This is a genomic window from Paenibacillus sp. PvR098, assembly GCF_017833255.1.
Classification (GTDB): Bacteria; Bacillota; Bacilli; order Paenibacillales; family NBRC-103111; genus Paenibacillus_G.
Map to the genome: position 1 here is coordinate 4,107,501 of NZ_JAFIBU010000001.1, position 113,472 is coordinate 4,220,972.

Here is a 113,472-nt window from a genome sequence, read left to right on the forward strand (position 1 = left end):
GCGGTGAATACGTTCCCGGGTCTTGTACACACCGCCCGTCACACCACGAGAGTTTACAACACCCGAAGTCGGTGGGGTAACCCGCAAGGGAGCCAGCCGCCGAAGGTGGGGTAGATGATTGGGGTGAAGTCGTAACAAGGTAGCCGTATCGGAAGGTGCGGCTGGATCACCTCCTTTCTATGGAGTCCATGTCGTCTGTAGGGCGACGGACAAATCTGCAGCGAAAGCTGCATCACACTCACTCGTTGTCAGTTTTGAAAGGCGCAATGCCTTTCAGATTCGTTTGGTGATGATGGCGGAAGGGAACCACGCGTACCCATACCGAACACGGCCGTTAAGCCTTCCAGCGTCGATGGTACTTGGACCGCAGGGTCCTGGGAGAGTAGAACGTCGCCAAGCGAATCCATCTTGTTTGGATTTTTAAAATGAATATGAGGGCCCTTAGCTCAGCTGGTTAGAGCGCACCCCTGATAAGGGTGAGGTCGGTGGTTCGAGTCCACTAGGGCCCACCATTTAAACTTCATAAACGATATGGGGCCATAGCTCAGCTGGGAGAGCGCCTGCCTTGCAAGCAGGAGGTCAGCGGTTCGATCCCGCTTGGCTCCACCATGAATATGTTTGTTCCTTGAAAACTGGATATCGAAACAAAGTAACAATGCTGAATCATCCTTAGATCTTTGATCTATAACTACGCTAAGACTTCATGTCGAAGCATTGGTTAAGCTATAAAGAGCACACGGAGGATGCCTAGGCACCAGGAGCCGAAGAAGGACGTGGCGAACGACGAAATGCCTCGGGGAGCCGTAAGCAGGCTTTGATCCGGGGATGTCCGAATGGGGGAACCCGCATGTGGTAATTCGCATGTACCATGCAGTGAATACATAGCTGCATTGGAGGCATACGAGGGGAACTGAAACATCTAAGTACCCTCAGGAAAAGAAAACAAAAGTGATTCCGTCAGTAGCGGCGAGCGAAAGCGGATTAGCCCAAACCAGGAAGCTTGCTTCTTGGGGTTGTGGGACGTCAATGTGGGTTGAGCAGAGTAAGTGAAGCGGTCTGGAAAGGCCGGCCAAAGAAGGTAAAAGCCCTGTAGCTGAAATTCTGCGAAAACCCTAGACGGATCCCGAGTACCGCGAGACACGTGAAACCTCGTGGGAATCCGGCAGGACCATCTGCCAAGGCTAAATACTCCCTGGTGACCGATAGTGAAGCAGTACCGTGAGGGAAAGGTGAAAAGAACCGCGGGAGCGGAGTGAAAAAGAACCTGAAACCGTGTGCTTACAAGAAGTCAGAGCCCGTTAATGGGTGATGGCGTGCCTTTTGTAGAATGAACCGGCGAGTTACGTTCCCGTGCGAGGTTAAGGTGAGAAGCCGTAGCCGCAGCGAAAGCGAGTCTGAATAGGGCGCTTGAGTACGTGGACGTAGACCCGAAACCGTGTGATCTACCCCTGTCCAGGGTGAAGGTGCGGTAACACGCACTGGAGGCCCGAACCCACGAATGTTGAAAAATTCGGGGATGAGGTGGGGGTAGCGGAGAAATTCCAATCGAACTCGGAGATAGCTGGTTCTCCCCGAAATAGCTTTAGGGCTAGCCTCGGGAGATGCGTCGTGGAGGTAAAGCACTGATTGGGTGCGGGGCCCGCCAAGGGTTACCAAGTCCAGTCAAACTCTGAATGCCACAGACGTTATCCCGGGAGTCAGACAGTGAGTGCTAAGATCCATTGTCAAGAGGGAAACAGCCCAGATCATCAGCTAAGGTCCCCAAGTGTGTGTTAAGTGGGAAAGGATGTGGAGTTGCACAGACAACCAGGATGTTGGCTTAGAAGCAGCCACCATTTAAAGAGTGCGTAATAGCTCACTGGTCGAGTGACTCTGCGCCGAAAATGTAACGGGGCTAAACACACCACCGAAGCTATGACTAGACGTCTATGACGTCATGGGGTAGGGGAGCGTTGTAATCGGGTTGAAGCTAGATCGTGAGGACTGGTGGACTGGTTACAAGTGAGAATGCCGGTATGAGTAACGAAAAGATCAGTGAGAATCTGATCCGCCGAAAGCCTAAGGGTTCCTGAGGAAGGTTCGTCCACTCAGGGTTAGTCGGGACCTAAGGCGAGGCCGAAAGGCGTAGTCGAAGGACAACAGGTTGAAATTCCTGTACCACCGTGAACCGTTATGAGCAATGGGGTGACGCAGAAGGATAGTGACGCGAGCTGATGGATGCTCGTCCAAGCAGTAAGGCTGATGTGTAGGCAAATCCGCACATCATTAAGGCTAAGCTGTGATGGGGAGGGAAAATTACAGTACCGAAGGTCATGAGTTCAGGCTGCCAAGAAAAGCCTCTAGCCAGGGAGAAGGTGCCCGTACCGCAAACCGACACAGGTAGGCGAGCAGAGCATGCTAAGGCGCGCGGAAGAACTCTCGTTAAGGAACTCGGCAAAATGACCCCGTAACTTCGGGAGAAGGGGTGCCTCGGTAGGGTGAATAGCCCGAGGGGGCCGCAGTGAAAAGGCCCAAGCGACTGTTTAGCAAAAACACAGGTCTGTGCGAAGCCGCAAGGCGAAGTATACGGGCTGACGCCTGCCCGGTGCTGGAAGGTTAAGGGGAGCGGTTAGGAGCAATCCGAAGCTGTGAACCGAAGCCCCAGTAAACGGCGGCCGTAACTATAACGGTCCTAAGGTAGCGAAATTCCTTGTCAGGTAAATTCTGACCCGCACGAATGGCGTAACGACTTGGGCGCTGTCTCGACGAGAGATCCGGTGAAATTTTAATACCTGTGAAGATGCAGGTTACCCGCGACAAGACGGAAAGACCCCATGGAGCTTTACTGCAGCTTGATATTGGACTTTGGTACGATCTGTACAGGATAGGTGGGAGCCTGAGAAGCATGAGCGCCAGCTTGTGTGGAGGCGACGTTGGGATACCACCCTGATCGTATCGGAGTTCTAACCTGGTACCGTGATCCGGTATGGGGACAGTGTCAGGTGGGCAGTTTGACTGGGGCGGTCGCCTCCTAAAGAGTAACGGAGGCGCCCTAAGGTTCCCTCAGAATGGTTGGAAATCATTCGAAGAGTGCAAAGGCATAAGGGAGCTTGACTGCGAGACAAACAGGTCGAGCAGGGACGAAAGTCGGGCTTAGTGATCCGGTGGTACCGCATGGAAGGGCCATCGCTCAACGGATAAAAGCTACCCTGGGGATAACAGGCTTATCTCCCCCAAGAGTCCACATCGACGGGGAGGTTTGGCACCTCGATGTCGGCTCATCGCATCCTGGGGCTGAAGTAGGTCCCAAGGGTTGGGCTGTTCGCCCATTAAAGCGGTACGCGAGCTGGGTTCAGAACGTCGTGAGACAGTTCGGTCCCTATCTGTCGTGGGCGTAGGAAATTTGAGAGGAGCTGTCCTTAGTACGAGAGGACCGGGATGGACGTACCGCTGGTGTACCAGTTGTCTCGCCAGAGGCACGGCTGGATAGCTAAGTACGGAAGGGATAAGCGCTGAAAGCATCTAAGCGTGAAGCCCCCCTCAAGATGAGATTTCCCAATTAGTAAGACCCCTTGTAGACGACGAGGTTGATAGGTTCGGGGTGGAAGCGCGGCAACGTGTGGAGCTGACGAATACTAATCGGTCGAGGGCTTATCCAAATACATGAACTTCAGCATGCTTTGTTTCGATCCAGTTTTCAGGGCGCAAACCTGAATATGTTTGGTGATGATGGCGGAAGGGAACCACGCGTACCCATACCGAACACGAACGTTAAGCCTTCCAGCGTCGATGGTACTTGGACCGCAGGGTCCTGGGAGAGTAGAACGTCGCCAAGCATTATTCCCTGATAGCTCAGTTGGTAGAGCACTCGACTGTTAATCGAGTTGTCACAGGTTCGAGTCCTGTTCGGGGAGCCATTTTGGAGAGGTGTCCGAGCTGGCCGAAGGAGCACGATTGGAAATCGTGTAGGCGTCACAAGCGTCTCGAGGGTTCGAATCCCTCTCTCTCCGTAGAGTTTTTTAGTAAGGCCCGTTGGTCAAGGGGTTAAGACACCTCCCTTTCACGGAGGTAACAGGGGTTCGAATCCCCTACGGGTCACCATTATATTTAAATCCCATGGAGGCTTAGCTCAGCTGGGAGAGCATCTGCCTTACAAGCAGAGGGTCGGCGGTTCGATCCCGTCAGCCTCCACCATAGAAGACTTACTGACGCGGGGTGGAGCAGCCCGGTAGCTCGTCGGGCTCATAACCCGAAGGCCGCAGGTTCAAATCCTGCCCCCGCAACCAATTAAGATTTTTCGAAGATACTAACTCACTTCGAAAATATCTGTTATGTGTGGAGCCGTGGTGTAGAGGCCTAACATGCCTGCCTGTCACGCAGGAGACCGCGGGTTCGAATCCCGTCGGCTCCGCCATTTATCTTTTAGATTGGTTTACAAGCAATATAAAATGTATTATAATTATGGCTCGGTAGCTCAGTCGGTAGAGCAGAGGACTGAAAATCCTCGTGTCGGCGGTTCGATTCCGTCCCGAGCCACCATGATTATGCCGTTGTAGCTCAATTGGTAGAGCAACTGACTTGTAATCAGTAGGTTGGGGGTTCAAGTCCTCTCGACGGCACCAGTTACAATTTCATATGGAGGCTTAGCGAAGTGGCCAAACGCAGCAGACTGTAAATCTGTTCTCGTCCGAGTTCGGTGGTTCGAATCCATCAGCCTCCACCAGTTTTTATAGGGGCATAGTTTAAAGGTAGAACAAAGGTCTCCAAAACCTTTGGTGTGGGTTCGATTCCTGCTGCCCCTGCCAATTTTCACATTTCAATATGGCGGTCGTGGCGAAGTGGTTAACGCATCGGTTTGTGGATCCGACATTCGAGGGTTCAATTCCCTTCGATCGCCCCATTATTTTTCTGAATATTGGGGATTAGCCAAGCGGTAAGGCAACGGACTTTGACTCCGTCATGCCTAGGTTCGAATCCTAGATCCCCAGTAATGGATCCCTGGGGGATTATTTTTCATCATGGGTCCGATTAAAAAATATGCGGAAGTGGCTCAGGGGTAGAGCATCGCCTTGCCAAGGCGAGGGTCGCGGGTTCGAATCCCGTCTTCCGCTCCATAATATGGCGCCATAGCCAAGTGGTAAGGCAGAGCTCTGCAAAAGCTTTACCCCCAGTTCGAGTCTGGGTGGCGCCTCCAACTCTCTTGCCGGAGTGGCGGAATCGGCAGACGCACAGGACTTAAAATCCTGCGGTAGGTGACTACCGTACCAGTTCAAGTCTGGTCTTCGGCACCACTCCAAAAAATGAATATGTGCCCTTAGCTCAGCTGGATAGAGCGTTTGACTACGAATCAAAAGGCCGGGAGTTCGAATCTCTCAGGGCACGTAAGTATTTTAACATGCCGGTATGGCGGAATTGGCAGACGCGCGCGACTCAAAATCGTGAGGGAAACCGTGGGGGTTCAAGTCCCTCTACCGGCATAAAAATTAAAATCCTAGAAAGCATAGTATATGCTCTCTAGGATTTTTTTGTCTGCAGTTTGCTTATTTTATTTGCTTGGATACTTGGAGCATCTCAGGCAAAGTGACGAGCTTATACCCTCGAGACTGCAGTGTCTGTATGACTGTCGGTAGTGCCTCCACTGTTCCACTCAAGTTTTGCCCCGGTCCGCCGCCGGTATGCTGGAGAACAATGGAGCCTGTTTTCACATGGTTTAAAATATTGTTAGTGACTTGATCTCGTTTGATTTGCTTCCAATCTTGGGAATCAACATTCCAATTGACGATACGAAAGCCTTGTTGGGAAGCCCACAACAACTGATTTTCGCTAATTTCTCCATAGGGCGGTCGAATTAGTCTGGGAGTGTATCCGATTAATGACTTCAAAGTTTTTTGTGTTTGCAGAACCTGGGCTTTGAACTTTTCATCAGTTAATTTAGTGAACAGCTTATGATCATAAGAATGGTTCCCGATCACGTGGCCTTCTCGTACGATTCGCTTAACGATTTCCGGATACTTCTCTGCTTGTGACCCTATAAGAAAGAATGTGGCACGGACGTTATATTGCTTGAGCACATCCAGTACTTGAGGAGTAAACTGTGTATCTGGCGAATCATCGAAAGTGAGTGCAACCTGTTTCAAGCTCCCCCGTCCTTTAAGCAGTAAAAGGTCTGGGTATTTTTCAACCAATTGGGACAACGTTAAGGCTTTATTCCGGCTGGTTGTCTCCTTGGCTGGTTTCTCCGGGGCTGGAGAATCTTTCTTTACCTTTACTTTAGGAGCTAACTTGGGCTTAGATGGAGAGGGAGCTGCTGGTTTTTCCGATACGGCAGCTGGTTGTTGTGAAGCCGCTGGAGGGGGCTGTTCCTCGGTTGAATGTTGGCTCTTTGGTTCTTGTGGTTCCGGAAATGGTTCCCGTTCGGGAAACTGAAATGTTTGATACGACTGAGGTACGTTGGAGTTGGGCAGATTCGGATTGGAATTAGCAGCAGTACAGGAAGTAAATAGCATACAAAAAATCAAAGCATAGAAAAAAGCCGCAATCGGACGTCGATACATAAAGGTTCCTCCCTCATCCACTGACTGAACTAATAGTCCTTTTAGTTTTGGATAAGGGGAGAGGATTTATCCCTTTATGAACAATGTGCCGTGCGGCTATAATATATTACGATTAGAGGGAAGTACTTAGCCTAACAACGCGCCTTCCCAGATCATTTTGATGGCTACGCAAACGAAAGTAACACGAAGCACCCAGAGAAGCTTTTTGCTGCTAAGACGGCTTGCAATCACAGCTCCTAACCAGCCTCCGAGAATGGCGGTCGGGGCTAATCCGAGTACCATCCATAAATCCACTTCTCCAAGAGCGAAGTGAGTAGTGGTTCCCATAATCGCAGATAGTAAAATAACGAACATGGATGTCGCGGTGGCTACATGGGGAGGATAGCGAAACAAAATGACCATGGCTGGTACAAGCAAGGCTCCCCCACCAACTCCAAACAACCCGGAAATGAATCCGACTGCCAAACCAATTAGTAATAACGGCAGAACGTTGTATCCATATTGAAAGGTTTGGCCTTTCCCATCCGTATAAATTCGCTGCATTTTCCACTTGATATCAAACGGTCTGATATAGTCCCTAAGAATAAGGAGTACTGCCATAAACAACATAAATATTCCGAAGCCGAGCTGAAATGACTTGGCATTGACGTACTGCGTTGTGTACGAACCAAGCATGGCTGCAGGACCGCAAGTGATGAAAAAGAGCCATCCGCTTTTAAAATCGACGCGCTTTTGTTTGAAAAAGGTAAGTGTAGAAGAAAGAGCCGTAAAAATGAGAACGGCTAACGAAGTCCCTACAGCGGTTGCAATCGAAATGGATTCGCCGATAAAATATGGTCCCAAATAAAACAGTGCAGGGACAATAATAATACCGCCGCCGAGGCCAACCAAGCTTCCGAACGTGGCGGCAATCAATCCGACAGCGGTATAAAATAAAATACTCATCTGGTTTCCTTCTTCCATGTATTTTTAGTCTACGTAAATAGTAACACAGGGAAGAAAGAAATCAATCGGCCTATGGTTAAGTTTCTTGAAGTAATTGTTTATTTGGCAAGTAATGGCTCGATTGGATGAATCGTATGGTACGGGTCTTGGCACGCATGACGATCGAATGGGTCTCCGCTCGCATGTTAGGCATATAGCGGATGCCGCTCAAAAACTCACCTGGGGTAATGCCGGTAGCTGCGAAGATAACATCCTCGGTTCCAACCATATCGTCCATCGTTAATATTTTATGAGGATCTGTAATCCCCATGGCAATACAACGTTCATATTCTTCATCGTCCGCCGGCAGCAGTCTGCCTAGCAGCTCACCGCCCAAGCAGCGCAGCGCTGCGGCTGCCAGTACCCCTTCAGGGGCTCCGCCCGAGCCTACGTACATGTCGATACCTGATTCGGACAAAGCAGGAGCCATGGCCCCGGCTACATCGCCGTCACTTAAAAATTTAATCCGTACGCCTACACGGCGCAAGGTTTCGATCCGTTCGCGATGACGTTCACGGTCAAGAATCATAATGGTCAAATTGCTCAGCGGTTTACCGAGCACCTCTGCAGCACGTTTCAGTGTTGTCTCCAGTGGGTCTGTCAAGCTTAGTTGGCCTGCAAGTTCAGGTCCTACTGCCAATTTCTCCATGTACATATCCGGCGCATGCAGTAGATTTCCTTTGCCTGCGATAGCGATAACCGCCAGGGCATTGTTGAGCCCTTTGGCTACAAGCTCGGTACCTTCAAGCGGATCGACAGCTACGTCAACCTCAGGCCCTTGCCCGTTGCCTACTTGTTCCCCGATATAAAGCATCGGTGCTTCGTCCATTTCGCCTTCGCCTATAACAACGGTTCCCCGTATGGATACAGAATCGAACATGGCGCGCATCGCTGTAGTTGCTGCTCCGTCTGCCTGATTTTTGTCACCCCGGCCCATCCATTTTGCGGCCGATAATGCGGCGAGTTCCGTTACTCGAACAATTTCGAGCGCCAATTCTCTTTCCATCCTGTTCGCGCCTCCCTATAATCTTGGTGTTCATTTAGAATTGTATATAGTATAATTAATTATTAAATAATGCGCAATAAATAAAGTGATTTTGCTTAAAAAGTACACTATAATACTTACAGATAAATAAACCGAAATACGGTTCTATGAGTTTTTAAGCATTTTTGGTACAATTGGAAAGGAATCAAGCGGCAGACAGAAGAGGCTGCTTTAAGGTGAGGAGGGACGGTCATCGAACTGAGTGCGCGCCAACTACAGATCGTAGAACTGGTAAAAGCAAATGCGCCGATTACAGGCGAACAGATAGCGGAAATGCTTGGCTTAAGCCGCCCAACGTTAAGATCGGATTTGGCGTTGCTCGTGATGCTGGGCCTCGTAGATGCCAAACCGAAGGTGGGGTATACACCGGGCTCGTCTATGTCTCCAGGTTCCCAAGCATCGCGAAAGCTGCTTAATATGAAAGTGAAAGAAGTGCAGGCGCTTCCTGTCGTTGTGAAGGAAAATGCATCCGTAGGCGACGCTGTGGTTTCACTTTTTATGGAAAATGTGGGCAGCTTGATCGTGGTAGATGATGATGGATGCTTATCCGGTATTATTTCACGCAAAGATTTGCTCAAATTTACGTTTGGCAATACGAATGCCGCCACAATGCCTGTCAGCATGGTGATGACGCGGGAGCCCAATGTTATCCATATATCGCCGGACGAATCGGTGATCGATGCGGCTAAAAAAATGATTCATCACCAAGTGGACAGTTTGCCGGTGGTTATTCAATCCAAGCTCGAGTCGGCAGGCGGTCTTCCCCGCTGGGACGTGGTCGGAAGGGTAACCAAGACGATTATGACGAAAATTTTGCTGGATATAGCAGTAGGCCATTAAGGACTTCGCGGTTAAAAGGAGAAGGAACCGGATGAGTGAAGATCAGTCGTATGAAATTACAGTATGCTCCGACTCTGTCGGAGAAACGGCCGAAGCAGTCGTGAGAGCGACGATTCGACAGTTTGACGCCCATCAGGTAAGAACGAAACGGATCGGCCACATTAAAAGCGAGGATGAAATCCGTTCAATCTTGGAGGAAGCAGCCGAAAGAGGCGGTTTTGTCGCATACACGCTTGTTCAGCCGGAGCTGAGGGAGACGATGAAGGAAGAAGCGATTCGTCTGGGTGTTCGTGCGGTAGATATTATGGGCCCGATGATGGAAGCATTCGTTGATACATTTAACGATGCGCCTAAGCGTAAGCCCGGTCTGCTCCATCTGATGGATGAAGATTATTTTCGGCGCGTGGAAGCCATTGAATTTGCCGTCAAGTGTGATGACGGGCGCGATACGAGTGCGCTTCTGAAGGCCCAGCTTGTACTGATCGGCGTGTCGCGTACTTCCAAGACGCCGCTAAGTATTTTTCTGGCGCATAAGGGGATCAAGGTTTCCAATCTTCCGTTGGTTCCGGAGGTCAAAGCGCCGAAGGAACTGTTCTTGGTAGCGGGCAAGCGGATTGTCGGTCTCACAATGGATGCGGAGAAGCTCTACAAAATTCGTACGGAACGGTTGAAGGCGGTGGGGCTGCCATTCGGTGCAAAGTATGCGACCATGGAACGAATCGACGAGGAGCTCCGTTACGCCCAAGACTTAATGAAACAGGTAGGCTGTTTGGTCATTAATGTAACAGATAAAGCGATTGAGGAAACAGCAGGTATTATTATGGGTTATTTACAATAATTAAACGAAAACGATAAGAGAAAGCTTGGACCGGATGGCCCAGGCTTTTTTCTTTTACGATAATGGTCTCTGGAAAGCATTTGAAACTTGAGTGATGAGAGACTGTCAATCGTAGACATCTTGGCATCTTTGTCCTATAGTAAGGAAATGGACTGAGAACGAAGATAAAGGCAGGTGCTTGCGCAATGCAAGACGGGAGCCGGAGTGTGACAAAGAGGTCTGGTGTTATATTGGCCGGGGGGTTGAACCGGCGCATGGGCGGTCAGAGCAAGGCGCTTCTGAAGTACGAAGGACGGACGTTTCTGGCGAGGCAGTTGACCGAGCTCGGGAGTGCCTGCAGCGAGCTGATTCTAGTGACTCAGGAGCCTGAGCGGTATGAGGAAGAGCTAAGGACAGTCGACGTCGTCCACCACATTCGTGTTATTCCCGATCTGCAGCCCGGGAAGGGACCGTTAGCAGGGCTGCAAGCAGCCATGGGCGCGGCTGCAAACGACGAGCTATGGGTCGTCGGCTGCGACATGCCGTCGGTGAGCTCCAGAGCTGCCGAAGCGATGAGCAGACTGCGGAGAGACTTGGATGGCGATGCGGTGATTGCACGGCTGCATGGACGCTTGCACCCGCTGCACGGCCTTTACCACCGCCGCTGCCTTCAGACGGTAGAGCGGCTGCTTGCTGAAGAAGACTACCGGATGATGCGTTTAATCGGTGAGCTTCATGTGCAGGAAGTGGACGATTCATTCTTTGAACGTCAAGGTATTCCTACTGATTTTACGAGAAACATCAACAATCCGGATGAGTATAATAAGCTATTGAATCTTGGAAGCCGTTATTTTTTATGGGATAATGATTCAAAACCGAACTAGTGAATGTTATTGCTCCGACGAGTTCAATGGCCGTAAGACGATCGGCAGCGACAAAGCGCTGGGAAGACCTGTTCTTCCTTCGCTGGAAGAGCGGCCGTAAGCCATGAGATGGTCATAGCGCTCCAGAGCTAACAGCAGAGTTATACATCGAGTGTCAGACGCATTTCGCTAATTGGAGGGTATCATTGTGGTTAGTTTGAGATTTGGCCGTAAGGCCATTACTTTAGAAGAAGCGCAGCGGCTTGTGCTGCAGGAAGCGCGACTGTTGAAGATGGAAGAGGTACCGCTCACCGAAGCATTCGGAAGAAGACTTGCACGGGATATTACCGCACACGAACCGGTGCCGCATTTTCGAAGGTCAGGAGTAGACGGGTATGCGGTTAGAACGGAAGATACGAAGGACGCGGCACCCGATGCTTCTGTAAGGTTAGAGGTCACCGAGATGATTCCATGCGGCTCGGTTCCGACGAAAGAGATTGGACCGGGACAGGCGGCTCGGATTATGACCGGAGCTGTCGTGCCGGAAGGCGCTGACGCCGTGATCATGCTTGAGATGACAGACAGAGCGGAGGCTGCAGCAGACGGAACGGTAGGGATACGTAAAGTCATGACGGCTGGCGAGAACATCACACCGGTTGGTCAAGAGGTGGCACCGGGCGCACCGCTGTTGGAACGAGGCTGTTATATCGGTCCAGGCGAAGCGACTATTCTAGCTACCTTCGGGTTCAATAATGTAACGGTTTTTCAACAGCCGAAGGTAGCGATTTTCTCTACCGGTTCCGAGCTGCTGCCGGTGGAATCACCGCTGGCTCCGGGTAAAATTCGAGGCAGCAACGGGTATATGCTCGCCTGCCAAGTCAGAGAAGCGGGCGGGCTTCCGCAGATGATGCCGATTTTGCCAGACGAGGCGAAATACGTGGAGGAGCAGATCCTCGCGGCGCTCGAATGGGCTGACATCGTGATTACGACAGGTGGCGTATCGGTTGGCGATAAGGATGTGCTTGTCGATCTATTCGAGCGGTGGAACGGAACATTGCTGTTTAATAAGGTTTCAATGCGCCCTGGGAGCCCAACATCGGCCGGCATGTGGCACGGGAAGCCGCTTTTCGCGTTGTCCGGCAATCCTGGCGCTTCTTATGTAGGCTTTGAGCTTCTCGTTCGACCGTTTATGAGGGCGTCTCTCGGTGTGAATCGTCCACTGTTATCGGAAGCAGAAGCTTTTTTAGACGTGGATTACAGTAAAGGCTCTGCGTATCCGCGTTATGTGCGCGGAACTTCGCGTATCGAAGGCGGTATGGTGAAGGTACGTCCGACCGGACTCGACAAGTCCAGTATTATGGTGTCTATCAAAGATGCTGACTGCCTCATCTGCATTCCCTCTGGGGGTATGGGGGCGGCACGAGGAGACAAGGTACGTATTATGCAGCTTTCCGAGAAATAAATAAAGATGAAACATAAAAACCCCCGGCTGGGAGGAGGAACTCGGCCGGGGGTTTTTGGCATTAGATAATCAATGCACGGGAAACGATAACAAGCAGGATAAAGAGTACAAGAATTACACCAGTAGTAGTGAAGCCGAATCCGCCAACAACACTCATGTGACATCCCCCTTTCAGAAGACATGATATACGATATGAGGGAATGGGGTCTGTGGATTGGACGGATGCCCGAATTTCAGGTAAAAAAACAATTGTCTCCCGAATGAGTACAGGTGAGACCGAATACTTAATAGGTTGAACCACCGAAAAGAAAGCGATATTCCCATGGTGTTCCTGCCAAATGATCAATGCGGACACCGCCGGAATCGACGGAATAAGTATGCAGGATTTGGCCATCCCCTAGATAAATACCTACATGGGTAATTTTTTCAGTGGATTTGTCGATGCTCGTGTAGTTGGATGCATTGCTGCCTTTATAGGACATAAAGAACAATAGATCACCCGGTTTAAGATTGTGCCAATCGGAGGACGTTTTGCCGACGGATTTTACATAGGAGCCTTGGCTCCGGGAATCTCCCGGGAGGATTTGACCTACTCCATCTATGTAGGATTGACGAACAAAATCGGAGCAATCGAACGTGCTCGTATCGGATCGGTTAGAACTGAACTCGTATGGAACGCCCAAATAATTTTTGCCTGCGTCGATGACCTTCTGCGCGGCTATCGTTTGCGGGAGCTGCTTGTACGGTTCAACATAGGTCGTGCTTATGTATTTGGAGCTAGTGGAGACATAGCCGATAGTACCGTTCTTATCTTGGACGTTGTACCAGTGATCGTTTGGTTTATCGAGCACGAGAAGCATCTCGCCCTTCTGAATGTAACGGATCCTCGGAGCGTCAGCGGACGGGGTGGTACGGAACGAAACCGAGCTGACGATTGTAGCGTTGGGAGCCGATTGAAAGAGTTCCTCCTCAGGCTCTTGTGTTGATTCAAAATGGGTTTCTATGTACTGGGAATGGGTGCTGACGTAGCCGATATGATCATTTGTATCCTGGATCTTATACCAATATGCGTTGACTTTCTCCAGAATCAACACCGATTCACCTTCACGTAAATAGCGGATTCTGGATTCTCCGGTGGACGGGCCGGTCCGGAAAGATACGGATTTTCTGATGCTTGCGTTCGATTCGGTCTTTACCTGGACGGTGGTCATTTGCACGTAGGCAGACGAAGAGGAAACGTAACCGGTTTTGCCGGAAGCATCCCGAACCTTAAGCCAATTCTCGTTATGTACGCTAATCGGATCAAGCAGCTCCCCTGGCTTCAGATAACGGATACGCGTCCCCGAAGTGGAGGGCTGTTCACGGAAATTGACGCTTTTTACAATCTGAATCTTTTGAGCATCGGTAGAGAAGGCCAAGGCTTGGAACGGAACGGCTGTCAAGGTAACGGTGGCGCTTAGCAGCAGGACGATGAGCTTTTTTTTCATGATGACATTCCTCCCAAGTTGTAAAAAATGACGTGAGCTGCGGTATCGAGAGAATGGCAGATTGCAGTATCGGTTTCGGAAAGTTGGCAGGGTATTTATTCCCCGATTCTCAAATTCTACCTCTCGTTAATTCGATGATAGCATAGATAGGAAAGGAAATTTACCAGCAAAATATACCAAGTATCGTTTGGAGATATATAGATAAAATATCGAATTTATTGTTGAATTAGGTTACAATGTCACCAGATCAAACATCGCCCTGTCATAGGGTGTAAAACATCAGTAGATTCTCTTGTCAAAATTAGGGGAAGGAAAGGGATAGGGCATGAACGGAAATGTAGAGATTCGCAATATTCCAAGCGAGCATTTTGCAGAGAGCCTGGAGCTGTCCGAGTTTGCTTTTCAAAACGTACATACTTCGGAAGAACGGGAGAGGCGTATAGGTAACCTTCGCTCCAGTGAATTGTGGGGCGCATATGTGGATGGCCTGCTGGCTGCCAAAATGACGGTCCTAGATCTAAAGACACGGATTCAAGGCAAGACGTTTGGCATGGGAGGCATAGCCGGAGTGGCAACGTGGCCGGAATATCGGCGCGGCGGTCTTGTGGCGCATTTGCTCGATCATGCGCTTCGGGTCATGAGGGATAATGGGCAGACCATTTCGTTATTGCATCCGTTTCAGTTTGCTTTTTACCGCAAATACGGCTGGGAAACCTATACAGAATACAAAATGTATGAGATCCCTTCGGGGCTGCTGCCGAAGATAGACCCTCAGCCGGGTCGCATCGTGCGCGTCGGTCAGGACCTGACTCTGCTGGGACGCATTTATGAGCAATATGCTTCTCGCTATAACGGCGCATTGGTCCGAGACGAAACATGGTGGCGGGATCGTATATTTGCAGATAAGCAAGGGACAGTAGCGGTGTACTATGACATGGAAGGCGAGCCGGCCGGGTATGTCTTTTATCAAGTTAAGGAGAGGCTGCTGAAGGTTCATGAGCTCGTCAGTCTGCACCATGGCGCCCGTATGGCGTTGTGGCGTTTCTTGGCGGACCATGATTCGATGATCGATAAGCTGGTCGTGAATGCACCGGCTGATGACCGGCTGCCCTTTCTATTAGACAACCCAAGGGTGAAGCAAGAACTGGTGCCTTACTTTATGGCTCGGATCGTGGATGCGGCAAGATTTTTGGAGAAATATCCTTTTGCCTCCGGGACAGAGAGTTCGCTGCTGCTTGAGGTGACGGACTCCCATGCGGAGTGGAACAACCGGATGTTCGCCGTGACCGTGGATGAGTCCGGAACCGCACGGGTGTCTGGTGTTACAAGCACGGCGGGAGATTGGCCGTTGGTCCGGTGTGATATTCAAACGTTGACTGCTATGCTGATGGGATATCAGCGGCCGGGCTTTTTACTGGAAATCGGTAGGCTGCAATGCAAGCCGGAGATGATCGAAACGCTGGAGCGGCTCGTTCCCGTGCGCCAAACGTACCTGCCCGACTTTTTCTGACCAGGGGCTGGAGGTCAAATGAAAATAAACGTTCCGTGCATTTCCCTTTCAAAAAGCAATGGTATACTTTTTGAGAAACGGTTCGATATCGTTATAGGAGCATTCAAATACAAATGTCTTGTCCTCAGCGCTGAATGCCAGCAGCTGGGGATTTTCTTTTTCCTCGTGGCTGGGGAGGATGGCGAACAACTCCTTGCACTGAAAGGACAATCCGGCTTTGGTTACCGGCAGCGGGGGCTGGAACGGAACGCGAATGACAATACCACTGTTCGCGCCGACGCTGAATCTTCCGGATAGGCCGCCGACACGTTGAAACCAGTCCGCCGCATCCCGACGAAGCTCTCCTGTATTGGGAATCGACTGGGTTACTTTATCCTGCTGGACGTTATAGATGAGCACCGGAGGAGAGGCGGATTCCTGCTGTGGATTTGAACTCGGCGGGACTGCGGCCCCCAAAACCGGAAGCAGCAGCAAAAGTGCGATGACTGCCCAAGGGATACTGGCGTGGTTAATGGATTTCATCCTGTCTACCATCCTTTTCTCGAATTGGTTAAGACTAGTATGCCCCGGCTTTCTGCCATCATGCGGCCTCGCGGAGTTGGACCTTGCTTGTCTGCAGCAGGGCGGGTTACTGGACTTAGGTCCAGCTTCAAAAACCGCCGCAGGTCCGTTTTGGAAGGTTCTCTATTATCCTAAAATATAGATATAAGCAAACGACAATAAAACGAAAGGCGGTGAGTGAAGCATTGAAAATGAACAAACAGGTCGGATTGGCGCTGCTGCTGATCACCTTTGGAACCCTGATCCTATTGAATAAAATGGGCTTCCACTTCGGCCATCATTTTATGGGCTTCCTGTTCCCGGCAGCTATGGTTGGTCTTGGATTCTTGGGTTTGAAAAACGGGAAGAGCATCATCGGCTGGATATTGATCGTCTTCGGCGGACTGATCCTCCTCGGCAAAATGTCGGGATTAATCGGAATTCTGATCGCCGTTGGATTGATCTGGTACGGAGTATCCATGCTCCGAGGCAAGAAAGCTTATTAACGACAATACGTGAATGAAATTCAGGAGAAAAGGTGGTTGAATAAAGCATGGGCTTAGGCAAACGATTCCGAGACATAACGGTAGCGCATTTCAACGAGATGCTGGAGAACGCGGAAGACCCGGTACGCTTGATCGACAAGTATCTGGCGAGCCAGTCGGAGCAAATCCGCGAATCCGAACGGCTCCTGCAGCAGTGTTTGACGCACGCGTCATCGCTACGCCAGCAGTACACCTCGGCAGAGCAGATGAAGGAACGCCGGGAGCAGCAAGCAATGCTGGCGCTGAAGGCAGGCGAGGATGAAATTGCGCGCATTGCATTGCAAGAAAAGATGCAGCAGGAAGAGAAGGCGGTTCAGTACAAAGCGCTGTACGATCAAAGCAAGCACGGCATTGTCGAGCTGGAGGATCAGCTTCACCAGCTCAAGGCGGACTTTGACGAAGTTGCCTCCAAACGCGGCTATTACATCGCAAGGCTCGAATCCGTCAAACTGCAGCAGCGCATGAACGAGCGGCTGCGTCATGCGGGCGGCGGTTCTTCGCCTCGAATGTTCGACCGGCTCGAGGAGCGGGTATCTGATATGGAGCTGTCGGCACGCACACTGAGGGAAGTGAGAAGCGGGATGCGCGAGGCATGGACAAATGTCAGCGGTGCCGCATCGCAGGCAGTAGAACAAGAGCTCGCGAAGCTTCGCGATAAGCTGAAACAGGAGGGCTGGAAATAGCCATGACTAAAATTTACCGTTCACGCACCGACCGCAAAATTACCGGCTTGTGCGGAGGCCTTGCCGAGCTTCTAGGTATCGATGCCACGCTGCTGCGTCTCCTGGTCGTGATCACGGCGTTCTTCTCCGCGGGGGTTGTTATTCCGCTCTATTTCTTAGCTGTGCTGGTTATTCCGAACGAGCCTTATACGGGAGGACCTTACGGCCATGGTGAGGGGTATGCTTCAGAAGGCGGCTACGGCCACAAGTGGGGCAACCAATACGGCAGCTGGAAAGATTGGAAGCGTTCGGAGAAGCACTACCGCAAGGCGCAGAAATACGGTTGGGCACCACCGCAGGACAGCCAGCATTATAAATCAGAACACACGCATGCTTCTTCCGGTTACGGAAATTCGGACGGAAGCAACCTGGACGATATGATGAAAGACATTGAGAAGAAAGCGATGAAAAAAGAAATCGAAGAGCTTCGCGCTAAATTAGCGCAATTCGAAAAACAACAAAACCATACTAAGGGAGATGTATAACAATGGGAGTATTTGGACGAATCAAGGATATGACGAAAGCCTCGATGCATGAACTGCTGGATAAGGTGGAAGACCCGATCATTATGCTGAACCAATATCTTCGTGACATGGAAGAGGAAATCGCACAAGCGGAAGTGACGGTAGCCCGTCAAATCTCCGGCGAACGCAAGCTGAAGGAACGCGGGGACGAAGCGGTGCGGCTCAGCACTCAATTCGAGGTGCAAGCCAAGGAAGAGCTGAAGAACGGTCAAGAGATGGCGGCGCGTCAAGCTCTGGAACAAAAACTGTACTATGACGGCAAAATCACTGAATATGCGGAAATGCATGAGCAGGCTAAAGCCCAAGCGGAGGAGCTGGTACAGCAGCTGCATGAAATGAAGGACGCGTACTACCAAATGCGCAACAAACGCAGCGAGCTGGTCACTCGCGCTCAACTCGCGAAAGCGAAGAAGCAAATGGCAGAGGTAACGAATAACAACGTGATCGAGGGTGGCGGTGCCGTTAAAGGCTTCCGGCGTATGGAGGAGAAAATCATGACGTTGGAAGTGGAGGCGGAAATTGCACGCAAGCCTTATGCAGGCTCGGCCTACACAGGCTCCCTGTACGGAAGCGTGGCGAATACAGACCCGGCAAAACAGCAAAAGGTTGATGATCAGCTTCAGCTTCTGAAGGAAAAAATGTCCTCTGAGCAAGGGCAGTAAACATAAGGGAAAATGCTCTTGGAGCAAATCGAGCAATATGATATGCTATGAAAGGCAAAAGCCATAGAGGGCCGTTCCGAGCCGCTATGGCTTTTGCTTAAATCACCGGAGACTAGGCGAAAGGGGGGCTGCACGGATGCATCGCAAACGCAATCGCAACATTGCGCTGGTATTGATTGGTGCAGGGTTGTTTTTGTTGGCGGATGATCATCTCAGTTTCTTTACCGTGGCGGCCCTCTTTTTGCTTCTAATAGGCGTGCACAAGGTTCGTTCGGGAGACGAGAGGAAAGGATATATCCTGATGATCGTTGGGCTGCTGCTGCTGGTTGGCGGCAATTTGCCAATGATTGTGGCGATTATTCTGATTTCACTCGGCTTTTTTTATAATAAAATGCGTAAAATGCATCAGGACGACAGACACCTTCGAAAGCAAAGCCTGATTGAGAGTATCCGGTGGGGCAGGGATCCATGGATTCTGCGCAGCATGTCGATATGGAACGTGCTTGGCGAGCTGCAGATGGATTTGACCTATGCTATTCCCGAGCAAAAAGAAACGACGATTATACTGCAGGGCGTGATAGCCGACATTGATTTGATCGTGCCTGAGGATATGGGACTGTCTGTAACAGCGTCGGTGCTGTTCGGACAAACGAGCATCGGCTACGATAAAGAGGCAGGGGTACTCAATAAAATGGTTTGGCAGTCGCCCAATTATTGGACGGCCGACCGTCAGGTGAAGCTGGAGATTTCATATATCATTGCCGACATAGATATCAAAATCGTTTAAAACCGGTTGGAGGCGCTTATAGGAATGGGTGGACATGACAAACGTCTGACCAACATGATATGGCGAAGCATGGCGGAGTCGATCGGGCTCAGCCTTGTTTTGTTTGGCGTTGTGGTCTATTTCCTGCAATCCAACGGATACATAAAAGCGTTCGAGACATGGCAGGAAGGGGTATGGGTCAGCCTTACCTTGATCGGCATCGTTGTTGTAATCGGCGGCTCCTATGGACTCTGGTACAGCAGCCGGGTGAAGCGGAGACTGGAGCTTCTTCGCGAGGCGATGCTGTCCTTGGAAAAAGGAAATCTCAGCCGTTCGGTACCTCCTTTGGGAGAAGACGAGATTGGACGGCTTGGTGAGCAGTTGAATGCGATCACGAAAAAATGGGAGGAGCAGGTGACCTCACTCCAGCGGCTGTCCAACAACAACGCCCAGTTGGCTCAAAGAGCCAAGTATTCGGCCATTGTAGAGGAGCGGCAGCGTTTGGCCAGGGAGCTGCACGATGCGGTCAGCCAGCAGCTGTTCGCTATCTCGATGACGGCAACGGCTGCCCTGAGGACGCTGGACAAAGATTTCGACAAAGCTCAGCGGCAGATTCATCTGATCGAGGAGATGGCGTCCGTGGCGCAGTCGGAGATGAGAGCGCTGCTTCTGCACCTGCGGCCCGTCCATCTGGAGGGCAAGAGGTTATCTGAGGGTCTTGTCGAGCTGATGCAGGAGTTGTCGGCTAAGGTACCGATGCAGATCCATTGGGAGCTGACGGAGGACATCAAGCTGCCCAGAGGCATCGAGGACCATCTGTTCCGCATCGTGCAGGAGGCGATGTCCAATGCGCTGCGGCATTCGAAGGCTTCCAAGCTGGAGGTTCGCCTCACGAAGCCATCCACGGATGCGGTTCGGCTGCTGATATGGGATGATGGCGTCGGCTTTGATTTGGATATGAAGAAGCAAGCTTCCTACGGGATTGTAACGATGAAGGAGCGGGTCATTGAGATTGGCGGCTCGATGAATTTAATTACCGCTCCGGGTAAAGGAACGCGCATTGATATTCGGATTCCGATTATGGCGGTAGGAGGAGATCAGGATGGAAGAGACGACGATTAAGGTACTGCTGGTGGACGATCATGAGATGGTTCGCATCGGCCTTGCGGCCGTGCTCGGTACGGAGGATGGTATCGAGGTGGTAGGCGAAGCGAGCAGCGGTCAGGAGGGCATTCGCCTGGCGCTCGAGTACAAGCCGGATGTCGTGCTGATGGATTTGGTCATGGAGGGCATGGACGGTATCGAGACGACGCGTAGGCTGCTGCAGCAACACCCAGATTGCAAGGTCATTGTACTGACCAGCTTCATCGATGACGAGAAAATATATCCCGTCATCGAGGCGGGCGCGTTCAGTTACCTGCTGAAAACGTCGCGTGCCGGTGAAATCGCTCAAGCGATCCGCTCTGCAGTGAAGGGACAGTCGGTACTCGAGTCGCAAGTCGCCTCCAAGCTAATGAACCGCTTCCGCCAGCCGAAGCCCGTATCGCTGCCTCACGAAGAGTTGACCGAGCGAGAGATGGAGGTGCTCCGCCTGATTGCCTCGGGCAAGTCCAATCAGGATTTGGCCGACGAGCTGTTCATCGGCGTGAAGACGGTGAAATTCCACGTCACCAACATCCTCGCAAAGCTCGGCGTGGAGGACCGAACTCAGGCGGCCATTTACGCCTATAAGCACGGCTTAGTGGAATAACGTGATTTGGACATCTAGGAATAAAAATTCATCAGATAACCGGTGATGGGAACGGGCAGGTAGGAGTGAAGCCTCTTGTCCGGTCCATAAGCGTAATTGATCAGAGCGCGGTAGGCGCCATTCTGCTTGTTCAACAAGGTATCCGGTGAAGAGGTGGTCAATTTGAATGCTGCTTCACCTACATGAGCGACGAGTCCGCTGCGATCCGTAAGCCCTGCCGCCACGATATCGAAATGGTCACGGATTTGCGCTTCAAGCTTCTCTTCATCCAGCCGTAAAGTGTTGTCTGCTTCCTTACGGATCCCAAGCTCATCGAGAAGACGCGTAGGCAACCCTTCCAGCAGGTCGCGGCTTACATTGGGATTCAGCGCTTCATCGGCGTAGTGAAGCGCGGCATTTAATTCGTTGCATCTGTAAATCAGCTCGACGATGTGATTCTTAACGGTCTCCGCATCCGGATATACGAAGAGAATAACGGGCTCTTTAGATGCCTCTTGGAGTGTAATCGTCACCCGATCCTCATCCAGCCTCACCTCATTGGAGGAGGAGCTGACTAGTGTACCTTCATTAATCGTATAAACCGCATTCTCCGCGGCCTGCATGATATGGTCGAGACCCGTTAGAGCAACCGCTGTACCTTGTACGTCTGTTAGGGAAAAGGCGCTGCTCGCTCCTGTGTCGTCGGCCCTCAGCTCGAGCTTCAACAGATCCTCCAGTCGGTCGCGGACAAGCAGTGCGGTTACCCCTGCTCCTGCATCGTTCACAGCACGGCGGATTTTTCTCAGTGCCTGTTCGTTGGTGCAGTCGGGTCCGAAAGCAACCGACTGCAGCCGGGTCAGCCCAAAGCAGGAGCTCAGCTCAAATTCGCACAAGCTGCCAGCCAAAGGGAAGACCTCCGTTCGCTTCCGTGCAAAGCCGATGTTTCTTTGTTCCCGCGCCACGCTGTCCACTCGAATCAGATAGCTGTATATCCGGGCACCATCCTGGACCATGGCGGTCAATGCCGGGGCTGGCACCCATTTTACCGTCCGTTTGCTTAATGCGGAGCCGGCGGATGCTTCCTTCAGCATCTCTGCTGTCTGCTTTAAGCTGTCGGCTGCCGCTAATACAGCCGACAGCTGCTCTGCGATCCGCGCGGCAAAACGATCAAAGTCGTTCTCCACGGGCTGCTCGTCCTTAGGCAGAGCCATGGGTTTAGGCCTTGGCCTGGAGGAGGACTGACCGCCGGTTGGCCTGTTCTGGTTATGCTCCCAATCATACCACTGGGAATTGATTTGATAAGAACGGGATACTCGTTGAATGGGATCAATCATTTCCGTTCACCTCACGTTATGTCCATATCCTTACGGCTATTATAACGAAACTTATTTTTTCAGTAAACTCAATTGCCTTGACACTCCCTCAGCTTCTAGAGTATGATAATCTATCAACCTTAACTTATACGTAGGAGCTTGTGCCGTATCATGAACTGGATTCAATGGATTGTTATTGTGGTTGTCTTGATCGTATGCGTAGGCTTCATGGCTTTCGTAGCAAAGAAATATATGAAATAATCCATACTTCTTTATCGGTTTTTGTGATAAAAGCATTAACCTTCTGTTTCCGCGTTTCATACGATAAAGTATTTACTTTATGCGTAGGAAAGGCGGTTTTCGCATGCTGCGAAAGCGTGTTCCAAAGCGGGATGATGGTGTGATCTGCGAACTGGTGGAAAGGCTGCTGCTCCCTTTTGCCCAGCAGACGAAGCCGGGGCTTCGTTTGAACCGGAGCACGATCCGGAATCGGCTTCAACTCTGTATAACGTTTGTGGACGCTGCAGCGGGAGACAAGGCTGCAGGGTTCATCGCGCTGAAGCGGGAACGTGGCCGGTTATTGATCGACATGTTGGCGGTGAATCCCAAATACCAAGGTCAGGGCATCGGCTCGCGGTTAATGCTTCAAGCCCAGCGGACGGCGAATACTTATGGACTACGGGAGATTGTGCTGTGGGTGGACGAGGATAATCTGCAAGCGCAGCGTTTCTATATCAAGCATGGCTATGAGGCTGTATATTACGAGCACGGGTTGCGGTGTTATTTACTGAGGAAGGCTGTGGATTAGAGGAGCAGCAAAAAAACGTCCAATATATTGGACGTTTTTTTGCTGCTCTCAGCTAAGAGCAAACAGCATTGCAATCAGAGCGGGATCGAGTATGATTCGGCCGCCTCCAAACGGTTGGACGGGGGAGGGGGCGTACGGGTACGCGGTTGTTTGGGCTTCAAGAGCTTTCTTTGTATTGACGCCTGTTTTCCCTTTCTTCGCTCCGCTTTTTTTGGTTTTGACTTTTAGCCTCACGGCTGGCTCATCATTCAAGATCAGCTTTCCCTTCTCTAATCGGCTTAGTATGCCGACAAGCTGTGCGCCGTCCTTCAAAATAACGCACACGGGCTTTCCATAATAGGCCTTGCAGCCTTTCACCGATATCGGATGGATCGGTTTCACGCGGATTCACCTCCGTTCATTGTCCCTACACTTCAGACTATGCGGGCACCTTTGCCGCTGTCCTAGACGAATGCCTTATGTGAGTCGCCTATTTAATGGAAAAAAGCCCGTGTTGAATCTCGTTCCTGTTTTGGTTATGCTATAGGATAATGAAGAAGTTAGTTTTTCATCAATTCTACTTATAGAAAGAATGAGGAAACCATGACGAGTGCTGTTTTTATTATTTTTGGAGCGACTGGGGATTTGGCCCGACGCAAGCTGTTTCCGGCGTTTTACAGCCTTTATCGCGAACGGAAGCTTGGCGACAATTTTGCTGTCATCGGATTGGCGCGCCGTCCGCGTTCGAACGAACAGTTCCGTGACGATGTGCATGAATCGATTAAAGAATTTGCCCGTTACAACGTAACGAAGGATGAGCATTGGGATTCGTTCGCCGATCATTTTGAATATATGTCTCTGGATATCAATGATGTGGACGGCTTTCGTCAGCTTAACGAGCTGACCGACCGTTTGGACGACAAGTTTGACATCGGGGGCAACCGCCTGTTCTATCTGGCATTGGCGCCTGAGCTGTTCGGCAGCGTATCGCATCATTTGCAATCCGGGGGCTTGTTGGAATCGGACGGTTGGCACCGCCTTGTCATCGAGAAGCCTTTTGGCTACGATCTGCAGTCTGCGGAGAAGCTGAACGCGGAAATCCGCCAAGTATTCGAGGAGCAGGATATTTACCGGATCGACCATTACCTCGGGAAGGAAATGGTCCAGAACATCAATGTGGTTCGGTTTGCGAACGCTTTTTTTGAGCCGCTGTGGAACAATAAGTACATTTCCAATATTCAAATTACGCTAAGTGAGACCGTAGGCGTTGAAGAACGCGGAGGGTATTACGACCGGTCCGGCGCACTCCGCGATATGGGGCAAAACCATATGCTTCAAATGCTGGCCATTATGGCCATGGAGCCCCCAAGCCGGATGCATCCCGAGGATATCCGGGACGAAAAAGTGAAGGTGTTCCGTAGTCTGCGGGGCTTCCAGTCGGCGGCTGAGGTGCGCGCGAACACAGTCCGCGGGCAATATGCGGCGGGCAATGTCAAGGGCCATCAGGTGCCCGGCTACCGGGCAGAGGATTCGGTGAATCCGGAATCAACGACGGAGACGTATTTTGCCGCAAGGGTGTTCGTCGATAATTTCCGCTGGGCTGGCGTGCCGTTCTATATCCGTACTGGCAAAAGACTCCCGGTCAAAACAACCGAGGTGGTCGTTGAGTTCAAGAATGTTCCGAACAGCGTATATCTGTCCCGCAAGCACAAGCTGGAGCCGAATTTACTGGTGTTCCGCGTCAATCCGGTAGAAGGCATATATTTCAAAATGAACGCCAAGCAGCCGGGTTCGGAAGGGATGATCATCCCCGTAGCAATGGATTTCTGCCAGAGCTGCGAGGTCGGTCTGAACACGCCTGAGGCTTACGAGCGGCTGCTGCACGATGCGGCCCGCGGAGATTCCACTTATTTCACCCGGTGGGATGAGGTGGCGCTCGCTTGGAAATACGTGGACAAGATTGCTTCCGCTTGGGGAGAACGTACAGATGATTTACACTTATATCCGGCCGGAACGTGGGGGCCCGAACGCGGGCAGCAGCTCGTGGCGGAGGACGGCTTCCGCTGGTGGCCGGTGAACGGGCAGGATGAAGGCGAAGTCGAATGGAGTACGACGAAGCGTTAGGCTTTGGGTTGAAGTCAAAATCCTATGATTTTTATTTAAGATACGTGCTGGGTGGAAAATCATTGCTGCTCCAGCGCTTCTTGAAATTCGAGTTATCTATTATTATACCTTGCAGGTACAACTCGATTTCAAAGGCAGCCGTAAACTTTCCGCAGCAATGATTTTCCTAGTACGCAATAAATAAAAATCATGATGCCTTCAATAAAAATGCCGAACGGCTATTAAGGGTAAGAATGAAGAGCAAAACCGGGTGAGTCTGGTTTTGCTTTTTTACATTTAGTTTCTTTTTTTTGGACCGGCAAATATGTTATGATGGAGAGTAAGCTGTTGCCCAATATAGGGGGATTTCTTGGAATGTCAAGACGCACTTTTATACGCTGGATGATCGCTTTGCTCTTTATGATCGGAGCGGCGGTTACTGCGCTCGTTAAGCTGCTCCAGAAAGCGATGGAATCGCATCGCGCTCCAGATCACACCACGGCGCCGCAAAAGCCGGTGAGTGTAAAGGAGTCCGATACCGGGCTGCCGGAAGAGGACCCTGACGCTGCGCAGTTTTCTTATATGATTCTCAGCGATCCGCACATTTCTACGGATGTCCCGAGCACCACGAAGAAGCTGAAAGATGCGCTCGAGGATATGAAGCAGTTTGGCATGCCTATGGAAGCGATTGTAATCACCGGGGATTTGACCGAATATGGCCGGGAGAAGGAGTACGAGGAGCTGTATAAGATTTTGTCGGCCTATCCGCTGCCGCCGGTGTATGCGAATATGGGTAACCATGATTATTACGATATCTGGATTGACCGCAAAGGGGCTTTCAATCAAGCCACGATGCCCAACGGCAAAACAGATTGGCAGTCTCGCGAGCGGTTCCAGACGTTTTTTGGCTTAAAGAAGCCGTACCATGACGGTTGGCTGAAGGGGCACCATCTGATTATGCTTTCGCAGGAGACCTATGTTCAGGAGAGGCCGGAGGTCGGAGAGGGCGCATGGTATTCCGACGAGCAGTTGGATTGGCTGGAGCAGCAGTTGGCTGCCCATACGGACGGCAAGCCAGTGTTTATTATGACCCATCAGCCTTTGCCTCCGGCAGGCCAAGATGGTCGTACGCATCAATTGATTCGCGCGAACAAATTCCGTGAGATCGTGAAGCCTTATAAGAACGTGTTCGTTTTTTGCGGACACCGTCATCACGATTTTCAAGGCACGGTGGAGCATTATGTGAAAGAAAACTTTCATTATTTCCACAACTCCTCCGTCGGCCGCGTCCTGAACCGAAGCTATCAACACGTGGATAAGGAGAAATCGCAGGGACTGTTCGTGCAGGTGTATAAAGACCGAGTGACGCTGCGCGGCAGGGAGTTCAGCAACCGTACATGGATTAAGGAAGCGGACTGGACAGTAAAGCTGGTTTAATAGGATACAGACGAATTGACAAGGAAGGAAATGGAATAGATCATGAGCATCGGTATAACCGGTAAATTGCAAGAAGAGATACAGAAACGTCGCACGTTCGCCATTATTTCTCACCCCGATGCGGGGAAAACGACGCTGACCGAAAAGCTTCTGCTTTTCGGAGGGGCCATCCGGCTGGCGGGAACGGTGAAAGGGCGCAAAGCGAGTCGTCATGCGACAAGCGACTGGATGGAAATCGAGAAACAAAGAGGGATTTCGGTAACCTCCAGCGTCATGCAGTTCGATTATAACGGACATCGGGTGAACATTCTGGATACGCCTGGTCACCAAGATTTCAGTGAGGACACGTATCGCACGTTAACCGCTGCAGATAGCGCGGTCATGCTGATTGACTCTGCCAAAGGTGTCGAGACCCAGACGAAGAAGCTGTTTCAAGTGTGCCGCCAACGAGGGATTCCGATTTTTACCTTTATCAACAAGATGGACCGCGAGGGGCAAAATCCGTTCGACCTGCTCGAAGAGCTGGAGCAGGTGCTTGGCATCCGTTCGTATCCGATGAATTGGCCGATCGGCATGGGCAAGCAGTTTTGCGGCGTGTATGACCGGAGGTTGACGCAGGTGGAGCTGTTCCAGGGCGATGACCATAAGGAAATCAGTGTACGCAAGGTAAGCGGATATGAAGACCAGGTCGTAAAAGAGATTGCGGGAGAGTTTTTCTATGACCAGCTTGTGCAGGATTTGGAGCTTCTCGACGTGGCCGGTGACGAATTCGATTATGACAAAATCCGTGCGGGCGAGCTTACGCCTGTGTTCTTCGGCAGTGCGATCAATAACTTCGGCGTGCAGACCTTCCTTGAGAACTTCCTGCAGCTTGCACCTATACCAACACCACGCAAGAGCACGGAAGGCATGATCGATCCGTCGAATGAGAAATTTTCCGGATATGTTTTTAAAATTCAAGCCAATATGAACCCGGCGCACCGTGACCGGATCGCTTTCTTGCGGATCTGCTCCGGGAAGTTCGAGCGTGGGATGTCGGTGAAGCATGTGCGTGTAGGCAAGGATATTAAGCTGGCGCAACCGCAGCAATTTTTGGCGCAGGATCGGGATATTGTGGAGGACGCTTATCCTGGAGACATTATCGGTCTCTTTGACCCCGGCATCTTCCGCATCGGGGATACGCTATGTCAAGGCGGTGGGCTGGAGTTTGACGAGCTGCCGACCTTTTCGCCAGAGCTATTCTCCAAGGTGACGGTGAAGAATGCGCTCAAGCATAAGCAGTTTCAGAAAGGCGTCGATCAGTTAACGGAGGAAGGCACGATCCAGGTATTCAAGACGATGGGTTTCGAGGACATGATCCTTGGCGTCGTCGGTCCGCTGCAATTCGAGGTGCTCGAGTACCGCATGAAGGCGGAGTACAGCGTGGAGGTACAGCTCTTGCGTATGAACTATCAGTTCGCCCGCTGGCTTGTCGGAGACGAGGTGGACCCCGGTAAATTCCGGATCAACTCGCAGCTTGTCAAGGACAAGAAGGACAATTATGTAGCCTTGTTTGAGAACGAATATGCGCTGCGTACGGCGATGGAGAAAAACCCGAATCTGAAGTTTTTGGAAATGGCCCCATAACGTTATAAGAGCGAGCCCTTCTTTCGGTCGGATAGTGACCGGAAGAGGGGCTTTGCTGCTTGGAGGAGAGGGCTTTTTCCCCGGTCTTTGGTGAGGTTAGGCCCCTGTCCTTAACCAACCGTTGCCTCAAGGCATACAATATGTTGGATTTAGGATTCAGCTTTCGAGAGGACTGACGGAGAACTTACGCTTCGTTCGTTACGGTAAAAGAAAGGTGGATGACATGGGCAAACCGAATTACCGAAGATATATTACAAGCAAATGGGCCAAAACCAAGGCACTGCTGCCGAATCATTCCATTGCCAAGCACATTCCCGATACGCGGGTGATAACGCGTAACCACCTTCATCAAATGCTGGAAAGGTACGGAATGGTGTATGTCAAACCGGACAACGGAACTTACGGAATCGGCGTCATGCGCGTAGAACGTGAATCAGGGCAAAGGGGGGGACGCTATCGTTATCAAGCTGGAACGATTATTAGAACTTTCTCAAGGTTTGATGCGATGTACGATTCGATCCTGAAGCTGACGAGGAAACGGAGATATGTGGTTCAAAAAGGCATTCATCTTTTGAAATATAACAAAAGGCGCTTCGACCTTCGGGTGATGGTGCAGCAAAGCCCATCCAAGCACTGGGTCACAACAGGCATCATCGGCCGGGTGGCGGCTCAGCGGAAGGTGGTAACCAATGTGCATAACGGGGGCACCCTTGTATCGTTCGATACGCTCTTGAAGGGCCATGCCGGAACCTCACGGCGAATGGGGTTATCTCGTAGCTTGAATCAGCTCGGCCTCACGGTAGCGAAGCAGATGAAGTCGAGATACCCGGGCATTAAGGAGCTGGGACTTGATGTGGCGCTGGATCAAAGGCTGTACCCGTGGATATTGGAGGTCAACACGGCCCCCGATCCTTTCATCTTCAGTAAGCTCAAGGACAAGCGGATTTACGCCAGAATATACCGTTACGCGAAAGCATATGGACGACTCTGAGGGAGTCGTTTTTTTCTTTTTTTCAAGGGTTATCAGGGTCTCAGAAGGGTTGACAGGAAAAATGTGTCATGAGATAATGAACGCGCGTACATCATGTGGTAATTCACAGGTTAAGGGAGGTGGTTCGCATCATAACCCGAAAGGAAGTAGCGGAGTTAGCGGGAGTGTCTGAAGCCACGGTTTCCCGTGTGTTCAACGACGTCGGTCCGATGAAGGAGGAGACGAAGCAGAGAGTGCTTCAAGCAGCCAAGAAGCTGAACTATCACCCGAACGCGATTGCTCAGAGCTTTGCCCGCAGGCGGAGCGGTAATCTGGGCGTGGTGCTTCCTTATGTCCCGAAGGTACATATTTTTTCTACATATTATTTTTCCGAAATCTTAAGCGGGATTGGAGCGCAGGTCAAGGAATCAGGCTACGATATGCTGCTGATGCTGCGTTCACCCGGAGAAGAAAGCGATTACGTACGGATGTTTCGTTCGCAAAAGGTGGATGCCTGCATCATTCTGGGGGCCATGGATACACCCGGCGAGCGGGCGGAGCTCAAGAAGCTCGAGGAGGGGGGCTTCCCGTTCTGCCTGGTCAACCAGCATTATGTCGGGGAGCGCTTTAATGAGGTGGATGCCGATCATGAGACAGGAAGCTACCTTGCGGTGCGGTATTTGCTCAATTTGGGCTACCGCGGGATTGCTATCCTCGGGGGCTCGCCGCAGTTCTCGAACAGCGTCGATCGACTGCGCGGATATACGAGAGCGATGAGGGAGGCGGGGCTTCTGGAGCCCGGTACGGAAGCCGGGACTCGTGAGGGTATTCCTCCGTATTGGTATTACGAAGGCAACTACAGCCGCACCAGCGGATACCATGCGGCAGCAGAGCTGCACCGTAACCTCGACCGGGTTGATGCGGTGTTCGTGTCGAATGACAGGATGGCGGTTGGGCTTATGCAAGGCTTGCGTGAGCTGGGGTGTAATCCTGGTAAGGATCTTGCCATCATTGGCTACGATGATTCGGATGCTGCCCGTATGACCGATCCGCCGCTCACCAGCGTCGCCGTCCCTTTCTATGAGTTGGGTCGGCTCGCAGCGGAGAACGTGCTTCACTTGGCAGCAGGGGGTTCAGAATCGAATACGGCTGCTGCTGCGGATTCTTTTCAATTGAAACTGGATACAAAGCTCGTCATTCGTCAGTCTTGCAGGAACAAATCTTGAGCTATGAAGCGGAGATAAGTTATGGAGGAGGCGGAATTCAGGATGAAGCAGGTTCGAGTGGGGATGATCGGTTACAAGTTTATGGGTAAGGCGCACAGCCATGCATATCGCGATTTACCGATGTTTTTTCCGAAGACGGCAAGGCCGGTGATGAAGGCGATCTGCGGCCGAGATGCCGAGGGGGTGGCGCAGGCGGTGGGCGTGAAGCATATGATTGGCTTCAACTATCGTTTTGCTCCGGCGGTGCAGCTGGCCAAAAAGCTGATTGAAGATGGACGCTTAGGCAAAATTTATCATTTCCGTGCTTGGTTTGGTTTCTGCAGGATTCGATCGTGGATCCGGATTTCCCTCTGGTATGGCGGCTGCAAAAAGAGATTGCCGTCTCCGGTTCGCACGGCGATTTGGGTGCGCACTTGATCGATTTGGCGCATTTTCTTGTCGGCGAGATGAAGGAAGTGATCGGCATGAACGAGACGTTTATCCAAGAGCGCCCGCTGCCGAGCGCGATGACCGGACTCAGCGCCAAGGGCAGTAAGGATGCTCCTCGCGGTCCGGTTAACGTGGATGACGCGACGCTGTTTCTCGCCCGGTTTGCGGGGGGCGCTCTCGGCAGCTTCGAGGCGACCCGCTTTGCCCCGGGGCATCGGTGCACCAATTCGTTCGAGATCAACGGCAGCAAGGGCAGCGTGAAGTTTGATTTCGAGCGGATGAACGAGTTGCTGGCTGATCCGGAGATCGATATATTGTGATCAACCTGACGATCCCTGCCGCTCACGCTGAAGTGTGTCTGCAGGCGCTGGAAGCCGGAAAGCATGTGTACGTGGAGAAGCCGCTAGCGGTTACACGCGAGGAGGGCCAAGCGATTCTTGCCAAAGCCCGGGAGAAGAGCAGACTGATAGGCAGTGCGCCGGATACTTTCCTCGGCGGAGGGATTCAGACCTGCGTCAAGCTCATTGAGGATGGTTGGATCGGCACGCCAGTGGCTGCTTCCGTGTTTATGATCGGTCGTGGGCATGAGCATTGGCATCCGGACCCGGAATTTATTATGCCAAGGGCGGTGGACCGATGTTTGATATGGGCCCCTACTATTTAACGGCCTTGGTCGCTATGCTTGGCCCGATTCGCAGAGTGACGGGCTCCACGCGAATCTCCTATCCTGAGCGTACGATCACAAGCCAGCCGAAATTCGGCCAAACGGTTCGGGTGGAGACGCCTACGCATGTGGCGGGCGTGATGGATTTTCAAAGCGGCGTGATTGGAACGATTATCACTTCGTTCGACGCCTGCGGCGGCGCGCAGGTTCCGCGAATTGAAATCTGCGGAAGTCAGGGTACACTTAGCGTACCAGATCCGAACACCTTTGAAGGGCCTATTCACGTGAAGCGCCACGATCATAAGGAATGGAGCGAGATTCCGCTTATACATGGCTATGCGGAGAACACCGTGGTCTGGGAGTGCTGGACATCGCATATGCTGTGAAGAATGGCCGTCCGAACCGCGCCAGCGGAGAGCTTGCGTACCATGTTCTTGAGGCCATGCACGGCTTTCATGATGCGGCTGATGAAGGTAAGCATTACCTCATGCAGAGTAGCTGCGAACGTCCGGATTCGATGCCGTTCGGTCTGGTGCGCGGGATGCTGGACTAACCCTGAGAATAATGCAAAGCGTGCAGAACGCAATCATTCTGCACGCTTTTTTATGGCTGTTTTATGCTGTTGGGGCGGCTTGGGTTAATTGCTCCTTCAAAGCGTGAACCATCTGGTTTTGCGCATCGGCGGTGCTGTTTTTCCAGATCATTTCGAACAGCACGCCAAGCCCGGGCAGCAAACGCTCCTCCCCATCGATCGAACCCTCAATGACGTCCTTCAGGTCATCGTCATTTTTGTCATGCACACGTTGAATAATCGCTTGTCTCAAATTCAGGTTCATTGGACATTTCCTCGCTTTTCGTCTTTTTCCAGTTATTAATATGCGCAGCAGCGCTGTAATTCATGCTTGCTTTACGGTATGTTTTGGTGGAGACGGCAAGGTTTTGTTATAATAAAGCAAAGTGAAGGGAGATGCGTCCTGATGGCTGTAAAAAAGCAATTTGCCGTCATCGGCATGGGGCGATTCGGCTCCAGCGTGGCGAGAAACTTAGCAGATCTGGGGTATGAAGTGCTGGCCATTGATAGCAGTGAATCGAGGGCTCAGGAGGTTTCCAATATCGTAACGCACGTGGTGCAAGCCGATTCGACGGATGAAGAAGCGGTGCGAGCGCTTGGCTTGCGTAATTTCGACGTGGTCGTGGTAGCCATCGGGCAGGATATTCAATCCAGCATTCTCACAACGATTATTTTGAAAGAGCTCGGTGTCCCTATGGTCGTCGTTAAGGCGCAGACCGAGCTGCAGGGCAAGGTGCTGAAAAAGATCGGAGCGGATAAGGTCATTTTCCCCGAGCGGGATATGGGCCAGCGGGTTGCGCATCACTTAATCTCGGCTAATATCCTCGATTACATTGAGCTGTCCGAGGACTACAGTATTGTAGAGATTAAAGCCAGCCGCCAGATGATTGGCAAGAATCTGAGAGAGCTGCACATCCGTGCTCAGTATGGTTGCAACGTTATCGGCATCAAAACCGGGGAGAAAATGAATATCGCCCCCAATGCGGAAGATACGATTAAAGAACATGATATTCTCGTCGTTGTGGGAAGAAATACGGATTTACAGCGGTTCGAGAAGACTTTTGAGGAATAGGGGTACGGGTAGTGGACACAAAGGATCCATTAATAAATCACAGGGCGGAAACAATGATTGCCTCGGTGCAAAATCCAAGGGTTAAGCAGTGGACCGAGCTGCAAAGCCGTAAGGGCAGGGAAAAGCAGGGCCGGTTTCTGATTGAGGGAATTCACTTGGTGCAGGAGGCACTGCGCTCCGATCTTATTCCCGAGGTACTGGCTTATTCGGATGAGCGTGCCGAGTCGTGCGCCGAACTGCTGCAGGAGGCGGCAGCGCGAGGGGTGGAGATGGTTCAAGTAACGGAGCCTGTCTTGGCCAAATGCACGGACGCTGAAACGCCACAACCGGTCTTTGCCGTTGTTCCAAAGCTGCCTTGGCGTCCAGTGGATTTGCTCTCGGCCAGCGAACGGAACGGCCTTGTTGTCGTCATTGACGGCATCCAGGATCCCGGCAATCTCGGCACGATCATCCGCAGCGCCGACGCGGTCGGTGCCTCCGGTGTGCTGCTCGGCAAAGGAACGGTCGATCTGTACAATCCTAAGACCGTACGCTCAACGATGGGATCGCTGTTCCATCTGCCTATCGTTCAGGGTGACTTAGCGCATTGGCTGCCGGAGGCTTCCGCGCACGGTATCCAAGTGGCGGCTACCCGCCTTGAGGATGCCGTCAGCGTCTACGACTGCGATTTCCGGCGCCCTACATGGTTCGTCATAGGCAACGAAGGCCAAGGCGTATCGGCAGAGGTGCAGGAGCTTGTACAGCATCATGTCCGCATCCCTATGCAGGGCCGCGCCGAGTCTCTTAACGCCGCCATGGCGACCACGGTCGTGCTTTTTGAAGCGATGCGGCAGCGGGGATTTCAAACAACAATAATTCCTGTCCACCCACCTAAATAAGTGTCCAGGAACAAAAATTAGTGTCTCGAACTCACCAAAGACTGGAAGATGGTCGATTCTTACTCGATTATATCTCCAGTCTTTTCTCATACAAAATCAGGGTGAAGGGTAGAGGGGTTAGGCAGGGAATGACAGGTAATATGGCGAAGACAAACAGAAGAAAAGTTGAGGAATATCAAGGGATTCAGCGGTTTATTGCATGTTGATTTTGCCGCGGCGGAGCGAAGGGCAGGATTTAAAGAAGAGGAAAAGAGAGCGGTATTTCCCTAATCCCAGACTCCTTCCCACTGTTCTCCTGGACACTAATTATTATCTCATTTCGTTCACAATTAGCCCGATTTTGACCCTATTCCCTCATCCCTTTTCTCTAATTCGAGGACAGTAATTATTATTTCTTTACAGGGGATTGTAACGAGATAATGAACCTACTTGTGTGAGTTGTAATTAAGATTGTCACTAATTGGAACGTCGTTTGTCATAGAGTTGGAACGAAAATTTGTCACAAAAAATTAAGGTATGGTGTAATATGACAGGGGAGAAGATACGTGCTCTTAGAAAATTATTCAGGCTAAGCCAAGTTGAATTTGCAAAATCATTTGGTATATCACAAGGAAATTTAAGTGAAATTGAAAAGGGGAAAAGCAAACCATCGGCGGATACGCTTATAGCATTAAGAACAACGTATGGAATAGACTTGAATGATCTATTAGGAGAAGTGAATCAAAAGGATTTTTATACCAAAAGATCAAATATTTGGACCATACCTTCGACTGAAGTAGAACTTCTTTCTCATTTTAGGAAATTAGACATTCGAAACAAAAGATAATATAGATTTTTTTAGTCGGCAACACTCGGAACATTTATCTTTTCACTGAGAACCGGAGTGAGCTTAGCAAGTGCTACTTCACTTCTGGCGAAAGCTTTGCCGCAGTTTGATTGATTGCTTCCATGTTAGTTTCATCTAAGATATGAATGACAAAACTACCGGTCTCTATGATGTTTCTAGAAGTGTCCTTATACTCCGTTCTTTCTTTGAATGGATACCGAAACCATCGGTGGGTTTGTGGTGACAATATTGAAATAACTGTAAGGTGCCGCGTTCAATATACCACTCAGCGCTTCCTTTAAACGTGTCCAGTTCGCATCTTCAGCTATTTTTCTAAGTCCCATGACATTCTCGAGCAGAGCCCCAGTTTCTTTGCCGAGATGTGGTGAATCCCTGTAGTATGTTTACTTATATATAATAACTCCTTTTAAAATTATTTTTATCCTTCCCTTGATTTGTTTTTCAATTAGTGCAATTTTAAGTAATCCATTCCTCTGCCCACTTTTCGCATTCCGTCATCATTGGTTCTAATGCGCGGCCTTTATCCGTTAACTCATATTCAATTCTAACTGGTATTTCATCATATACCCTACGGATGATAATCCCTTCCGTCTCAAGCTCTTTAAAACGCTCGGATAGCATTCTATCGCTCATGTGTTCAATAATCGTTGAAATATCTTTAAAACGCTTAGATCCACTCAAAAGTGCACGTATGATAAGCCCTGTCCAACGTTTCCCCAATAATTCAAACGCAGCTTCAAATTTAGGACATAATTTAAAATCGTGTTTCATCACTCCACCTCCATCTTTAAATTATTGTAAGTCACTTTATAAAAGTAAGTGTAACATAATGTAAATAAAATATAAAGTAAGATACTATAAAAAAGTTAGATGTAGAAGCCAGGGGTTAGGATGTCGGTTCTTGCAGGCTTTGGCTGAACTGATAGGTGGGTTATTATCGAAATGGATAAATACCCCGTCGTTTTTAAAAAGGGGTAGGCCGATCACTGTGACCTAAGAAGTATGAAAATAACCATAGACGACATTACTCTGAATCAAAATTGATAAATAAGGGTACTTATTTAGCTCTCCGACATGTCAAGGACAATTTAGAATGATACATCAGCTGTAGATTAACAAGAAATTGGATTCAAATTAAAAGGGTATCCCTAACCTAAAACATGGATACCCCTGTTTATTACCTTTAGAAGTTCTTTGCTGCTTGACGTGCTTTATCTATAGCCTTTTCTTTAATTGTTTGCGCTTGGTCTGGCATCGCAGCCATACCTTCTACGAAAATTCCCTCGAAAGAAGGAACACCATGGAATTGCATAATTTTAGCCAAATAGCTATGTCCACTTTCAAAGCTTGCAGCTGGTCCTTCAGAGTAAACTCCTCCGCGAGCTTGGATGTGTAGAGCTTTTTTATTCCCAAGCAAGCCAACAGGACCATTTTCAGTGTACTTAAAGGTTTTCCCGGCGATGCAGATAGCATCGATGTATGCTTTTAGTACCGGAGGGAAAGAAAAATTCCACATAGGAGAGACGAATACATATTTATCGGCCGCAATATATTGTTCGACAATTTCATTTAAGCGAGATACCTTTCTTTTCTCTTCGGCTGATAATTGGTCCAAGGAAACACCGCTTCTAAGTTTTCCCCAGCCGCTAAAGACATCAACGTCAATTTGAGGGACATCGATCTTGTACAAATCCAGACGAATAACCTCATCCTGTGGATTTGCTTCGCGATAAGCTTCAATAAACTCTTTCCCTACAGCCATGCTGTAAGACACTTGATCGTCGTGAGGATGGGCCGTGATATAAAGTACAGTCGCCATATTAAGTTCCCTTCTTTTTAAAATAATTTTTTACAACATAGGTATTTTGCATAAGTATTCAAGAAATATGCTTTAAACTTGCAAAAATCAATTCAAGCGGTCGGTATGACTCTAGGATATCGGTAAGTAATAAACAAGATGGATTGACAAGTTGTTATGCCCGAATAAATCGGGCTTTTTGCTATTTATTTTCCCCATTCAAAAATACACTGGTCTTCTTATGCATTATTATTATTTATTTAAAGTTACTTGACAAAAGTAAGTAATAAAAATATAATCATATTATTAAATAAGTTACTAAATTAAAGTTAGTTAAAAACAAGGAGGAAATGTTTAATGATTGATCTTGGTTTACTTCTGATTCGTTTGGTGATTGGAATTAGCTTAATGGGTCACGGTGCACAAAAACTGTTTGGTTGGTTTGGAGGTTACGGTCCAAAAGGAACCGGAGGTTGGATGGAGTCAATCGGTATTAAGCCTGGTGTAATGATGGCGGTTCTTGCAGGCTTGGCGGAACTCGTAGGTGGGCTCTTATTTACAGTCGGGTTTTTAACGCCGGTCGCTGCTGCTCTTATTGTAATAACAATGCTAGGAGCGATATTTAAAGTCCATATGGCGAATGGATATTGGGTTGATAAAGGCGGCATTGAATATCCTTTTGTTCTTGCTGTTGTTGCAATCGCAATTGCTCTTATCGGTCCCGGTGCTTATGCGATTGGCTAATATAAAAAAATGGAGGTGTCATTATGATTAAGATTTATCCAGCAAAATCTAGATATTCGGCAAACCATGGATGGCTAAAAAGTAACTTTAGCTTTTCATTTGCACAATATTACAATCCCAGCAATATGAATTTTGGTCCGCTTCGTGTATTTAATGATGATTTTGTTGCGCCGCTGAATGGATTTGGTGAGCATCCGCACAGGGACATGGAAATTGTGTCCGTAGTGTTAAAAGGACAGCTCCAACATGAAGATAACACTGGGAATAAGGAAATTTTAAAACCAGGAGAAGTACAGCGAATGAGCGCTGGAACGGGAATTGTCCATTCGGAAGTAAACCCTTCTGCTGACGAGGAAGCGAACTTTTTGCAGCTCTGGTTTTTACCGAACAAACAAGGACTAACACCAACATATGAACAAACAGCATATGACCTTAATGCGCTTAAGAACAACCTGTTACCTATTGTTTCAAACCGAGCTAATAACGAAAAAATAGCTTTCGTCAATCAAGATTTAACGCTGTACCTTTCTGAATTGGAGGTTAATAAGTCCATTTCGTTTACCCAAGACAAAGACCGTAGGATCTATGTTTTTGTTATTGAAGGGGAAGTAACGTTAAATCAAGAGAATAAATTGAAAAAACGTGATGCCGCAAGAATTACCGACATCACCAATCTGGAGATTGCGACAGAAATCGGCGCTAGTTTTATGCTCATAGACTTGCCCTAAATTGGGATAAAATAATGGTTTGAGGTGGAGTTAATCATGAGTTTTCTTAAAAAATTATTCGGAATGGAAGGGAACGAACAAAAAACATGACAAAAATTAATCTAGTCATTATCTATTAAAGTTCAACTGGGACCAATTATAAGCTGGCACACAAGGTAGCTGATGCAGCAAAAGAATTCGGAGCAGAAGTGCGATTGGTGAAAGTTCAGGAGTTAGCGCCGGAATCCGTTATTGCGTCCAATCCGGCCTGGAAAGCAATTCCTTGAGCGTGCCTCCATGGTGTTCGAGAAGAAAACGGGCGAAGCCGAAAAACTGAGAAAGGAGTACGAGAGCAAGCAAGAGCATCTAGAGAAGCTGGTAGGCCAACTCACCGTAGAGGTCGACTGGCTCAAAAAAAAAATCTGGTCTTAAATGAATCGGTGGAAACACGAAAAGCGATGGTAGAGCGTGATAATGCTGAAATTACTGTGAAGCGCCAGGCAGATCTGTTGAGTGTAAACTTTACCGCCCCGACAAGGAACATCGTGAAAACGAAGAAAATGTACAGATCATTCATCGAATCGATGAGATCTATATGAAGTACCCCTACTTCGGTTACCGTCGTATGACAAGATTTGTCCGTGACCAAGGCTTCATAGATCCGGCAGTGCAAAGTGACAGGGATAATTATAAGCTACTTATCGGCAGTGTCGTTCCGCGTCCGATTGCGTTCGTTACTACACTATCGCAGCAAGGGATACTGAATGGCGCACCATTCAGCTTCTTTTCAATCGTTTCCAGCAGTCCTCCACTTGTATCCGTATCGGTGCAACGCAAGAATGGCGAAATGAAGGATACAGCACGAAATGCTATTGCAACGGGCGAGCTTGTTGTTCACATCGTTGACGAGGCCAATGTTGAAGCCATTAATCAGACAGCGGCGACTTTGCCTCCTGACGAAAGTGAAGTGGTGCTTGCGGGGCTAACGCCGATCGATAGTGAAGCGGTTAAGGTCCCGGGGATTGCAGAATCAAAGTTCAGGATGGAATGTGTTCTCGAACATGCTTTTGAACTTGGAGGGACTGAAGGAACGCCGGGTTCTGACCTGTTGATCGCGCGTGTAGTCCGTTTTCGGATCTCGGAAGAGGTGCTTCAAAACGGGAAAATAGATGCGGCGAAGCTGGCGCCCGTCAGCCGTATGGCAGGCAATTTCTATTCGACCTTGGGCAGAATGTTTACGATTGAACGCCCGGGATAACCAGTACGAAATGCTTATGTTTGTTTGAGTGCCTGTATTGACGTTTAAACAATAGGGAAGTTTGGTGGTAGAGGAATGGGTTTTCTCCACAGAATTTTTGGTTAACAAAATCAAGAACAGGAGAGTGTGAGAATGGAAAAGGTAAAACTGGCTGTCATTTTTTACAGTATGACAGGAACGAATTACCGTTTAGCTCAGTGGGCGGCAGAGGGTGCCAGGGAACAGGGCGCAGAAGTGAAAGTTCTGAAAGTACCGGAACTTGCGTCCGAAGAGAGCATACTTGCGAACCCCGCATGGAAGGCGCATGTCGATGAGGTGAAGGATGTTCCAACGGTAACCTTAGACGATCTTGAATGGGCCGATGCGATCATTTTCAGCGTTCCGACTCGCTTCGGTAATATGCCAGGGCCAATGAAACAGTTCCTCGATACAACGGGAGGACTCTGGTTCCAAGGCAAGCTTGCTAATAAAGTCGTGAGTGCTATGACATCCGCTCAAAATGCCCATGGCGGTCAGGAGCAAACCATCCTTGGCCTCTATACAACCATGTACCACTGGGGCGCCATTGTTGTCGCTCCGGGTTATACGAATGCATCACTATTCGGAGCGGGCGGAAATCCTTACGGCACGAGTGTAACGGTACAGAATGGGGAGATGGTGGAAGACGTCCAGGCTGCGGTAAAGCATCAAGCTAAGCGTACGGTGACCGTTGCGGGATGGGTTAAGGCGGGCCAGTCTTAATAAAATGAATTACCCTAATACTCAGAATAGCGTTGAATGTGGATGTCTTCGGACTGCGCCCTAAGGAACCGGATGTATCCGGTTCCCTTTTTGTCTCCATTGAACTCCCATGAAAATTAAAAAGCTCGAAACCTTAAAAGGGGCAAATTAAAGTAGACCCAGGATAAACACTTTTTAAAAAAGGCGGAGCCTCCTGTTTGATTATTATGGAGTTGGGCGGTAGCTAGCTATTCTAAAAATAAAGAAGTGAGGCTGGTGCAACCAGTCAAAAAGGATTAATCTCTCAATTGCTACCCGTATTGGGTCGACAGTCTGTGATACACCGTGATCGTTGGAGTCAGACTAACGGTTGGGCTCTAAGGCACCATAGCTCATCGACCTTCCTCTCCCAGCCGTAGTAGCAGTATTGCCTGATCCCGCGTCCCATTTTCATCATCTGTGGTGCGGCGCTTGCGCTGCATGTATGGCTATACCAGCCAATAGGTGTCAAGGATGCGGACTCGCCTGTTTTTGATGCTGCTGCGCTGGTCCAAATGGCCGGAAGAGCGGGGAGATCCGCTCAGGATCCAAAGGGGCTTGGACGTATCGCCAAAGACACCGAGATACTCCGGAAAGACTTGGTCCAGCATCACAAAAGCAATAATTCATATGGCTCAAGAATTAGATATGAAAATTGTTGCTGAAGGGGTTGAAAACAAATCACAGCTCTCTTTTTTAAAGCAACACGATTGTGATCAAATTCAAGGTTATTTGTTCAGCCCTCCTGTATCAGCAGATGAATTCTTGAAGCTTTTATCGAAACAAAGGTTACGACCGAGTAACTCACAAAACGAGAGAGAAAATTTCTTGGAAAATCGACGTGAATATAACCGTATCAATCTGTACTTTCCATTGTCAGCAGAAATGACGTTAGTGAAAATTAAAGATAAAGATGTTGACCTGGGTATGTCAGAAATTTTACATGAAGACATTGGTCTTGGTGGCTTATGTTTTTTATCGAACATAAAATTACCTGTTAATCCCGAGATAATCCTAGAGATCCAAACTGAACTCCTAAGTCAGACTGTAAGAGTTTGCGGTAACATCGTTTGGAAGAAAGAAATAGACGAAGAAATTTTTCAGTATGGGCTGCGGTATAAAGTGAATGAAAAGGAACGAGACGAATTAGCTCAAATATTAAATGAGTTATCAATTCAGCTGCGAAAAACTCCTCTTGTGCCAAACTGCCGCTTTATAAAGATGGATAGGATCAGCTATATAAAAAGCATTAAAGAAAAATTAACATGAAATATGAGCAACCAGTTCTTGTTGTTTAAAAAACGGAATTTTATTCGACTACGGGTACTATAGTTCAATAAAAAAGCGGCCTCATGCATGTAACACTGGCAAAAACATAAAAAAAATCGTTGGTAACCTCGATTATCCAGGATTTATTTGTTGAAATTAAAAAATGGGTATGGTAAAATAGTTTGAATTTAATGATCGGGGTTAAAAAGGATAATGTAATTTTTCTTGCTAACTATAAAATAATAAAACATTTCAAAGCGAAAGTATCCGCTTGTTTTATTGCTTTATATGCAAGAAAGTTACTAAATCTTTTCACTCAAACAAAATATCCTTATCCAAACTCCGAAGTTGGGTTGGATTTGCTGTGTTTATTTGAGCTACAAGAAAGTAACTTTCTTGTAGCTTTTATATTTTTCATACAGGAGGATAAATTTAATGTCATTAATAAATGTTTCAAACTTAAGGTTTGCCTATGATGGCAGTTACGATAACATATTTGAAAACGTAAATTTCCAAATCGATACCGATTGGAAATTGGGATTTACGGGAAGAAACGGTAGAGGTAAGACAACATTTCTTAACTTGTTGCTTGGAAAAGCGGAAATATTTCGGCTTATGTCCGCTTTGAATATTTCCCTTTCCAAGTCGAAAACAAGGAAAATAATACCCTTGATGTCATCAACGACATTTTGCCAGACCATTCACTGGCAGTTGATGCATGAGCTTACATTGCTTAAGGTTTCATGAATGCAAGAAAACTGGTCACACGAAACGGGCAGCATAGTTGAATAAAGGATATCTTACGGGTTACACGAATAATGTAAAGGAATATTTATTCCAAGGGTGATATTATGTGGAAGCATCCTTCTGTTGGTCAGGTGAAAAACTAAAAAAAAAGGTACAAGAACATGTACAAATTATTTTAATCTATAAATAATAGTGATACACTATGATAGGGTTATAATTGATCCAGAAAAGATGTGTGATTAGGTCGCGCCCTGGCTTGCTGTGGCGCCTAAGTAGGATCGCCTACATCCTTTCTGCAAATCTTAGGGTATAAGGACGGTAAAAATGAGCAACAGACAAACTAAAACAGACGTTATCTTAATTGGTGCCGGAATCATGAGTGCTACTTTGGGGTCATTGCTGAAAGAATTAGTACCGGACTGGAAAATTACTGTGTTTGAGAGGCGCGCAAACGCAGGAGAGGAAAGCTCTAATGAATGGAATAATGCGGGAACGGGGCATTCTTCACTGTGCGAGCTTAACTACACCGTCGAGCAACCGGACGGTTCCATAGATATTAGCAAAGCTATAAAAGTTAATGAAGAGTATCAGGTTTCAAAGCAGTTTTGGTCTTATCTTGTAAAAAGCAATCTGATACGTAATCCTCGGGACTTTATCGTACCAGTGCCTCATGTGAGTTTTGTACAAGGGGAACAAGATGTAACGTTTTTAAAAAAACGTTTTGAAGCGCTGTCTAACAATCCCCTGTTTCAAGGGATGGAATTTTCTGATGACCCGGGAAAACTGATGGAATGGATTCCGCTTATGATGAAAGACCGGACATTAAATAAACCTATAGCGGCAACAAGAATCGAATCTGGAACTGATGTCAACTTTGGCGCTTTAACGCGCATATTGTTTGACCACTTAAAGAATAAAGACGTCGATATAAAATTCAAACATAATGTTGATGATATTAAACGTACTAGCGACGGCTCGTGGGAATTGAAAGTGCGGAATGTCGATAGCGATACCGTCGAACGCCATACTGCAAAATTCGTTTTTATCGGCGGCGGGGGAGGAAGCCTGCATTTGCTGCAAAAATCCGGTATTCCTGAAGGGAAAGGTATTGGAGGATTTCCGGTAAGCGGACTATTTATGGTGTGTCAGAAACCGGATATTGTAGCGCAGCATCGTGCAAAAGTATACGGCAAAGCTGCGATTGGTGCTCCTCCAATGTCTGTTCCGCATCTTGACACAAGATTTATCGACAAGAAAGAATCGTTGTTCTTTGGACCGTTTGCCGGCTTCTCACCAAAGTTTTTAAAATTCGGTTCAATGTTTGATTTGTTAACTTCCGTTAAACCGCATAATCTCGTAACTATGATGGCGGCAGGTGTAAAGAACGTTCCATTGACAACATACCTGATCAAGGAAGTTATGTTATCGAAAGAAAAGCGCATGGAAGCTTTACGGGAATTTGTCCCCAACGCCAATAGCGACGATTGGGATTTACTGGTGGCAGGCCAGCGTGTGCAAATTATCAAAGATACTGCTGCCGGCAAAGGAACGCTTCAATTTGGTACGGAAGTTATTAATGCCGCTGATGGCTCGATAGCTGCATTGCTTGGCGCTTCTCCGGGTGCTTCTACCGCCGTTTCCGTCATGCTTGAGATAATAAATAAATGTTTTCCGCAACATAAAAAAGCATGGGAGCCGAAAATTAAAGAAATGATTCCTTCTTATGGCGTGTCACTGTTGAAAAACCCAGAGCTTATCAATGAAAATCATACTTCAACAGCGCGGACGCTTGGTCTAAGCGAAAACTTGCCGTTACAGATAGCACGCCGAACCGTATCATAAATAACGAAGTTTTGATTTGAGAACCATTCTTTGTCTTAATGAGCTGAGTTGTTTTCTGTTTAGTTTTCAATTAATAGTAAGGGAAATATTTCATTTACCGATCCGTTACAGCCGTTAAGCTATACCAGCCAATAGGTGTCAAGAATTGAGTGATTAACATCGCTTTGATCAGCAGGTATACTAGAAAAAGGGCTTTATGGCCTTTTCCCTCGGTCTTTTTCTTATCGTAAAATGCTTTGAGCTTCTTGTTTACTGAAAGCCTGAGGCCGCAGCGAACGGCTAGGAACAGAGCAAGCCGCAATACCTTCAGCCAAAGCATCTATTTGAGCTTCCAGGTTGGATAGGTGCTCCTGGTACTGAAGAAGCGACTGGACAAGGATCTCCAAACTGACAAAGTGGCTGGTCATCGTGGCTTCTTTAAACGGATTACGCTCGGCCGCCGCGATCAGATTCTCCGCTCGCTCTTCAGCCCAACGTTCCGAGCAGGCACGAGGAGTAAGCTCCTTAATCGTTTGAATAAGCTCTGTTTTGCTTGTCCGCAGCACCTTCCCGGATGTTGAGAACCGAAGCAGAAGACGGAGCGAAACCTTGGAGTACGTATCGCCAAAGACACCGAGATACTCCGGAAAGACTTGGTCCAGCACCGCTTGAAACTGCAGCTTCGTCTGTACATGCATATCTGACATCGACTCGTGAAGTAGAACAGTTCTCCGAGCATAGGCGTCTGCCGCATCGGTCTTTACGTTTCGCAGATTTTGTTTCCGTGCCATTTTGGAGAGCAGGGGATTGATAACCAGATACACATAACCTAGTTCCTCGAATAATGGAATAAGCGGCGCCTGGTAATGACCGGTTGCTTCCAAAACGATAGTTGGCGGTTTACCGGCTTGGCTCTCCAGATCTTTCATATAGTCCCGGAAACGTCCCAGACCCTCATTTGTATGCTCAAAACGAAATACTTTCCCGCAAGGCCTGCCTTTATCCAGAAAAGCTTGGGCCATGCTTTCTCCTTTGGAAACATCCAGACCGATGACTGGATTCATGCATCTCATCCTTTTCTCCGTATTAGCCGGCAACCCCTAACCTCGCAGACTCACAGCATCGCGTGTTATTCGGATCCAAGTCCCAACCAGCCTAAACATGATCTCTACAAGTAGGGGGCGGACAGTATAGCTCACGGGATCGGTGTCCTAGGGAAACGAACGTCCTGCCCGGCTACCCGTAATCTTACAACCTAATAAAAATGAGGTCGATCAGAAAGATCTGGTGACCTTATAATACGAACGGGAAACGATAGTTCAATGAAATAGTGACAGTCTAAGTACTTTATTTTACCGTCCTCGGCCGTCGCTGTTTCTAACTTGTGGCTCAATTTAATACTTATTTTCCGGAGTCTGGCGGTTGTTTCCAACAGTAAAAGAAAGGAAATTGTTAGCCTCCTAATTGTTAGAGGCGTTCCTGAAACTGTCGCAGTACACTTTATGACAATCGTCATTCCAACCAGTGCCAAATGGACGTTACAGAACACCCCCATACGGGATGGTTTTTGTCACCGTTTGGAACGTAGTTTGCCAGAGGTTTTTAATGAAGATTTGTCATAGACCAACACATAGAAAAGCCACAAAGACTTATGAATTGCACCCCTTAGAATAGACATTGGAAAACTGGGTTTAGCCGATGAAATTCTAGGGGTGCATTTTTTGTGGCAATTAAAGGTCAGACATTCAAATCGTATACGCAAGAATTGAAGAGAGAGGCAGTCTGTCTGCTTGTGGAGGAAGGATGGCCATACCGTAGAATCACAGAACATTTGGGGATTCATAACAGGGGGCGTGATGGAAAATGGGCACTGTATTGAAATACTTTAATTTATAGTTGGAAATAATATTTGGAAGACGTAACCCAATTGAAGGCGCGGGGCGTTGAGGTAACGGGTAGGATAGCGCGAATTTAAATGTAACCTTTCCCACTTTTTACGTTCCATTTAAATATGTCATTTTATAAAGGGGGCAAAAACAGAGGTTGACCTTTGAGGTTGTTACTTACCGTGAGTGGGGGAAGCAATTCCGTTGACGTTCATATTAAGAGTTTGCGGTATAAACGATGTTCCGAAGAATCTAGGAACGGTGCGAGGATTTGGTTATCGTATTTCTAACTTAACCCATCATCTTCATAAAGGTTTCATTTTGTCTTCATGTTTCCTTCATGATTAAAGTGGCTGTTAGTGATATGATGTATATATAACTAAATAAGAATTATTCTAAACAACACTATAATTTAACCACATTTAGGAGGAAAATTTATTATGTCTCTCATCGGAACTGAAGTAAAACCGTTTAAAGCTCAAGCGTATCAGAATGGCAAGTTTATCGAAGTAACTGAAGCCGATATGAAAGGAAAGTGGAGTGTAGTTTGCTTCTACCCTGCAGACTTTACATTCGTTTGCCCAACCGAGCTGGAAGATCTTCAAAACGAATACGAAAACCTGAAGGCACTCGGAGTTGAAGTGTATTCCGTTTCAACCGATACCCACTTCACTCATAAGGCATGGCATGATACCTCTGAAACGATTGGCAAAATCACTTACATTATGATCGGAGATCCTTCCCATACGATTTCCCGTAACTTTGACGTGCTGATCGAGTCCGCTGGTCTTGCTGACCGTGGTACTTTCATCATCGATCCGGATGGTGTGATCCAAACCGTTGAAATTAACGCTGGCGGTATCGGCCGCGATGCGAGCACTTTGGTCAACAAGGTAAAGGCAGCACAATATGTTCGTAACAATCCAGGTGAAGTTTGCCCGGCTAAATGGCAGGAAGGTGCTCAAACACTTAAGCCAAGCCTTGATCTCGTAGGAAAGATCTAAGGAGTTGGACAAAATGGTACTGGAAGCAGATATTAAGGCCCAATTAAACCAATACCTTCAACTAATGGAAGGCGATGTGCTAATTAAAGTTAGCGCAGAGTCCGATGCGGTATCTAAGGACATGCTGGCTTTGGTGGATGAACTATCCAGCATGTCTTCTAGAATCACGGTAGAAAAAGCGCAATTACCGAGAACTCCGAGCTTTAGTGTAAATCGTGTGGGCGAAGATACCGGGGTAACTTTTGCCGGTATTCCTCTAGGACACGAGTTTACTTCATTAGTTCTAGCTCTGCTGCAGGTTAGCGGAAGAGCTCCAAAGGTTGAACAGAACGTCATTGATCAGATTAAAGGCATTAGCGGCGAATATCATTTTGAATCTTATATCAGCCTGAGCTGCCACAATTGTCCCGATGTTGTTCAGGCACTGAACCTGATGAGCGTCCTCAATCCAGGCATTACGCATACCATGATTGACGGCGCAGCGTTTAAAGAAGAGGTAGAAAGCAAAAACATCATGGCTGTGCCAACGGTTTACTTAAATGGGGAATCCTTCGGTAGTGGTCGTATGACGCTTGAAGAAATTCTCGCCAAGATGGGTAATGCACCGGATGCTTCAGCTTTTGCTGACAAGGACCCATATGATGTGCTTGTTGTTGGAGGCGGCCCAGCCGGTGCAAGTGCAGCGATTTATGCAGCGCGTAAAGGCATTCGCACAGGTATTGTGGCTGAACGCTTTGGTGGCCAGGTCATGGACACCGTGGGTATTGAGAACTTCATTAGTGTTAAATACACCGAAGGTCCTAAGCTCGCAGCGAGTCTTGAAGAGCATGCGAAAGAGTACGGCATTGATGTAATGAATTTACAGCGTGCCAAGCGTTTAGAGAAAAAGGACTTCATTGAAGTCGAACTCGAAAACGGTGCTGTTCTAAAGAGCAAGACCGTAATCCTTTCAACAGGTGCTCGTTGGCGCAATGTTGGTGTGCCCGGCGAAGCAGAGTTCAAGAACAAAGGTGTAGCATACTGCCCTCATTGTGACGGTCCTTTGTTTACTGGGAAACACGTAGCGGTTATTGGCGGCGGTAATTCCGGTATTGAGGCGGCAATAGATCTCGCAGGGATTGTAAGCCATGTAACTGTTCTTGAGTTTATGCCAGAGCTGAAAGCTGATTCTGTATTACAAAAGCGCCTTTATAGTCTGCCTAATGTAACTGTTCTGAAGAACGTTCAAAGCAAAGAAATTACCGGTACTGATAAGGTTAACGGTATATCCTACATTGAACGCGATACGGGAGAAGTTCGGCATATTGAATTGCAGGGCGTGTTTGTTCAAATCGGTCTTGTACCAAATACCGATTGGTTAGGCGATACGGTCGAACGCAATCGCATGGGAGAGATCGTTGTAAATAGTCATGGCGCTACGAACGTACCTGGAGTATTTGCTGCAGGTGACTGCACAAACAGTCCATATAAGCAGATTATTATCTCGATGGGATCGGGTGCTACTGCAGCCTTAGGTGCATTCGATCATCTAATCCGAAATTAAAGAATGAGCATTAACCGAAACGTCCCTCCAAGGGGCGTTTTTCTTTTGTTAATGGCTACTGATGAAACTGTTCTAGTCCCTCGCGGGTATGAATGATCGTAAAACTCTTTCCTCTTACATATGGTTTTCCTTTGTCAAAAAAGGTTTGCTCCTGACTTTCCCCTTTTAGCCCACGGGATCACGGTCCTACGGCAGTGAGGTTCTACCCCCGCTACCGCTGTTAAAAGAAAATAAAGTGCTTAGTCCCAGTTAATTGGGTTATTTGAAGTACTACATAACTGCACGCGTATCTTTGACCTAATGGGCATGGGAGTTCAACGAATAAGTGTATAATGTGTATGAATCATATTAGTAAGGGGAAAGTCATGAGGTAAATATTCAATCAGAACCTTGTGCAGGATCTCAAAATAGTCAATAATAAATACTATAATGAAATTGAACGATAGGATGGTAGTGTATAGTGAATCTTCTTAGTTAAGTCATCATAACGCTAGGGCTGACAATTCCTTTGGTAGCCGGAAGTCAACCAGCAATGGCATCTGAACCTATAAGTGTCAGGAATAAACGGACAAGCTCTTTATTTTGACCAAGCTCTGATTCTTCAGCAAGGAAGTGTGCTAGTCCCCATGCGAGCCATCTTTGAAGCTTTTGGATCCCATGTGGAATGGAACGCTCAAACCCAAACGGTAATTGCAAAGAAGAAATCGTTAACGGTGTAAAGAAGAGAATTTAGGGGTACCAGCAAAAATAATAAACGGATATACTATGGTTCCGTTACGCTTTGGTATATCCCGGAGGTTGGAAGGCACCTCAGCTGAAATCGGTATGGTCGCCGGATGAAAGCAAAAATTTTGATGCTTTTAAAAATGAGCTTGGGTTTAAGGATGGACGTAAGTTCGGCGTACCGGGGCAGCAATCCTCCTGGAAAACCTGAACCAACTATCTCTCACTCTTTTAAAATTCCTGTTGTACCAGCCCAACTGTATAACGAATGGAAGAAAAGTGACAGCATTTTATAGTGAAGGAGAAGGATCTATCTATTTAGGAATAGGAAATAAAAAAAAGTAAGCTCGCTCTCCCTAACGAATATGATAGAAATGGAATATAAGCATGAAAGAGATAAGCTTGAATGAAAAATCTTTCCGATAACGGAACCGAGAGCTAAATAATTAACTAGTGGAGGTGGCCGGTGATCGGCCGCCTTTTTCACTAACGGAGAACAATAGCTCAGTTCTCAACAAGACAAGGCTGCCGAGCGAGCTTTTTACGCTTTCGAGGTTTACTTCAATAACATCACGAAGAAGCAGCCAATCGAAGCCGGTTGCTTATGTTGAACTAAAGATAAACTGACGATAATGGAGGCATCTCAATGAGTAAACGCTATCGAATTACAAGAGCTTTTCAGGAAAATGACAATTCGGCGCAAACAATATCTTTGGAAGAGTGCAAACGGTATTTTACGTCCAAACCTGATTTTTCCTATACATCAGTATTTACGGTGACAGGCTCTACCAGCATGTCATTTGAGGGAGATTTTTTCCTGTGGAGCTACGGCGATACAAAGATCCCATTCCGGCATTATCAGGGAGATATTTATGTATCTGGCACCAATGAAGCAGTGATTCCCAAGATGATTGAAGTTGCGGGCGAATTGGGGGCAGATGTGCTGGAAGGGTAATTTTTTCAATACTAAGCATAGTTAACAACCTTAATCATGTTTCGACCATAGGCGAATAAATCTCGGTGTTTAGCACATCTCCCATTATTTGGCCATGAATAAAATGGATTTATACAGGGCATTTTTACAGAGACCCATTTTTTTAAGGGGAGGATCCGTCACGGGAAGAGAAAAGCAGCTAAGCTGATATTGACAAATTCCTAATGGAAATTCGATTCCATACACGGAGGAGATGAAGAAAAGGATGAGCCATCCTAAAGACGACTATGGGGTATTGGGTAATGAAATCGAAGTGGATTCGGATGTGAACGAGGATCGTAATCGAGAGGAGCAGTTGGACAACTCCTTGGAGGCATGGTATGGGAATATCGAGGATCAGGTAAAGCAAAAGCTGGATCTCACGAACGTTCCGCAAGACAATGTGTTCGAATCGGCCGTCGGCCTAGACGAGGTTCCTTCCAAGGTCCAGCAGATTTCGCAGTAAAAAAACAAGCCCTCGGGTCCGCTACCAGCGCAGACTGTCGAGGGCTTTACTGTCAATAACGACATTTCAGTTGTATTTTTTCAAAAATTTCATGCGTAGCTATAGGTAACAATAAATCAGCCTGCCGGTGAACCGGCAGGCTGATTTATTATGTTAGCGAACTTCTAAAAACACAAGGTTAAATTGATATTTCTTGCTTATTGAATCTTCAGGTTTCACCACTCTTGTAGGATCGGTAATTATTCTATGATGATCTCATCTACACAAGATCTTCAAAAGCGATGGCTATACTTAGAGTAACCCCTAAGGAACTGACTCTAGCAACGGAAAATAACGATGTTTTTGTTTCATCCGATGATGGAGTGATTAGGCAGCAAATCATAAATAAAGGACAAGAAATGAATAGTTAAATGGAGGAATGAGACAATGAAAAAGATATTCAAGGTGGGAATTATTTCTGTAGCTGCAGCTTTAGCATTAACAGGTTGTTTTAATAATACAGATTCATCCGAACAACATGAGGGACATAACATGGGGAACTCAGGTCAGCAGACGGGTGCCGCACCAACCACGGCGACAAGTTCGCCCTGGATAGGATCGAAAAATACAACGCGAATCAATACAAGTGATCCTGCGGAGGCTGCCGCTGTGGTTTCTCAAACGCTCTGGATGGCAACTAGCGATATGAATCGGCCAGGTGGTGTTGTATTAGCGAACCCGGACGACTGGCAAACCACACTTGCCAGCGCGAATTTGATTCACCACCCCAATAACGGGCCCGTATTATTCGTAAACAAAGATGGAATTCCCGATGTCACGTTGAACGAGTTAAAAAGGCTCAAGCCTACAGGTGTTGAAATGAACAATGGGATTCAAGTCATTTTGGTCGGCGAGCTGGATCAAAAAGTAGAGGATCAAGTAAAAGAGCTCGGATTAAAGACAGATAAGATTGCAGGCGGAAGTCCGGCTGCGGTGGCCAAATCCATCGATGCTTATTATACGAATGTGACCAAAGAAACGCCTGCTTCAGTCATTGTAGGTTCGATGGAGAATCAGGAATTTACGATACCTGCGGTGAACTGGATAGCTCACATGCCGGAGCCGCTGCTTTACGTAAATAAAGATGAAGTTCCTCAAGAAACCGTAGATGCCCTGAAGACACGGAACGGTAAAGCAAACATTTATATTCTTGGCCCTGAGTCGGCGGTCTCGGCTAACGTACAAAACCAATTGGGACAATACGGTAAGGTCGTTCGGATTGCCGGTAATGATCCATATGAAAATGCGGTTGCCTTTGCGAAATACAAAGATCCGGAAACTGATTTTGGGTGGGGAATTACTGCATCAGGACACAATTTTTCCTTTGTGAGTAAGGATACGCCTGCTGTAGCCCTTGCGGCTGCACCTTTCTCGCATCTTGGAAAGCATGCGCCTTTGCTGTTGACGGATAAGGATAAAATGCCGGAAAGCGTGCATTCTTATGTCATGTCGATGCAACCGAAGTATAAGAAGTCACCGACAGAAGGTCCTTATAACCATGCTTGGCTCACAGGTAGTGTAGACTCTTTAAGTGCCGCGGCACAAGGAGAAATCGATTCGATGCTTGAGATCGTATCTGAATCAGGTGAAGGCCATGGCGGACACGTCGGTGGCAGTACTAACAATGAATCGGAGCAAAATACAGGCGGTGGTGGAAACGGACACGATATGTCCAATATGCCGGGAATGGAGCATTGATGAATAGTGTTTATCTATTTATAAAGAAAAGTAGAAAACTGATTAACATGATGAGGGCTGCCTGGATGGGCAGCTTTTTTATTTTACCTGTGGAGGCCGTCTTCATTTTCGGGGAATATCGTACCAGGAACGGACGTAGTCTGAGGCTGTGGCCCACACGGAATGCTGAGCCGAACGGCCCGGTTGATGATTCCGTTTTACCGGCAAATTGCGGGCAATCGCAGCTACGCGCTGCGCTGGTCGCAGGCGGTTCGCACCGGGAACATTCAAGCGATGGAACGATTGTTTCGGCGTGTGGTACTGGCCGCGGACACGACCAGCTTGTCCACCAACGGGATTGGCTATTTCGTGGATGTGCCGTTCCCCAAGCCGGTCTTCCAATAACAAACGGAACGTCCATCCGGCCCGGAACGACACAATTTTATTTCAATACATCGTTGCACCAAGTGATCTCAAGAGGGATTATGCCCTTGTATCGCAAGCTGGCAGCAGATGTTTCGTTTGCATCATTTATCCTGCAGGCCGTTCGATCGGGAAAACGTCGCGCGCTAAACAAACTCATCCGCCGCTGCGTTGTGACGCCATATCTCGCAACCGTCCGGCTGGAAATCAAACGGGTTCAGCCTCGGCTTTCGGTTTCCGGGGAGCCGGTTCACGGTGCACAATAAATTTTTCCGTTCCGCTAACATGTAAATTGGCGTAGAGCTACCTAACGATGCGGAGATCCGTACAGAACCGATTAGTATTGGGAGAACGACATGAGAACGCTGAGGCGTTCTCTTATTTTATTGAACTATCGGGAAACGTTAGGATCCGGCAGTCTGATCATGAATTTGGTAGATACTAACATCGTCATTCAGACGTTCTTGGTTTCTCGCATCTGAGAACGAATCGACGTAGACGATCCGTTGGTTATACTTGGAGCTCAAGTCGTTCGGCGATTTTCTTTACGTTTCAAAAGCTCTCCCCCGTGAGGAGTGAATTCATACAAGCTCCGCTCATGAACCGATCCACGCCGTTCGGAATACAATAGACTTATCTGGATTAGTGTCAGGAGGTCAATATGATACCCGGTTATCCTTATTACGGAAAACAAACGAAATGCACTGAGGAGCCGATTACGTTCCCGCCCCAGCATCAGTCGGTGCAGCCCGGTCTGGAGTACGAAATGGTGCCCCGTCCGATTTTTGAAAACCCGTCCTACATCGGCAGCGGCAAACTGCAAAACAAGGTTGCCATCGTTACCGGCGGCGACAGCGGCATCGGCCGCGCGGTTGCCATCGCCTTCGCCAAGGAGGGAGCCGATATCGCTATCCCGTATTTATACGAGCACCGGGACGCGAACGAGACGAAACAGCGCATCGAGCAGCTCGGCAGAGCATGCTTGCTTATTCCCGGCGACCTGAGGTCGGAATCGATTTGCCGGGAGGCGGTCGATCAGACACTCCGCATCTTCGGCAAGATCGATATCCTGATCTTGAACCAGGCCGTTCAGTTTCCACAGGAAAGCGTGTCCGACATTTCCGCCGAACAGCTGCACAACACGTACAGCACGAATATTTACCCGATGTTCTACATGACCAAAGCCGCGCTTCCCCATCTTAAGCCGGGAAGCGCGATCGTCAGCACGGCCTCGATCACCGCATATAGGGGCGCGCCCACTCTGATCGACTACTCATCTACAAAAGGGGCTATCGTCTCGTTCACGCGTTCACTTGCCCTGTCCTTGGTGCAACGGGGAATCCGGGTCAACGCCGTCGCCCCGGGACCGATCTGGACGCCGCTGATCGTCTCCAGCTACTCGGCGGATGAAGTATCCCGCTTCGGCCTGGATACACCGATGAAACGCGCGGGCCAACCGTTCGAGCTGGCTCCGGCTTTTGTGTTTCTAGCAGCGGATGATTCCAGCTATGTGACCGGGGAGGTGGTCCATGTTAACGGCGGAGCTATGGTAACGTCGTAGCATTACGTAATGGAGCGGATATCTATTGAAATGCCTCGCGGCATACGTATAAACAATGTAAGCCCTAATGTCTTAGTAGAATCAATGAAAAAGTATGGTCCGTATTTTCCTGGCTTCGAGCCAGTCCCTGCCAGCAGGGTAGCGCAAGCTTTCCTAAAAAGCGTCGAAGGCGCTCAAACAGAGCAAACTTATACGGTTTATTGAGAGCGCACCATCATGGTGCAACATCGTTAGTCTCCCAATTGCCTATACTTTATTTCTTTGTTTTGCCCACGTACGGGCTGCGCCTTTTTTTCATACCTTGTAAATGGAGGTGTAGAAAATGCGCAAAAGCGAGCTTAAAGACTTCCTTAACAAAGAAGAGCAAGTCTGGTATGAGGTTTGCTATGCAAACCGTAAGGGATCATAAATAAACTTAAATGGAATCGATTTTCAAATTGTAAATGATGAACGGTTCGATACTCCCGAAAAAGTGAAGCTTTATTTTAAAAGATATTGGAGCGATAATTTTGCAAAAACGATGATGTGTAATTTAGGGGTGATTTCAATCAATGGGGAGACGGCGACGATTTTGGGTGATCCTCCAGCTCTTCCTTCCTTTGTAGAATTTCTTTCTATATTGAAATCCTCCAGCGATACGATAAAGGTTCGCGCGGTACTTTCCGGAGAAGTTGAACGAGATAGAGTTATTCATTATGTCCTTCGCAAATCAGATCCCAAAGGGAACTTTCGGATTTTTTCGAGGTCCTGTAGAAAAGGGGATAGCCGTTACGAATACTGTAAATGCTGCTTAGATTGATCAATATTTTGCGGAATGTACACAAAGCGGTAACCTTAGCGTGTTTTTAGGCTAAGGTTTTTTTGATGAATCCAAACTATGTATGGTATGGAATCTTAGGGTTGCAATCATTTTCCATGCCAGGTAATATACTTATAGGGGTATATTGTATTGCGTCGACATTGAAATTGTAATTCTTAAAAAGGGAGGGTACAAAGATGATAAAGAAAAACTTGGGAATCATTGTGATTGTTGTTATAGCGCTGGGGTTTTTAGGATATAAGCTTTTGCCAACACCGGGAATTGAACAAATTACTAACCACGAGTTGGAAGAACGCATGACGAAAGCCAACCTTGATGATGTCGTATTTATAGATGTTCGTGAGGAGCATGAATTTAAGTCTGGATATATTGAAGGTATGAATAATAAGCCGCTCAGTACATTAAATGAAACTTACAGTACGCTTCCCAAAGATAAAGAAATCGTCATCATATGCCGCAGTGGAAGTCGAAGTATGCAAGCTGCTGAATTGTTAAAAGAGAATGGCTATGAGAAACTCATTAATGTTAAAGGCGGTATGCTGAATTGGCATGGATCCGTTGTGAGTTTGCCATAATAATGTAGAGGTTTGAAAAGTAGACCGCTCAAACAGGAGAAGCTAAGGAATGCCGGCCGGCTTTCTTGTTTGAGCGGTTTTAACATTTGAATGAATGGAGCTTCAAACACGGGTAGATCTGTCATCGTCATTTATCAGCATATTGTACTAATTCTTCAGCCGCTAGCTCTAAAACCAAGGTTTCTCGTTCAATAGAAAAACCCATAGATGGATCTTGGTTGGATATGACTTCTTTGTTATGACTAATCGCTTCTTGAACGTCAATCCAAACAGCTGACATGCCATTGGCTAACTCATAATCTTCAAGGCTGGCTGTTTTAAAATGATCGTCAATTGTGCAAACATAATATTAAGATAACATGTGGATTAAATCATATTCCGGCTTATAATGCGGTCTATATTCATCAATGTAGCCAAATTCACGAATAACCTCAATATTTTGGGCGCCGGTTTCCTCGGATAATTCTCTTTTTAACCCGATGATCAAGTTTTCGTTGTCTTCGATACCGCCGCCTGGAAAACTATAATCGTTATATCTCTTCGTGTATAATAAAAGGATTTTTGAATCCTTCAGAATGATACCTCTAGCAGCCCGTCTTTCAAAGGTTCTGCCTTCGAGCTGGTTTAATTTCTTATGGACTAAAGTAGCTATTAACCTCAAGCGCCTACCCCTTTCTTATTTTTATTTGAATTTTATTTACGATGTAATTTTATCAGGAGGCCAGCTGCTATTCAAATGCGGCAGGGTATATTCACATTACTTTTGGGGAAATTAAAGATACATTTAAAAGCATGGAGTGAATCATATGGAAACAAAAGATGGGAGCTCGGGAATTTGGATTGCCGTAGTTAGTTGGGTGGTGCTTATAGCCTTCATCATTGGTATCACTATTCTGTTTATTCGTACGTAATTTTTAGAATATTTCGATCACTTGCTTCCCGATGGCTGCAGCCAGTCGGGAAATTTTGTTACGTTAATATGGGTTTCCATACGGTTGCATGGGAACAGTCGAATAAAGAAGTATTGACATAAGGGTATAAACACACTATCATAATACATATAGGGGTATATGTATAAAGGGAGGATGGATCATATGAAGATCCTTATGTAACTGACGAATAAAACAGTTGAAATACAAAGTACTTACCGGGAAAGGGGTGACTTATGGAATTGGATTTCGGTTTGATCATTACCCTTTTTGCTATAGGCTTCATAGGCTCCTTTATTTCGGGAATGGTCGGTATTGGAGGAGCCATCATCAAATATCCGATGCTGCTTTATATTCCGCCGGCCTTTGGATTGATCGCATATACAGCACAAGAGGTTTCAGCCATTAGTGCGGTGCAGGTCTTTTTCGCCACATTGGCAGGAATCTTCGCTTACCGTAAAGGCAATTTCATTAATAAAAGATTAGTCCTTTATATGGGGGTACCCATTGTTATCGGAAGCTTCATCGGTGGATATGGATCCAAGTTTCTTCCTGATTCGGCAATCAACCTAACATACGCTATTATGGCCTTGGCCGCGGCAATCATGATGTTTCTTCCGAAAAAAGGAGTGGAGAGCGAAGATCATTCGCAGCTTCGATTTCATGTTCCCATCGCTTCTATATCGGCTGTGGTCGTAGGTACTCTATCGGGTATTGTCGGCGCAGCAGGCGCATTTATCACCGTTCCTATTATGCTGGTTGTTTTGAAGATTCCTACTAGGGTGGCTATAGCTTCTTCCTTGGCAATTACATTCATTTCGTCTATTGGGTCAACGGTAGGGAAAGTCATGGGAGGACATATGCTTCTCATACCGTCCATCGTTATGGTAGTGGCTAGTATCTTAGCGTCACCAATTGGATCCAAAGTTGGGCAAAAAATGAACGTTAAGGTTCTTCAATGGATACTTGCCGGCTTAATTACGGCAACCGTTATTAAGATTTGGATCGATATTTTAACATAAAGAGGAGTGCTGAACATGGCAGGTAAATATTCAAAAGAGATGATGCCTCAAGAAGTAAAGCAAAGGTTAGAACAAGGAGAGTCACTCAACATCCTGGATGTCCGGGAAAGCAATGAGTGGGAGTCCGGGCATATCCGCGGCGCGAAGCATATTCCATTGGGCTTTCTTGGCCAAAGGCACAGTGAACTAGATCCTCACCAAGAAACCATCGTTGTTTGCCGCAGCGGAAATCGAAGCGGATTGGCCTGCGAAATGTTGGAGTCTTTAGGTTATAAGGTTATAAATATGCCAGGCGGTATGTCGGAGTGGAATGGGGATGTCGAATAAGCTAGCAGTTGACAGAACAAAAAAATTTAGATATATTATACCTATAGGGGTATTGGTATAATAACAAACTGAATCAACCGGACATAAATCGCTAGATAATAAAACAAAATGGGAGGTTATGATTATGTCGACACCATCAGTAATTCAAGCGGATCTAAAACTGGATTGCAAAGGGCTGGCTTGTCCGATGCCGATAGTCAAAACGAAAAAAGCTATCGACCAATTGAATTCCGGTCAAGTAATTGAGGTTCAGGCTACAGATAAAGGTTCATTAGCTGATATTCAAGGATGGGCCAAGAATACAGGCCATCAATATTTAGGAACCATTCACGAAGGAGAAGTGTTGAAGCATTACCTTCGTAAAGCCAATCCGAATGAAATCAAGGAAGAATTCAAATTTCCACATACCTTGACTTCCGAGGAATTGCAGAAAAAGCTGGAAGCGGGTGAAAAACCAACGGTGTTAGATGTACGCGAACCAGCGGAATATGCTTTTAATCGTATTCCTGGAGCCATCTCCATACCGTTGGGTGATTTGGAAAACCGTCTGAGTGAGCTCAATCCTGATCAAGAAATACATGTCGTTTGCCGAACAGGAACCCGAAGCGATATGGCATGCCAGCTGCTCAATGATAAGGGCTTTAAAAATGTAAAAAATGTAATGCCTGGGATGTCCGGTTGGACCGGTCCGACGGAGAAAAATCAGTAAATCAAAAAAAAACGGAGGTCAATCACTTATGTCAACTAAAGTAGCAATCATTGCAAGCAACGGCGGATTATTCGATGCTTATAAGGTATTCAACATTGCAACGGCATCGGCCGCTACCGATTCTGAGGTCGCCATCTTCTTCACATTTGAAGGACTCAATCTAATTCATAAACAGGGGTATCAGCAATTGCCTCTGCCCGCGGGTAAAGAACATTTTGTGGAGGGGTTTAAAAACGCTAACGTGCCTTCAATTCCCGAACTTGTTCATATGGCACAAGAATTGGGTGTCAAAATCATTGCCTGCCAAATGACCATGGATGTGATGAATCTGAAGAAAGAAGATTTTATTGAAGGCATCGAAGTCGGCGGAGCTGTAACCTTCTTGGATTTTGCGAAGGATGCCAACGTGACTTTGACATTCTAACTAGAGGGGGTTTGGAATATGACTACGACAGCCAATTTGCAGGGAATGAATGCGAAAGATCTTACGCGATTTGTCCTCGATAAGAAAGAACTATTCATTCTGGATGTTCGCAACGAAAGTGATTTTAACGACTGGAAAATTGAAGGGGAAAGCATTGAAATCATCAATATCCCGTATTTCGATTTGCTGGAGGGAGTAGATTCCGCTCTCGACAAGATCCCGGCGGATAAGCAGGTGCTGGTTGTTTGCGCCAAAGAGGGTTCCTCCATATTCGTAGCTGAACAGCTAATAGGAGCCGGCCGGAGCCAAGTATATTATCTTGAGGGCGGTATGAAATCCTGGAGTGAATATCTGGAGCCCGTAAAAATCGGTGATTTAAAGGACGGCGGTTCGATCTATCAGTTCGTTCGCATCGGCAAGGGCTGTCTCTCTTATATGGTGGTTTCCAATGGTGAGGCCGCTATTGTGGATACGCTTAGAATGACCGACGTGTTTGAAAGTTTCGCGAAAGAAAACGGGCTGACGATTAAACACACGATGGATACACATCTGCACGCAGACCATATCTCCGGGGGAAGAAGTTTAGCTGAGAAAGTTGGAGCAACCTACTGGCTGCCTCCAAAAGATGCTGCAGATGTCGTCTTCCCATATGAAAAACTAGAGGACGCTAAAGAAATCACGGTTGGGAACACCCACATTAAAATCCAACCTGTGTATTCACCGGGGCATACGATTGGGAGTACATCGCTCATCGTTGATGATCAGTATTTGCTCACAGGAGACATTTTATTTATCGAATCCATCGGTCGTCCAGACTTGGCAGGGCAAGCAGAAGATTGGGTAGGAGATTTACGTCACACCTTGTACAACCGATATAAAGAGCTTTCCAACGATTTAATCGTACTTCCTGCTCACTTTGGCAAAATATCTGAGCTTGGTGAAGGCGGTAAGGTATCCGCTCGTTTGGGAGACTTGTATCAAAAGAACCCAGGGTTAAACATACAGGATGAAGCAGAATTTCGACGTACGGTAACGAGTAATTTGCCGCAGCATCCTAACTCGTATCAGGAAATTCGTCAAACCAATATGGGCAAAATCCAACCAACAAATGAAGAGCAGCGTGAAATGGAAGTTGGTCCAAACCGCTGTGCGATTCACGATAAATAAGGAGGAATTGAGAATGCAAACGAATATTGTTGTCGATACCAAAGGAATGGCTTGTCCGATGCCCATTGTGAAGGCGAAAAAAGCGATGGATGGTTTGAAAGCTGGACAAATTATGGAGGTTCTTTCTACGGATAAAGGCTCAGTGAACGATTTTCAGGCCTGGGTCAAACAAACCAAAAATGAACTGATTAAACACGAGGAAGATAACGGCGTTTATAAGTTTTTCGTCAGAAAACTGTAAAATCTAGAAATAAAAAAATAAGCGAGCACATCCAGATGTGTTCGCTTATTTCAAATCGATATTCATGATTTTAACCTCAAGCACACTATACGTTTCTTCTTTATAGTGGCCTTGCGGACAAACTTTGACATAGCCTATGGGATCGCTCTTACTTGATAACGTTTCATTACATTGGGGACATGTGTTTGCAAAAATTTTTTTGAAAAAAGCTTTCATACAAATCACCTATTTCATATAGAGTTACTTGGTTTTATTATAACATCTTATTTGAGTTTAGAAAAGTACGATTATATGTCAATCGATTCCTGAGATTTTGTGATTGCAATATCTAGTTTTGGACTATATAATACCTATAGGGGTATATGTAATATTGAGGGAGATGAGAAGGATGGAAACAAAAGAACAAACAACGATCGTGTTGTTCAGCGGTGATTTAGATAAAGCCATAGCGGCCTTCATTATTGCTAACGGGGCTGCAGCATATGATCATGACGTGACGATCTTCTTTACATTTTGGGGGCTAAATACACTTCGTAAAGATGAGGTTGTGAAAACCAATAAAGGTATTCTTGAAAAAGCATTCGGATGGATGATGCCGCGGGGAGCAAATAAATTAGGGCTGTCTAAGATGAATTTTGCAGGGGCGGGTCCCCAAATGATTAAGCACGTTATGAAAAAACACAATGCCTTGACCCTCCCGCAGCTGATTGAGTTAGCGCAAGAGCAAGGGGTTAAATTGGTCGCCTGCACGATGACGATGGATCTGCTGGGTTTACAGCAAGAGGAGTTAATAGATGGTTTGGAGTATGCAGGGGTAGCTGCTTATTTGGGAGATGCCACGAACGCCAAGGTAAACCTGTTTATCTAATGGAGAATGTAAGATTTAAGTAAGCTGATGGCATGGCAGCCGTGTCAAACGAAAGCTTGCGGTTTGTAGCGGCTGCGGAGCATGCTTGTAAGGAGGATTTGAACATGTCTATTGTACTCGTTCTGTTGGCCGTCGGTATATTATGGCTACTACGAAGTGTCTGGCCTGTAAACGGATTGACCTTCGTAGATACGAGGATATTAGAGGGAACACAGGAAGAAATGACGACTATGAAAATAATCGATGTCCGGGATGAGGCAGATTATCAGATAAATCACTATCCCGGTTCGATCAATATATCGTTAGGCCGTTTACCGTTCGTCTGGAGAAAGGAGCTTTCGCCAGAGGAGCCTGTTCTTATCCTCGCCGATAGCCGCCGCAAAAGCTTAAAAGCTGCTCGCGTACTCCAAAGCAACGGTTTCTCTCAGTTGTATGCGCTGCACAGAGTATATTGTCCTTAAAGCATTTATTAGAGATAATATACCTAGAAGAAACGAAATGGAGGAAATGAACATGATGAAATATGATGAGAGCGTCCTCCGGCGGGTTAAACGCATGGAAGGACAAGTTCGTGGTATTCTTAAAATGATGGAAGAGGCAAAAGATTGCAAAGATGTCGTAGCGCAGCTCTCTGCTGTACGCAGTGCCGCGGATAAAGCGATGGCCTATATTGTAGCCGTCAATTTGGAGCAATGCATTTTGGAGGAAAAGGAAAAAGGAAAAGAAACGGGCAAGATTGTTCAGGAAGCTGTTGAATTGTTAGTGAAAAGTCGATAACGAAAAGGGGAGATCAATGATGGACATCAGTACACTTATTAATATTGTTTCAGTTATCCTGCTTATCTGGTTTGCTTATACAAGGTTTGGTCCCATAAGGGGTTTAAGAACCTTGAGGGATGAGGATTTTCGCAAGGAGATAGAAAGCTCCTCCAATCGAGTGCTGGTTGATGTCCGTGAACCGCATGAGTTTAAAGGCGGTTATATACCGGGAGCTAAAAATATACCGTTATCCCAGTTCAATCGACGCTTGGCGGAAATTCCGCAGGATAAGGATGTGCTTCTCTACTGTAGAAGCGGGATGAGGAGTAAACAAGCAGCGCGTATGTTGGGGAAGAAAGGCTATTCCAAGCTGGCGCATTTACAAGGTGGAATTAGTGCCTGGAGCGGAAAGCTTTCTAAATAACGTATGGCAAACCAAGGATTGGATACGGTAAGGCGAGCATATAGTAGAGGAGATCGATCCACATGTCTGAACGTCGTTTTAATCCAGCCAAGATGGCAAAATTGGACAATCCGGAACGTAGAAAGGCGTTTCCTCCGGAAAAGATTTTATCTTTGCTCGAAATCAAGGAAACTGACGCAGTATTGGATCTTGGTGCTGGAATCGGCTACTTTACGTTACCTGCTGCAGCTCTAACTTCTGGCAAGGTTTATGCCCTGGATGTAGAAGAGCAGATGCTTGAAGTTCTGAAGCAGCGCGTAAACGACCAGCATTTGAATAATGTGGAATTGGTTGAAGGCGTCATTGAAAACATTCCATTGGAAAACGGTCAAGTGGATAAAATCATCGCGTCTCTTGTACTGCACGAAGTAGATCCGCTTTCCAAGGGGCTGCAGGAAATTCATCGCGTATTGAAATCGGAAGGGCTCATCTTATGCTTGGAATGGGAAAAGAAACCGATGGAGCAAGGACCTCCGCTTCATCATCGCATTCATTCGGACGATATGAAAAAAACATTGGAGGACCATGGATTGAACATCGTCACTTTGATGTTTCCTACGGAGCAGCATTACCTGATCGTCGCGCAAAAAGTATAGGATGCAATTTAGCTCTTTTATATCATTGGATAGCAACTTCTTTCTATTTAGAATATTTACCGATTGTGAACATGAACTTTTTACTTCACATATGGCTTCTAGCATGAGCTTTAAGCTGAATCGTGGTGAACCTTATCACAAGTAACAGCAAGTTTTTTGTAAGAAATTCTTGAGAAGCATGTGATGGGATACAAAGCATAGCTTTGAAATCCGTCGTTTTGAGTGATATACTGAATGAGGCTTTCAGTATGTATACATTGTTTTTATTGTATTTTTCATGTCCGAAAACAATACAAATAAATCAACCATATTCTTTCTCTTGCGGCCCTCAATGGGATCGAAGTAGAGCCAACTAACGTGAAGATCAACGCATCGGGGATAGACTACCTAGTTGTGTTCGCGAGCACCAAGGATGGCGTACTCTGGGTATTATGCACCCCACGGCGGGTCGATGTTGGACTTCCCGAACCCTTCGCTCTGAAGTCTGGATGAGCTTCCAACAGAATAAGGAGCGTCATAATACAGCAGGCTTCCGGAATGACTACCGAGGCCTGCAAGTCATTTTCAGCAGTATTCTTCACTCTTAATTTAAAGGATTGATATTGCGGCTCCTGGGCTAGGAGTTGGTGTTCGTTATTTTACCCAACACTTCTTGACACTCTTTTGATCGGATCGATTATGATTCAATCACAGGATAAGGTAAAATGGTACGATCATAATGAAATAGGAGTTGGAACAATGAGCAATGATCAAGTGATTATGACGCAAGAGGGTTTGGAGAAAGTAGAGGAGGAGCTCCGGGAGCTCAAGACCGTCAAGCGTAAGGAGTTAGCCGAGAGGTTGAAAGTGGCGATCAGTTATGGGGATCTCAAGGAAAACAGCGAATATCATTCTGCTAAGGATGATCAGGCCTTTATGGAAACGAGGATCCTGACGCTGGAACGCATGTTAAAAAACGCTCGGGTCGTGGATGTGGACAGCATGAGCTTGAACGAAGTTAGCGTAGGTTCTGTGGTGATCCTAAATGATATCGAATTCGCAGAAAAGATCGAATACCGTATTGTCGGTCCGGCCGAGGCGAATGTGGCGGAAAACAAAATCTCTTACGAAAGTCCGCTAGGAAAAGAGCTTTTGGGTAAAAAAGCAGGAGACAAGATTAACGTGAACGCCCCAATAGGCATCCTTCAATATGAGCTGCTTGAAATTAAAATGAACTAATATCGAAGCGGTCAAACAAAACCACTCCTTAACTGGAGTGGTTTTATAAGGATCAGGACCATCAACAAGTGGGAATTGAAGCTTGCCTTAATAGACAGCACCAGAAGGAATGCTTGTTCGTTCAAGCGACCAAATAACTGCTGGATAGGAGGCGGGAATGAATGGCTGAAATGCTTTATCAAATGGTATCCGTTCTTATGGTAGCCTTCGTATTTCTTGCGGTGGTGTCCGTAGTCTATGTAAGCTGGAAGAACGGGATATCGCCCATGCCCTCATCGGCCCCGGTTCGACGTACTGTGGCGGATGAGATTAACCTGCTCAAGTGTCACGACACCATCGTGGAAGCGGGCTCAGGGTGGGGGACGCTTGCCCTGCATCTGCTGCGTCGTTGTTCCGTAAAGCAGCTAATCGGGATTGAAAATTCCTTCATACCGTTGTGGATTTCCCGCGCTGCCGCCCGGCTTGCCTTCCGTTTCATGCCGAAATCATTCGCAGCTTCCCAAGCCTCCATCACATTCATCCGAGGGGACATTTACACCTATCCGTATGAGACTGCTGATGTGGTAGTCTGCTACTTATATCCCGGGGCCATGAAGCGGCTGAGCACGATCTTCGGCGAGCGGCTGGTGCCTGGCGCGCGAGTCATTAGCGTTTGCTTTGCTTTGCCCGGATACCGGCCAGAGCGAGTAGTTACCTGTGGAGATCTATATCGCACTAAGGTTTATGTGTATACTTTGAAGGCCAATGGCTGAGGGTTCAATACATGCTGATCGTACCCCGAATAACGATGATACAGCAATGTTAAACTCAAACTCAGGTTTCGTTTCTCCCCTTAATCAATGACAGTAAAAAGGCTGTAAAAGCCATGACGACTGCAATGATGAGCAGCGTTTGGGTACCGGAGTACAACGCGTCCATTCCCTGCCCATGGCTGCCGTGCCCGCTGTCTTGATCCAGAGCAAAGCTCATCACCACGGCTGCAATCCCCGAAGACATCGCGTGGCCCATTTGTCTGGTTGTTTCCAACATCCCGGATGAGAAGCCCCGGTATTTATCCTCCAACTGATCCATAATGACATGATTATTGATAGACCAGTAATTACCCATGCCTAACCCGATTAATAAGCCGAGCATCACATACCCCCCAATCCCCACCTGATCAAGGTCCTCAGTCCTTTCTTTCTGAATGCAGGTTCATCTAATTTTGTTAAAGAAAGAGATGCATCACATAGTGCGCCATAGATTCCATACATAATTGCGATACGAATAGAGTTTTGTGAAGCATGAGCAACTTGTTGGTGAAAATAAACATCGGTGGACTCCTGAATTTCTTGGGCCAACTGCTGCAGCTGGTTCTTATCATTTAGACGGCGGTTGAATGATTGCCCGGGAAATCCTTGCGTGCCGAACGAAACGCTAACACAAGGACAGATACGATGATGCAAAGGCTGCCAAGGAGCTGTATCAAATCCATAGGCGTATGCAAAAACACGGTGGTCACCAATACGGCGGTTAATGGCTCGGCGCTGCCGAGGATGCTGGCCTGAGCCGGTGTGACGAACCGAAGGCTGTCCAGAAACAGATAGAATGGCGTGATGGTGCCTATGAGCACGATAAATGCGAGCATGAAAAACATGAGCAAGGATCCCTGGCTCCAGTCGAATTGCCAAGGAGGGTGAAACATACTAAGTCCGATGCCCCCGATAATCATACTCCATCCGACAACGGAAACCGGTCCCCATGCTTTCAATAGCTTCGCAGGGTATAAAGTATAGAAAGCCGCGGCTAATGCGGAGATAATCCCCCACGAAAACGCTTCCTTCGTAATCGTTAAAGAATGGATAGAGCCGCTCGTCGTCATGAAGAAAATCCCGATCAGCGCTAATAGGAACGCAATGAGCTCTCTGCTTCCCGGTCTTCGTCGCAGGCGCAGCGAGACAAAGACGATGATGAAGATAGGCCCTAAATACTGCAGCAAGGTGGCAGTAGCCGCATTGCCATGGTGAATCGCGGCAAAAAAAGTGTATTGAACGCCCAGCATCCCGATAAACCCAAAAACAAGTAAGGTTAGCCGATCCTTTTTATGTGACCAAACGGAGAAAGCGCTTTTGGATCCCTGAAATAAGCATTGCAGCAGGATCATGATGCTGCCGGCGGACAGCAAACGAATAGAGACTAACAAGCCTGGCGTTGAAATGAAGTGCTGGAAAAAGAGCTGTGCTGCGATTCCGGAAAACGCCCAGCAGATTGCGGCGCATAGAACCATAATAACCCCTTTGTTCGTGATGTTATTCTCCTCCTCTTACCTGACTGTGTTAACAAGATATTACAACAATACACTACCACTATCACCTCAAGGTAGTAAACTGTAAAATGATCACGAGCTCCATCTATGCGAAAAGACCCTATTCCATTTCCGGTTTCGGAGAGAACAGGGCCTTATTTCATTATTCAGCTTCATCTAATCACCTTAACAGACTATGATTTTATAAGGATAGGGGGAAGAAGTGTGTATCGTGGAGCAGATAACAGCGTGAGCAGCTTATTCGTACATCCGGTTACGATATTGATTATAGATCGAATGGGTTTTGTCTTCTTTGACTTCGAGAGCATCGATCATCTTGTTGAAAGCAGCAACTAATTTTTTTAACATTTGAAATGACCTCCTTGATATTGTATAGCTTTATTATCGTACCTCCGGCACCTTTTGGCAAAGTCGATATTCCCCTATGAAAACGGCAATCATTTCCATTGAAAACGAATGAAAGCGAATATCATACCCCTTGATCTCATGATTTTATCGATTTTCACTGTTTTTCATAGATTTTCATAAAACATGACTTAAGACGCTATAGATTAACACTCAGCAAACAATAGAAGGGTATAGTGGTAGTACGCAAATGAGGAGGTGGATATTCGTGAAAAGTTATCCGATCATCGCATCGGTCACAAAAGAGGAGCAAATTTCCGAATTATTGAACAGCAGCGTGAAGCGAGTCAATCTGATGGCGGGACATATCGGCAATCTGGAATCGATCATTAGGCAAATTCATGAAACGGGGAAGCAGGTATACGTCCATTTGGAGATGGTTTCGGGCTTGGGCAGAGATTCGCACACCGTGGAGTACCGGCAAAGCAATTTAAGGTGGACGGCATCGTAACGACGAAGTCGAATGCGGTGGCTGCGGCCAGACAGGCGGGTATCCCAAGCATTCAGCGCATCTAGCTGTTTCCGTTTCTCGAGAAGCCTTTCGCGATGCTGCCTCAGTGCATGGTCAGCATCAAAGGATGGAGAGGTGATCAGGTCCTTGATCTCCTCCAAGCCAACACCCAGCTCTCGGTAAAAAAGGATTTGCTGCAGCCGATCAACCTCTGGCTGTCCGTAAATACGATACCCTGATGTATTGATTCTCGCCGGCTTGAGAAGGCCAATTTCATCATAATATCGGAGCGTCCGGGTGCTGACGCCCGCCAGGAGCGCTAGCTTTTGCACGGTATATTCCAAGTTCACCCCTCCTGACAAATTCATCGCAGACCTTTACGTACCGTCAATGTCAATCACATTTGTTGGAATTAGTTTGGTGTGGAACTTAGGGGGAAGTTAGGTGACGGAGATGCTATAATAGCATAGAAGTCCATTGGAAAGGGAATTCGGCATGGAAGCAAGTGAAGATTTTTTCAGTAGAAAGAATAAAGAAACCGGTGTTTCTTTAAATCAAGTCCAGAAGCAGGCTGTTCTTCAAACGGAGGGGGCATTGCTTCTTTTGGCGTCACCGGGTTCGGGGAAGACAACCACGATCATTATGCGGATCGGTTATCTCATTGAAGAGAGAAGAGTAGCGCCGTCGCGGATCAAGGCGGTTACCTTCAGTCGCGCTTCAGCGGCGGATATGAAAGAGCGGTTCACGCGCTTTTTCCCCGACCTTCCTCCAGTTGATTTCTCGACCATTCACAGCTTTGCCTTCGAGGTCGTCCGGGAGCATTTTCGCAAAACGGGAACGGCCTATCAAATCATTGAGGGAGATATCGATTTAGGGGAACAGGTCGATTTTGATTCCGACAATCCGCCTTTGCATAAGAAGCTCATTATCCGACATTTGTTCAAAACGATGGCTGGGGACAACATCACAGATGATCAAATGGACGAGCTCACCACGTATATCAGCTATATCAAAAATAAAATGATCCCTATGGAAGAATGGTCGCTCGTGAAGTGTGACGTGAAGAATGCCGAGCAGATTCTGCGGGAATATGAGGCATTTAAACGTTCAGGCTCGGACAAGCTGCTGATCGATTACGATGATATGCTAACCATAGGAAATGAGGTTCTGGAGCGGGACACGATACTGTTACGTAAGGTTCAGCAGCGGTACGATTATGTGCTTACGGATGAAAGCCAGGATACTTCACTGGTGCAGCACGCCATCATAGAAAAGCTGGTCCGTAAGCATGGCAATCTTTGCGTCGTAGCCGATGATGATCAATCGATCTACAGCTGGAGAGGTGCTGAGCCTTCCTATCTGTTGAACTTCAAGCAATCCTATCCGCGGGCCGTTACTTTGTTTATGGAACAGAACTACAGGTCATCTAAAGACATAGTGCATGCAGCCAATCAATTTATTAAACGGAACAAAAGCCGGTATGACAAAAACATGTTTACCCGGAATCCGCCTCATAAGCCGATTAAAATCAGGAGTTTAGCCGATTATCAATATCAGGCTAAGCACTTGGTTCAGGAGATCCAGAAGGTGGAGAACCTTCGAGATCTGGCGGTGCTGTACCGAAATAACTCTTCTTCCATTACCCTGATGAACGAATTTGATCGGGCGGGGATTCCTTTTTATATGAAGGATGCCGATATTCGATTTTTCTCACATTGGGTAGTGAAGGACATCTTAAACTTCATGCGGATGACCTTTACGGACAAGCGTGTGGATATCATGGAAGAGATTCACACCAAGATCAACGGATATATAACCAAACAACAAATGGCGGCACTAAAGGAAATCCATAATAATGAATCCGTCTTTGACAATTTACTGAATTACGTCCAGCTGAAGGATTACCAGCGTAAACAACTGCAGGAGTGCAAAGAGACCCTCCAGCAAATGAAAGGCATTCCCCCGCTTGATGCCATACGAGGAATCCGAAGAAAATTGGGATACGAGAAAGCCATCGAAAAGTTGAGTGAGAGACTGGGGTTCAGTAAAGAGTATTTGATCGGGATATTGAACACGCTGGAAGAGATTGCAAACAGCCTCGAGACCATGGAGGAGTTTGCGAAGCGGTTAAAGTACTTGGAATCGGTGATGAAGACATCAAAGTTCAATAAGAATCACAATGTGGTGACGTTCTCCACTCTTCACAGTGCGAAGGGTTTGGAGTTTGAGCGGGTTTATATGATTGATCTGATCGACGGCATCATACCTTCGAATGAAGACATGGATAAAAATAGAAATGGTAATCCATCTTTTATGGAGGAGGCCGTCCGGTTATTTTACGTTGGAATGACACGGGCAAAAATAGACTTGGAGCTGATCACTTACAAAGAACGGGACGGCGAGAAAGTAAAAGAGTCCCCATTTATTTCGAATGTTCGCAGCATTGTTGATCCTCCAAAGCCAACACACTCAGAGAAGAAAGCATCGGTAAAACCACACAATCCGAGAGCCATCCGACATAAGGATGAATTGAGGTTAGGCAGCATCGTAGGGCACCGGGTTTTTGGTCTGGGAGAAATCATCAAAATCGATGAAGATCGAATTCATGTCCGTTTTTCGGTTGGCGATAAAATCCTATCCATCCAAATATGCCTGGAAACAGAAGTGTTAGAACCGGCGGATTAGCCTGAAGAAGCCGTCCGTTAGTTGTAAGAAGCGGTGAAAATGCAAAAAAACCAAACCTGCATAAAGGTTTTGGTTTTTTTGCATTTCGATTAGCGTGGGATATGGATAGCGTTCTCATTTACTTAATTAGAAAGGCTATCAATTTGGTGTTTTAGATGTTTTAACAATTGTTTGGAAGCTGTGGAGAACTTGTTCTTTTTTAATTTCACCCATGCAATCTGCATTTTGATTTGATTGCCGTGCAGTAATAACGGAATGGCTACAATGTCACCGGTGGTTAAGAAATCATGATTTTTGATCGTGAGTTCAGATAAAAAGCTGATGGCGGAGCCTTTGGCGATGCTTCCTTTGATCGTTTCGATGTTATTGGTAATAATCGAGTACTTGAACGACTCATTATGATCAAAGTAATAACTGAACCACTCTTTTATGCTTCCGTTGTAAATGACAATTCTTTCGTCGATGACATCCTCGGGAGTCAAATACTCTTTTCCGGCTAGCGGGGAGTTTTTGTTGACGCAAACATACGTCTTGGCTTCCATCAAAACCTTATAATCCAATTCTTTATCGCTCTTTAGCTCGTTATTAAGAACCATAAAGCCGACATCAATCATATGTTGTCTGACATCATGGATGATTTCTTTGGAGCTTTTCTCCGTAATATCGATTTGAGTGTGTTGATTATCATTCATCAATAATTCTAAGGATTGGGATAAAATGACCAGAAACATAGGCACGGTAGCCAATTTGATGGTTTTATCGGCATTTGAACTGTGTTCCTCGACGATTTCTTTAAAATCTTGCAGCTTATCTATAATTTCTTCCGCTTTGCTAACCAACTGCTTCCCCACAGACGTAGGGATGGCCCCCGTCCGTGATCGCGTAAACAAGGTTACGCCCAAATCCTGCTCCAAGCGAAGAATCGACTTGCTAATCGCGGATTGAGATACGTGAAGATTATGTGCAGTGGTTGAGATGGAACCGGTTCTTGCTACTTCGACTAAATACTCCAGTTGTTCAAGGTTCACGCAGCACCCTCCAATATGACAATAATTCATATGGGTATGACTAACATGTATTTTATCAGTAACTATTCATGAAATACAATATAAATAATCCATTTATACCGCATTTGTAGTCCATAGAATGAACTGATCTTTAGAAAGGGCGTGATAGGTTGAAAGCTGTATTGGTAGAAGAGCTGACATACCGATTATACATTGGACAAGCAGAGGAGCCTGTGCCCGGCGATGATGATTTGCTCGTTTCCGTTAAAGCGACGGCGTTAAACCGTGCTGACCTGCTTCAAAGGAGGGGGAAATATCCACCTCCCGAGGGGGCCTCAACCATACTTGGGTTAGAAATGGCAGGGATTGTAGAGAAGGTGGGCCGGAATGTTCAGGGCTGGAAAGAGGGAGACAGGGTTTGCGCTCTCCTGCCGGGCGGCGGTTATGCAGAAAAAGTGGTCATCCCGGCAGGCGTGGCGATCCCGATTCCCAATTCATTCTCCTATGAGGAAGCGGCTGCCATCCCGGAGGCTTATTTGACGGCTTTTTTGAATTTGTCGGTATTGGGCAAGGTATCGGCCGGGGATCATGTTCTTATCCATGCTGCGGCAAGCGGTGTCGGAACGTCTGCGATTCAACTGGTCAGGGAAATGGGCGGCATATCGATAGCGACGGCAGGCTCAATGGAAAAATTAGAGATCTGCGAAAGCCTGGGTGCCCAGCATCTGATCAATTACAAAAAGGAAGATTTCTCTAAAAAAATAGCGGAAGTGACCTCTGCTAAAGGGGTACAGGTCATTCTGGATCCGGTGGGCGCCTCGTATTGGGAGCAGAATCTGCAATCCATCAGCGTAGATGGCCGATGGCTGCTCATTGGCGGCATGGGGGGATATCAGATTGAAAAGCTCAACCTACAGGTGCTTTTAAGAAAGAGAATCCAGCTTATCGGTTCGACTTTGCGTACACGATCGGTGGAGAATAAGATCGATTTGACGCAGCAATTCATCCGTTTCTCTGAAGAGAAATTCAACAGTGGAAAGCTGGTCCCCGTCATTGATCAAGTATTCAGCTGGAGAGATGTCATGAAGGCGCATGAATATATGGAGCAGAACAAAAATATCGGAAAAATGGTGTTAAGTATCGATGAATAAACAAAGTGGCGTGTATGACAAATATTCATATAAGTATGACCAACGTGTATTTTATCAAAACAAACAAATGAAATACAATATGAACAACAAGTGAACAGGCGGTAAGGAGGAAATGAAGTGACTATTGGGCAAGATATTGAAAACGGTAACAATCGAAAGGTAAGTCAACTAAAGGGCATCATCGATACAGATGTGCATCATGAAATAAGATCGACTCGAGATCTGCTGCCTTATTTGCCGGATCAATGGAAAAGATATATCGCAGAGTATGGCTGGGTTCCAGAAAGATCGATTCCGTTTAATCAAATAAGAAAAGCGACCAAATACCGGATGGACGCCCTTCCGGAAGACGGTTCCACTCCGGGCTCGAGTTTTCCATTGCTAAAAGAACAGTTGTTAGATAAACATAACATGACACATGCCGTGTTAACCGGATGGTTCTATGAAGCTAGCGTTGCCAAAGGCTGGTATGAATTTGCCACGGCGCGGGCATCGGCCTACAACGATTATACGATTGAGCATTGGCTCGAGAAGGATAAAAGGCTGCTCGGCTCCATTACGATCTCCAGGGATGTGCAAGCGGCGGTTAGGGAAATCGAGCGTATGGCAGCTCATCCTCAAATGGTTCAGGTGATGCTGCCCATAGGAGACTTTGCTTGGGGAGAGCCCCAGTATCATCCGATCTTTGAAGCGGCCAACAAGCATGGCTTGGCCATTGCTATGCATCTATCAGCGAGCATTACCGCACAGGGAGGAGACTTTCTCCGATACTATGTGGCATGGCGCTCTGTACATCCCCAAGCTTATATGACGCAAACGATCAGTTTGATTACCAATGGAGTATTCGATAAATATCCGGCATTGAAGGTGGCTTTGGTGGAAGGCGGCTTTGAGTGGGTTCCTTTTATGATGCACCGGATGGATTCCGCCTACAAGGCGCTAAGACAAGAAACACCTTGGGTGAAACGGATGCCGAGTGACTATTTCCGCGACAACATGCGGTTTACTACTCAGCCGTGGGATGATCTGACCCCCCAACAATTTTTGAATATTGTGGATATGATGGGCTCCGAGGACATGATCATGTACGCATCCGATTATCCGCACTGGGATTTTGATCCCCCGGAACGCACGATCCCTCAACAAATACCGGATCGTTTAAAACAAAAGATTTTATTTGAAAACGCGCGTGATTTTTATCGGCTTTAATTAAAAGTATAAGGACTCTAGCTCAAAAGGAGTTTATGACATGAAGCATCTGGTATGTAAATATGATGATTTGAAATCAGAAGGCAAAAAAGCGGTTTCTATTGATCGAAAAGCCATTGTAGTGGTCCGCTCAACCAGCGGAGAAGTATATGCTTTACGCGATGTATGCCCTCATAAAGGGCCCTGCTTATCGGCAGGGATGTTAGATGTCAGTTGTACCGGGGATACTGTCGGAGAATATATCTTTGAGAAAGATAAAGAAGTGCTGAGATGCCCGTGGCATAGCTGGGAATTTGACATTAAGACCGGTCGTTCCCTATTTGACCCGGACAAGGTCAAGGTAAAAACATACGAAGTAACGATAGAAAATGACATGGTTTTCGTTGAGGTTTGAGTTGACTAGAAATGAAGTAAAGCTGATAATTAAACCTTGGTTTAGCGTGTTGCTTGTATTTTAAGGAGAAGAGAGGATTAAAATGAAAATCTTAAGGTATTTAGCAAACGGTTTCACATCCTATGGTTTGCTTGAAGGTAATGACATTATTAAGATCGAAGGTTCGATTTTTGGCGCCTATCAGATTACAGATCAACGAATCCCTTTAAGTGAAGTAAGGCTGCTGTCTCCCATCACACCAGGAAAAATCGTGGCCATCGGTCTGAATTATAAAAAGCATGCAGAAGAAGTGAACAAGCCGCTGCCGGATGAACCGATGATGTTCTTGGTTTCGCCAACAGCCGTAATCGGACCGGGTGATGCGATTCAATTGGTCAATCCGGAGCATAGAACCGAACATGAAGGAGAGCTGGCGATCGTCATCGGTAAACAGGCAGCCGAAGTATCGGTCACCGATGCGCTGGATTATGTATTCGGTTACACCTGTTGCAACGATGTTTCCGACCGTCATTTACAAAAGAAGGACGGACAATTTACAAGAGCGAAATCTTTTGCTACCTATAAACCGCTGGGACCATCCATTGTCACGGACATCAATCCGGATGAAGCTCCGATCCGAGTTCGGGTCAATGGCGAAATCAGGCAAGAATCGAATACGAGTGATATGATTTTCTCCACTGCTGAAATTGTATCTTTTGTATCGCAGGTCATGACACTGGAACCGGGCGATGTCATTATTACAGGGACCCCATCCGGAGTATCTCCGCTAAAGGACGGGGACATCGTAGAAGTCGAAGTGGCTGGAATCGGTAGTTTAACCAATACGGTTACTGTAAAGTAAGCATAAAAAAGGGGGAAAACAAAATGAAAAAAGTGAAAGCATTGACGGCACTAACAATTGTTTGTTCACTCGGTCTTACTTTGGCTGGATGCGGTACGAATCAGGCGACAGGTTCCACTACGGCTAATGGCGATCAGCCAGCTCAAGAAAAGAAAGCGGATTATCCGACGAAGCCTATTCAGATGATCGTACCCTTCTCACCGGGCGGTACCACGGATATTGCCGCACGTGCGCTTGCCGGCGTGATTCATAAGTACTTGCCTAACGAGCAAACCGTAGCGATCGTGAATAAAGACGGCGGAGGCGGTACCATTGGTATGACGGAGGTATTTCAGTCGAAAGCCGACGGCTATACGATAGGGATGGCTACATCCGGACCGATCACGATCAAGCCTCACGGTGGAGGAGCGGCATACACTGCGGATGATTTTAAACCGGTCATGCAAGTGGTTGCCGTACCTAACGTACTTGTAGTGAAATCGGATTCCCCTTGGAAAACGTTTGATGAATGGTATGATCATGTGAAAGCGAATTCAAATACGTTTACTTATGCTACGACTGGCGCGGGTCTTACTCAGCATATTGCCATGGAGAATTTTACCGTGAAAACGGGGGTCAAGCTGAAGCACGTTCCGTTCAAAGGAGGTGCCCCTGCACTTACGGCACTGCTTGGCGGGAATGTCCATGGGGCATTAGTGCAAACGACAGAAGCATTACCCTACATTCAGGACGGGTCCTTACGCCCCATTTTTATCGCCGGTACGTTTAAGCCTGACGAGATGAAGGATGTTCCATTACTCATTGAGAAAAATATCGATGTTCAGGGAGATGTATGGACGGGTATTGTCGTACCGAAGAATGTTCCGGATGACCTGGTTCAAATTCTTCACGATGCGTACAAGAAGGCACTGGAAGACCCAGCAGTGGTAGAACAATTCAAGAAGATCGGGGCGGCATCGGTTTACAAGAGCTCCACTGATTTCAAAGCGATTATTGATCAGGATTTCAAAACGAACGGTGAAGTCTTGAAAGCCATTGGATTGTAAACATGGGGTGATACATGGGGAAGGCTTGCGGACAAGCCTTCCCGCTCCGTGGAAAGGGGTGCAATGATGCGGAATGCTGGAGTTTGGGCCGCTGTGGTTATAATGGTGTTTTCGGGAATTATTTTTTGGCAGTCGAATCAATTGGCTTATGAGGGACCGTTAGGCTTTGGACCCGGATTTTTTCCTTTCTGGCTAAGTCTGTTTATGATGGTTTTGTCTATTGTTTACTTGATCTCGGTGCTGAAGGAATCGATTAAAATCAGCGATATTTTTCCCAAAAACAAAGAATTAAGGGAGTTTCTGCTGATTGTAGGTTCGATGGTTTTATTTGTTCTTATCGTGGAATCGGTTGGCTTTGTTACTGCGGGCACGTTATCCATGCTTATGTTATTTTATCGGGTCTTTAAATGGTATTGGTCTTTGTCATTGTCCATCGGTATTTCAGTTGCAATATTCGTCATTTTCGCCAAAGCGCTAACGATACCGCTGCCGGTGAATGGATTTGGATGGTAGGGGGGTGAGGGTATGGAAACGATAGATTTACTAATGATCGGGTTTGCTCAAGCGCTGACATGGCAGAACCTGCTGTTTTGTCTCATCGGTGTATCCATCGGTATGTTCGTCGGGGTCATGCCCGGACTTGGTCCGGTGGCGGGAACGGCTATTCTGATTCCGCTTACTTATGGGATGGATCCGACTTCGGCGATCATTATGTTATCGGGTATTTATTACGGAGCAATGTATGGGGGCACCATTACATCGGTATTAATCAATATACCGGGGGAAGCGGCTTCGGTCATCACTTGTCTGGACGGCCATCAGCTGGCCAAACAAGGACGGGCGGGGGTGGCTCTGGGCGTTTCGGCCATCGGTTCGTTTGTAGGCGGCATTACTGCGCTTCTCGGGCTGACGTTTATAGCACCGCCTCTTTCTCAGTTCGCATTGAGATTTGGACCGCCGGAGTTTTTTGCATTAATGCTATTAGGACTGATGATGCTGATCGGACTTATGGGGAAATCGCTGGTGAAAGGGTTTATCGCGGCGGCATTCGGCCTGATTCTTTCTTTGGTCGGGATTGATCCGATCTCCGGTGCGATCCGGTTTACCTCGGGTGTCCCCGAATTTCTGGGCGGAATCGATTTTGTTATCGTTGCGATGGGCCTGTTTGGAATTTCCGAAATTTTAATGAATGCGGAAAATCGCAATAGTACGCACAAGCCGGAGAAGGTAAGAGGGTTATTTCCGAGAAAGGGCGAGTGGTCTCCTACGTGGAAATCGATCGGCAGAGGTACCGGATTGGGATTTTTTATCGGTCTCATTCCTGGCGCAAATGCGGTGCTTGCTTCGCTCGCTTCTTACGCGATGGAGAAAAGGGTAGCCAAAAACCCAGAAAGGTTTGGTAAGGGTGCCATTGAAGGAGTTGCGGGACCGGAAACGGCCAACAATGCCTGTTCAGGCAGTGCCCTAATTCCATTGTTTACACTAGGTCTTCCCAGTTCGCCAACGGTTGCTGTGATCATGGGGGCGCTGATTATGCACGGGCTGCAGCCGGGTCCGCAGCTTTTCAATGAGAACTCGGAATTTGCATGGGCTGTCATTGCCAGTATGTTTATCGGAAATATTATTTTGCTGATCATGAATCTTCCGTTAGCCAATATGTGGGCCAAAATCGCGCAGATTCCGTATAATATTCTTCTTCCGCTGATCATCATGTTTACTTTGGTTGGAGCTTATACGGTCCGCAACAATGTGTTTGATGTGGGCGTCATGATTGTGTTCGGACTGATCGGTTATTTGATGAAAAAGCTGGATATCCCCATCGCGGCAACGGTATTGACGCTTGTATTGGGCGCGGAAATCGAGGCTTCGCTTCTGCAATCGTTAGCCATTTCCAATGGAAGCTTCTCCATTTTCTTCTCTCGTCCGATCGCAGCGGTGCTGCTGGTAATCACCACCCTTATTCTTTTCTTCAGCATTTTGGCGGGAGTGAAGAAAAAGAAAGACGTGCTGTCTACGGATTTGGAAATCTGATGCTAAGGAAGAAGGATAGAATATGGACATGAACACAGCTCAGCTTATTGAATTTTCAAACCGCTGTTTGGTGAAGGCAGGGGTGCCGGACCATGAAGCGGAGATCATAACGAACACCATGATTGAAGCGGATGCCAGAGGCATTCACAGTCATGGTCTTATGAGACTGCCGATCTATGTGCAGCGAATCCAAAAAGGCTTGATCCGCAGCGTTTCTAACGTGGTCGTTGAGCAAGACAGCAAGGCGACAGCGGTGCTGGACGGAACATTTTCGGCAGGACAAGTCGTTGCGACCAAGGCCATGGAAATGGCGATGGAGAAAGCCGCAGAATATGGCGTTGGGATTGTCACGGCCAAAAACAGCAACCATTTTGGAATCGCGGGACATTATGCCCTAATGGCCAGCCAGAAGGGCATGATCGGAATTGTCATGAGCAACACGGCGCCTTTAATGCCTCCCATCGGAGGGGCTGAGAAAGTACTAGGCAACAATCCGTTAGCTATCGCCGCACCTACCCTAAATAAACACCCGTTACTGTTGGATATGGCTCTTAGTAATGTGGCCTTAGGTAAAATTCTTTTTGCGAAAACGAAGGGGATCTCCATCCCGGAGGGCTGGGGTGTAGATAAGCAGGGGAACGCTACAACCGATCCTTCTGCTGTGTTAAACGGTGGTTTTATTTTGCCTATGGGTGGTCCGAAGGGATTTGGACTTGCTCTGATGGTTGAAATGTTGACCGGCGTATTGTCTGGCGGTGATTTCTCAAAGATGATTCCCTCGATGTATGACTTGACTCAAAGGCAGTCGATTGCCCATTTTATGCTGGCGATTAATGTATCTTCCTTCATTGAAGTGGAACGGTTCAAAGCGATGACGACTATGCTATCCTCTTACGTGAAAGATGCGGTTAGGGCAAGCGGCGTGGATGAACTATATTTGCCAGGGGAAATCGAATTTTCTATGGAAGAGAAGCGAATGCAGTCGGGAATACCGATCAGCGACAATGTGTTGGAAGAATTGCGGCAGTTGGCCGCAGCGCTGCAGGTTCCTGCTTTGAACTAAAGAAAGAGGGATCGAGATGTCGGTACAAATTTTGTCTACTTCCCCATCGTTTGGATTCTATTCCCGAAGACCGGTTGAACTATTGCGAAATGAAGGGTATGGACTGGAATTTTTGCCCCAAGGGGAAAAAGCAACGGAAGATTTGATAGGAAAATATATTGCGGAGAAGGATGCCCTGATCGCTGGGGTGGAACCCATCACCGCACAAGTGCTGGAGAAAGCAAACCGACTTAAGATTATTGCCAAGCACGGCGTTGGGGTTGATAACATTGACTTGGAGTATGCCCGGCATAAGGGAATTTATGTCACCAACGCACCGGGCACGAACAGTCATGCGGTAGCGGATTTGACGTTCGCTCTTCTCTTGGGACTAGCCAGACAAATTCCTGTAACGGACCTCCGCGTGAAAGAAGGGGAGTGGCCCCGTGTCGTCGGTACGGAACTATGGGGAAAGACCATAGGCATTATCGGATTAGGGCAAATCGGTAAGCTGGTAGCCCGGCGAGCCAAAGGTTTTGATATGCGTATTCTTGCCTATGATGTTTATAGCGATCATGAATATGCCGACCAACATGGGATTACATTCGTTTCTTTAGATACGCTATTGGAGCAATCCGACTTTGTTTCGATTCATATTCCCCATACGGAGCAAACGCAAAACCTGATTGGGACGTCGGAATTGAAACGTATGAAAAAGAGCGCTCTAATCTGTAATTTATCTCGTGGAGGAATCATCAACGAGAAGGCATTATACGATGCGTTGGTACAGGAAGATATTGCGGGTGCCGGATTAGACGTATTTGATCAAGAGCCTCCGAGCAAGGCTCATCCGTTATTGCAGCTGCCTAATGTCATTGCTACGCCGCATATGGGGGCTTATACCAATGAATCCTTGGAACGTGTAGGGATGATCACAGCCCATAACATTATCAAAACCATGCGGTCACAAACGCCTGATCATATCATGAATGGATTGTAGGGGTCAAAGATGAGCAGTGACTTGGGATTACCAATGGTACAGGACGAGATGTTGCGTCTCTTAAAAACGTTAGTGGAATTGGAATCGCCTAGCGACAATCCATCCGCCGTTCATAAGCTGCTGTTATTTTTGAAGGACGTTTGCTGCCAATGGGGTGGACATGCGGAGTTGTTAGGGGACCAAGACCACCGTGCTCAATTAAAGGTCACCTGGGGAACGGGTGAACGTAAAATATTGATCTTGGCGCATGTTGATACCGTTTGGCCGCTTGGGGAAGTCGTCAAACGTCCTTTTCGTATCGAAGATGGAAAAGCGTATGGGCCTGGCATTCTGGATATGAAAGCGGGTATTGTGCAAGCGCTATTTGCCGTGAAAGGGTATGTCGACAGGCTCCAGGGAGAAAGCCGGCAAATTGTCTTTTTATTTACGACCGATGAGGAAATCGGCAGTCCCGCTTCCAGGGCCTGGATTGAGCAGGAAGCGCAGAATAGCGCTGCGGTTCTTGTAGTCGAGCCTGCGGGGCCTGCGGGGAAATTAAAAGTGGCCCGAAAGGGCTGGGGACTTTACGAGCTGAACGTTCTAGGCAAAGCGGCTCACGCCGGCATGGATCCGGAGAACGGAGCCAATGCGGTTGTGGAGTTAGCCCGCCAAGTACTTAGAATCCAATCGCTTACGGAAATATCGACCGGGATCAATGTGAACATTGGCGTTATCGAAGGTGGAAGCAGGCCGAATATGGTTCCGGCGGATGCCAGAGCGATGATCGATATTCGTGTTTCGGATCGAAAGGACATCGAAGTGGTAGAGAGCTTTATGAACCAACTATCGTCTTATACTCCCGGAACAACCGTCCGAATGACCGGTGGGATGAATCGTCCACCGCTCGAGCAGAATGAAAAGAACCGCGCTTTGTTTTCGTTAGCCAAGGAAGCGGGGACGGCGGCTGGTATCGAGATCAAAGGAGTTCATGTAGGAGGCGTAAGCGATGGGAATTTCACTTCCTTCTTAGGGGTTCCAACGCTCGATGGGTTAGGGGCGGTTGGGGCTGGCCCTCACGCGCTGCACGAACATATTATCATTGACGAGATGGTTCCGAGATCAAAGCTTCTCGTGGAATTGTTTGAACGCATATTTCAAAGCCGATAACTCACTATAACGTGGGTCATCGGCTTTTTCTTCTTCAATACGAAATGGTTCATGAATAATGGATGATTCCTGATAAGGTGGTAAAGCAGTTTAGGCCGGGCTGCTTTGCAGAATATGTCCAGGCCAGCGATCACTTTATTCGCTTCCAGCCTCGGCGCAAATACGCTTGAAATCGGTGTCCTCACGGCCTCGTATGCTTTGGGGCCAATCAGAGATCATTTTTCAACAGCTCTGGGACGGTAAGAAGCTTATAGCTTTGGGTGCGCAGAGCTTTGATGACGCCTGGAAGAGCATCTACTGTTCCCTGCAAGCTTTCGCCGACGCCTCCTGCGCTGTGCTGCAGGATAATCGATCCGGGACAAGTGTGGGCCAGGATGTTGGCTGCCACCTGCTTACCGTTCAACTGCATCCAATCAAGGCTGTCCACGTTCCATAATATGATTTTTTTCTTCGCTTTTATGGCTTCTTCCACGATCGTATCGCTAAGGGCTCCGTATGGCGGACGTAAGAGAAAGGGCGTTGTTCCCGTCACCATGCGGATTACATCGTCTGTTCGTTGAATTTGAGAACGGATGACCTCCGGGCTTAGCTTCGCCATATTGGGGTGGTTCCAGCTGTGATTGCCGATCACGTGTCCTTCCCGGGCGATACGGCGCAGCATATCGGGGTTTCTATCGCATCTGCTGCCAACAACAAAAAATGTCGCTTTCACATGGAATCGAGCAAGCACGTCGAGTACCTTCGGTGTCCATTGGTCATCGGGACCATCGTCGAACGTCAGGGCCGCTTCTTTGAGGAGCGGACCATGAAGTATGACCTCGGTCGGATATTTGGATGACCAATCGAGATGCTCGATGTGGGAGGCATGTTCCTCCGGTCTTTCGGGACCTCCGATATGAGGCTCCAACGGCACGGGCTCTCGTAATCCGCCATTCGTAATCGGAGCGGTAGGATAGCCGTTCCAAGGATCAAAGCCATAAAGATAGGGTGACCAGGCGGCGTACGGCATCATGCAGCCGAATGGATCGTAAATGATAGAGCCTCGCCAAGTCATCCAGGGTACCCTATAGAAAGGATAGCACATGGTTCAATACCTCCTAGAAGTTCCCGACGGAAAGCCGACTCCGAGAGCGATAATCAAACAGCGATTCATATAACGGCTTCCGCTCCCCAATCCTACAGCCTATGTGCAACCACTGAAGCGGGTTCCTCTTCTATTGACCCGGTTGGCTGATCATAAAGTAGTGGGTAAAAGGTCCATCAGCCCGTTCTGACAGTCCTTTTTCTACTGCTGAAATCGAAATATCTGTGACCATGTATTTAGACTGTATGAGTCAAAGGTCCTTGATTTTTCCAAAATATATTTAAAAAAATCCCAAAAAAACTAAAGGTTAGGGGTTTCAATGACGATATAATAACTATGCTATGCAATAACAACGTCAACAATACTAACATTGGAGGAGAAGGCATGAACTGGTTTAAAAACTTGTTTAATTGGTTTCATAATCTAAAAATTTCACTAAAGTTTATTTTGAGTTTCTCCGTGGTGCTGCTTATTTTGGTAGCCATTGGGGTATTCGGGATCACGAATGCGAGTAAGATCAACAGTAATTTGGAAGACATCTATAAGAACCGTCTGGTTGCTATCACCGAACTGGGTACGGTCGCCACAAATTTGCATAGAATCAACAGCAGTATCGGAAGTTATTTGTTAAGCAAGGATGTTGAAAGCCGGAATGTAGAAAAGAGCAAAATTGACGAGAGCGCCAAAATGATCGAAGAGGCATTACAAGGGCTCTCCGTTGTCCAATTATATGAAGCGGAAAAAAAGGAATTGGAATTATTCTTGTCCCTATGGGAGCAATATTTGCCTGAAGTGCAAAAGGTCTATGGTTATGTTGACAATAACCAGATGGATTTTGCGATAACCCATTATCAAAGACACGTATTAATTCGCATGAATGGCGTGGACAGGAGCTTCCAAAATTTTATTGGGATGAACGAAGAGAATGCTCATACGGCTTATACGGAATCCAATAAAGTGTTCCAGGGAGTCCTTCAATTCTCTACAATTTTTATCGTGGTTTCTTTTATCGTATCCGCATTACTAGGTTATCTGATGACGTCTTCTATTCGCAAGCCGCTTAACCAGTTGTTAGGTCTTTCAGAGAGAATCGGCCGGGGAGATTTATCTCAGAAGATCGACATCAAGCGGAAGGATGAATTCGGAGACTTGGCGGGATCATTTGAGAAGATGAGAGTGAATCTGATCGAGATTGTCGAGAACGTAAAGCACTCTTCCGCCATATTGTCTGGCTTGTTTAATGAAATCCGGGATCACGCTGATAATACAGGCAAGGCATCTAACATGTTTTATGAGGGTCTTCAAGAAAGCGCTGAAAAATCAAGAGTTCAATCTGAACAAGTTACCAATGATGCGATCATTATCAAGGAGATGGCCCATGGTCTCCAGCAGGTAGCCGGCAGCATCGATCAAATCGGAATCCATTCCATTGAAATGGAACAATCGTCTACCAGTGGGGTCACAGTTGTGCAAAAAGCAGTTGAAAAAATAAGCCATGTACAGAAAGAGGTTCATCACTCGTTTGAAACCATGAATCATTTGGTGGAGCTATCGAGAGAGATCGAACAAGTGATGCACACGATCAGAAGTATTGCCGAAGAGACGAACCTGTTATCCTTAAATGCCTCTATTGAAGCGGCACGAGCTGGGGATGCGGGTAGAGGCTTTGCCGTGGTTGCACATGAAGTGAGAAAGCTGGCAGACAACAGCAGCCAAGCAGCGAATCATGTGCAAACGATGATTTCCAAAATCCAGGAAGGAAGTAAGAATGCAATGCGGTCCATCGAGCTTTCGCTTCGTGAAATAGACGATGGTCAAGCTAGAGTAGGGGAAGCCGGTTCCGCCTTCTCCGAAATTCAAAGCTGGATTCTGAACATAAACAATAACATCCAGGATGTATCTGCATCCGTTGAAGAGTTGGCGGCGGGAAGTCAGCAAATTAATGTTTCCATTCAAGGGATCGAACAATTCTCCTCTCAAACCGCTCAATCGAGTCAGGAATTTGCTGCAATTTCTGCCGAGCAAATCCATTCTATGGATCAGGTGATTGGATCCATCAGGCAGTTGTACGAAACGACGCAGGAAATGAACACGGCGATTAATCGTTTCGTTTTGAAATAGTGGGCAATGAATGAGCGTCGGGGTCTTATGATCCCGGCGTTTTTGTCTTTTTTGAAGGCCACAGATGTAGAAAAAGTCGCAGTCATACAACATGATTTCCCGAGAAATAAATTGAATATTTAAAATTTATATTGAAATGTTTGGAATGCAATGTTAGAATCACTTTAGGTCAGGTGGTAATACCACATAGCCACTCTACTACCTGATCAAAATAAAGGCGGGATAAACATGAACTATGCTCCAATAAAAAAACAAAAGGTACATGAGATTATCATAGGTAGAATTAAAGAATCCATCGAATCGGGAGAATTGAAACCGGGTGACAAGCTTCCGGCCGAAAGAGACTTGGCAGCCATGTTTTCCGTTTCCAGAGGACCTATTCGTGAAGCCATAAGCGTACTTGCGTCCAAAGGGATTATTACGGTCAAACCTGGAAGCGGTATCTTTTTGAACCATAATGATAAGGATGAGTTGTTTTCGTTATTCGACTCCATCTTTAACGATGGAGAACAGGATATATTTGAATTGCTGGAGTTACGTCTTGGTGTTGAAAGTTATGCGGCCTTTTTTGCTGCTCAACGAAGAACAGCACAGGATCTGAAACGAATGAAGAGCGCGCTCGATCAAATGGAAAGTTCAATCAAGCAGGGCGAGCTTGCCGTAGAAGAAGATTTTGCTTTTCACACGGCTATTATTGAAGCCAGTCATAACTCCATGATGATCAACACCTTTAAATTAATCTCGGACTTTTTCATTCAAGGTGTGTTTCAGGCCAGAATTGATGCTCTTAAAATTCCGGGCAAAACAGAAGAAGTATTTGTTGAACACAGACTTGTCTATGAGGCGATCCTTGCTGCAGATGCTGAAATGGCCCGGAAAGCCATGGCAGACCACATTGGCAATATCTCGCATCAACTGAATGCGATGGAAGAAATCTGATTCACGGATTCTCTCCAAGCAACCTGGAGAGGAAACCGTTTTAATTATGGTGGAGGCGGTGATGTTTGGATTGATACATATCCAATAGGTGAGAGCATGGAGTAGGATAGAAAGGGGTAGGCGCAACTTGGATAGTTACAAATATTATATGCCCACACATATGGAGTGTGGCCGAGGACTTGCTAGAAAAGCAGGAGAGTTCTTGAAACCGTTCACAAAAGAAAAAGTATTGATTGTCACCGATCCAGGAGTTAGAAAGGCTAACATTCTGGAGCCCATTGAAGCTTCTTTGAACAAATACGATATCCCTTACGACATCTTTGATGAAGTGGAACCGAACCCGACGAGTCAGGTGGTCGACAAAGCCATCCAATTTTTGCGGCAAGGAAAATATGACCTCGTATTAGCCGTAGGAGGTGGCAGCAGTATTGATACGGCAAAGGCGATTGCCGCCATGGCTAATAACACCGGCAGCATACTCGATTACGAAGGAGTGAACAAATTACCTAACCCCTCCCTTACGCTCGTAGCTATTCCGACAACGGCAGGTACGGGAAGTGAAGCGACATCGTCTACTGTAGTTACGAACACGCAAACTTTATTCAAAACGGCCATCCTCAGCCCGTATTTATATCCGAAGCTGGCCATTTTGGACCCTGAGCTTACTCTCAATTTGCCGCCTGCAATTACAGCTGCTACAGGAATGGATGCGCTTACTCATGCGATAGAGTCTTATACCTCGAAATTAGCGAGCCCTGTCAGCCAAGCTTTTGCGATTCACGCTGTCAAAATGATTGGGGAAAACCTGCACAAGGCCTACTTCGTAGGGACGGACATGGAAAGTAGGGAGAATATGCTGGCGGCCTCTTTTATTGCCGGCATCGCTTTTGCTCACTCGCGACTAGGAAATGTACACGCGATTTCGCACACGTTTGGGGGCGTTTTCAACATTCCTCACGGCATCGCGAATGCAACATTGCTGCCGTATGTTCTTGCATTTAACCTGCCCGCATGTCCTGAGAAATTCAAGGATATTGCCGCTGCCTTAGGGGAATTGTCAGTGGGTTATCGACGATTGAAGCAGGCCGGAAAGCCATTGAAGCTGTCGTAAAGATGAATAAAGCCTTTAACATTCCAAACAACATTAAGGATTTGGGAGTATCACTGGATTACCTGCCGCAAATGATTAAAGACTCCATGAGAAGCGGAAATGTGTTGGCCAATCCAAGGCTGGCCCATGACAACGATATTAAACAAATTATTGAAAGCGCTTATCAAGGTGTGTTATTCCCTTATGGCTAGTCGTATGGCTTGATTTAGACTTCATTACATTATCCCGTAAATATCGATGTTTCTATTAGGAGAATGATATAATTAGAATATTCACTAATTTAGGAGTTCATGGGAGGTAGATGTCGTGCTGTATATTAATGGAGAATTCTGTAATGCCAGGTCCAATCAAACCTTTGACGTGATCAACCCGGCGACGGGAGAAGTAGTAGAAACCGTTGCCAAAGGGGGCGCGGAGGACGCGCAAGCTGCCATTGACGCAGCTCAGGCCGCACTGCAGCCGTGGTCCCGCTTAACGGCGAAGGATCGCTACACGTTTTTGACCCGAACCGCGGGGATTCTCCGCAGCCGTACCGAACCGATTGCGGAGCTGATCACCCGCGAGATGGGCAAACCGCTGGCGGAGGCGAGAGGCGAGATCGGTCTTGCGATCGACTATCTGGACTGGTACGCCGAAGAGGGTAAACGGATCTATGGAGATACCATACCAGCCTCTGCTCCGAACAAGCGCATCTTCGTGCTGCGTCAGCCGGTCGGTGTGGTCGGGGCGATCACCCCGTGGAACTTCCCGATCGCGATGATCACCCGCAAGCTGGCCCCGGCGCTGGCGGCAGGCTGCACGATCATCCTCAAGGCGGCGTCGGCTACACCGCTGGCCGCGATTGAGGTGTTCAAAGCGCTGCATGAAGCCGGTGTGCCCAAGGGCGTAGCGAACCTAGTGAACGGTTCCGCCTCCGAAGTGGTGGGCACCCTGATGGCCAGCCCCGTGGTGCGCAAGATTACCTTCACCGGCTCAACCGAAGTCGGCAAAGAGCTCGTACGCCAGTCGGCCGACACAATGAAGAAAGTATCGATGGAACTCGGCGGACACGCCCCGCTTCTCGTATTTGAGGATGCCGATCTGGAGAAAGCGGCAGAGGGAGCGATCGCCAGCAAGTTCCGCAACGCCGGTCAAACGTGTGTTTGTACGAACCGGATCTATGTGCAGAAGTCCGTGGTTGAGAAGTTTGCCTCCATTATGGCGGAGAAAGTAAAGAAGCTCGTCATTGGCAACGGCCTGAATGACGGCGTCAACATCGGTCCGTTGATCGACAAAGCGGCAATGGAAAAAGCGCAGGAGCATATCGACGATGCGGTGGAGAAGGGTGCCACCATCCTGGCGGGCGGCAGCAAGCTTATCGAAGGTGAACTGGCGGGCGGCTGCTTCTTCGCACCGACCGTGCTGCTTAACGCGACGCATGACATGAAGATTTCCTATGAAGAAACGTTCGGCCCGGTCGCGCCGATCTTTACGTTTGAAACCGAGGAAGAAGCAATTCGCTATGCCAATGACACCGTCTATGGGCTGGCTTCCTACATTTATACCAAAGACGGCTCCCGCATGTTCCGGGTAGCCGAAGCGATGGAGTACGGCATCGTCGGCATCAATGACTCCCTGCCAACTGTAGCGCAAGCTCCGTTCGGCGGGATCAAGGAATCCGGCGTCGGACGCGAAGGCGGCAAGTACGGCATTGAAGATTATTTGGAGTATAAATTCCTGTCCCTCCAGTTGGACCTGTAAAAGGATGATGGCTGTGGCTTATAGAAAAATAGATTCCGACATCGTACGCCGGGTGCGTGCCATCATTCCTGAACCCAAACGCGTGATGACGGAGAAAGCGGATTTGGCCGGCTATTCCTTTGACGGTTCGTTTGGGACCTATATGCCGGAGCTGGTCGTGCAGCCGAAAAGCACCGCCGAGGTGGCGTCCATCGTCAAGCTGGCCTATGAGGAAGTCATTCCGGTGTATCCTCGCGGCCAGTCGACCTCGCTTTCTGGAGGGCCGCTGCCGGTCGAAGGCGGCATTGTACTGGATCTGTCCCGGTGGGATCAGAAGCTGGAGGTCTACCCCGAGGATCTCATCGTGGTCGTTTCCCCGGGCGTATTGACCGGAAACATCCATGCGGCGGCGGAAAAGGTCGGGTTGATGTACCCGCCTGATCCGAGCAGCTCCGCGGTTTCGACGATCGGCGGCAATTTGGCCGAGAACTCCGGGGGGCCGCGCGGCTTGAAGTACGGTGTAACGAAAGATTATGTGCTGGGGCTGGAATTCGTCACGCCGCAGGGGGAGATTATCCGTACGGGCGGCCGCACGGTGAAGAATGTGACCGGCTATGACTTGACCAAGCTGATTGTCGGGTCGGAAGGGACGCTAGGCGTCATTACCGAAGCGACGCTGCAGCTGATTCCCAAGCCGCCGAAAACGGCGACGCTCCTGGCGATCTTCGATGATATCGTGACTTCCGGCGAAGCAATCTCGAAGGTGCTGACCTCGGGCATCCTGCCCTCCAAAATGGAGATCATGGACCAAGCCTCCATTCATGCGGTGGAAAACTACGAGCCGAGCGGGTTGCCTGTGGACGCCGAGGCGATCATCCTCATTGAGGTGGATGGCCACGCCCGCACGGTCGAGGAAGAGATCAAGGAAGCCGGGCGGATTTGCGAAGCCATCGGGGCCCGCGAGGTAAAGATCGCCAGCACGGCAGTGGAGGAGGCCAATTTGTGGAAAGCGCGCAAACTGGTGTCTCCGGCGATTACCCGGGTCAAGCCGACCAAGATTTCGGAGGACGCCACCGTTCCGCGCAGCCAGATCCCGGCGATGTTTGCCCGGTTGAAAACGATCCGCGAAAAATACAACGTCAACCTGGTTGTGTTCGGGCATGCCGGAGACGGGAATCTGCATCCGAACATTGTGGCCGACAAGCGGGACAAAGAAGAGATGAAGCGCGTCGAGCAGGCCGTGACGGAGATATTTGAAACGGCGATCGAGCTGGGCGGCACGCTGTCCGGTGAGCACGGCATCGGCAACATGAAGGCGCCGTTCATGGAGATGGAGTTGGGGAAAGCAGGGCTTCAAATGATGAAGCTGATCAAGGACAGTTGGGATCCGAAGAATATTATGAATCCGGGCAAGATTTTTCCTGCTCCCGGGCAGCGGCTCAACTTAACGGAGGGGTAGCAGCCGATGAACCGAAACAAAGAATTGCCTTACGACGAAACGATCCAATGTGTGCAATGCGGCTACTGCTTACCGGCCTGCCCTACCTACGTGACCATGGAACGGGAAACCCATTCGCCGCGCGGCCGGATCAATTTGGTGAAGATGGCGGCGGAGGGACATCTGTCGCTCAGTGAACTGGAGGGGCCGATCGATCTGTGTCTGGGCTGCCGCGCCTGCGAAACGGCGTGTCCGTCGGGTGTGGAATACGGCAAAATTCTGGAAGGGGCGCGGGAGGCGCTGGCGGAGCATAAGGCTAAGCGGACCTCCAAGCCGCTGGGCAAGCTGCAGGACGCCATGTTTCAGGACGTCTTTCCCGACTCGAAGAAGCTCAAGGTCGCAGCCGATATGATCTGGCTGTACCAAAAGAGCGGTCTGCAGAAGGTGGCGCACAAAAGCAAGCTGACGCGGATCCTGCCGAAAAACCTGTGGGCCTTTGAGGAAGTACTGCCGCAGGTGACTTCTCCCGCAGCAAGGCGCAATCGTCCGCGTCTCTTCGAGCCACCGAAGGGAACCCAGCCGAAGTGGAAAGTAGCTTTTTTCACCGGATGCATCATGGATGCAATGTTCGAGAAGATTAATCGTCTGTCGATGGAACTTCTGGCGTTGGGGGGCTGCGAGGTGCAGGTGATCGCCGAGCAGACCTGCTGCGGGGCGCTTCACGCGCATGCCGGACGCAAGGACGATACAATGATGCTGGCGAAGCAGAACATCGAGGCGTTTGAACGGCTGGACGTGGATTTCATCATCAATAATGCGGGCGGCTGCGGCGCGATGCTGGTGGAATACGATCATCTGTTCCATGGAGATCCACAGTGGGAGGCGCGGGCCAAGGCGTTCGTGGCCAAAACCCGCGATATTACCCAGGTGCTGGCTGTATGCGAGCTGCCTCTCTCCAAACCGATGGACGAGATCGTCACCTACCAGCATTCCTGCCACATGACCAACGTGCAGAAGGTGGTCAAGGAACCACTGGAGCTGATCAAGCAGATTCCGGGGATCTCATATAAGGAAATGGCCAACCCGAATATGTGCTGCGGGTCGGCTGGAATATATAATGTAGTCCATTACGAGGAATCGATGGAAATCCTGGGCGTCAAGATGGAGACGGTCAAGACGACCCAGGCGACGACGATCGTCACCACGAATCCCGGCTGTCTGCTGCAGATGAAGCTGGGTGTGCAGAAGGAAGGCATGTCCGACAAGGTTCGAACGGTTCACCTCGTTGAGCTGCTGGCCGAAACCTGCGGTATTTCATAATCATAACAAGGGGCTGTCCCATCATCATTCTAACTGAGGGGCAGCCCTTACTATATGGAAGTCCCGTCGACATGGAATCTGTAAACGGAAATTTGATGCCGAACATGTATTATTTTTCAAACACATAGAGCTTACCATTGTCGGGAATTTTATATCGGGGTCCATGGAATCCTCTTCTCATCAGTTCCTTTCTCATACTCATCATTAAGCCGGCATGACTTACAATGAGAACGTTCTCCTGACTTTGAAACACAACCTCATCCAAAAATAGCTTGACCCGCGTTTCTGCATGCTTCAAATCCAAGCGGGTTTGACGATTGGCGATCCATGAAACACGGATAAGAATGGCCCACCATAAGAACGGAAGCTTCATTCTTAGCTTAAAACGAGGGGCAGGTATTTCCCTCAGCTCCGGAAAGGAATCAACTTGTCCATCATATATCGTTTTAGCCGTAAACAACGCTCGGGATAAGTCGCTTGAAAAGCAGCGGCTCCATTCGATGCCGGCAAGATCTGTTTGCCCTTTTTCAACTTGTGCTTCATCATACTCTTTAAACCATTGCATCACCTCATCTGTCGAGACGAGCCTGTTCGCGGGGTAATCTTTCTTCACTTTAAAATGCCTTACTAATCCGATTTTCATCTTTATAAACACCCTCTCAAGCTACAATATAACCCTATATAACTTATACTGTCTATATCGTAATTAACAAGAAAAAGGGTCTAGTGAGCCCATTTACTTTTCATGATAGAATTGCTATCCTTTTTTCCAAGGAGGAGGCTACATAATAGGATGTAGGGCGGGGTATCTTACCTATTGTCCAGTATTTTGGTAAAAAATGCTTTATGATTACTTTGCATATGGAAGGAAATTATGAGCAAATGAATGATTTTGGTCAGCATCAAGGCTATAGACGCATGTTTAAAGAGCACCATTTAACGTTAGGCCTGTTTTTTCCTTTGGAGTCGTATGAAGGAAGTATTCCTCTGATGAATCTGGAGGAACAGGTCAAGCTGGCAAAGAAAGCGGAGCAATTGAATTTTGGTTCATTATTCGTGCGTGATGTTCCATTATATGACCTCAACTTTGGAGATGTAGGACAAATATACGATCCATGGGTATATCTCGGTTATCTCGCGGCCCATACGGAAAAGATTTCACTTGCCACGGGCAGCATCATCGTAACCCTACGGCATCCTTTACATGTTGCTAAAGCCGCTGCTTCCATCGACAAAATATCCGGCGGACGACTGGTACTTGGGGCTGCCACAGGGGATCGGCCTATAGAATTTCCGAGTTTTTCAGTTAATTTTGACCAAAGAGGGGAATTATTTCGAGAAGCATTATCGGTTATTAAGAACGTATGGAAACAGGATTTTCCTGTCATCCAATCTCCTGGGGTTCATATGGTCAGTGGTGATCTTTTACCGAAGCCGGATTTACGCGATATTCCGGTTCTCGTAACCGGGCATAGCGGCCAGTCGATGGAATGGATTGCGGAGAACGCAGATGGATGGCTGTATTACCCTCGTAATCTGTTTTATCAAACGAGTCTGATTCGAGATTGGCGTGCTCATCTGGACGGATTCAAGCCGTTTGCTCAGTCCCTATATATTGATTTGGCTGAGGATCCGGATGAAGCGGCGAGTAGTATCCATTTAGGGTTTAGAATCGGACGCAAAGGCCTGATCCGATATATTGAGAATTTGAAAGCTGCCGGTGTGAATCATGTGATATTCAATTTGAAATATGGAAAGCGTCCTGCAGCTGAAGTCATCGACGAGTTAGGCGAGGAAGTCGTGCCGTTATTCCCTGCCGCAGATCGCTAGAGTAGAAGCACATTTTTCAATAATACATTTGGAGGTATGTCATGTTTGTGGTGAAACTGTATGATCAGTCGGCGGCTTGTCTGCACATTGGTCGTTTTGATGATCTGGCGTCATCGGAAAAAGCAGCAAAAAAGGGATTAAATTATAGCAAAATAGCGATCATCTATGAAGGAGAAATGCCTGTTAAGCTATATGATCAAGGCGATTATAAAGACGGTTTTCCTTTAGGGGTTGGAAGTTATTAAGCGAAAAACGATTGCAATAAAAACCAAGGTGAAGCCAGGGTTATATTCCTGAAATCCTTTGGTTTTTTAAATCCATCCACGTCCGGAAAGGAGGGAAAACCGGAGGTGAAGAAGAAATAACTAAACCATCTGATGATTTCTCAACAATCTCTAACGATATAGTAGAATCGATTACATAATATATATTATGATAATATAACGTTTGGAAATAAAACGCAATATCATTTTGTGAATGAATGAGGCTCAGCGAGTAGTTAGCGTCTACGGGAAGAAATACGCAGGATTCACGGTAAAATCACAGTTTGAAACCTATTTTGAAAGCGATTTCAAATGAGATTATGTTTCGTAATTACTATACGAACTATAATCTGACGATAAAAAAACATAATATTAGTGTAAAATTAAGTATTATAAAGAATATGAGTGATTTTATTGGGATTTTAGGCGAAAATGAACCAAATCTAAATTTGATAATTTTCAAACAATTTTGTAAATTATGTCTTGTGTACGTAAGTTTAAAAAACGTAATACAGAGGAGGATTATAAACATGACATCCGTAACTGTGAACAAAGAAAGCGCACTGACACTCAAAAAAGAAAATGGGATCGCAGAAATTCATCTGCACGTCAACAAAACGAACTCCTACAGCCTAGACTTCTATAAAGAGCTAAATGCGGCAATCGATGATATTCGTTTTGATTCTTCGATCAAAGTTGCCATTCTCATGAGCGATGTGCCGAAGTTCTTCTCTGCAGGTGCTGACATCAACTTCCTGAAGGCGGCTGAGCCTCGCTTCAAAACGCAATTCTGTTTGTTCTGTAACGAGACATTGGATAAAATGGCCCGCTCCCCGCAAATTTTTATTGCTTGTCTCGAGGGACATACGGTTGGCGGCGGTCTGGAGATGGCGCTTGGCTGCGACCTTCGATTCATGGGAGATCAAGCAGGCAAAATCGGCCTTCCTGAAATTACACTCGGAGTGCTCGCCGGAACCGGCGGAACACAGCGCTTGGCTCGTCTGATCGGTTTCTCCCGCGCGCTGGACATGAATATCACCGGCAAAACGATTACACCTCAGGAAGCGCTCGAAATTGGCCTGGTCAATGATGTGTTCCCGCAGGAACAAACACGTGAAAAAGTGCTTGAATATGCCAGAAATATCGTCAACAGCGCATCCTACTCGGCTTCGAACATCAAGCTTTCCATCATGAACGGTAAAGAGATGCCGCTCAACGTGGCGATTCGATATGAAGGCGAGCTGCAGAATCTGCTTTTCCGTTCTGAAGATGCTAAAGAAGGTTTAAGCGCTTTCTTGGAAAAACGTAATCCGGACTGGAAAGGTCTGTAATTTGTAAAACCGCTGTTATTCATAAGGCTGGGAACTATAGAGACGACGATATCCGCTGCAGCTATTTGCTGATATTGTCGTTATTCCTTCAATCATGCGTTGAGTAACCCTGAATAAGAAGGTGTGATGTAACGATGGAATTGCGTGGAGTCGGTTCTTGCTATAACGCGGCTACCCGTTTTATCGATGACAATGTGAGCAATGGATTAGGTGACAAGGTAGCCGTTTATTATAAGGATCAGTACATGACCTACAAGCAGCTGCAGGATTCTGTTAATAAAGCAGGAAATGGGTTCAGAGAGCTTTCGGTCGAAATGGAGAATCGTGTGTTATTAGTATGCCATGATACTCCAGAGATTATCGCCGCATTCTATGGCGCAATTAAGATCGGAGCGGTTCCTATTCCGGTAAACACGATCATGTCGGCTGCCGATTATGAGTATTTTTTAAATAACAGCAGAGCGAAGGTGCTTGTGATTCATGAGGATCTTTGGCACAATATCCGCAGCTTGCGGGACCGGTTTATTTATCTGAAGCATGTCGTTGTGATTCATGACAGCGCTGTCAACGATACCGGCGTGATTGATTATCATGAGTGGATCCAGGCGGCTTCCCCTCAGTTGGAAGCAGTCCAAACGGGGCCAAGCGATTCGGCATTCTGGCTTTATAGCTCAGGAAGTACGGGGAAGCCTAAAGGCGTAATCCATTTGCAGCATGATATGGAGTGCGCATATGATGCCTACGCCAAACAGGTTCTCCAAATCAGGGAAGACGACATTACGTTTTCGGCTTCAAAGCTCTTTTTTGCCTACGGTTTAGGCAATGGGATGTATTTTCCGTTCGGTGCGGGAGCGTCGACCGTATTATTGCGTGAGCGTCCGAAACCGGAGACGGTGCTGGAAACCATTGAGAAGTATAAGCCGACCATCTTTTTTGGAGTACCTACGCTGTACGGCTCAATGATTGATTTGATCGAGCGTTCCGGCCAAACGTACGATCTGTCTTCTCTCAGGCTTTGCGTATCTGCAGGCGAAGCTTTACCAGCCCAATTCATTCAAAAGTGGAAGCAGTTGTTCGGAGTCGATATTCTTGACGGGATCGGATCTACAGAAGCGCTCCATATCTATATTTCCAATAGGGCAGGAGATATACGGGATGGAAGCACGGGCAAAATCGTTCCCGGTTATGAGGCCAAAATTGTGAATGAACTGGGTATGCCTTTACCTGCGGGTGAAACGGGCGATCTCCTTATTAAAGGGGAAAGTATCTCAAGCGCGTATTGGAACCTTCACGAGGAAAATTTGAAAAAATTTAACGGAGAATGGTTTCATACCGGTGATAAGTATTACATGGATGAAGAGGGCTACTTTTGGTACTGCGGACGTTCCGATGACATGATTAAAGTCGGCGGCATCTGGGTATCCCCTATCGAAGTTGAAAATGCTTTAATCCGTCATGAAGCGGTGCTGGAGGTCGCCGTGGTCGGCGCGAAGCTGGATAGCAACTTAGTTCAGCCCAAAGCTTATGTGGTGTTAAAAGCAGGGGTGGCCCCGTCGGACAGCTTAAAGCATGATCTGAAGGAGTTTTTGAAAAAAGAACTGGCTCCCTACAAATATCCAAGAATGGTTGAGTTCATCGATGAACTGCCTAAGACGGCATCCGGGAAAATCCAGCGATTCAAGCTTAGAATCAGCTAGATAAAGAATCCGGCCGCGACCGCTGTAATCTTGATATTTTCTGGAAACTGGCATAATCTAGTATCAGTGATTAACTATATAAACTATAGAAGGAGAACGGAAAAAGCATGAAACCCAGATCACTGATGTTTACATTGTACGGTGACTTTATTCAATATTACGGTGGGGAAGTTTGGATCGGAAGTCTGATCCGAATGATGGCTGAATTCGGAATTTCTGAATCGTCCGTCCGCGGCGCTACGCTGCGCATGGTGCAGCAGGATCTTTTTCAGGTGAGAAGAGTAGGGAATAAGAGCTATTACAGCTTGACTGACAAAGGAAAGCGCCGAATCGAGGATGGCGTTAGAAGGGTGTACTCAATCAAGAGCCACAAATGGGACGGCTTCTGGAGAATATTAACGTATTCCATGCCAGAAGAAAAACGCGACCTGAGAAACCAGGTCCGCAAGGAGTTAAGCTGGACGGGATTCGGAATGATTTCCAACAGCACATGGGTTAGCCCTAACCCCTTGGAAAGACAGATATTGGAAATGATTGAGACTTACGGATTAAAGGAATATGCCATGCTCTTTAGCTCCAGTTCTTTATTGTCTCATGACCAACAGTACATTATAGATAAAGGCTGGAATTTGAACAGCATTCAAGAAGATTACAATACGTTCATTGAGACGTACAGACCGAAGTACGAGCTGTTGAAAGAACGCGTTTGGAACGATTCTTTGACCAATCTGGAGGCTTTTGTAGAGCGAACATACCTTGTTCATTATTACAGAAAATTCCTATTTAATGATCCAGGCTTTCCCCAGGATCTTCTGCCCCATGATTGGAACGGGAACGAAGCGAGGGATTTGTTTTGGAACATGCACCAGCTGCTCTCGACGCTTTCGGTTAAATACTTTGAAAGCCTGTTTGAGCAAGCCCCGGACCGGGAACTTCAGGCTAAACGGGAGAAGGCAATCAATCCATTCGCAGAAATATATATTTAACCATAGGTTGAATATAAAAGCGAGGAGGAGCTTGCTTTGAAATCACATGCAAGGAGAGTTGAATTAATTGAAGTTGCACAAGGTCGCCGCCCTGCTGATCTGTTCATCAAGGGCGGCACGGTGATCAATGTGTACTCAGGCGAGTTTCTGCCGCAGCATGTGGCCATCTACAAGGACCGTATCGCCTATATCGGGAATAGTGAAGCGGCTATTGGGGAGCATACCAAGGTCATTCATGCCCAGGGAAAGTATGTATCACCAGGCTTTATCGAACCGCACGCACATCCTTGGGTTGTATACAACCCAATCAGTCATATGATGAAATCGCTTTCACTCGGGACAACTACGATTGTAAATGACAATCTGTTTTTTTATCTTTACATGGGAGCACGAGGGTTTAGAGCCATGCTGCAGGACCTCCGTGATTTACCGGGAAACAGCTTATGGGTCGTACGCCTTGTCTCGCAGGCGGAATACGCTGAAGAACGGAAGGAGTTTAACTCCAAGGACATCCGTTCTCTGCTTGATCTCGAAGAAGTCGTCGGTACGGCGGAGGTAACCCGTTGGCCGCTCTTGTATAAGGGTGATCCGTTTGTAATCGATTCGATCGAATATGCCAAACGTCTTGGTAAAATTTCCGATGGACATACGGCCGGCTGTTCCTATGAAAAATTGAACTCGATCGTAGCCGCCGGAATCAGTTCCTGCCACGAAGCGATTACAGCGGAAGAAGCACTGGATCGGCTGCGTTTAGGTATGTGGACGACACTTCGCAACAGCTCGCTGCGTCCGGATTTTCCGGAGATTATGAAGCTGGTTACAGAGCATAAAGTGAGCACGAATCGAATTTTGCTGACGACGGATGGACCGCACCCCGCTTTTATCGAGGAACAGGGCTCCGTCGATGGATTGCTGAGATCGGCGGTAGAGCTTGGATTGGCTCCTATGCAGGCGCTGCAAATGGCCACGATCAACCCGGCAACCTTCCTCGGCTTGGACCAAGAGCTTGGCGGAATCGCCCCTGCGCGTAGGGCAGACGTGCTGATCCTGCCGAACCTGGTTGATTTTCGTCCGGAGCTAGTGATCTCCGCAGGTAGAGTCGTAGCATCGGAAGGACAGCTGCTTGTATCTCCTCCGGTCATCGATTGGATGAAATATGTGGATAAACCGGCGTTCTCCATAGAACGATCATTCCTGCAGCAGCCGGACTTGTACCGTTATCCTCATACTTCTTCGGAGGAGCCTGTACCGGTCATTTATTTTCAAAGCAATGTCATAACCAAGAAAAAAGATACAGAGCTTCCCGTAGTGAACGGGTATGCCGACCTGTCAGGACAGTCGGGGCTGGTGATGGCTAATCTGATTGACAGGGAAGGACGATGGGTGACCAAAGGGATTATGGAACGATTTGCGGTAGAGCTCGATGGGATGGCTTCCACGTATAATACGACGACGCAATTGCTTGTCATCGGCAGAGATGCAGAGGCGATGGCTAAAGCGGCCGCACGAGTCCATGAAATGGGCGGCGGGATTGTCATTGTAGATCGTGGAGAAATCATTGTGGAGATACCGCTTCCGCTAGCCGGAATGATGACCACTGACCCTGAGTTTCACAAGGCGGTGGAGTATCAGGAGCTGCTGCTCTCCGAGCTGAAGCGAAGAGGATTTCCCTTCCATGACATCTTGTACACGCTTCTGTTCCTGACATGCGACTTCCTCCCCGGGCTGCGATTAATTCCTCTAGGTCTTTATGACGTGAAAGCCGGCGGGGTCATTAAACCGGCTGCAGCGCTGGCAACAGAAAGGGTGTAAACCATGAGCGAATATCAATGGATCGGCTTCTCGTCCGAAGAGAAGGTTGCCACTCTTGTATTACGAAGAGCCCCAGTGAATGTGATGCATATGGAAATGATGGAGGAAATTGTTCACGCTCTTTCCTCATTACACGGCAACGAACACTTGAATGCGCTAGTCATTCGTGCGGAAGGAAAAGTGTTTTCCGCAGGGGTTGCGGTGGAAGATCATATGGGCGATAAAACAGAGCCGATGATTCATTTGTTTCACCGTATGTTTCACTGTCTCGTCGACGTGCCTTGCCCGACGATTGCCGTGGTCGACGGCGCAGCGCTGGGAGGGGGCTGCGAGCTGGCTACGTTCTGCGATATCGTGCTGGCAAGCGAACGAGCCAAATTCGGTCAGCCGGAAATTCACCTGGCGCTGTTCCCTCCCGTATCCATCGTTACCTTCCCGTGGATGACCAGCTACAACAGAACGATGGAGCTTTTGTTGACGGGCGAGAGCATTAGCGCAGCCCAAGCTTATGAGTGGGGGCTTGTCAACCGTGTCGTTCCCCCTAACGAGCTTGACGACGCGCTGGAGAAGCTGCTGACGCAATTGCGTGCCAAAAGCGCTCTGGCTTTACGTTTAACGCGTAAAGCGGTCCGCGAAGCCATGTCCACTTCATTTGCCTCTGCAATCAAGCCAGTGGAACACATTTATTTAAGGGAACTGGTTCAATCCGCAGACGCGCAAGAAGGTCTGAAAGCGTTTTTGGAGAAGCGGCAGCCCGTTTGGCACAACAAATAGGGAGGCGCGCTTAAGATGGAGCAGATTAGAAACAATTTATTCCGAATACCGATTCCGGTTCCTTTTCCGATGAAGTACATCTATTGCTACCTGGCCGTGGATAAGCAGGGGGTGGTCATGATCGATGTGGGGTTTAACGATCAGGCCGCACAGGAGGCATGGAAGCAGGCATTTACCGAGCTGAAGCTTCAGCCCAGAGATATAAAGGTGATTTACCTCACACATTTTCATCCGGATCATTTTGGACTTGCGGGATGGATGCAGGAATTGACCGGCGCACCGGTCTACATCAGTGAACCGGATATGGCGATGGTGGATAGAGCGTGGAGAAACGACGACGTTCAAGCGCAGCTTGTCGGGCGGATGGCCAAAGACAATGGCGTACCTGATCTATTAGCGGAGCAAATCGTTGAACATATGTTGAAGCTCCACAATCACGTGCTGCCCCTGCCTGAGCTCAGGCCGTTAACGATGACTGAGGTAAGGCTCGGCGATGAGCTGTGGCAGGTGATCCCGACACCGGGACACAGTGACGGGCATCGTTGCTTGTATCAACCAGAGAGCCGGCTGCTGCTGGCCGGGGATCATATTTTGGATAAAATTACGCCGAATATCAGCTTGTGGCCAGGAGGCCGGCCTAATCCCTTACAGGATTATGTTCAATCGCTGCAGCAAACGGCGGCGCTCGATATTTCCCTGGCGCTCCCTGCGCACGGCAAGCTGATCGATAACGTTCCCCAGCGGGTAACGGAATTGTTGGAGCATCACGAACAACGGTTAGAGCAGATGCGGGTGCTCGCAAAGCAAGGGAGGACCGCATATGAAGTGGCTTCCGATGTATTCCGGCATAAAGAGCTATCGCCGCACCAGTGGCGGTTTGCCATGGCGGAGACTTTAGCTCATCTGGAGTGTCTTACGTTTCAAGGAAAGCTGAATAAAAGCCAAGACGGTCAAATCTGGATCTACACTCAAAGCAATCAAAACTAAATGTTTCTAATCATATCCCATTGCAACTAGATTTTTTTCCTTCCGAGTTCCATATTTTATAAAAATATAGAGGTGATCAAGGATGAGAAAATTAAAAGGGAGTTTTATGATTGCTTTGGCTTTGTGTTTGGCATTTGTTACTGCATGTGGTCAGTCATCAGGAACTACAGGCGGAAGCAGTACCCCCGCTGAAGGTGATGCTTCAACTTCTCCCGCAAACGGTAAGGAGTCAGTAAAAGTAGGAGCTATTTTGCCTTATTCGGGTGTTTACGCTTCGTTGGGGGAGAATCTGACCCGAGGTATGGAGCTATATTTTGAAAGTGTGAATTGGGAAGCCGGAGGACGAAAAATTACACTCATTAAAGAAGATGAAGAGAATGATCCGCAAGGTGCGCTGCGCAAACTGCGCAAGCTGGTGGAAAAAGACAATATCGACATTTTGACCGGTCCGGTAAGTACGGCCGTTGCTTATGCCTTGCGCGATGAAGTCGACAGCAAGAAGCTGCCTTTTCTTGTTTCTCATGCAGGCGGTAATGACTTAACCAGAACCAAACGCAGCGATTACATCTGGCGTTCCTCGTTCAGCTCCTGGCAAATCGGCAACTCGATGGGGAAATATGCATATGATCACATAGCCAAAAAGATTTATGTAACCGCTGCCGATTATGCCTTTGGTAAAGAGGTAGCGGGTGCTTTCAAAGAAGCGTTCACGGCTGCAGGCGGTGAAATTGTAGGCGAAGTGTATCCGCCTCTTGGCTCCAATGACTACGCTTCTTATTTAACGCAAATCAAAGGTAAAAAACCGGAAGCCGTCTATGCTTTCTTCGCAGGAGCCGACGCCGTACGTTTTGTCAAACAGTATGAGCAGTACGGTTTAAAAGGACAAATTCCGCTGATCGGCTCCGGATGGCTGAATGCGGAGGACATTCGACCTGAACAAGGCAATTCTCCGGAAGGAATCATCAGCACGATGTTCTGGGATTATCATCTCGATACGCCGGAGAACAAAGCGTTCGTTACGGCTTATGAGAAGAAGTACAATGCGCGTCCAAGTATCGAATCGGTAGAAGGGTATGACGCCGCACGTGTCATTGTCGAAGCCTTGAAAAGCTTGGACGGCGACACGTCCGACAGGCAAAAAGTTTCTCAAGCCATCGGTAAGGTTCAATTCACAAGTCCGCGCGGGCCGATCAAATTCGATCAGGAGACGCATCATGTTATTCAAACGTTATACCTGATCAAGACGGAAGTACAGAATGGCAAGACGGAGAACAAGGTTGTAGAGACGATCGGGGAAATTAAAGATCCAGGGAAGTGACGGGGAGGCCTTGTTGGCCCGCTTCCCATGAAGGAGAGGGATTGTCTTGGATATTATAGCTATACAGCTGGTCAACGGGTTGTCATATGGGTTGCTCCTTTTCATGATCACAAGCGGATTATCGTTAATTTTTGGAATCATGGGCGTATTGAATTTGGCCCATGGTTCGCTCTACATGATAGGGGCCTATATGGCCCTTAGCATTACCCAGCATATTGCCCCAAACTTTATTTATGCGCTGTTTCTGGCTCCGATATTCGTCGCCGTGATAAGCTTTTTGCTTGAAATTTGTCTATTGCGCCCAACCTATAAGCTAGGGCACCTGTCACAAGTGCTTCTGACCTTCGGAGTAGCATATATTCTTCACGATCTCGTGCGGTTAATCTGGGGCGCAAACGTCAAATCCTTGCCGCTTCCCCCATGGTTAAGCGGCTCTGTCGAATTGTTCGGTCAGACGTTCCCTCTCTATCGCTTACTGATCATGGGCTTCGGTCTGCTGCTTGCTGCCGTCATGTGGTATCTGCAGGAAAAAACCAGGTGGGGAGCGATTATTCGCGCAGGCTTAAGCAATCGGGAAATGGTCAGCGGGCTTGGGATTAACATTAAAATCGTATTTTCCGTCGTCTTCGCGATCGGAGGCTTGCTGGCGGGACTGGGCGGTGTGGCCGCAGGTCCGATCCTTGGGCTCTATCTGGGGATGGAATTCGAGGTGCTCATCCTTGCGCTTGTCATTCTGGTGGTAGGCGGACTCGGCTCCATTACTGGGACCTTGCTTGCCGGCTTGATCGTCGGAGTTGTTGAAACGTTCGGTAAGGTCATGTTCCCGCAGTTGAGTTTGTTAATTATTTTTGGCCTGATGGCCCTCGTTCTGGTAGTAAAGCCTACCGGAATGTTAGGAAAGCAGGTGCATTGATGGCAGGATTGAACACGAAGTCGATTGCTTATTTAGGCCTTCTGCTTGTACTGTGCATCGTTCCATTTGGATTAACCAACTATTTTCTCAGCATTTTGGTCGAAATATTAATTTTGGGTATTTTTGCGCTCAGCTTAAATATCTTAGTAGGTTACACGGGGCTGGTATCGCTCGGTCATGCGGCATTTTTCGGCGTCGGAGCGTATACCTCAAGTCTGATTGCGATTCATTATACTTCGAATGTATTCGTCACTTTGTTTGCGGGGATCGTTCTATCGTTGATTATGGCCTGTATTATCGGTTTCTTCTGCAATCGGGTCAACGGATTTTATTTTTTGATGCTCACCCTCGCTTTTTCACAAATGTTTTACGCGCTTGTTTATCGATGGAGCAGCCTAACCAAAGGGGATAACGGATTATCCGGTATCCCAAAGCCTTCTCTGTGGGCCAATGGGGTTCTGGATAGCCCGATCGCATTTTATTTCTTTATCCTGGTTATTTTTACGATCGTTTTCATCGGTTTGAGAGTGATTTTGCAATCACCACTTGGCCAAATTTTTGTGGGGATCAGGGAGAATGAAACCCGGGTCAGAGTGATGGGCTACAACACGACGATCTACAAAAATATTTCCTTCATTCTCGCAGGAGGAATAGGGGGATTGGCGGGAAGCCTCTATGCCTTTTTCAACGGATTTATTTCCCCAAAAGATATTTATTGGACGATGTCCGGAGAAGTTCTCATTATGGTCCTGGTCGGTGGAGCCGGAACGTTGATCGGTCCTGTGCTGGGAGCGGCGTTCATCGTCATCCTCGAGACGTTTGTCAGCTCATATACGGATTTATGGATGCTCATTGTTGGCATTACGTTCATCCTATTCGTCATTTTCATCCCGAAGGGAATTGTCAGTATCGGGTCCTTGTGGAGAACCCGGAAAATCGCCAATAAGGGACAGACAAAGGAGAAAGAGAAAGAGTTGAAAGTCAGGATGAATGGGGTGATTCAAGATGAGAAATGAAGCTCATTTCATAGTGGAGGACCCTGCTTTGCGTGTGGAAGGGATAGGCAAGCGCTTTGGCGGTCTGGAGATTTTGAAGGATATTTCCTTCGAGGTTAGTCAAGGCGAAAGGCGTGCGTTCATCGGGCCGAACGGGGCCGGGAAATCAACGCTGTTCAACATGATTGCCGGAGATTTAGCTGCATCAAGCGGGAATATTTACTATTTCAATGAGAATATTTCACGGGTACCTAACCATCAACGGGTCAGAAAAGGCATGGTAAGGACTTTTCAAAAAAGCAACCTGCTGCAAGAGCTGTCCGTTCTGGATAACCTGCTGCTGGTTTTGCAGGTGAAGTTTGGGCTTCATCATGTATGGCTTCGCCGAAGAACTACCGGACAATTCCCTGAGCTGTATAACCGGGCTGAGCAGCTTCTGGACACCTGGGGGCTTGCTGACCGGAAGGACACCTTGGTCAAGAAGCTGTCCTACGGAGAGCAAAGGCAAGTGGAGATTGTGCTGGGCATTGCGACGGAGCCCAAGGTATTGCTGCTCGATGAACCGACCGCAGGCATGTCCAATACGGAAACACAGCATATTCTGAAGCTGCTTCAAAATATGCCCAGAGACCTGACTTTGCTGATCATCGAGCATGATATGGAGGTTGTGTTCGGGCTGGCTGACCGCGTTTCGGTATTGTATAACGGCGGCATTCTGCTGGAAGGCGATCCTCAGATGATTAAGACGGACCCTAGAGTATACGAAATTTATTTTGGAAAGGAGGGGGCGTGAGATGCTGCAGGTAGAAAATATCCATTCTTATTATGGGGACAGCCATGTGCTGCAGGGTGTTTCCGTGAACGTCAAAAAAGGCTCGCTATCTGTACTGCTGGGCCGCAACGGTATGGGGAAAACGACGACCATCCGCTCCATTATCGGCTTCACTCCTCCAAGGCAAGGGAAAATCTGGTTTCAAGGAAACGAAATTCAGAAGCTGCCTTCTTATCGGGTAGCTCAGCTGGGAATCGGTTTAGTACCGCAGGGGAGGGGGGTGTTTCCTAATCTTACGGTGAAGGAAAATCTGCTCATCGCCGCCCGGAACAGCTCCAAAAGAGGTTGGACATTAGACAAAATTTACGAGCTGTTCCCCCGTCTGAAGGAACGGGCGTCCTCTATGGGAGGAAACCTAAGCGGAGGTGAGCAGCAAATGCTGACCATCGGCCGTGCGTTAATGACTAATCCTGATTTATTGCTGTTGGATGAACCATCGGAGGGGCTGTCGCCGTTGATGGTACAGGAAGTCGAGAACATTATCTCCATGCTGAAGCAGGAAGGCCTTTCTATGCTGATGGTTGAGCAAAATATTTCCATGGCTTTACATGTTGCCGATTGGGTGTATGTCATGTGCAAGGGGGAAGTCGTGTTCGACGGAACTCCTGATGATTTGAAGCAGAATGAAGAGGTGAAGCTGAAGTATTTAGGCATGAGCCACTAATCGGAAACAGGTACGTAGGGCGCCGTTCACTTGAGCATCCGAACAGCTGGATGGAATTGTGGAGATTGCCAAGACGACTGCCGATTTAGCGGAGCATGCGGAAATACTTCATAAGTTATCTGAATTTAGTGCGGTGGAGTAAGTTGTGCTATGCTCTAAACAGAGTGAATGTAAAGGAAGTATATAACCCATGAATAAAATAGAAAAAAACGGAAGCACAGTATATCCTATCACGGTTCCGACGCCTTATGACGTTGGAGATGTGAATATGTATTTACTAGAAGCGAACGGTGCTCTCACGTTAATCGATGCGGGTATTGATACCGATGAATGCTGGGATGCGTTCATGCTGACATTGACGAACAACGGTTATTCCCTTAGCGATCTTTCACAAATATGGATCACTCATAACCATCAGGATCATATCGGATTGATTAACCGGATAACGACGCTTAGGCAGATGCCGGTTTACGCTCATCAGGAGTCGATTCCCCGATTAACGAGAGATCCCGAATTTTTGTCCATGCGCATTCGTTTCTTTGACCAGTTGTATCGCGAGATGGGCTGCGGTGCGGCAGGGGAGCAGCATATTCTTAAGCTTCAAGAGGCCAGGCGCCGCAATGATCAATTCAAAATCGTTACGGAAATCACTTCACTCTCTGATTCCGATGATATCGGAGGTTTTCAGGTGATGGAGGTTCCCGGACATGCTCCAGATCACATTGCTTTTTGGGATGCACAAAGAAAATTGTTGTTTGCCGGGGATCATCTGCTGAGGCATATTTCCAGCAATGCATTTATTGAGCCCGATCTGGAAGGAAACCGGAAGCTTACCTTGGTAGAATACGCCCATTCTTTAAAAAAATGTTTGTTCCTAGACATGGATACCGTATTCCCGGGGCATGGGGAACTTATTCGTGACTCCAAGGATCTAATTGACATGAGATTAACCCGAATGGGGCAAAAAGCAGAGAAAATACGAAGCATGATTCAAAGTGGCGGATCAACGGCCTATGAGCTTGCTCAAAGCTATTATCCAACCAAATATGTAACCGTCTTTGCTCCCGTCATGTCCGAAATTATCGGCATGTTGGATTATTTAGAATCGCACGACCGTATTCAAAAGATGCAGAGAAACGGCATCTGGTATTATGAGCAAAAATCCTCTTAAGTAAGCGTGAAGCCTTATTTAAGGGGATTTTTTTATTGGCCAAAATCATCTTGACAGCAAAAAAACAATATTATATTATTACGTTAAACAAACGAAAAACAAAAAAACGTAATGAGGTGACAAGCATGCAGCAATCTACATTGTTAAAAGAAAAGGTCAATGCGGGATTCATGGTCGAACGGATAGAGGATATGGATGAGGAATATCTCAAAGCTTTGAAGCAAACGCTGATGATCGTCGGCGATACGGAACTGCTTAGCGTACCTCCTTTGTTAACCGTTTACAAACAAGCGCCTACGCTGAATAACAAAATTACGGCACTGGCTATTATGCAGGATGAAATCGGCCATGCACACATCGCTTATCGTTTATTAAAGGATCTTGGCGTTGATGTGAATGAGCTGCTTTACGAACGGCCGGCGAATAAATGGAAAAATCCATACGCTTTTGATTTCAAGCTGTCAAACTGGATTGAATTGGGTGTCTTTAATTCCCTGTTCGACCGCGCAGGTTACACGCTCCTTGGAGATGCGCACGAATTTACGTCCTACGGCCCATGGAAGCGAGCGTTGGTCAAAGTGGATAAAGAGGAACTGTTCCACCTTCGCAACGGGGAAATCATTATGAAGGCGGCTATGGATAATCCGGAAACCAGCAAACAAGTGCAGGAAGCGGTGGATTGGATGTTCTTGATGGGACTGGAGTTCTTCGGTGTAGCGGATGAACTGAAAAGCCGCTCGGCGCAGCTGGATTACAGACTCAAAGGCAGATCGAACGATGAGCTTAGGCAAAAATGGCTTTCAACCGCAGTTCCCTTCTGTGAATCGATTGGGGTTAAGGTGCCGGCCCGGTTGGACGAGAAAACGCAAAAGTACGAGATCACGGTTCCATTCCCTTGTAAATTTGATATTGAGAACAAAAAATGGCTGCTGGACCAACCGGATACATGGAACGGCGTCATTGAAAGATTCAAAAAGAGAGGCCCGCAAAATGTGGAGTTCGTAGCACGTATCCAGGAAGGTGCCCACAAGATGGCGGCGCTTCGTAAAGAGGTGGGATAACATGCAGGACGTGAAGCAGGAAGTCAAGCGTTATTGGGAAGCGTTGAAGGAGGTTATGGATCCCGAATTTCCCGTTAGCGTCGTTGATATGGGGCTTATTTACGAGATTGAAGAAACGGATGCGGTTATCTCCGTGACCATGACGTACACGGCCGTTTCCTGCGCCTGTATGGAATGGATTGAAGCGGATATTAAAAAAAGGCTGCTGCAAGAGCCGGGCGTGCAGGAAGTGCAAATCAATGTCGTATGGAATCCGCCATGGACCGTTGATCGCTTAAGCCCGGAAGCGCGGGAAAGAATGAAAAAATGGGGGGTCAGCGCCCGATGAGCCAAGCAGGGAACCGTTATGAATATGAAGTGTATACGCGTATCAAAAGAGGCGACAACCTGATCCATGTCGGAACGGTTGAAGCCCCGACGGAAGAATTAGCCAAGGTATACGCGGGTTACATCTATGACGAGGAAGATTGGGTTGAAATGTGCATCATCCGCAGGGATAACATCAAGTGGGTAATCCAGCCGGAGGGGTTATTCGTTAAAGAAGGAGCAGTGCGCCATGGGTGACAAAACAGTCGGCTTGACCTTATTTATCGAAACTATCGAAACGATAGCGGATAATAAATATGTTTTGGGAGACTTGCTGGTCGAGATCGGAGTCAGCGGGCCGGATCTTGAAGCGACGCTTTCCATGATTGCGATGGCTCAAGGGGAGCTCGGACACGCAAGGCTGCTGTATAACTGGGCATTCGATTTGAAAGGAACCAAGAAACAGGAAATCGAACGGCAAACAGGTAAAGCCTTTGCATCGGTGGTTGCCGTGAATAGCTGGATTGACTTAATCGGGTCTTTGTATGTGGTGAATGTTGGGCTTGAGCTTGCGCTCAAAGCGATGCTGGATGGACGCCATGCCGATGTGGTTAACCGCATCAACAAGCTGCTGAAGGAACAAAAAGAGCACATTATATACTCCCGAGGTTGGGTAGAGCAGCTTTTGAACGACCAAGGAGCAGTTCCACGAAAAATAGACGAAAGTATAAAAAAGGTAACAACGGAAGTTCGGTCATGGCTGAAATCATTAGAAGATTCCGCTGCATTAGTGGAAGAGGGCTACCTCAAGGCCGGCGTCAACCTTACGGATCCATTTCAGTCGAAGCTTGCCAGTTTGCAGATACAAAGGGCTGAATCCGATGCCGTCTAAAGATGAACAACAACCGCATTGTTCCTTTTGCAATTCGACGAATGTCGTGCTGTTATCCCGCTTTGGTACCGCGCAGCTGGTCAGGCAATATTACTGTAATGACTGCCGCAGCGCTTTTGAATATATCCGATGGCAAAGTGAGAATGCCGAGTAACGTGAGGTGTAAAGCCCGATGAAGGTTCAGACAGTCGGAGTGATTGGTTCAGGCACGATGGGGGCCGGTATTGCGCAAGTCATTAGCCAAAACGGCTTTAGCGTTTTGCTTTACGATATTAACGAAGAAATGGTTCAACGTTCCTTATCGCGAATTCATTCTCAAATTGATAAATTATTCGAAAAAGGGAAGCTGACAGAGTCTGAGTCACAAGGCATAAAAATAAGACTTCGAACCACCGTTCAGCTAGCCGATCTGCAGGTGTGCCAAATTGTCATCGAAGCGGCTCCGGAGAAAATGGAAGTTAAGCGCAATATTTTCCAGGAGTTAGACCCATATTGTTCGAAGGAAACGATATTGGCTACGAATACGTCATCCTTCTCCATCACTGAAATTGCAGGGTTCACGAATCAACCGGAGCGGGTTGCAGGATTGCATTTTTTCAACCCCGCGACCTTAATGCCGCTAGTTGAGGTGATCAGTGGACTGCGAACCAGTGAGGCCACGATGGAGAGCCTAGCGAATTTTGCCCGGAGCATCAACAAGAGCCCGGTAACGTGTAAGGATACCCCGGGATTCATTGTTAATCGGATCGCACGTCCCTACTATAATGAAGCGTTACGGATTATGGGGGATCAGATGGCATCCGCGGCACAGATCGACCGAATTATGACCAAAGCAGGGAAGTTCCGTATGGGTCCCTTTGAATTGCAGGATATGATCGGTGTGGATATTAATTTCTCCACAACGGAATCTTTACACCAAGGATTTTTCGGCGATGCTCGCTTCCGCCCTCATTACTACCAACAAAGAATGGTGCAATCGGGACAGCTGGGGAGAAAGTCGGGGGGAGGGTACTACGAGTATGACAAATAAGCAGGTTGTCTCCGTTGTAGGAACCAATTTGCTTGCCGACGCTCTGAGGAAGCAGCTAAGTTCCATGAAGGGAGTGGAGGTCCTTGATTTTCAAGAGGCGAAGACGCGTTCCATACCGCTCCATATCGTGATAGAAACATCGAACCTGGAGCTTGCGGAGAAAAAAGCGAGGCTTCAGAACATGGAAAAGTACATTGCCAGCGATACGCTGATTTTGTCCTCGGTACTGGGCGTTACAGCGACTCAAGCGGCCTCATGGCTGTCTCATCCTTCCCGTCTTGTAGGCTTTGCGGCGTTTGCCAACTTGGAACAAACGGAATTGATCGAGCTGTGCGCGGCGCTTCAGACGGATGCCGGGTATGCCAAACAAGCGGAAGCCTTCATTACTGCCATCGGCAAAGAAACGGAATGGGTTGAAGACGAAGTCGGATTGGTATTCCCACGTATATTGTCGATGATTGTGAATGAAGCCGCGTTTGCGTTGATGGAGAAAATCTCCTCGGCAGAAGAGATCGATACGGCTATGCGTAAAGGAACGAATTATCCGATGGGGCCGTTAGCTTGGGCGGATGAGGTCGGATTGGATGACATTTATGCCGTGTTGTCCGGACTGCACCGTGACTTAGGCGAGGATCGTTACCGGCCTGCTCCTATCTTACGGAAGCTCGTTCACGCCGGATGGCTGGGCCAAAAGACAGGCAGAGGATTTTACACCTATGCTAATCAAGATGCGAAGGAGACGTTCGTATGAGGGAGGCCGTCATTGTTGACGCTTTGCGTACCCCGATCGGTAAGTATAACGGATCGCTGCAGAATGTGCGTCCAGATGATCTTGCGGCAGCGGTCATCCGCGAATTGTTCAAGAGAAATCCCCTCGATCCTTCCCTGGTGGAGGATGTGTTCTTCGGCTGTGCCAATCAGGCGGGGGAAGATAACCGCAACGTCGCCCGTATGGCCGTCTTGCTCTCAGGGATGCCAAAGTCGGTACCCGGAGTCACCGTTAATCGGTTATGCGCTTCCGGATTGGAGGCGATTAACCAAGCGGCCGCGGCAATCCACTCGAACATCGGCGATATTTTTATCGCGGGCGGTACGGAAAGTATGTCCCGTGCGCCTTACGTGATGCTGAAGCCGAATTTGAGCGGTGAACGGGGCAACCAGACCCTGTATGATACCACGCTGGGCTGGCGTATGGTGAACTCTAAACTGGCGGAGCAATATCCTCCGATCAGCTTGGGTGAGACGGCGGAGAATGTGGCCGAGCGCTACGGGATAACCCGCGAAGAGCAGGATGAATTTGCTTTATCCAGCCAGCTCAAAGCGCAGGCGGCGATCGAAAGCGGACGGTTCAAGAGCGAGATTGTTCCGATGGAAATCAAGCAGGGCAAACAAACCGTTGTGTTTGATACGGACGAACATCCGAGGGCGGATACGACCTTGGAGAAGCTCGCTCAGCTCAAACCGGCGTTTAAAACAAATGGAAGCGTTACCGCTGGGAATTCCTCGGGCATCAACGACGGCGCAAGCGCCCTGCTGATCATGGAGAGACAGACCGCTGAGCGATTGGGCTTGACCCCGATCGCCAAAATTGTGACCTGGGCGGCATCCGGAGTCGATCCGGCCTATATGGGGATCGGTCCGATTCCCGCAGTAACCAAAGTATTGAAGAAAGCAAACCTGACGGTAAGCCAGTTGGATCTGATTGAAGTGAATGAAGCGTTCGCTTCTCAATCGGTCGCTTGTGCCAAGGAGCTTGGTTTTGATATGAACAAAGTCAATGTGAACGGGGGAGCGATCGCTTTAGGACATCCTCTTGGATGCAGCGGCGCCCGGATCGTGACCACGTTGGTACATGAAATGACTCGCACCGATTGCCGCTATGGTTTGGCCACCATGTGTATTGGGGTAGGACAGGGACTCGCCACGGTTATCGAAAAACTATGAGGAGGACTACCGATGTTGAAGGAATATTATCCGCTCTTTATTAACGGCAAATGGGAAGACAGCAGCAATGGCGAGGTATTTGAAACGCATAATCCCGCTACGGGAGAAGTTATTGCGAAAGTGGCAAAAGCGACGAAGGCAGACGTGGACAAAGCGGTGGCCGCAGCCCGTGATGCGTTTGAGAACGGCAAGTGGTCGAAGTTCTCCGCAACTAGGCGCGCCCGGGTGTTGAATAAAATCGCCGAGCTTCTGCGCGGCCGATTCAATGAATTGGTCCAATTGGAAGTGCTGAACAGCGGCAAGACGGTAGATGCCGCGAAGGGGCAAATCACTCAAGCGATTGAAGACTTTGAATTTTACGCCGCAGCCGCCATCACCCAAGGCGGGCAAGTGAATCAGGTGCCTAACGGATTTTTTAACTATACGGTTAAGGAACCGGTGGGTGTATGCGGACAAATCATCCCATGGAACTATCCGTTCATGATGGCAGCGTGGAAAGTGGCGCCTGCACTGGCAGCAGGATGTACGGTGGTGCTCAAGCCGGCCAGTTTCACTCCGATTACGGCATACGCTCTGGCAGAGGTTTGCCATGAAGCGGGAGTTCCCGAGGGGGTTGTGAACGTTCTTACCGGCAGCGGCTCGGAGATCGGACCTTACATGACGGAGCATCCGGGTATCGACAAGATCGCCTTCACCGGCGAAACGGAGACGGGAAAAGACATCATGGCCCGCGCGTCCGTGACGTTGAAACGGGTGACGCTGGAGCTGGGCGGCAAATCTCCGAACCTCGTATTTGAGGATTGCGATATCGATGGTGCTGTTGACGGCTCTCTGTACGGTATTTTCTATAACACAGGCCAATCCTGTGAAGCCCGTTCCCGGCTGTTCGTCCATGAATCCATCTATGACAAGTTCATGGAGAAGTTCATTGAAAAGGCGAAGAAAATCCGCGTCGGCGATCCGTTTGCTGAGGGAGTGCACATGGGAGCGGTCATCTCCGCAAGCCATGAAAAAGTGATTGACGGCTATGTGAAGCTGGCTGTGGAAGAAGGAGCCGAGGTGCTTTATGGCGGTAAACGTCCTGAAGGCCCGGAGTATGACAAGGGACATTGGTATATGCCTACGATTATCGGCAATGTCCGCAATGACATGAGAGTAGCACAAGAGGAAATTTTCGGTCCGGTCGTTGTCGTGATGAAGTTCAGCGATGAGAAAGAAGTGATCCGACAGGCGAATGATTCCATCTTCGGACTGGGATCCGCGGTTTGGACCAAGGATCATGGAAGAGCGCACCGGGTTGCTGCAGCTATGCGGGCAGGGATTGTGATGGTCAACTCTCCGATCTCCGCATTCCCGGGTACGCCGTTCGGCGGATACAAACAATCCGGCTTTGGCCGGGAGCTCTCTCTCGAAACGATGAATTTGTACACGGAGACCAAGAGTGTAGTCTCTTATGTAGGAAGCCGGCCGCTCAATCTATTCGGAATTCAGTAAATCCAAATAAAAATCCAAACCAACCTTAGGAGGAATCCCTATGTCCACGAATTTAACCCTTATAAAAGAAAACGGTATCGCTGAAATTCATCTGCACGTTAACAAAACGAACTCCTACAGCCTGGACTTCTATAAAGAGCTGAATGCGGCCATCGATGATATTCGTTTCGATTCTTCGATCAAAGTGGCGATTCTCATGAGCGATGTTCCGAAGTTCTTCTCTGCCGGCGCAGATATCAACTTCCTGAAATCGGCTGAG

General features: G+C 47.8%; 113 protein-coding genes, 19 tRNA genes, 4 rRNA genes and 9 pseudogenes (2 of these 145 running past the window's edge). 124 read left to right on the top strand and 21 right to left on the bottom strand.

Translation table 11 applies throughout. From position 1 onward, the window contains the following. The 23 genes from JOE45_RS20235 to JOE45_RS20345 form a co-directional block, all read left to right on the top strand. A 16S ribosomal RNA gene (locus JOE45_RS20235) occupies window positions 1-177 on the top strand (it extends 1,366 nt beyond the left edge of the window). 105 nt (window positions 178-282) lie between these two features. Next, window positions 283-399: ribosomal RNA gene (gene rrf, locus JOE45_RS20240) — 5S ribosomal RNA — on the top strand. A 36-nt stretch (window positions 400-435) separates the two neighbouring features. Beyond that, window positions 436-512: transfer RNA gene (locus tag JOE45_RS20245), tRNA-Ile, on the top strand. Between the two features lie 21 nt (window positions 513-533). After that, window positions 534-609: transfer RNA gene (locus tag JOE45_RS20250), tRNA-Ala, on the top strand. Between the two features lie 107 nt (window positions 610-716). After that, window positions 717-3,638, top strand: a 23S ribosomal RNA gene (locus JOE45_RS20255). A gap of 60 nt (window positions 3,639-3,698) precedes the next feature. Further along, window positions 3,699-3,815 (top strand): 5S ribosomal RNA (gene rrf / locus JOE45_RS20260). Together the 16S, 23S and 5S rRNA genes with 19 tRNA genes alongside form the textbook arrangement of a ribosomal RNA operon. Before the next feature lie 5 nt (window positions 3,816-3,820). Further along, window positions 3,821-3,896, top strand: a tRNA-Asn gene (locus JOE45_RS20265). 4 nt (window positions 3,897-3,900) lie between these two features. Then, window positions 3,901-3,989: transfer RNA gene (locus JOE45_RS20270), tRNA-Ser, on the top strand. Between the two features lie 16 nt (window positions 3,990-4,005). Continuing rightward, a tRNA-Glu gene (locus JOE45_RS20275) sits at window positions 4,006-4,080 on the top strand. 17 nt (window positions 4,081-4,097) lie between these two features. Next, window positions 4,098-4,173: transfer RNA gene (locus JOE45_RS20280), tRNA-Val, on the top strand. Window positions 4,174-4,188: 15 nt separating this feature from the next. After that, a tRNA-Met gene (locus JOE45_RS20285) sits at window positions 4,189-4,265 on the top strand. Window positions 4,266-4,316: 51 nt separating this feature from the next. Further along, a tRNA-Asp gene (locus JOE45_RS20290) sits at window positions 4,317-4,393 on the top strand. 49 nt (window positions 4,394-4,442) lie between these two features. After that, window positions 4,443-4,518 (top strand) — tRNA-Phe (locus JOE45_RS20295). Window positions 4,519-4,525: 7 nt separating this feature from the next. Then, window positions 4,526-4,601: transfer RNA gene (locus JOE45_RS20300), tRNA-Thr, on the top strand. 15 nt (window positions 4,602-4,616) lie between these two features. Beyond that, a tRNA-Tyr gene (locus JOE45_RS20305) sits at window positions 4,617-4,702 on the top strand. An 8-nt stretch (window positions 4,703-4,710) separates the two neighbouring features. Then, a tRNA-Trp gene (locus JOE45_RS20310) sits at window positions 4,711-4,784 on the top strand. Between the two features lie 19 nt (window positions 4,785-4,803). Beyond that, window positions 4,804-4,879: transfer RNA gene (locus JOE45_RS20315), tRNA-His, on the top strand. A 16-nt stretch (window positions 4,880-4,895) separates the two neighbouring features. Next, window positions 4,896-4,967: transfer RNA gene (locus tag JOE45_RS20320), tRNA-Gln, on the top strand. A 51-nt stretch (window positions 4,968-5,018) separates the two neighbouring features. Next, window positions 5,019-5,093: transfer RNA gene (locus JOE45_RS20325), tRNA-Gly, on the top strand. A 6-nt stretch (window positions 5,094-5,099) separates the two neighbouring features. Next, window positions 5,100-5,173 (top strand) — tRNA-Cys (locus JOE45_RS20330). A gap of 8 nt (window positions 5,174-5,181) precedes the next feature. Then, window positions 5,182-5,270 (top strand) — tRNA-Leu (locus JOE45_RS20335). Between the two features lie 17 nt (window positions 5,271-5,287). Beyond that, window positions 5,288-5,361: transfer RNA gene (locus tag JOE45_RS20340), tRNA-Arg, on the top strand. 15 nt (window positions 5,362-5,376) lie between these two features. Further along, window positions 5,377-5,456, top strand: a tRNA-Leu gene (locus JOE45_RS20345). A 63-nt stretch (window positions 5,457-5,519) separates the two neighbouring features. On the opposite strand, the gene JOE45_RS23675 is transcribed toward JOE45_RS20345, so the two are convergent. Beyond that, window positions 5,520-6,116 (bottom strand): polysaccharide deacetylase family protein, encoded by a 597-nt coding sequence (locus JOE45_RS23675; RefSeq protein ID WP_245247094.1) that lies wholly within the window; start codon window positions 6,114-6,116, stop codon window positions 5,520-5,522. A gap of 155 nt (window positions 6,117-6,271) precedes the next feature. Here JOE45_RS23675 and JOE45_RS23680 point away from each other — a divergent pair, with 155 nt between their 5' ends. Further along, window positions 6,272-6,460: a hypothetical protein gene (locus JOE45_RS23680; RefSeq protein ID WP_245247095.1), complete on the top strand. Its 189-nt coding sequence runs from the start codon at window positions 6,272-6,274 to the stop codon at window positions 6,458-6,460. Between the two features lie 199 nt (window positions 6,461-6,659). On the opposite strand, the gene JOE45_RS20355 is transcribed toward JOE45_RS23680, so the two are convergent. Both JOE45_RS20355 and glpX read right to left on the bottom strand, forming a co-directional pair. Further along, a complete protein-coding gene (locus tag JOE45_RS20355; protein ID WP_210022625.1) occupies window positions 6,660-7,478 on the bottom strand; it encodes a sulfite exporter TauE/SafE family protein in 819 nt (272 codons plus the stop codon). A 76-nt stretch (window positions 7,479-7,554) separates the two neighbouring features. After that, window positions 7,555-8,523, bottom strand: coding sequence for a class II fructose-bisphosphatase (glpX, locus tag JOE45_RS20360; protein WP_210022624.1), 969 nt, complete (start codon window positions 8,521-8,523; stop codon window positions 7,555-7,557). 231 nt (window positions 8,524-8,754) lie between these two features. On the opposite strand from glpX, the gene JOE45_RS20365 reads away from it, so the two are divergent. The 4 genes from JOE45_RS20365 to JOE45_RS20380 all read left to right on the top strand — a co-directional run bounded on the left by JOE45_RS20365 (window position 8,755) and on the right by JOE45_RS20380 (window position 12,544). Continuing rightward, on the top strand, window positions 8,755-9,402 hold the full coding sequence (locus tag JOE45_RS20365; protein WP_210023552.1) for a CBS domain-containing protein: 648 nt from the start codon (window positions 8,755-8,757) through the stop codon (window positions 9,400-9,402). 31 nt (window positions 9,403-9,433) lie between these two features. Then, on the top strand, window positions 9,434-10,240 hold the full coding sequence (locus JOE45_RS20370; protein WP_210022623.1) for a pyruvate, water dikinase regulatory protein: 807 nt from the start codon (window positions 9,434-9,436) through the stop codon (window positions 10,238-10,240). Window positions 10,241-10,446: 206 nt separating this feature from the next. Beyond that, window positions 10,447-11,103, top strand: a complete 657-nt coding sequence (gene mobA, locus JOE45_RS20375) for a molybdenum cofactor guanylyltransferase (RefSeq protein ID WP_348632565.1) — start codon at window positions 10,447-10,449, stop codon at window positions 11,101-11,103. 187 nt (window positions 11,104-11,290) lie between these two features. Beyond that, window positions 11,291-12,544, top strand: coding sequence for a molybdopterin molybdotransferase MoeA (locus JOE45_RS20380; protein WP_210022621.1), 1,254 nt, complete (start codon window positions 11,291-11,293; stop codon window positions 12,542-12,544). Between the two features lie 61 nt (window positions 12,545-12,605). Here the strand turns inward: JOE45_RS20380 and JOE45_RS23685 are convergent, their stop codons facing one another. Together JOE45_RS23685 and JOE45_RS20385 are read right to left on the bottom strand one after the other, a co-directional pair. Continuing rightward, window positions 12,606-12,701: a YjcZ family sporulation protein gene (locus JOE45_RS23685; RefSeq protein ID WP_245247096.1), complete on the bottom strand. Its 96-nt coding sequence runs from the start codon at window positions 12,699-12,701 to the stop codon at window positions 12,606-12,608. Window positions 12,702-12,828: 127 nt separating this feature from the next. Beyond that, window positions 12,829-14,031, bottom strand: a complete 1,203-nt coding sequence (locus JOE45_RS20385; protein WP_210022620.1) for a C40 family peptidase — start codon at window positions 14,029-14,031, stop codon at window positions 12,829-12,831. A 325-nt stretch (window positions 14,032-14,356) separates the two neighbouring features. Here JOE45_RS20385 and JOE45_RS20390 point away from each other — a divergent pair, with 325 nt between their 5' ends. Beyond that, a complete protein-coding gene (locus JOE45_RS20390) occupies window positions 14,357-15,541 on the top strand; it encodes a GNAT family N-acetyltransferase (RefSeq protein ID WP_210022619.1) in 1,185 nt (394 codons plus the stop codon). A gap of 48 nt (window positions 15,542-15,589) precedes the next feature. Here the strand turns inward: JOE45_RS20390 and JOE45_RS20395 are convergent, their stop codons facing one another. Next, window positions 15,590-16,063, bottom strand: a complete 474-nt coding sequence (locus JOE45_RS20395; protein WP_245247097.1) for a hypothetical protein — start codon at window positions 16,061-16,063, stop codon at window positions 15,590-15,592. Window positions 16,064-16,287: 224 nt separating this feature from the next. Here JOE45_RS20395 and JOE45_RS20400 point away from each other — a divergent pair, with 224 nt between their 5' ends. From JOE45_RS20400 to JOE45_RS20430, 7 genes are all read left to right on the top strand, one after another. Continuing rightward, the gene (locus JOE45_RS20400; RefSeq protein ID WP_210022618.1) at window positions 16,288-16,587 is read left to right on the top strand and encodes a LiaF transmembrane domain-containing protein; all 300 of its coding nucleotides are present in this window, start codon (window positions 16,288-16,290) and stop codon (window positions 16,585-16,587) included. A gap of 47 nt (window positions 16,588-16,634) precedes the next feature. After that, on the top strand, window positions 16,635-17,309 hold the full coding sequence (locus JOE45_RS20405; RefSeq protein ID WP_210022617.1) for a PspA/IM30 family protein: 675 nt from the start codon (window positions 16,635-16,637) through the stop codon (window positions 17,307-17,309). A gap of 2 nt (window positions 17,310-17,311) precedes the next feature. Beyond that, window positions 17,312-17,833, top strand: a complete 522-nt coding sequence (locus JOE45_RS20410) for a PspC domain-containing protein (RefSeq protein ID WP_210022616.1) — start codon at window positions 17,312-17,314, stop codon at window positions 17,831-17,833. A gap of 2 nt (window positions 17,834-17,835) precedes the next feature. Then, on the top strand, window positions 17,836-18,534 hold the full coding sequence (locus JOE45_RS20415; protein WP_210022615.1) for a PspA/IM30 family protein: 699 nt from the start codon (window positions 17,836-17,838) through the stop codon (window positions 18,532-18,534). A gap of 136 nt (window positions 18,535-18,670) precedes the next feature. Continuing rightward, a complete protein-coding gene (gene liaF / locus JOE45_RS20420) occupies window positions 18,671-19,321 on the top strand; it encodes a cell wall-active antibiotics response protein LiaF (protein WP_210022614.1) in 651 nt (216 codons plus the stop codon). A 24-nt stretch (window positions 19,322-19,345) separates the two neighbouring features. After that, the gene (locus JOE45_RS20425) at window positions 19,346-20,422 is read left to right on the top strand and encodes a HAMP domain-containing sensor histidine kinase (protein WP_210022613.1); all 1,077 of its coding nucleotides are present in this window, start codon (window positions 19,346-19,348) and stop codon (window positions 20,420-20,422) included. Beyond that, complete coding sequence (locus tag JOE45_RS20430) at window positions 20,403-21,050, top strand: response regulator (protein ID WP_210022612.1); 648 nt, start codon at window positions 20,403-20,405, stop codon at window positions 21,048-21,050. Before JOE45_RS20425 ends, JOE45_RS20430 begins: the two co-directional genes overlap by 20 nt. Before the next feature lie 14 nt (window positions 21,051-21,064). Here JOE45_RS20430 and JOE45_RS20435 read toward each other — a convergent pair whose 3' ends face one another. Continuing rightward, window positions 21,065-22,363: a hypothetical protein gene (locus JOE45_RS20435; protein WP_210022611.1), complete on the bottom strand. Its 1,299-nt coding sequence runs from the start codon at window positions 22,361-22,363 to the stop codon at window positions 21,065-21,067. A gap of 343 nt (window positions 22,364-22,706) precedes the next feature. Here JOE45_RS20435 and JOE45_RS20440 point away from each other — a divergent pair, with 343 nt between their 5' ends. Continuing rightward, complete coding sequence (locus JOE45_RS20440; RefSeq protein ID WP_210022610.1) at window positions 22,707-23,150, top strand: GNAT family N-acetyltransferase; 444 nt, start codon at window positions 22,707-22,709, stop codon at window positions 23,148-23,150. Between the two features lie 48 nt (window positions 23,151-23,198). Here JOE45_RS20440 and JOE45_RS20445 read toward each other — a convergent pair whose 3' ends face one another. After that, window positions 23,199-23,531, bottom strand: a complete 333-nt coding sequence (locus JOE45_RS20445) for a hypothetical protein (protein ID WP_210022609.1) — start codon at window positions 23,529-23,531, stop codon at window positions 23,199-23,201. A 201-nt stretch (window positions 23,532-23,732) separates the two neighbouring features. Between JOE45_RS20445 and zwf the strand changes: the two genes are divergently transcribed. From zwf to JOE45_RS20480, 7 genes and pseudogenes are all read left to right on the top strand, one after another. Continuing rightward, a complete protein-coding gene (zwf, locus tag JOE45_RS20450; protein ID WP_210022608.1) occupies window positions 23,733-25,253 on the top strand; it encodes a glucose-6-phosphate dehydrogenase in 1,521 nt (506 codons plus the stop codon). A gap of 354 nt (window positions 25,254-25,607) precedes the next feature. Then, window positions 25,608-26,669 carry a metallophosphoesterase family protein gene (locus JOE45_RS20455; protein ID WP_210022607.1) on the top strand — a complete coding sequence of 354 codons (1,062 nt, stop codon included), beginning with the start codon at window positions 25,608-25,610 and terminating at the stop codon, window positions 26,667-26,669. 42 nt (window positions 26,670-26,711) lie between these two features. Next, a complete protein-coding gene (locus JOE45_RS20460) occupies window positions 26,712-28,295 on the top strand; it encodes a peptide chain release factor 3 (protein WP_210022606.1) in 1,584 nt (527 codons plus the stop codon). 223 nt (window positions 28,296-28,518) lie between these two features. Further along, window positions 28,519-29,286: a YheC/YheD family protein gene (locus JOE45_RS20465; RefSeq protein ID WP_210022605.1), complete on the top strand. Its 768-nt coding sequence runs from the start codon at window positions 28,519-28,521 to the stop codon at window positions 29,284-29,286. A gap of 119 nt (window positions 29,287-29,405) precedes the next feature. Then, window positions 29,406-30,491: a LacI family DNA-binding transcriptional regulator gene (locus JOE45_RS20470; protein ID WP_348632566.1), complete on the top strand. Its 1,086-nt coding sequence runs from the start codon at window positions 29,406-29,408 to the stop codon at window positions 30,489-30,491. 42 nt (window positions 30,492-30,533) lie between these two features. After that, window positions 30,534-31,210 (top strand): annotated as a pseudogene (locus JOE45_RS20475) (Gfo/Idh/MocA family protein); the annotation flags it as partial. After that, window positions 31,199-32,137, top strand: a pseudogene (locus JOE45_RS20480) (Gfo/Idh/MocA family protein); the annotation flags it as partial. The pseudogenes JOE45_RS20475 and JOE45_RS20480, both read left to right, overlap by 12 nt. Before the next feature lie 61 nt (window positions 32,138-32,198). Here the strand turns inward: JOE45_RS20480 and sspI are convergent. Next, window positions 32,199-32,420: a small acid-soluble spore protein SspI gene (gene sspI, locus JOE45_RS20485; protein WP_210022604.1), complete on the bottom strand. Its 222-nt coding sequence runs from the start codon at window positions 32,418-32,420 to the stop codon at window positions 32,199-32,201. 141 nt (window positions 32,421-32,561) lie between these two features. Here sspI and JOE45_RS20490 point away from each other — a divergent pair, with 141 nt between their 5' ends. From JOE45_RS20490 to JOE45_RS20500, 3 genes are all read left to right on the top strand, one after another. Further along, on the top strand, window positions 32,562-33,227 hold the full coding sequence (locus JOE45_RS20490; RefSeq protein ID WP_210022603.1) for a potassium channel family protein: 666 nt from the start codon (window positions 32,562-32,564) through the stop codon (window positions 33,225-33,227). A 53-nt stretch (window positions 33,228-33,280) separates the two neighbouring features. Continuing rightward, entirely contained in the window at window positions 33,281-34,105 is an 825-nt protein-coding gene (locus JOE45_RS20495; protein ID WP_210023549.1) for a TrmH family RNA methyltransferase, read from the top strand. Between the two features lie 526 nt (window positions 34,106-34,631). After that, entirely contained in the window at window positions 34,632-34,931 is a 300-nt protein-coding gene (locus JOE45_RS20500; protein ID WP_210023548.1) for a helix-turn-helix domain-containing protein, read from the top strand. Between the two features lie 14 nt (window positions 34,932-34,945). On the opposite strand, the pseudogene JOE45_RS23690 reads toward JOE45_RS20500, so the two are convergent. From JOE45_RS23690 to JOE45_RS20510, 3 genes and pseudogenes are all read right to left on the bottom strand, one after another. Beyond that, window positions 34,946-35,215: pseudogene (locus JOE45_RS23690) on the bottom strand (flavin reductase family protein); the annotation flags it as partial. Between the two features lie 193 nt (window positions 35,216-35,408). Continuing rightward, the gene (locus JOE45_RS20505) at window positions 35,409-35,723 is read right to left on the bottom strand and encodes a winged helix-turn-helix transcriptional regulator (RefSeq protein WP_210022602.1); all 315 of its coding nucleotides are present in this window, start codon (window positions 35,721-35,723) and stop codon (window positions 35,409-35,411) included. A 412-nt stretch (window positions 35,724-36,135) separates the two neighbouring features. Next, complete coding sequence (locus JOE45_RS20510; protein WP_210022601.1) at window positions 36,136-36,771, bottom strand: FMN-dependent NADH-azoreductase; 636 nt, start codon at window positions 36,769-36,771, stop codon at window positions 36,136-36,138. A gap of 336 nt (window positions 36,772-37,107) precedes the next feature. Between JOE45_RS20510 and JOE45_RS20515 the strand changes: the two genes are divergently transcribed. From JOE45_RS20515 to JOE45_RS20550, 9 genes and pseudogenes are all read left to right on the top strand, one after another. Continuing rightward, window positions 37,108-37,494: a DoxX family protein gene (locus JOE45_RS20515; RefSeq protein WP_210022600.1), complete on the top strand. Its 387-nt coding sequence runs from the start codon at window positions 37,108-37,110 to the stop codon at window positions 37,492-37,494. Window positions 37,495-37,517: 23 nt separating this feature from the next. Then, complete coding sequence (locus JOE45_RS20520; RefSeq protein WP_210022599.1) at window positions 37,518-38,222, top strand: pirin family protein; 705 nt, start codon at window positions 37,518-37,520, stop codon at window positions 38,220-38,222. A 143-nt stretch (window positions 38,223-38,365) separates the two neighbouring features. Continuing rightward, window positions 38,366-38,479 (top strand): annotated as a pseudogene (locus tag JOE45_RS23695) (NAD(P)H:quinone oxidoreductase, type IV); the annotation flags it as partial. Continuing rightward, on the top strand, window positions 38,454-38,633 hold the full coding sequence (locus tag JOE45_RS20525; RefSeq protein ID WP_210022598.1) for a hypothetical protein: 180 nt from the start codon (window positions 38,454-38,456) through the stop codon (window positions 38,631-38,633). The pseudogene JOE45_RS23695 and the gene JOE45_RS20525, both read left to right, overlap by 26 nt. 163 nt (window positions 38,634-38,796) lie before the next feature. Then, on the top strand, window positions 38,797-39,459 hold the full coding sequence (locus JOE45_RS20530; RefSeq protein ID WP_245247098.1) for a flavin reductase family protein: 663 nt from the start codon (window positions 38,797-38,799) through the stop codon (window positions 39,457-39,459). Between the two features lie 132 nt (window positions 39,460-39,591). After that, complete coding sequence (gene wrbA, locus JOE45_RS20535) at window positions 39,592-40,200, top strand: NAD(P)H:quinone oxidoreductase (RefSeq protein WP_210022597.1); 609 nt, start codon at window positions 39,592-39,594, stop codon at window positions 40,198-40,200. A 576-nt stretch (window positions 40,201-40,776) separates the two neighbouring features. Next, on the top strand, window positions 40,777-41,487 hold the full coding sequence (locus JOE45_RS20540) for an EAL domain-containing protein (protein WP_461479728.1): 711 nt from the start codon (window positions 40,777-40,779) through the stop codon (window positions 41,485-41,487). 435 nt (window positions 41,488-41,922) lie between these two features. After that, window positions 41,923-42,231 (top strand): annotated as a pseudogene (locus JOE45_RS20545) (ATP-binding cassette domain-containing protein); the annotation flags it as partial. Between the two features lie 327 nt (window positions 42,232-42,558). Beyond that, complete coding sequence (locus tag JOE45_RS20550) at window positions 42,559-44,076, top strand: malate:quinone oxidoreductase (protein ID WP_210022595.1); 1,518 nt, start codon at window positions 42,559-42,561, stop codon at window positions 44,074-44,076. 94 nt (window positions 44,077-44,170) lie between these two features. Here JOE45_RS20550 and JOE45_RS20555 read toward each other — a convergent pair. Further along, a pseudogene (locus JOE45_RS20555) lies at window positions 44,171-45,119 on the bottom strand (IS110 family transposase). Window positions 45,120-46,381: 1,262 nt separating this feature from the next. Here JOE45_RS20555 and ahpC point away from each other — a divergent pair. The 13 genes and pseudogenes from ahpC to JOE45_RS20610 all read left to right on the top strand — a co-directional run bounded on the left by ahpC (window position 46,382) and on the right by JOE45_RS20610 (window position 55,745). Further along, window positions 46,382-46,945 carry an alkyl hydroperoxide reductase subunit C gene (ahpC, locus tag JOE45_RS20560; protein WP_210022593.1) on the top strand — a complete coding sequence of 188 codons (564 nt, stop codon included), beginning with the start codon at window positions 46,382-46,384 and terminating at the stop codon, window positions 46,943-46,945. A 13-nt stretch (window positions 46,946-46,958) separates the two neighbouring features. Next, window positions 46,959-48,488, top strand: coding sequence for an alkyl hydroperoxide reductase subunit F (gene ahpF / locus JOE45_RS20565; RefSeq protein ID WP_210022592.1), 1,530 nt, complete (start codon window positions 46,959-46,961; stop codon window positions 48,486-48,488). Window positions 48,489-49,039: 551 nt separating this feature from the next. Next, on the top strand, window positions 49,040-49,207 hold the full coding sequence (locus JOE45_RS24285) for a stalk domain-containing protein (protein ID WP_461479726.1): 168 nt from the start codon (window positions 49,040-49,042) through the stop codon (window positions 49,205-49,207). 650 nt (window positions 49,208-49,857) lie between these two features. Further along, window positions 49,858-50,166: a hypothetical protein gene (locus JOE45_RS20575; protein WP_210022590.1), complete on the top strand. Its 309-nt coding sequence runs from the start codon at window positions 49,858-49,860 to the stop codon at window positions 50,164-50,166. Window positions 50,167-50,410: 244 nt separating this feature from the next. Continuing rightward, window positions 50,411-50,650, top strand: coding sequence for a hypothetical protein (locus tag JOE45_RS20580; protein ID WP_210022589.1), 240 nt, complete (start codon window positions 50,411-50,413; stop codon window positions 50,648-50,650). A gap of 426 nt (window positions 50,651-51,076) precedes the next feature. After that, a complete protein-coding gene (locus tag JOE45_RS20585; RefSeq protein WP_210022588.1) occupies window positions 51,077-52,387 on the top strand; it encodes a cell wall-binding repeat-containing protein in 1,311 nt (436 codons plus the stop codon). Between the two features lie 162 nt (window positions 52,388-52,549). Further along, a complete protein-coding gene (locus JOE45_RS20590; protein WP_210022587.1) occupies window positions 52,550-52,771 on the top strand; it encodes a hypothetical protein in 222 nt (73 codons plus the stop codon). An 86-nt stretch (window positions 52,772-52,857) separates the two neighbouring features. Beyond that, window positions 52,858-53,055 carry a hypothetical protein gene (locus JOE45_RS20595; RefSeq protein ID WP_210022586.1) on the top strand — a complete coding sequence of 66 codons (198 nt, stop codon included), beginning with the start codon at window positions 52,858-52,860 and terminating at the stop codon, window positions 53,053-53,055. 90 nt (window positions 53,056-53,145) lie between these two features. Continuing rightward, window positions 53,146-53,271, top strand: coding sequence for a hypothetical protein (locus JOE45_RS23915; protein WP_280874723.1), 126 nt, complete (start codon window positions 53,146-53,148; stop codon window positions 53,269-53,271). Between the two features lie 179 nt (window positions 53,272-53,450). Further along, on the top strand, window positions 53,451-54,350 hold the full coding sequence (locus JOE45_RS20600; protein ID WP_210022585.1) for an SDR family oxidoreductase: 900 nt from the start codon (window positions 53,451-53,453) through the stop codon (window positions 54,348-54,350). A 24-nt stretch (window positions 54,351-54,374) separates the two neighbouring features. After that, window positions 54,375-54,554: pseudogene (locus JOE45_RS23705) on the top strand (short chain dehydrogenase); the annotation flags it as partial. A 205-nt stretch (window positions 54,555-54,759) separates the two neighbouring features. Further along, window positions 54,760-55,149, top strand: coding sequence for a DL-endopeptidase inhibitor IseA family protein (locus JOE45_RS24290; protein WP_210023546.1), 390 nt, complete (start codon window positions 54,760-54,762; stop codon window positions 55,147-55,149). 197 nt (window positions 55,150-55,346) lie between these two features. Continuing rightward, on the top strand, window positions 55,347-55,745 hold the full coding sequence (locus JOE45_RS20610) for a rhodanese-like domain-containing protein (protein WP_210022584.1): 399 nt from the start codon (window positions 55,347-55,349) through the stop codon (window positions 55,743-55,745). A gap of 127 nt (window positions 55,746-55,872) precedes the next feature. Here JOE45_RS20610 and JOE45_RS23710 read toward each other — a convergent pair whose 3' ends face one another. Next, complete coding sequence (locus JOE45_RS23710) at window positions 55,873-56,025, bottom strand: hypothetical protein (protein ID WP_245247099.1); 153 nt, start codon at window positions 56,023-56,025, stop codon at window positions 55,873-55,875. A 69-nt stretch (window positions 56,026-56,094) separates the two neighbouring features. Next, window positions 56,095-56,406, bottom strand: coding sequence for an NUDIX domain-containing protein (locus JOE45_RS23715; RefSeq protein WP_245247100.1), 312 nt, complete (start codon window positions 56,404-56,406; stop codon window positions 56,095-56,097). Window positions 56,407-56,910: 504 nt separating this feature from the next. Here JOE45_RS23715 and JOE45_RS20620 point away from each other — a divergent pair. The 13 genes from JOE45_RS20620 (at window position 56,911) to JOE45_RS20680 (ending at window position 65,220) form a co-directional block, all read left to right on the top strand. Next, on the top strand, window positions 56,911-57,696 hold the full coding sequence (locus tag JOE45_RS20620; RefSeq protein WP_210022583.1) for a sulfite exporter TauE/SafE family protein: 786 nt from the start codon (window positions 56,911-56,913) through the stop codon (window positions 57,694-57,696). 15 nt (window positions 57,697-57,711) lie between these two features. Next, window positions 57,712-58,023: a rhodanese-like domain-containing protein gene (locus JOE45_RS20625; RefSeq protein ID WP_210022582.1), complete on the top strand. Its 312-nt coding sequence runs from the start codon at window positions 57,712-57,714 to the stop codon at window positions 58,021-58,023. Between the two features lie 124 nt (window positions 58,024-58,147). Further along, on the top strand, window positions 58,148-58,732 hold the full coding sequence (locus JOE45_RS20630; RefSeq protein ID WP_210022581.1) for a sulfurtransferase TusA family protein: 585 nt from the start codon (window positions 58,148-58,150) through the stop codon (window positions 58,730-58,732). A 28-nt stretch (window positions 58,733-58,760) separates the two neighbouring features. Then, complete coding sequence (locus tag JOE45_RS20635) at window positions 58,761-59,156, top strand: DsrE/DsrF/DrsH-like family protein (protein WP_210022580.1); 396 nt, start codon at window positions 58,761-58,763, stop codon at window positions 59,154-59,156. Window positions 59,157-59,174: 18 nt separating this feature from the next. After that, complete coding sequence (locus JOE45_RS20640; protein ID WP_210022579.1) at window positions 59,175-60,323, top strand: MBL fold metallo-hydrolase; 1,149 nt, start codon at window positions 59,175-59,177, stop codon at window positions 60,321-60,323. A gap of 13 nt (window positions 60,324-60,336) precedes the next feature. Next, the gene (locus tag JOE45_RS20645) at window positions 60,337-60,564 is read left to right on the top strand and encodes a sulfurtransferase TusA family protein (protein WP_210022578.1); all 228 of its coding nucleotides are present in this window, start codon (window positions 60,337-60,339) and stop codon (window positions 60,562-60,564) included. A gap of 388 nt (window positions 60,565-60,952) precedes the next feature. Next, a complete protein-coding gene (locus tag JOE45_RS20650) occupies window positions 60,953-61,432 on the top strand; it encodes a DsrE/DsrF/DrsH-like family protein (protein ID WP_210022577.1) in 480 nt (159 codons plus the stop codon). A 104-nt stretch (window positions 61,433-61,536) separates the two neighbouring features. Next, window positions 61,537-61,893: a rhodanese-like domain-containing protein gene (locus tag JOE45_RS20655; protein ID WP_210022576.1), complete on the top strand. Its 357-nt coding sequence runs from the start codon at window positions 61,537-61,539 to the stop codon at window positions 61,891-61,893. 52 nt (window positions 61,894-61,945) lie between these two features. Then, window positions 61,946-62,209 (top strand): metal-sensitive transcriptional regulator, encoded by a 264-nt coding sequence (locus JOE45_RS20660; protein ID WP_210022575.1) that lies wholly within the window; start codon window positions 61,946-61,948, stop codon window positions 62,207-62,209. A gap of 16 nt (window positions 62,210-62,225) precedes the next feature. Continuing rightward, window positions 62,226-62,615 carry a rhodanese-like domain-containing protein gene (locus tag JOE45_RS20665; protein ID WP_348632567.1) on the top strand — a complete coding sequence of 130 codons (390 nt, stop codon included), beginning with the start codon at window positions 62,226-62,228 and terminating at the stop codon, window positions 62,613-62,615. Window positions 62,616-62,677: 62 nt separating this feature from the next. Beyond that, the gene (locus JOE45_RS20670; RefSeq protein WP_210022574.1) at window positions 62,678-63,250 is read left to right on the top strand and encodes a class I SAM-dependent methyltransferase; all 573 of its coding nucleotides are present in this window, start codon (window positions 62,678-62,680) and stop codon (window positions 63,248-63,250) included. A 738-nt stretch (window positions 63,251-63,988) separates the two neighbouring features. Continuing rightward, on the top strand, window positions 63,989-64,468 hold the full coding sequence (gene greA, locus JOE45_RS20675; RefSeq protein ID WP_210022573.1) for a transcription elongation factor GreA: 480 nt from the start codon (window positions 63,989-63,991) through the stop codon (window positions 64,466-64,468). A gap of 161 nt (window positions 64,469-64,629) precedes the next feature. Beyond that, window positions 64,630-65,220, top strand: a complete 591-nt coding sequence (locus JOE45_RS20680) for a class I SAM-dependent methyltransferase (protein WP_245247101.1) — start codon at window positions 64,630-64,632, stop codon at window positions 65,218-65,220. A 61-nt stretch (window positions 65,221-65,281) separates the two neighbouring features. On the opposite strand, the gene JOE45_RS20685 is transcribed toward JOE45_RS20680, so the two are convergent. Together JOE45_RS20685 and JOE45_RS20690 are read right to left on the bottom strand one after the other, a co-directional pair. Then, window positions 65,282-65,602 (bottom strand): MFS transporter, encoded by a 321-nt coding sequence (locus JOE45_RS20685; RefSeq protein ID WP_210022572.1) that lies wholly within the window; start codon window positions 65,600-65,602, stop codon window positions 65,282-65,284. A 229-nt stretch (window positions 65,603-65,831) separates the two neighbouring features. Beyond that, a complete protein-coding gene (locus JOE45_RS20690) occupies window positions 65,832-66,734 on the bottom strand; it encodes a DMT family transporter (RefSeq protein ID WP_245247102.1) in 903 nt (300 codons plus the stop codon). Window positions 66,735-67,368: 634 nt separating this feature from the next. Here JOE45_RS20690 and JOE45_RS20695 point away from each other — a divergent pair. Continuing rightward, window positions 67,369-67,629 carry a glycerol-3-phosphate responsive antiterminator gene (locus tag JOE45_RS20695; RefSeq protein ID WP_245247461.1) on the top strand — a complete coding sequence of 87 codons (261 nt, stop codon included), beginning with the start codon at window positions 67,369-67,371 and terminating at the stop codon, window positions 67,627-67,629. A gap of 47 nt (window positions 67,630-67,676) precedes the next feature. Here the strand turns inward: JOE45_RS20695 and JOE45_RS20700 are convergent. Next, window positions 67,677-67,973 (bottom strand): annotated as a pseudogene (locus JOE45_RS20700) (MerR family transcriptional regulator); the annotation flags it as partial. A gap of 151 nt (window positions 67,974-68,124) precedes the next feature. Here JOE45_RS20700 and JOE45_RS20705 point away from each other — a divergent pair. Continuing rightward, the gene (locus JOE45_RS20705) at window positions 68,125-70,314 is read left to right on the top strand and encodes an ATP-dependent helicase (protein ID WP_210022571.1); all 2,190 of its coding nucleotides are present in this window, start codon (window positions 68,125-68,127) and stop codon (window positions 70,312-70,314) included. Between the two features lie 122 nt (window positions 70,315-70,436). Here JOE45_RS20705 and JOE45_RS20710 read toward each other — a convergent pair whose 3' ends face one another. Then, window positions 70,437-71,342, bottom strand: a complete 906-nt coding sequence (locus JOE45_RS20710; RefSeq protein WP_210022570.1) for a LysR family transcriptional regulator — start codon at window positions 71,340-71,342, stop codon at window positions 70,437-70,439. 149 nt (window positions 71,343-71,491) lie between these two features. Here JOE45_RS20710 and JOE45_RS20715 point away from each other — a divergent pair, with 149 nt between their 5' ends. The 10 genes from JOE45_RS20715 (at window position 71,492) to JOE45_RS20760 (ending at window position 81,181) form a co-directional block, all read left to right on the top strand. Next, a complete protein-coding gene (locus JOE45_RS20715) occupies window positions 71,492-72,472 on the top strand; it encodes an NAD(P)H-quinone oxidoreductase (protein ID WP_210022569.1) in 981 nt (326 codons plus the stop codon). 117 nt (window positions 72,473-72,589) lie between these two features. Beyond that, entirely contained in the window at window positions 72,590-73,681 is a 1,092-nt protein-coding gene (locus JOE45_RS20720) for an amidohydrolase family protein (protein WP_210022568.1), read from the top strand. Window positions 73,682-73,721: 40 nt separating this feature from the next. Next, a complete protein-coding gene (locus JOE45_RS20725) occupies window positions 73,722-74,075 on the top strand; it encodes a Rieske (2Fe-2S) protein (protein WP_210022567.1) in 354 nt (117 codons plus the stop codon). An 82-nt stretch (window positions 74,076-74,157) separates the two neighbouring features. Then, a complete protein-coding gene (locus JOE45_RS20730; RefSeq protein WP_210022566.1) occupies window positions 74,158-74,916 on the top strand; it encodes a fumarylacetoacetate hydrolase family protein in 759 nt (252 codons plus the stop codon). 23 nt (window positions 74,917-74,939) lie between these two features. Continuing rightward, the gene (locus JOE45_RS20735) at window positions 74,940-75,962 is read left to right on the top strand and encodes a tripartite tricarboxylate transporter substrate binding protein (protein ID WP_210022565.1); all 1,023 of its coding nucleotides are present in this window, start codon (window positions 74,940-74,942) and stop codon (window positions 75,960-75,962) included. Between the two features lie 66 nt (window positions 75,963-76,028). Continuing rightward, a complete protein-coding gene (locus tag JOE45_RS20740; RefSeq protein ID WP_210022564.1) occupies window positions 76,029-76,475 on the top strand; it encodes a tripartite tricarboxylate transporter TctB family protein in 447 nt (148 codons plus the stop codon). A 12-nt stretch (window positions 76,476-76,487) separates the two neighbouring features. After that, window positions 76,488-77,993 (top strand): tripartite tricarboxylate transporter permease, encoded by a 1,506-nt coding sequence (locus tag JOE45_RS20745; protein ID WP_210022563.1) that lies wholly within the window; start codon window positions 76,488-76,490, stop codon window positions 77,991-77,993. Window positions 77,994-78,015: 22 nt separating this feature from the next. Next, window positions 78,016-79,056, top strand: a complete 1,041-nt coding sequence (locus tag JOE45_RS20750) for an Ldh family oxidoreductase (protein WP_210022562.1) — start codon at window positions 78,016-78,018, stop codon at window positions 79,054-79,056. 16 nt (window positions 79,057-79,072) lie between these two features. Next, window positions 79,073-80,035, top strand: a complete 963-nt coding sequence (locus tag JOE45_RS20755; RefSeq protein WP_210022561.1) for a phosphoglycerate dehydrogenase — start codon at window positions 79,073-79,075, stop codon at window positions 80,033-80,035. Window positions 80,036-80,044: 9 nt separating this feature from the next. Continuing rightward, on the top strand, window positions 80,045-81,181 hold the full coding sequence (locus JOE45_RS20760) for a M20 family metallopeptidase (RefSeq protein WP_210022560.1): 1,137 nt from the start codon (window positions 80,045-80,047) through the stop codon (window positions 81,179-81,181). A 208-nt stretch (window positions 81,182-81,389) separates the two neighbouring features. On the opposite strand, the gene JOE45_RS20765 is transcribed toward JOE45_RS20760, so the two are convergent. Beyond that, complete coding sequence (locus JOE45_RS20765) at window positions 81,390-82,265, bottom strand: polysaccharide deacetylase family protein (protein WP_245247104.1); 876 nt, start codon at window positions 82,263-82,265, stop codon at window positions 81,390-81,392. Window positions 82,266-82,649: 384 nt separating this feature from the next. Here JOE45_RS20765 and JOE45_RS20770 point away from each other — a divergent pair, with 384 nt between their 5' ends. From JOE45_RS20770 to JOE45_RS20800, 6 genes and pseudogenes are all read left to right on the top strand, one after another. Next, window positions 82,650-84,386, top strand: coding sequence for a methyl-accepting chemotaxis protein (locus JOE45_RS20770; protein WP_210022559.1), 1,737 nt, complete (start codon window positions 82,650-82,652; stop codon window positions 84,384-84,386). Window positions 84,387-84,614: 228 nt separating this feature from the next. Next, window positions 84,615-85,325, top strand: a complete 711-nt coding sequence (locus tag JOE45_RS20775; protein ID WP_210022558.1) for a FadR/GntR family transcriptional regulator — start codon at window positions 84,615-84,617, stop codon at window positions 85,323-85,325. Window positions 85,326-85,485: 160 nt separating this feature from the next. Beyond that, window positions 85,486-86,627: pseudogene (locus tag JOE45_RS20780) on the top strand (iron-containing alcohol dehydrogenase). A 118-nt stretch (window positions 86,628-86,745) separates the two neighbouring features. Then, the gene (locus tag JOE45_RS20790; RefSeq protein ID WP_210023540.1) at window positions 86,746-88,176 is read left to right on the top strand and encodes an NAD-dependent succinate-semialdehyde dehydrogenase; all 1,431 of its coding nucleotides are present in this window, start codon (window positions 86,746-86,748) and stop codon (window positions 88,174-88,176) included. Between the two features lie 85 nt (window positions 88,177-88,261). Next, a complete protein-coding gene (locus JOE45_RS20795) occupies window positions 88,262-89,614 on the top strand; it encodes an FAD-binding oxidoreductase (RefSeq protein ID WP_245247504.1) in 1,353 nt (450 codons plus the stop codon). Window positions 89,615-89,620: 6 nt separating this feature from the next. After that, window positions 89,621-90,913 (top strand): (Fe-S)-binding protein, encoded by a 1,293-nt coding sequence (locus JOE45_RS20800; RefSeq protein WP_210022556.1) that lies wholly within the window; start codon window positions 89,621-89,623, stop codon window positions 90,911-90,913. A 109-nt stretch (window positions 90,914-91,022) separates the two neighbouring features. Here JOE45_RS20800 and JOE45_RS20805 read toward each other — a convergent pair whose 3' ends face one another. Then, window positions 91,023-91,556: a histidine phosphatase family protein gene (locus JOE45_RS20805; RefSeq protein WP_210022555.1), complete on the bottom strand. Its 534-nt coding sequence runs from the start codon at window positions 91,554-91,556 to the stop codon at window positions 91,023-91,025. Between the two features lie 239 nt (window positions 91,557-91,795). Between JOE45_RS20805 and JOE45_RS20810 the strand changes: the two genes are divergently transcribed. From JOE45_RS20810 to JOE45_RS20920, 24 genes are all read left to right on the top strand, one after another. Then, on the top strand, window positions 91,796-92,743 hold the full coding sequence (locus JOE45_RS20810) for an LLM class oxidoreductase (RefSeq protein WP_210022554.1): 948 nt from the start codon (window positions 91,796-91,798) through the stop codon (window positions 92,741-92,743). 41 nt (window positions 92,744-92,784) lie between these two features. After that, complete coding sequence (locus JOE45_RS20815; RefSeq protein ID WP_210022553.1) at window positions 92,785-92,988, top strand: hypothetical protein; 204 nt, start codon at window positions 92,785-92,787, stop codon at window positions 92,986-92,988. A 548-nt stretch (window positions 92,989-93,536) separates the two neighbouring features. Beyond that, window positions 93,537-94,337, top strand: coding sequence for an enoyl-CoA hydratase/isomerase family protein (locus JOE45_RS20820; RefSeq protein ID WP_210022552.1), 801 nt, complete (start codon window positions 93,537-93,539; stop codon window positions 94,335-94,337). 134 nt (window positions 94,338-94,471) lie between these two features. After that, window positions 94,472-96,034 (top strand): benzoate-CoA ligase family protein, encoded by a 1,563-nt coding sequence (locus JOE45_RS20825; RefSeq protein ID WP_210022551.1) that lies wholly within the window; start codon window positions 94,472-94,474, stop codon window positions 96,032-96,034. Window positions 96,035-96,141: 107 nt separating this feature from the next. Next, window positions 96,142-97,020: a phenylacetic acid degradation operon negative regulatory protein PaaX gene (gene paaX, locus JOE45_RS20830; RefSeq protein WP_210022550.1), complete on the top strand. Its 879-nt coding sequence runs from the start codon at window positions 96,142-96,144 to the stop codon at window positions 97,018-97,020. A gap of 36 nt (window positions 97,021-97,056) precedes the next feature. After that, window positions 97,057-98,832: an adenine deaminase C-terminal domain-containing protein gene (locus JOE45_RS20835; RefSeq protein ID WP_210022549.1), complete on the top strand. Its 1,776-nt coding sequence runs from the start codon at window positions 97,057-97,059 to the stop codon at window positions 98,830-98,832. A gap of 3 nt (window positions 98,833-98,835) precedes the next feature. Further along, complete coding sequence (locus JOE45_RS20840) at window positions 98,836-99,606, top strand: enoyl-CoA hydratase/isomerase family protein (RefSeq protein ID WP_210022548.1); 771 nt, start codon at window positions 98,836-98,838, stop codon at window positions 99,604-99,606. Between the two features lie 15 nt (window positions 99,607-99,621). Continuing rightward, window positions 99,622-100,593, top strand: coding sequence for an MBL fold metallo-hydrolase (locus tag JOE45_RS20845; RefSeq protein WP_210022547.1), 972 nt, complete (start codon window positions 99,622-99,624; stop codon window positions 100,591-100,593). Between the two features lie 82 nt (window positions 100,594-100,675). Next, window positions 100,676-101,911, top strand: a complete 1,236-nt coding sequence (locus JOE45_RS20850; RefSeq protein WP_210022546.1) for an ABC transporter substrate-binding protein — start codon at window positions 100,676-100,678, stop codon at window positions 101,909-101,911. 46 nt (window positions 101,912-101,957) lie between these two features. Continuing rightward, on the top strand, window positions 101,958-102,824 hold the full coding sequence (locus JOE45_RS20855) for a branched-chain amino acid ABC transporter permease (RefSeq protein ID WP_210022545.1): 867 nt from the start codon (window positions 101,958-101,960) through the stop codon (window positions 102,822-102,824). Next, window positions 102,824-103,840 (top strand): branched-chain amino acid ABC transporter permease, encoded by a 1,017-nt coding sequence (locus tag JOE45_RS20860; protein WP_210022544.1) that lies wholly within the window; start codon window positions 102,824-102,826, stop codon window positions 103,838-103,840. The genes JOE45_RS20855 and JOE45_RS20860 overlap by 1 nt, the downstream gene beginning before the upstream one ends. Continuing rightward, complete coding sequence (locus JOE45_RS20865; RefSeq protein WP_210022543.1) at window positions 103,830-104,612, top strand: ABC transporter ATP-binding protein; 783 nt, start codon at window positions 103,830-103,832, stop codon at window positions 104,610-104,612. The genes JOE45_RS20860 and JOE45_RS20865 overlap by 11 nt, the downstream gene beginning before the upstream one ends. Window position 104,613: 1 nt before the next feature. Beyond that, on the top strand, window positions 104,614-105,315 hold the full coding sequence (locus JOE45_RS20870; RefSeq protein WP_210022542.1) for an ABC transporter ATP-binding protein: 702 nt from the start codon (window positions 104,614-104,616) through the stop codon (window positions 105,313-105,315). A gap of 190 nt (window positions 105,316-105,505) precedes the next feature. Beyond that, window positions 105,506-106,486: an MBL fold metallo-hydrolase gene (locus JOE45_RS20875; protein ID WP_210022541.1), complete on the top strand. Its 981-nt coding sequence runs from the start codon at window positions 105,506-105,508 to the stop codon at window positions 106,484-106,486. A gap of 125 nt (window positions 106,487-106,611) precedes the next feature. Beyond that, on the top strand, window positions 106,612-107,547 hold the full coding sequence (locus tag JOE45_RS20880; protein ID WP_210023539.1) for a Phenylacetic acid catabolic protein: 936 nt from the start codon (window positions 106,612-106,614) through the stop codon (window positions 107,545-107,547). 1 nt (window position 107,548) lies between these two features. Continuing rightward, a complete protein-coding gene (locus tag JOE45_RS20885) occupies window positions 107,549-107,875 on the top strand; it encodes a metal-sulfur cluster assembly factor (RefSeq protein ID WP_210022540.1) in 327 nt (108 codons plus the stop codon). After that, window positions 107,872-108,111: a hypothetical protein gene (locus JOE45_RS20890; RefSeq protein ID WP_210022539.1), complete on the top strand. Its 240-nt coding sequence runs from the start codon at window positions 107,872-107,874 to the stop codon at window positions 108,109-108,111. Before JOE45_RS20885 ends, JOE45_RS20890 begins: the two co-directional genes overlap by 4 nt. Continuing rightward, window positions 108,104-108,745 (top strand): Phenylacetic acid catabolic protein, encoded by a 642-nt coding sequence (locus tag JOE45_RS20895; RefSeq protein WP_210022538.1) that lies wholly within the window; start codon window positions 108,104-108,106, stop codon window positions 108,743-108,745. Before JOE45_RS20890 ends, JOE45_RS20895 begins: the two co-directional genes overlap by 8 nt. Next, complete coding sequence (locus JOE45_RS24295; RefSeq protein ID WP_461479715.1) at window positions 108,735-108,899, top strand: PaaD-like zinc ribbon domain-containing protein; 165 nt, start codon at window positions 108,735-108,737, stop codon at window positions 108,897-108,899. The genes JOE45_RS20895 and JOE45_RS24295 overlap by 11 nt, the downstream gene beginning before the upstream one ends. An 18-nt stretch (window positions 108,900-108,917) precedes the next feature. Further along, a complete protein-coding gene (locus tag JOE45_RS20900) occupies window positions 108,918-109,775 on the top strand; it encodes a 3-hydroxyacyl-CoA dehydrogenase NAD-binding domain-containing protein (protein ID WP_210022537.1) in 858 nt (285 codons plus the stop codon). Further along, window positions 109,765-110,526, top strand: coding sequence for a 3-hydroxyacyl-CoA dehydrogenase family protein (locus tag JOE45_RS20905; protein WP_210022536.1), 762 nt, complete (start codon window positions 109,765-109,767; stop codon window positions 110,524-110,526). The genes JOE45_RS20900 and JOE45_RS20905 overlap by 11 nt, the downstream gene beginning before the upstream one ends. Next, complete coding sequence (locus tag JOE45_RS20910; protein ID WP_210022535.1) at window positions 110,523-111,719, top strand: thiolase family protein; 1,197 nt, start codon at window positions 110,523-110,525, stop codon at window positions 111,717-111,719. Before JOE45_RS20905 ends, JOE45_RS20910 begins: the two co-directional genes overlap by 4 nt. Before the next feature lie 12 nt (window positions 111,720-111,731). Then, window positions 111,732-113,213: an aldehyde dehydrogenase family protein gene (locus JOE45_RS20915; protein ID WP_210022534.1), complete on the top strand. Its 1,482-nt coding sequence runs from the start codon at window positions 111,732-111,734 to the stop codon at window positions 113,211-113,213. Window positions 113,214-113,253: 40 nt separating this feature from the next. Beyond that, a protein-coding gene (locus JOE45_RS20920) for an enoyl-CoA hydratase/isomerase family protein (protein ID WP_210022533.1) crosses the window boundary here: on the top strand, window positions 113,254-113,472 show its 5' portion. The gene runs 561 nt beyond the window's last position; 219 of the gene's 780 nt are visible here — the first part of the coding sequence; it begins with the start codon at window positions 113,254-113,256; its stop codon lies off the right edge, out of view.

Coding starts and splice junctions, on each gene's coding strand:
- JOE45_RS20740 (WP_210022564.1), top strand. CDS start 76,029: ATGCGGAATGCTGGAGTTTGGGCCGCTGTGGTTATAATGGTGTTTTCG.
- JOE45_RS20805 (WP_210022555.1), bottom strand. CDS start 91,556: ATGAAAATCGGATTAGTAAGGCATTTTAAAGTGAAGAAAGATTACCCC.
- JOE45_RS23915 (WP_280874723.1), top strand. CDS start 53,146: ATGAGAACGCTGAGGCGTTCTCTTATTTTATTGAACTATCGGGAAACG.
- JOE45_RS20825 (WP_210022551.1), top strand. CDS start 94,472: ATGGAATTGCGTGGAGTCGGTTCTTGCTATAACGCGGCTACCCGTTTT.
- JOE45_RS20670 (WP_210022574.1), top strand. CDS start 62,678: ATGTCTGAACGTCGTTTTAATCCAGCCAAGATGGCAAAATTGGACAAT.
- JOE45_RS20405 (WP_210022617.1), top strand. CDS start 16,635: ATGGGCTTAGGCAAACGATTCCGAGACATAACGGTAGCGCATTTCAAC.
- JOE45_RS20620 (WP_210022583.1), top strand. CDS start 56,911: ATGGAATTGGATTTCGGTTTGATCATTACCCTTTTTGCTATAGGCTTC.
- JOE45_RS20725 (WP_210022567.1), top strand. CDS start 73,722: ATGAAGCATCTGGTATGTAAATATGATGATTTGAAATCAGAAGGCAAA.
- JOE45_RS20760 (WP_210022560.1), top strand. CDS start 80,045: ATGAGCAGTGACTTGGGATTACCAATGGTACAGGACGAGATGTTGCGT.
- JOE45_RS20730 (WP_210022566.1), top strand. CDS start 74,158: ATGAAAATCTTAAGGTATTTAGCAAACGGTTTCACATCCTATGGTTTG.
- JOE45_RS20630 (WP_210022581.1), top strand. CDS start 58,148: ATGTCGACACCATCAGTAATTCAAGCGGATCTAAAACTGGATTGCAAA.
- JOE45_RS20650 (WP_210022577.1), top strand. CDS start 60,953: ATGGAAACAAAAGAACAAACAACGATCGTGTTGTTCAGCGGTGATTTA.
- liaF (WP_210022614.1), top strand. CDS start 18,671: ATGCATCGCAAACGCAATCGCAACATTGCGCTGGTATTGATTGGTGCA.
- JOE45_RS20575 (WP_210022590.1), top strand. CDS start 49,858: ATGAGTAAACGCTATCGAATTACAAGAGCTTTTCAGGAAAATGACAAT.
- JOE45_RS20655 (WP_210022576.1), top strand. CDS start 61,537: ATGTCTATTGTACTCGTTCTGTTGGCCGTCGGTATATTATGGCTACTA.
- JOE45_RS20880 (WP_210023539.1), top strand. CDS start 106,612: ATGCAGCAATCTACATTGTTAAAAGAAAAGGTCAATGCGGGATTCATG.
- JOE45_RS20815 (WP_210022553.1), top strand. CDS start 92,785: ATGTTTGTGGTGAAACTGTATGATCAGTCGGCGGCTTGTCTGCACATT.
- JOE45_RS20680 (WP_245247101.1), top strand. CDS start 64,630: ATGGCTGAAATGCTTTATCAAATGGTATCCGTTCTTATGGTAGCCTTC.
- greA (WP_210022573.1), top strand. CDS start 63,989: ATGAGCAATGATCAAGTGATTATGACGCAAGAGGGTTTGGAGAAAGTA.
- JOE45_RS20865 (WP_210022543.1), top strand. CDS start 103,830: ATGAGAAATGAAGCTCATTTCATAGTGGAGGACCCTGCTTTGCGTGTG.
- sspI (WP_210022604.1), bottom strand. CDS start 32,420: ATGAACCTGAATTTGAGACAAGCGATTATTCAACGTGTGCATGACAAA.
- JOE45_RS20505 (WP_210022602.1), bottom strand. CDS start 35,723: ATGAAACACGATTTTAAATTATGTCCTAAATTTGAAGCTGCGTTTGAA.
- JOE45_RS20645 (WP_210022578.1), top strand. CDS start 60,337: ATGCAAACGAATATTGTTGTCGATACCAAAGGAATGGCTTGTCCGATG.
- wrbA (WP_210022597.1), top strand. CDS start 39,592: ATGGAAAAGGTAAAACTGGCTGTCATTTTTTACAGTATGACAGGAACG.
- JOE45_RS20590 (WP_210022587.1), top strand. CDS start 52,550: ATGCTGAGCCGAACGGCCCGGTTGATGATTCCGTTTTACCGGCAAATT.
- glpX (WP_210022624.1), bottom strand. CDS start 8,523: ATGGAAAGAGAATTGGCGCTCGAAATTGTTCGAGTAACGGAACTCGCC.
- JOE45_RS20385 (WP_210022620.1), bottom strand. CDS start 14,031: ATGAAAAAAAAGCTCATCGTCCTGCTGCTAAGCGCCACCGTTACCTTG.
- JOE45_RS20550 (WP_210022595.1), top strand. CDS start 42,559: ATGAGCAACAGACAAACTAAAACAGACGTTATCTTAATTGGTGCCGGA.
- JOE45_RS20415 (WP_210022615.1), top strand. CDS start 17,836: ATGGGAGTATTTGGACGAATCAAGGATATGACGAAAGCCTCGATGCAT.
- JOE45_RS20390 (WP_210022619.1), top strand. CDS start 14,357: ATGAACGGAAATGTAGAGATTCGCAATATTCCAAGCGAGCATTTTGCA.
- ahpF (WP_210022592.1), top strand. CDS start 46,959: ATGGTACTGGAAGCAGATATTAAGGCCCAATTAAACCAATACCTTCAA.
- JOE45_RS20800 (WP_210022556.1), top strand. CDS start 89,621: ATGAACCGAAACAAAGAATTGCCTTACGACGAAACGATCCAATGTGTG.
- JOE45_RS20585 (WP_210022588.1), top strand. CDS start 51,077: ATGAAAAAGATATTCAAGGTGGGAATTATTTCTGTAGCTGCAGCTTTA.
- JOE45_RS20870 (WP_210022542.1), top strand. CDS start 104,614: ATGCTGCAGGTAGAAAATATCCATTCTTATTATGGGGACAGCCATGTG.
- JOE45_RS20465 (WP_210022605.1), top strand. CDS start 28,519: ATGGGCAAACCGAATTACCGAAGATATATTACAAGCAAATGGGCCAAA.
- JOE45_RS20890 (WP_210022539.1), top strand. CDS start 107,872: ATGAGCCAAGCAGGGAACCGTTATGAATATGAAGTGTATACGCGTATC.
- JOE45_RS24295 (WP_461479715.1), top strand. CDS start 108,735: ATGCCGTCTAAAGATGAACAACAACCGCATTGTTCCTTTTGCAATTCG.
- JOE45_RS20430 (WP_210022612.1), top strand. CDS start 20,403: ATGGAAGAGACGACGATTAAGGTACTGCTGGTGGACGATCATGAGATG.
- JOE45_RS20665 (WP_348632567.1), top strand. CDS start 62,226: ATGATGGACATCAGTACACTTATTAATATTGTTTCAGTTATCCTGCTT.
- JOE45_RS20885 (WP_210022540.1), top strand. CDS start 107,549: ATGCAGGACGTGAAGCAGGAAGTCAAGCGTTATTGGGAAGCGTTGAAG.
- JOE45_RS20610 (WP_210022584.1), top strand. CDS start 55,347: ATGATAAAGAAAAACTTGGGAATCATTGTGATTGTTGTTATAGCGCTG.
- JOE45_RS23680 (WP_245247095.1), top strand. CDS start 6,272: ATGGAGAGGGAGCTGCTGGTTTTTCCGATACGGCAGCTGGTTGTTGTG.
- JOE45_RS23685 (WP_245247096.1), bottom strand. CDS start 12,701: ATGAGTGTTGTTGGCGGATTCGGCTTCACTACTACTGGTGTAATTCTT.
- JOE45_RS20520 (WP_210022599.1), top strand. CDS start 37,518: ATGATTAAGATTTATCCAGCAAAATCTAGATATTCGGCAAACCATGGA.
- JOE45_RS20755 (WP_210022561.1), top strand. CDS start 79,073: ATGTCGGTACAAATTTTGTCTACTTCCCCATCGTTTGGATTCTATTCC.
- zwf (WP_210022608.1), top strand. CDS start 23,733: ATGACGAGTGCTGTTTTTATTATTTTTGGAGCGACTGGGGATTTGGCC.
- JOE45_RS20490 (WP_210022603.1), top strand. CDS start 32,562: ATGGCTGTAAAAAAGCAATTTGCCGTCATCGGCATGGGGCGATTCGGC.
- JOE45_RS20600 (WP_210022585.1), top strand. CDS start 53,451: ATGATACCCGGTTATCCTTATTACGGAAAACAAACGAAATGCACTGAG.
- JOE45_RS20660 (WP_210022575.1), top strand. CDS start 61,946: ATGATGAAATATGATGAGAGCGTCCTCCGGCGGGTTAAACGCATGGAA.
- JOE45_RS20915 (WP_210022534.1), top strand. CDS start 111,732: ATGTTGAAGGAATATTATCCGCTCTTTATTAACGGCAAATGGGAAGAC.
- JOE45_RS20775 (WP_210022558.1), top strand. CDS start 84,615: ATGAACTATGCTCCAATAAAAAAACAAAAGGTACATGAGATTATCATA.
- JOE45_RS20895 (WP_210022538.1), top strand. CDS start 108,104: ATGGGTGACAAAACAGTCGGCTTGACCTTATTTATCGAAACTATCGAA.
- JOE45_RS20530 (WP_245247098.1), top strand. CDS start 38,797: ATGAAGTACCCCTACTTCGGTTACCGTCGTATGACAAGATTTGTCCGT.
- JOE45_RS20910 (WP_210022535.1), top strand. CDS start 110,523: ATGAGGGAGGCCGTCATTGTTGACGCTTTGCGTACCCCGATCGGTAAG.
- JOE45_RS20745 (WP_210022563.1), top strand. CDS start 76,488: ATGGAAACGATAGATTTACTAATGATCGGGTTTGCTCAAGCGCTGACA.
- JOE45_RS20795 (WP_245247504.1), top strand. CDS start 88,262: ATGACGGAGAAAGCGGATTTGGCCGGCTATTCCTTTGACGGTTCGTTT.
- JOE45_RS20500 (WP_210023548.1), top strand. CDS start 34,632: ATGACAGGGGAGAAGATACGTGCTCTTAGAAAATTATTCAGGCTAAGC.
- JOE45_RS20875 (WP_210022541.1), top strand. CDS start 105,506: ATGAATAAAATAGAAAAAAACGGAAGCACAGTATATCCTATCACGGTT.
- JOE45_RS20735 (WP_210022565.1), top strand. CDS start 74,940: ATGAAAAAAGTGAAAGCATTGACGGCACTAACAATTGTTTGTTCACTC.
- JOE45_RS20455 (WP_210022607.1), top strand. CDS start 25,608: ATGTCAAGACGCACTTTTATACGCTGGATGATCGCTTTGCTCTTTATG.
- JOE45_RS20695 (WP_245247461.1), top strand. CDS start 67,369: ATGAGGAGGTGGATATTCGTGAAAAGTTATCCGATCATCGCATCGGTC.
- JOE45_RS20625 (WP_210022582.1), top strand. CDS start 57,712: ATGGCAGGTAAATATTCAAAAGAGATGATGCCTCAAGAAGTAAAGCAA.
- JOE45_RS20810 (WP_210022554.1), top strand. CDS start 91,796: ATGAATGATTTTGGTCAGCATCAAGGCTATAGACGCATGTTTAAAGAG.
- JOE45_RS20425 (WP_210022613.1), top strand. CDS start 19,346: ATGGGTGGACATGACAAACGTCTGACCAACATGATATGGCGAAGCATG.
- JOE45_RS20750 (WP_210022562.1), top strand. CDS start 78,016: ATGGACATGAACACAGCTCAGCTTATTGAATTTTCAAACCGCTGTTTG.
- JOE45_RS20495 (WP_210023549.1), top strand. CDS start 33,281: ATGATTGCCTCGGTGCAAAATCCAAGGGTTAAGCAGTGGACCGAGCTG.
- JOE45_RS20640 (WP_210022579.1), top strand. CDS start 59,175: ATGACTACGACAGCCAATTTGCAGGGAATGAATGCGAAAGATCTTACG.
- JOE45_RS20435 (WP_210022611.1), bottom strand. CDS start 22,363: ATGATTGATCCCATTCAACGAGTATCCCGTTCTTATCAAATCAATTCC.
- ahpC (WP_210022593.1), top strand. CDS start 46,382: ATGTCTCTCATCGGAACTGAAGTAAAACCGTTTAAAGCTCAAGCGTAT.
- JOE45_RS20900 (WP_210022537.1), top strand. CDS start 108,918: ATGAAGGTTCAGACAGTCGGAGTGATTGGTTCAGGCACGATGGGGGCC.
- JOE45_RS20355 (WP_210022625.1), bottom strand. CDS start 7,478: ATGAGTATTTTATTTTATACCGCTGTCGGATTGATTGCCGCCACGTTC.
- JOE45_RS20635 (WP_210022580.1), top strand. CDS start 58,761: ATGTCAACTAAAGTAGCAATCATTGCAAGCAACGGCGGATTATTCGAT.
- JOE45_RS20580 (WP_210022589.1), top strand. CDS start 50,411: ATGAGCCATCCTAAAGACGACTATGGGGTATTGGGTAATGAAATCGAA.
- paaX (WP_210022550.1), top strand. CDS start 96,142: ATGAAACCCAGATCACTGATGTTTACATTGTACGGTGACTTTATTCAA.
- JOE45_RS20845 (WP_210022547.1), top strand. CDS start 99,622: ATGGAGCAGATTAGAAACAATTTATTCCGAATACCGATTCCGGTTCCT.
- JOE45_RS20820 (WP_210022552.1), top strand. CDS start 93,537: ATGACATCCGTAACTGTGAACAAAGAAAGCGCACTGACACTCAAAAAA.
- JOE45_RS20770 (WP_210022559.1), top strand. CDS start 82,650: ATGAACTGGTTTAAAAACTTGTTTAATTGGTTTCATAATCTAAAAATT.
- JOE45_RS20765 (WP_245247104.1), bottom strand. CDS start 82,265: ATGTGCTATCCTTTCTATAGGGTACCCTGGATGACTTGGCGAGGCTCT.
- JOE45_RS20515 (WP_210022600.1), top strand. CDS start 37,108: ATGATTGATCTTGGTTTACTTCTGATTCGTTTGGTGATTGGAATTAGC.
- JOE45_RS20850 (WP_210022546.1), top strand. CDS start 100,676: ATGAGAAAATTAAAAGGGAGTTTTATGATTGCTTTGGCTTTGTGTTTG.
- JOE45_RS20690 (WP_245247102.1), bottom strand. CDS start 66,734: ATGGTTCTATGCGCCGCAATCTGCTGGGCGTTTTCCGGAATCGCAGCA.
- JOE45_RS20860 (WP_210022544.1), top strand. CDS start 102,824: ATGGCAGGATTGAACACGAAGTCGATTGCTTATTTAGGCCTTCTGCTT.
- JOE45_RS20705 (WP_210022571.1), top strand. CDS start 68,125: ATGGAAGCAAGTGAAGATTTTTTCAGTAGAAAGAATAAAGAAACCGGT.
- JOE45_RS20510 (WP_210022601.1), bottom strand. CDS start 36,771: ATGGCGACTGTACTTTATATCACGGCCCATCCTCACGACGATCAAGTG.
- JOE45_RS20395 (WP_245247097.1), bottom strand. CDS start 16,063: ATGAAATCCATTAACCACGCCAGTATCCCTTGGGCAGTCATCGCACTT.
- JOE45_RS20460 (WP_210022606.1), top strand. CDS start 26,712: ATGAGCATCGGTATAACCGGTAAATTGCAAGAAGAGATACAGAAACGT.
- JOE45_RS20440 (WP_210022610.1), top strand. CDS start 22,707: ATGCTGCGAAAGCGTGTTCCAAAGCGGGATGATGGTGTGATCTGCGAA.
- JOE45_RS20905 (WP_210022536.1), top strand. CDS start 109,765: ATGACAAATAAGCAGGTTGTCTCCGTTGTAGGAACCAATTTGCTTGCC.
- JOE45_RS20410 (WP_210022616.1), top strand. CDS start 17,312: ATGACTAAAATTTACCGTTCACGCACCGACCGCAAAATTACCGGCTTG.
- JOE45_RS20685 (WP_210022572.1), bottom strand. CDS start 65,602: ATGCTCGGCTTATTAATCGGGTTAGGCATGGGTAATTACTGGTCTATC.
- JOE45_RS23710 (WP_245247099.1), bottom strand. CDS start 56,025: ATGTCAGCTGTTTGGATTGACGTTCAAGAAGCGATTAGTCATAACAAA.
- JOE45_RS20370 (WP_210022623.1), top strand. CDS start 9,434: ATGAGTGAAGATCAGTCGTATGAAATTACAGTATGCTCCGACTCTGTC.
- JOE45_RS20840 (WP_210022548.1), top strand. CDS start 98,836: ATGAGCGAATATCAATGGATCGGCTTCTCGTCCGAAGAGAAGGTTGCC.